The sequence below is a fragment of the Frigoribacterium sp. Leaf172 genome, from assembly GCF_001424285.1.
Lineage (GTDB): Bacteria > Actinomycetota > Actinomycetes > Actinomycetales > Microbacteriaceae > Frigoribacterium.
Genome location: NZ_LMPB01000004.1, coordinates 1 through 115,343, shown reverse-complemented (window position 1 = coordinate 115,343; position 115,343 = coordinate 1). Strand labels below are relative to the sequence as shown.

Below are 115,343 nucleotides of genomic sequence, written 5' to 3'. Positions count from 1 at the left end.
GCGGGCCTCGCGGCGATCGTCGCCGGCGTCGTCAAGGCCGCACGCCGCTGACGACGCCTCGGCGACCGCCTCGGCGCGGTGACCGGTCGTCGTGACCGGGCACCGCGCCTCCTTGGATTCATAACCCGAACACGCGACAGGACACACCCCCATGGCCCAGAAGAGCACCGAGCGCGAGCAGCAGTCGCCGTCGGCCGACGACGAGCGCAAGCCGCAGGACCTCACCGACGTCAAGAAGCCCTCGTGGGGGTACGTGCTCGGCAAGACGCTGCGCGAGTTCACCCGCGACCAGTGCACCGACCTCGCCGCGGGGCTGACGTACTACGCCGTGCTCGCAATCTTCCCGGCGCTGCTGGCCATCGTGTCGCTGCTCGGCGTCGTCGGACAGGCCGACGCGACGGCCACGACCCTGCTCGACCTGGTGCGCCAGGCGGGATCGCCCCAGGTGGCGGAGCTTCTCGAGGGGCCGATCCTGCAGCTGACGAAGTCGCCCGCCGCCGGCGTCGCGCTGATCGTCGGTGTGCTCGGCGCCCTCTGGTCGGCCTCCGGATACGTGGGCGGCTTCGGTCGGGCCATGAACCGCATCTACGGCATCGACGAGGGACGACCGATCTGGAAGCTGCGTCCCACGATGCTCGGAGTGACGGCCTTCACCGTCGTGCTGATCGTCGCGGCCGCGCTCATCCTCGTCATCAGCGGGCCGATCGCGCAGACCGCCGGCGACCTGATCGGACTCGGCTCGACCGCCGTGTTCGTCTGGAACGTCGCCAAGTGGCCGGTGCTCGCGGTGATCGCGATCGTCATCGTCGCGGTGCTGTACTACTGGGCCCCGAACATCCAGCAGCCGAAGTTCAAGTGGATGAGCCTCGGCTCGCTCGTCGCCCTGGTCATCTGGCTGATCGCCTCGGTGGGCTTCGGCTTCTACGTCGCCAACTTCTCGAACTACAACGCGACCTACGGATCGCTCGGCGCCGTCATCGTGTTCCTGCTGTGGCTCTGGATCACGAACAACGCCCTGCTCTTCGGCGCCGAGTTCGACGCCGAGCTCGAGCGCGGGCGCGAGCTGCAGGCCGGCATGAAGGCCGAGAGCGAGATCCTTCTGCCGCCGCGCGACACCGCCCAGACCGAGAAGAAGGCGGCCGCGCTCGCCAAGGACGAACTCGAGGGCATGCGCCTGCGCCAGGCCGCCGCCGCCGATATGGCGCGCCGGGGCGAGGAGCAGCCCGAGGCCGACGGCGACGGCGGCTCGGCCCCGTCCGACGACCACCCCGACCCCGACTCGCCGGACGCCGGCAAGCGCTGACCGCGGCGCCGGCCGCGCACTGCGCGCCGCGCGCCGCGCGCCGCCGGCTGCGCGCCGCGCGCCGCCGGCTGCGCGCCGCGCGCCGCCGTCTGCGCGCCGCCGGCCGCGTGCTACACCCCGAAACCCGCGCTACACCCCGATTCCTCGGGGTGTAGCGCGGGTTTCGAGGTGTTGCGGCGTGCTCAGAACGAGAAGCCGAGCTCGCCGGGGTAGTCGCCGCGCGCGGTCAGGGTGGTGGCGGCGTCGCGCAGGTGCGAGAGCGTCAGACCCATGGTCGTCGGCCCGAAGCTGACCCGCGAGACGCCGAGCTCGGCGAGACGCGCCAGGGGCACGGCCGACGGGTTCGAGATGACGCTGACCTTGCCGTCGATGCGGTCGAGGGCGGCCTTGACGAGGTCCTCGGTGCCGAGGCCGAGCACGAAGGCGCAGTCGGCGCCGGCCGCGAGGTACGCGTTGGCTCGGGTGATGGCGTCGTCGAAGCCGTCGGGGTCGCCGGCGAGCGAGTCGACGCGGGCGTTGATGACGATCGGCACGCCGGCGCGGTCGCCCGCCTGACGGGCGGCGGCCACCTTCGAGACCTGCGTGTCGATGTCGTAGAGGGGGGCCTTGGCCTGGCCGATGCTGTCTTCGATGTTGAGGCCGGCCGCGCCCTCCTCGATGAGGCGGAAGACGTTGTCGAGCGTCCCGGCGGCATCGGAGGCGTACGCCTTCTCGAAGTCGACGGACACCGGCAGATCGACGGAGCGGATGATGATGCGGGCCGCGGCGAGCATCTCGTCGACGTCGAGGCCCTCGCCGTCTTCGACGCCGTGCGCCTCGCTGATGGAGTGGGAGGCGGTGGCCAGGGCCCGCACGCCCGGTGCGCCGGCGACGACCCGCGCCGTGATGCTGTCCCACACGTTGGTCACGATCAGCGGATCGCCGGGGACGTGCAGCGAGCGGAGCAGTTCGGCCTTCTCGGCCGTGGAGGAGATGGACATGCCCCCAGCCAACCAGCCCAGGCTGTGCTGCACCAGCCCCCGCCCGGCCGAGGCCGAGACCCCGGGAGACCGCTCAGGCCCCTGTGCGCGAGCGGGGGTCTGAGCGGTTCTCGGGGGTGTCAGCGGGTGTCAGCGGGTGTCAGCTGCTCGCGGATGGCGGCGATGCGGCCGGGCACCGTGTCGTCCTGCAGGCTCGTGGTGTCGCCGAGCGGGCGGCCGTCGACGATGTCGCCGAGCAGGCGACGCATGATCTTGCCCGAGCGGGTCTTGGGCAGGTCGGGCACGACCAGCACCGTCGCGGGCTTGGCGATCGGGCCGATCTGGTCGGCGACGTGGGCTCGCAGCGCGCCCGACAGCGACCCCGCGAGCGGAGCCCAGATCTGCGGTTCGCGGGCGGACCCGGAATCCGGCACCGCGCCTCCGGCGGGTCGGGAGGCGGGCACGACGAAGGCGGCGATCGCCTGACCGGTGCGGTCGTCGGCGACACCGACGACCGCCGCCTCGGCCACGAGCGGGTGCGCCACCAGCGACGACTCGATCTCGATCGTCGACAGGCGGTGACCCGACACGTTGATCACGTCGTCGACGCGCCCGAGCACCCAGATGTCGCCGTCGGCGTCGTACTTCGCGCCGTCGCCCGAGAAGAACCAGCCCTGGCGCCAGTACTTCGCCCAGTACGAGTCGCGATAGCGCTTCGGGTCGCCCCACACGGTGCGGGCCAGCGACGGAGGCGTCTGCTGCACGACGAGGTAGCCGCCGGCGCCGTTCGGCACGCGAGCGCCGTCGTCGTCGACCACGGCCGTCGAGACTCCGGGCAGAGCCCGCAGCGACGAGCCCGGCTTGAGGGTGTCGACGCCCGGCAGCGGCGCCATGACGCTCGCACCCGTCTCGGACTGCCACCAGGTGTCGACGATCGGGCACTCGCCGCGGCCGAACTGCTCGTGGAACCAGACCCACGCCTCGGGGTTGATCGCCTCGCCGACGGTGCCGAGCAGACGCAGCGACGAGAGGTCGTACGTGTCGGGGAGGCCGTCGGGGAACCACGACGAGAGGGTGCGCACCAGGGTGGGGGCCGTGTAGTACGTGGTCACGCCGTAGCGCTCGATGATCTCGAGGTGCCGGGCCGGGTGCGGGGTGTCGGGCGTGCCCTCGTAGATCACCTGGGTCAGGCCGTTCGAGAGCGGCCCGTAGATCTCGTACGTGTGGGCCGTCACCCAGGCGAGGTCGGCCGTGCACCAGTGGACGTCGTCGGGCTTCGCGTCGAAGACCGCCCAGTGCGTGTAGCTCGCCGCCGTGAGGTACCCGCCGCTGGTGTGCACCAGCCCCTTCGGGCGACCGGTCGTGCCGCTGGTGTACATGATGAACAGCGGCGTCTCGGCGTCGAAGGCCTCGGGCTCGTCGGTGTCGGGCTGGGGGTCGACGACGTCGTGCCACCACAGGTCGCGGCCCTCCGTCCAGGGCACGTCGGGGGTCTGATCGCCCGTCCGACGGACGACGAGCACGTGCTCGATGGCGTTGGAGCCGCTGACCGCGTGGTCGGCGTTCGCCTTGACCGGCACCGCGCCTCCTCGGCGGAACTGGCCGTCGGTGGTCACGAGCAGCTTGGCCCCGGTGTCTTCGACGCGGAACCTCAGGGCCTCGCCCGAGAAGCCGCCGAACACGAGCGAGTGGATCGCCCCGATGCGCGCGATGGCCAGGGTGACGACGATCGTCTCGGCGATCACCGGCAGGTAGACGACGACGCGGTCGCCCTTCGTGACGCCGAGCGATCGCAGGCCGTTCGCCGCCTTGACGACCTCGCGCTGCAGCTGGGCGTACGTGATGTCGCGCCGGTCGCCGGGCTCGCCCTCGACGTGCAGTGCGACCTTGTCTCCGCGCCCGGCCGCGACGTGACGGTCGACGCAGTTGACCGCGACGTTGAGGCGCCCACCGGCGAACCAGGTGGCCTCGGGGACGGTCAGCTCGCCGTCAGGGCCCTCCGTCACGGGCGACCAGGTGTGTGCCGTGCGCCAGGGGGTGTCCCATTCGAGTCGGTGCGCCTGCTCCTCCCAGAAGGCGACGGGATCGGCGGCGGCTCGCGCGTGCTCGGACGAGGCCACGTTCGCGGTCGCGGCGAGCCCGGGAGGCGCGGGGAACCGCCGCCGCTCGTCGAGCAGATTCGAGATGGTGTCGGTCGTCGCCATCCGACGATGCTACGAGCCGGGCGGGTGCGCCACCGGGGCGTCGGCAACCCGGCGTAACACGCCCGAGCACCCGGGGCCGGGGGAGGGAGCGACGCGCGGACTCCTGGGGACGGACGGGCTCTCCACGGAAGCGGACGGATCAGGTGCGGATGAGCGCCGATCGTCTTACTCTGAGACTCACTCCGCTCCAGACGGCGGTCCGCCCCGGGGGTCGGACCGCGCCGACTCCTGGTGCGACGACAGGAGCAGACGTGCAGATCACCTCAGGTCGTGGGCGCGTCCGCCTCGGCACCGCCCTCGCGCTCGCCGGAGCCCTCGTGCTCTCGCCTCTGGCGGCCGTCGCCGCCGAGCCGGCCCCCGAGCCGCCCGCGCCGTCTGCAGCGCCGACGGAGACCTCCGCCGTCGCCGAGACGCCTGCGCCGACCGAGACGGCCGCGCCGGCCGAGGCGCCCGCGCCGGCCGCGCCGGCCGAGTCGACCGAGTCGTCGGACGCTGCCGACGCGACCGAGACGCCTGCGCCGGCCGAGACACCTGCGCCGGCCGAGACGCCCGATGCGACCGAGGCGCCCGCCCCGACCGCCGCCGTGGCGCCCGAGGCGCTCGCCGCCGGCGAGCTCATGAACTACGTCGTCAACGTCGACGCCACCGAGACCGCCGTCGCCGAGGCGCGCGCGGCCGTGGTCGCCTCCGGCGGGGTCGTGCTGATGAGCTACGCCGAGATCGGGGTGGTGACCGCGCAGTCGTCCGACACCGGATTCCTCGATGGGATCCGCGCCTCCTCGGGCGTGCGGTCGGCCGGACCGACGCGCCAGGCCGCCGTCACCGAGGGGGCCGTCGCCCCCGACTGGGCGGGTGGCACCCTCGCGATCGACCGACCCCGCGCAGAGGCCGGGGTCACCGCCGCGCCTCTCGTCTCGCAGCAGTGGGACATGGACGCCATCGGCGCCCCGCAGGCGCGCTCCCTCGAGCCGGGCGACGCCGACGTGCTCGTGGGCGTCCTCGACAGCGGCATCGCCGTCGACCACCCCGATCTCGCGACGCAGGTCGACCCGGCCGCGTCGGTCGGCTGCTCGGTCAACGGGATCCCCGATCAGAGCAGATCCGCGTGGATCCCCGTCGACGACAGCGAGTCGCACGGCACGCACGTCGCGGGCACGATCGCGGCGAACGCCGACGGCAGCGGCATCACCGGCGTCGCGCCGGGCGTCACCCTCGCGAGCGTCAAGGTCGTCAACCACGACGGGTTCATCTACCCCGAGTACGCGCTCTGCGGCTTCATGTGGGCCGCCGCGCAGGGCATGGACGTCACGAACAACAGCTACTACGTCGACCCGTGGGCGTTCTGGTGCGAGGGGCAGCCCGAGCAGCAGCCCGCGCTCGACGCCGTCGTGAAGGCCGTCGCCTGGTCGCAGCAGCAGGGCGTGCTGAACATCGCGGCGGCCGGCAACGAGGACTACGACCTCGCGAACAAGACCACCGAGTCGACCAGCCCGGACGACGGCGTCTACGACTCCGAGGGGAACCACGTCTCGGGTCCGCGGCCCATCGAGGACCGCGACGTGTCCGAGGGGTGCGTCGACCTGCCCGCCGGCGTCGACGGCGTCGTCACGGTCGCCTCGGTCGCGCAGCAGCCCGACGGCTCGGTCGCGAAGTCGTCGTTCTCGAACTACGGCGAGGGCGAGATCGACGTCGCGGCACCCGGCTCCGCGATCCTCAGCACGGTGTTCGACGGTCGCTACGACGTCTACAGCGGCACCTCGATGGCGTCGCCGCACGTCGCCGGCGTCGCTGCTCTGCTCGCCACGACCCACCCCGATGCGAGCCCCGCCGAGCTGCAGACCCTGCTGACCTCGCAGGCCACCGATCTCGGCGACAGCGAGCTCTACGGCGCCGGACTCGTCGACGCCTTCGCCGCCGTGACCGAGGGCCTCGACCTCGGCCCGACGGCAGCCGTCGCCGACGCCACCATCCAGGCCGGGGTCCCGTTCCGGCTGCTCGGAGCGGGCTTCGCGCCGGGTGAGGCCGTCGTGCTCACGCTCGAAGCGGGCGGCGTCGATCAGGACGACCCGAACCTCGTCTCGACCGTCGCCTCGAGCGACGGCCGTCTCGACGTCGTCGGGCAGTTCGGGCCGGCGGCGCCGGTCGGTCCCGCCACGATCGAGATCACGGGCGCGGGCGGGCCCAGGGCACGTGTCGCCGTCGACGTCACGGCGCCCCTCGCCGGGCCCGAGGTCTCGTCGCCCGCCGACGGCGACACGCTGGACGGCGACACCGTCACGGTGACCGGCACGGCACGACCGGGCGCCGGGGTGGTCGCGGGCATCGCCCTGTCCGGTGACGACATGGTGCGCGCCGGCGTCGACGAGGCCGGTCTGGCCGGCGACGCGCTCGCCGCCGCCGAGCGACGGGTCGCCGCGGGGCTCGAGGCCGCCGAGCCCGTCCCGTTCGACCCCGACGCCCCCATCACCGTGGCGGCGGCCTTCGCCGACGCGCGCGGAGCATGGAGCGTCGAGTTCGCCGACGTCCCCGGCGGCGACTTCATCGCGGTCGGCCTCGCGCAGGTCCTCTCGGACGGCAGCGTCTCGGCCCCCGGCGACCCCGTCGCCTTCTCGGTCGAACGCGCCGTGGCCGAGATCCCGCCGGCTCCCGAGAGCCCGCCGGCCGTGACCGACCCGGTCGCGCCCGTCGAGCCGGCCGGAGCCGCGCCCACCCCCGACATCGCCCCCGCGGGCGGCCCGACCGCCCTCGCCTACACCGGCTCCGAGTCCGCGCTCGCCCTCGGGCTCGCCGGGATGCTCGTCGTGGCGGGTCTCGCCCTCGTGATCGCGACGGCTGCCGGGCGACGTCGGCGGCGGGCCGAGGAGGCGCGGGTCGACACGACGGGCGCCCTCCCGTCCGACTGACCCTCCCGCTCCACGGACCCTCCCGCTCCACGGACCCCGGCGCCGACGGCACCGGGGTCCGTTCCGTCGGCACCGGGGCCCGTCCCGCCGGCCCGGCGAGGTGCGCCCCAACCGGCGCCGGGACCCGCCGGCACCGGCCCGAAAGGGGCTCATCCACCGATCCCGAATGACAGATTTACATATCGCACGCTATGCGTGAAATATGGACCAGCGGCCGTGCGATCACGGCGCTCCGGTCGTGGCATGCGCTCTGAATGCATGAGGCATGAAAGCCTGTAGCATTCCTCTCGACCGTTCCGTCGGAAGGACTCCAGGAGCCCATGGTGCAGAACATCGACACGCCCTCGACGTCACCCTCGACGCCGGGCGCGGCACCGCGTGCGCCGCGCCGTCGCCGCCGGGACATCCAGGGCCTCCGCGCTCTCGCGGTCGCGGCGGTCGTCGTCGAGCACGTGTCGGGCTGGCCCCGCGGTGGTTTCGTCGGCGTCGACGTCTTCTTCGTGCTGTCGGGGTTCCTCATCACGGGGCTGCTCGTGCGCGAGCACGAGCGCACGGGCCGCATCTCGATGCGCGGCTTCTACCGGCGCCGTGTCAAGCGGCTCCTGCCCTCCGCCCTCGTGGTGCTCGTCGTGACCCTGGGGGCGGTCGCCGCCCTGCTGTCGACCAGCAGGCTCCTCTCGTCGGCGGTCGACGCCGCCTGGTCGGCCGTGTTCGCGGCCAACTGGCACGAGGCCGCGCAGGGCACCGACTACTTCGCGGCCGACGGGCCCGTCTCGCCCTTCCGGCACTTCTGGTCGCTCTCGGTCGAAGAGCAGTTCTACGTCGTCTGGCCCCTGGTCGTGCTGCTCGTGGCGGCGGTCTCGACGCGACGTCTCCGGGGCGTGCTCGCCGTCACCCTGACCGTGCTCTGCCTCGGCTCGTTCGCCTGGGCCGTCGTGCAGACGGCCGAGGCGCCGGTGACGGCGTACTACTCGACCCTGACCCGCGCGTGGGAGCTCGGAGCCGGCGCCCTGCTCGCCGTGACGATCGGGATCTGGCGAGCCGCGCCTCCTGCGGTGGGGACGATCCTGTCGTGGCTCGGTCTCGTGGTGGTCGTCGCGTCGATGCTCGTGATCGACGAGGGGTGGGGGTTCCCGGGGCCCTGGGCCGTCGTGCCCGTGCTCGCGACCGCGGCCGTGCTGGCGGGTGGTTCGGTGCCGGGCGCTCGCTCGCCGGTCGTGCTCACCAACCGCGTCAGCGGCTATCTCGGCGACATCAGCTACTCGCTCTATCTGTGGCACTTCCCGGCGCTCGTCGTCATCCAGGCCGTCGCCCCCGGGGCGATCGTCGCCGTGTACGTGGCCTCGGTCGGTCTCGCCGTCGTGGGGCACCACCTCGTCGAGAAGCCGGCGATGACCTCGTCCTGGCGGCTGCGGCGCTCTCGGGGCGAGCGGTCGCGCACGCCGGGCCGGGGGCGCGAGCAGCGATTCGCCGCCGTGGGTGCGCTCGCGCTCGTCGCCACGGCGGCCGTCGCGCTGGCCGCCGACAACGTCAGGCCGCTGCCGGCGCCGCCCGTCATCGCCTCCGGGGGCCAGGGCTCGGCGGCCGGGGGTGCGCAAGCGGGCGGCGAGGGCCCGTCAGGAGGCGCGGGCGACGACGTCGGGGCCTCGTCGGGGCCCGCACTCGGTCCGGCGGGCACGGCCCTCCGGGAGCGGATCGTCACCGCGCTCGGTGCGACGACCTGGCCCGAGCTCGATCCCCCGGCCGACGGGGTCGTCCCGGGAGGGGCGCACCTGCCCTGCGGCGACATCGAGGAGCTCGCCCCCGCCGATCAGTGCGCCTTCGGGCCGAGCGACGCGGGCACGACCGTCGTGCTCGCCGGCGACTCGACCGCCGCCCACCAGCTCGACTCGCTCGTGACGCTCGCCGAGGCCCCGGGCAGCGACCTGCGGGTGGTGGCGCGGGTCGGCTTCGCCTGCTCGTTCGTCGACCTCGCCTGGGACACCGACGACACGGAGGCCTGCGCCGCCTACCGGGCGGCCACCCTCGAGACGATCGAGGCGCTCCGGCCCGACGTGCTGGTCGTGCAGAACACCTACGAGCCCATGCCGCTCGCCGGCGAGGGGCGCGATGCGACCGTCGGCGAGCTCGTCGGCGGGCTCGAACGCTATCTCGATCTCGTCGAGGCGTCGGCGGGCCAGGTGGTCCATCTCTCGCCGCCGCCACCGGGCGCGAGCATCCGCGAGTGCTATCGGCCCGGCGGGTCTCCCGTCGACTGCCTGACCCGGGTCGGCGGCCCCTGGCTCGAGAGGGCCGCCGCGATCGGCGCACTCGCCGAGGCTCGCGAGCAGCCGTGGATCGACGCCCGCGACCTCACCTGCGTCGACGGCGTGTGCCCGGCCTTCGTCGGCGACTCGGTCGTCAAGATCGACTACGTGCACTACTCGGGGCCTTTCGCGGTCGACATGGCCCCGGCGCTCGGCGAGCGGCTCGCCGCGGCCGGGGTCAGGGGCTTCGGGGACGCCCCCTGAACGATTCCCAGCGAACGCTGATCCTCCGGGGGCCCGCCCCATGCCCATGGTGATCGGGCTGTGGAGAACCCCGCCCGCGCCTCCGGTGGACCGATCCGTCGCACTTGGCCCTCGGCGGCCCCCTGACTACGGTGGGCCGTCGTCCCGCCCAGGGACTCGTGGCACGACCCGCCGTCGCGCGGGGCCACGACGGCACCGCACGTCACCCCGTTGCCCGGGCTGCGGTCGCCGCCATCCGACCGATCTGGTGAGAGGCGGGCAACGGTTCGAGCGCGTCAGCGCCGTGCCGGGGTGACCTCGACGGAGCACACGCACACATGTCACGAATCACACGCACCTCCCGCACGACCGCCCCGAAGCACCTCGCCGCGAAGACCGCCTCCGGCCCGGGACGGACCCGCGGTCTCCTCGGGACGGCAGCCGTCGTCGCTCTCGCCGGCGCCGGCGTCGGTCTGGCCGCCGCTCCCGCCAGCGCCGCCGACGTCTCGACCTGGGACGCCATCGCCCAGTGCGAGAGCGGCGGCAACTGGTCCATCGACACCGGCAACGGCTACTCGGGCGGCCTGCAGTTCAGCCCGAGCACCTGGGCCGCCTTCGGGGGGACGGGCAGCGCGGCGAGCGCCAGCAAGGGCGAGCAGATCGCCGTGGCCGAGCGCGTGCTCGCATCGCAGGGCTGGGGCGCCTGGCCCTCGTGCTCGGCCCAGCTCGGGCTGAGCGGCACCTCGGGCGCCGCTCCCGCTCCGGCGCCCGCACCGGCTCCGGCGCCCGCACCGGCCGCCGAGGCGCCCGCCGCCGCCCCGGCTCCTCAGGCGCAGGCCCCCGCTCAGGCGCAGGCCCCCGCCCCGGCGGCCGCACCCGCGCCCGCCGCTCCGGTCGTGCCCGAGATCGCGGCCGTTCCGACGAGCGGCGAGACCTACACGGTCGAGGCCGGCGACAGCCTCGACATCATCGCCACCGACCTCGACATCGAGGGCGGCTGGGTCACCCTCGCCGGGGCCAACCTCGACACGGTCGCGGACCCCGACATGATCACCGTCGGGCAGGAGCTGCAGCTCCCCGCCGAGAAGTAGTCGCTCCGCACGGAGCGGATCGCAGGCGCCCCTCGAGGGCGTGACGTGGAGGCGCGGGTCGACCCGCGCCTCCTCGTCGCATGCCTAGGATGGTCCGGACCGCCACCTGAAGAAGGACCCCGTGACGAAGGCCCCCACCGTCTACGACGTGGCCGCGCACGCGGCCGTGTCGATCGCGACGGTGTCGCGGGTGCTGCGGCGCCCCGACGACGTGCGTCCCGAGACCCGCACTCGCGTGCTCGAGTCGGTGCGCGCGCTCGGCTACGTGCCGAGCGGCGCCGCGCGAGGGCTCGCGGGTCGACGGCACGGCGTGCTGGGGCTGTTCCTGCCGGGGCACGACGCCATCGACGAGCCCGAGCCCGACTGGGCGATGCTCACCGACTCGAGTCGCATCCCCCTCGTCGACGACCGGGAGGCGCGGGTCGCCCCGTCCGCCCAGGGCACCGCCCCCGGTGCGACGCCGGCCTCACGGCACGACGGCCCGAGCGGCGGCCCGCTGGGTGCGGGCGCCCCCGTCGCGACCGCTCGGCACTGGTCGAACCCGGCGAACCTCTACTTCGACGAGGTGCTGCGCGGCGCGGAGGTGGAGTCGTGGCGACGCGGATTCGCGCTCATGGTCGCCGCCGGTCGCGGATCGAGCCGCGAGGTCATCGTGAACGACATCGCGGGCCGGGTCGACGGTCTGGCCGTCCTCGCGCAGACGGTGCCGGCCGACCTCCTCGCCCACGTCTCGCGGCGGATCCCCGTCGTCGTGCTCGCCGACTCCCGCCCGGGCGACGAGCTCGACCACGTCAGCGTCGACAACGTCGCCGGCATGCGGGCGCTGACCGCGTTCGTCCTCGACGGGCCGGGCGCGTCCGATCTGGTCTACGTCACCGGCCCGAGCGACTCGCCCGACGAGGCCGACCGGCACCGCGGGTTCGACGAGGCCGTCGCCGCGCACCGCTCCGCCGCTCGCTCGAGAGGCGCGGGCGCCCGCTCCGCCGCCGACGCGGATGCCGAGGTGCGGGTGCGTGTCGAGCGGGGCGACTTCAGCCGCGACGGCGGGCGCCGAGTGGCCGAGGAGCTGCTCGCCCGGGCGGAGCCCCTGCCCCACGCCGTTGTCTGCGCCAACGACCAGACCGCGCTCGGCGTGCTCGACGTCTTCGGCCGGGCCGGCGTCGACGTCCCCGGTCGTGTGCGGGTGACGGGCTTCGACGGCATCGAGGCCGGGCGCTTCTCGTCACCCCGGCTCACGACCGTGCGCCAGCCGATGGGCGAGCTCGGCCGCGTCGCCGTCCGCTCGGTGGTCCGGCGGCTGACCGACCCGGGGCTCGCCCCGCAGCGCGTCACCCTGCCCGTCGAGGTGCTGCTGCGCGAGAGCTGCCCCGCCCGGTGAGCGACGGCGCGACCCGCGCCTCCTCGGCTCGCGGCCTGCGCCTCCTGGGCTCCCGCCTACCGCCCGCGCTGCCCGGTGTCGATCCCGGTGACGCTCCCGTCGTCGGGGCCGAAGACGAAGTAGTGCACCCGGTCGGCCTCGACGCCGTGCTCGATGAGCGCGGCGCGGGCGATCGCCATGAACGGGACGGGCCCGCAGAGGAACACGCGGTGCTCCGCCGTGAGGGCGACCGTGCCGAGATCGATGGGGTCGAGGTAGGCGCCCTGACCGTCGATCGACTCGCCGATCCCGCCCGCGGCGGTCAGCGCGCTGAGGCTGCCCTGCGTGTAGCTCACGCGCAGCGAGGCGTTCGGCATGGCGGCCACGAGGGCTTCGAGCTCGGCGCGGTGGGCGTGCCGTTCGGGCGTGCGCTCGAAGTGCAGCGCCGTGACCGGGCGCAGCGGCTCGGTGCGTGCGAGGTGGTCGAGCATCCCGAGCACCGGGGTGCAGCCGATCCCGGCCGAGACGAACAGGAGCGGGGCGTCGTCGAGCTCGTCGATGGTCAGCGACCCGATCGGCGGCGACACCCGGACGACGCCGCCCACGGCGATCTCGTCGCGCAGGTGGGTCGACACCTCGCCGTCGGGCGCGAACCCGCCCCCGTCGAGCACCCGGGCGCTGATCCGCCACTGCTCGTCGGGGCCGCCGCGCAGGCTGTACTGCCTGATCTGGCGGGCCCCGTCGGCGAGCTCGACCTGCACCGACGCGAACTGCCCGGCACGGTACCGGGGCAGCGCCTCGCTGTCGGCCGAGACGAGGGTGAGGGCCACGACGTCCTCCGCCTCGAGGCGATGCTCGGTGACGATGGCCTCGCGCCACTCCTCGTCGGGCTCGAGGTCGGCGTGCCGGTAGAGGTCGTCGACGGCGTCGGCGACCTCGGCGATCACCTGGCGGTACAGGGCGGTCCACGCCTCGACGGCCTCGTCGTCGAGGGCCTCCGGGCCGGCCTCGTCGGAGACCGAGTCCGAGTGCGAGGAGGAGGCAGAGGCCGAGGAGGCGCGCATCGCCTCCCGCAGGGCGGCCTCGAAGGCGGGGTGGTCGTGTCGACGGATGCCGAGCGCGGCGTGCCGCTGGGCGAGTCGCGAGGTGATCTCGGCCGCGGTGGACCCGGCGAGGGTGGGCGCCCCGGCCTGGCGCGGCGTCGGGTGCAGGGTCGCCGCCGCACGGGCGCTGCTGCTCGTGCCGCTGCCGGGTGCGGCGTCGATGACCGCCTCGGCGAGGGCGACGACGGTGCGGGCGAGCTCGCGAGCCTGGCGGCCCTGAGCATGCTCGCCGCGGTTGAAGCGGTCGCGCAGCAGGTCGGGCCGGGCCGCGAACAACCGGTCGTAGAAGTCCGTCGCGATCGCGTCGGCGTGGGCGGCCACGTGGGGCAGCGTGCGGGTCAGGGCGGCGAGCTGCGACGCGGTGACCATGGGGACGCTCCTCGCGGCGGGATCGGGCGTCCGGCCTGCTCTCGATGATGGCGGCTCGAGATGAGGACCCGCTGCGCACTCTCTCGATCTCGAATGATCGCGCCAGCGCCAGCGCCAGCGCCAGCGCCAGCGCCAGCGCCAGCGCCAGCGCCAGCGCCACCGCGCTCGCTCACGCGGTGACACGCAGTCGCCGCACCTGCCTGCACCCGCATGGCTCGCAGCGCACCCACCACCCGGGACACCGCTTGCCGTTCCACCATGTATGCGCTTACACTCATCAGACTCACCTCGACGACGAATGAGAGAACCGTGGCGATGAAGCACACGTCAAGACCCCGCGCGCTCGTGCGCGCAGCGGCGGCCGCCACGGCTGCCGCGCTGCTGCTGGCCGGTTGCAGCATCCAGATCCGCAGCCAACCCGATCCGACGATCGGCGACGACACGATGCTGATCAACGCCGACAAGGGCAACCCGCAGTTCGAGCGGAACTTCAACCCGTTCCTCACGAACAAGCGCACCGCGTCGACCTGGATCTACGAGCCCCTGCTCGAGATCAATCCGCTCGACGGCGAGATCACCCCCTGGCTCGCCAGCGAGACGACCCTGCCCGACGCCCGCACGGTCGACATGACGATCCGCAGCGGCGTCGAGTGGTCCGACGGCACGCCGATGACCCCGGCCGACGTCGAGTACACGTTCGAGCTGATCCGCGACGAGCCGACGCTCGACCTCAAGGGCGCCTGGCAGCACATCGACACCATCGAGGTGGACGGCGACCACGTCATCTTCCATCTGCAGACCGACGACGTGCCGGCGATGGAGATCATCGGTCAGACGACGATCGTGCCCGAGCACCTGTGGAGCACCGTCGACGACCCCACGACGTACCGCAACCCCGATCCGGTCGGCACCGGCCCGTTCACCCTCGGCAACTACTCGCCCCAGCAGTACTCGATGGACAAGAACGAGACCTACTGGCAGGCCGAGAAGATCGACATCGCGCACCTGATCCTGCCCGCGACGAACAACCAGCTCGACACCGTCACGCGCGGCTACGACTGGTCGTACTCGTTCATCAGCGACGTCGAGGGCACCTGGGGCGCGGCGAGTCCCGACAACCAGTACTGGTTCCCGCCGGGAGGCGTGATCGGTCTCGTGCCGAATCTCACCAAGGCCCCGTTCGACGACGTGAACCTCCGTCGCGGCATCGCCCTGGCGCTCGATCGCGACAGCATCGCCGAGTCCGCGACCGAGGGCTACCTCGAGCCGGCCGGTCAGACCGGGCTCATCCTGCCGAACCAGCAGGACGACCTCGACCCGTCCATCCCGAACGACGGCATCGTCGAGCAGGACGTCGACGGGGCCCTGGCGGCCTTCGCCGAGTCGGGCTACACGCAGCAGGGCGACCGCCTCGTCGGTCCCGACGGCGAGCAGCTGCGCATCACGATCCTCACGGCCAACGGCTACACCGACTGGCTGCGGGCGGTTCAGGAGGTGCGGAGCCAGCTGGGCGCGATCGGCGTCGACGTGCAGATCCAGGCTCCCCAGCCGGCCGGCTACCAGTCGGCCATCGCCAACGGCGAGTTCGACATGGCGATGGGCGGCATGGGCAACGGCAACGTCTACCAGGCGTTCAACAACCTGCTGAACAGCGAGTTCGCGACCCCGGTCGGCGAGACGACCGCGGCGAACTTCGAGCGCTTCAGCGACCCGGCAGTCGACGCCCTGCTGGACGAGTGGAAGGCCTCGACCGACCCCGCCGACCAGCAGCGGCTCTCGTACGAGCTGCAGAACGTCGTCTACGACCAGCTGCCGGTGATCGGCCTCTACTACGGCGGTCTCTGGGGTCTGTTCAACGACGCCAAGTTCACGGGCTGGCCGACCGCGGAGGACCCGTACATGGCCCCGCAGAACTACGACCAGGCCCCGCTGCTGATCTTCACCAAGCTCAAGCGCGTTCAGAACGACGGGGGAGACCAGTGAAGTACGCCGCTCAGAAGCTCGGCCTGTTCGTGCTCACCCTGTGGGCCGCGGTCACCCTGAACTTCATCCTGCCGAGGCTCATGCCCGGCAGCCCCACCGACGCCGCCATCGCCAAGCTGTCTCAGAACGGCCCGGTGTCCGAGGCGACCCGGGCCGCCATCGAGGCCCAGCTCGGCGTGCCGTCCGGCAACGTCCTGCAGCAGTACGTGAGCTACCTCGGGCAGGTCGTCCGACTCGACTTCGGCACGAGCTACACGTTCTTCCCCGAGACGGTGGGCCACCTGGTCGGCCAGGCGCTGCCGTACACGCTGATCCTCGTCGGGGTCTGCACGATCATCGCCTTCGTGCTCGGCACCCTGATCGGCGTTGCCGCCGCGTGGAAGCGCGGCACCTGGCTCGACTCGCTGCCGACCCTGTCGGGCAGCTTCATGAGCACGTTCCCGTACTTCTGGACGGCGCTCCTCCTGCTGTTCTTCCTCGGCTACGTGCTGCACTGGTTCCCGACCACCGGCGCCTACGGGGCGACGACGACGCCCGGGTTCACCCCCGCGTTCATCGGCGACGCCCTGCTGCACGCCGTCCTGCCGGCCGTCACGATCCTCCTGACCAGCCTCGGCGGCTGGATCCTCGGCATGCGGAACGCGATGATCTCGACGCTCGGCGACGACTACGTCACCTTCGCCGAGGCGAACGGCCTCAAGGGCCGCACGGTCGCCGTGCGCTACGCGGCCCGCAACGCGATCCTGCCGAACCTCACCGGCTTCGGCCTAGCGCTCGGCGGCGTCGTCGGCGGCTCGATCCTCGTCGAGCAGGTGTTCGGCTACCCCGGCATCGGCTACCTGCTGTTCAACGCCGTCATCGGCCAGGACTACCCGCTGATGCAGGCCCTCTTCCTGATGATCACGGTCAGCGTGCTCGTCGCCAACTTCCTCGTCGACATCTTGTACGGCGTGCTCGACCCAAGGACCCGCCGATGACCTCCACCGTGTCCGTCCACCTGCCCGAGGGCGCGCCGCCGAGCGGCCCCGCCGAGCAGAAGGCGCCCAGTCGCTGGCTCACCATCGGCCGCATGGCCGCGACCATCTGGTCGAACCCCAAGGCGAAGATCGGCGTGATCATCCTCGGCGTCTTCGTGCTGACGGCGATCTTCGCCCCGCTGCTGGCCCCCTACGGCGGCAGCGAGAACGGCTTCGAGCGCAACGCCGACGCGAGCTGGGCCCACTGGATGGGCACGACGGCCGCCGGCGAGGACGTCTTGAGCCAGCTCATCTACGGCGCCCGCATCAGCGTGCTGGTCGGCGTCGTCGCCGGCGTGCTCTCGACTCTGATCGCCGTGGGGATCGGTCTCAGCTGGGGCTACATGAAGGGCTTCGGCGGAGAGGTCGTCGGCTTCGTCGTCAACCTGTTCCTGGTGATCCCGGGCCTCCCGCTCATGATCGTGATCGCGGCGTATCTGCAGAACGGCGGGATCCTCGTGATCATGGCCGTCATCGTCGTGACCGGCTGGGCCTGGGGCGCGCGGGTGCTCCGCAGCCAGACGCAGTCGCTGCGCTCGCGGGATTTCGTCACGGCGGCCCGGTTCTCGGGCGAGAGCTCGGGGCGCATCGTGTTCCGCGAGATCCTGCCGAACATGACCTCGCTCATCACCGGCTCGTTCTTCGGCGCCGCCACGAGCGCGATCCTCGCCGAGGCCGGTCTCGAGTTCCTCGGGCTCGGCGACTCGTCGATCGTCAGCTGGGGCACGATCCTCTACTGGGCGCAGAACTCGAACGCCCTGCTCACGGGTCAGTGGATCCTGCTGTTCGCGCCGGGTCTCTGCATCGCCCTGCTCGCGATGAGCCTCACCCTCATCAACTTCGGTGTCGACGCCGTCGGCAACCCCCGCCTCCGCGAAGGCGGAGCCAAGAAGGCGAAGGAGGCGCGCGCATGCGCGCTGGAGCTCAAAGAAACGCGAAGCGTTTCCGCGACGCCAGCGCCGAGCCGGCCTGCCGGATCGGACCAGCGAGCAACCGGAACAGAGGACGAATCATGAGCACGAGCAACGACGTCCGCGACGACGTCCTCCTCGACGTGCGCGATCTGAGCGTCGTGTACGAGAGCGCGGGAGCCGAGCCGGTCCAGGCCGTCGACCACGTGTCGTTCCAGCTGAGGCGCGGCGAGTTCGTCGGCCTGGTCGGCGAGTCCGGCTCGGGCAAGTCGACCCTCGGCTACGCGCTCACCCGGCTGCAGAAGCCGCCGGCCCGCACCAACGGCGGCAGCATCCTGTTCGACGGCGCCGACGTCCAGGGGCTCGGCACCGAGGCCCTGCGGCAGCAGCGGCAGGGCGGCTTCGCGATGGTGCTGCAGTCGGGCATGAACGCGCTGAACCCGGTGCGCACCATCCGCAACCACTTCGTCGACGTCTTCAAGGCCCACGGCCACGTGCCGCGCGACCAGTGGTACAGCCGCGCCGTCGAGCTCGTCTCGAAGGTCGAGCTCGACCCGAGCGTGCTCGCGAGGTTCCCGGGCGAGCTCTCGGGCGGCATGCGCCAGCGGGTGTCGATCGCGCTGGCTCTGTCGCTCGAGCCGCAGTTGATGGTGTTCGACGAGCCGACCACGGCCCTCGACGTGCTGGTGCAGCACGCCGTGATGGACACGATCATCGCGCTGCAGCGCAGCGAGGGCTTCACGGCCGTGCTGATCAGTCACGACCTCGGCATCGTGCTCGAGTCCGCCCAGCGGGTGCTGGTCATGCACGAGGGCCGCATCGTCGAGGACGGTGCGAGCGCCGACGTGCTCGAGAACCCGCAGGACGACTACACGCGCATGCTGCTCTCGCACTACGCCGACCCACGCGCCGAGGTCGTCTCGCTGCCCGGCTTCGAAGACCGCTCGATCCGTCACGCGCGGGGCGAGCGCCGGGTCGACACGACCACCTCGGTGCCGACCGTGTCGACGCGGGGGCAGCGGGTCGCGCAGCAGCCCATCGTCGTGAGCGGGGTGACGAAGACCTACGCGCCTCCTCGGCGGGGTGACGAGCCCGTGCGCGCGGTGCGCGACGTCTCGTTCAGCCTCGAGCCGGGTCGATCGCTGGCCCTCGTCGGTCAGAGCGGGTCGGGCAAGAGCACGATCGCCAAGCTCGTGACGGGCGTCGAGCGCCCGACCAGCGGCAGCGTCACGTTCGGCGACACCGACGTGACGAAGCTGCGGGGCCGCGCGCTGCGGAGCTTCCGCAGCGACGTGCAGATGGTCTTCCAAGACCCCTACGCCGCCCTCAACCCGCTGCACACGGTCGAGTACACGCTGACGCGCCCGGTCGTGAACTTCACGGGCCTCACCGGTCAGGAGGCGCGGCGCCGGGTGCTCGAACTGCTCGAGACGGTCGGTCTGACGCCGGTCGAGCAGTTCGCGGCGAAGCTGCCGCACCAGCTGTCGGGCGGGCAGCGGCAGCGCGTCGTCATCGCCCGGGCGCTCGCCAGCGACCCGCAGGTGATCATCGCCGACGAGCCGGTCTCGATGCTCGACGTCTCGCTGCGGGCCGGTGTGCTCGCCCTGCTCGAGGATCTCCGCGAGCAGTGGGGCGTCTCGCTGCTCTACATCACGCACGACCTGCTCAGCGCGCGGCTGATCACCGACGACATCATGGTGCTCAACCAGGGCGCCGTGGTCGAGCGGGGCGGCACGGCCGAGGTGCTGCAGCGGCCGACCGACCCGTACACGATCACGCTGCTCGACGCGGTGCCGAACCCCCGGCGCTCGCTGGCGACGGGCGGTGCGCGATGAGCCTGCACGACTTCGCCTCGCACCCCGTGTTCGGCGACCTGCCGGTGGCCGAGGGGGTCGACACGGTGGCGATCGACCTGCCCGTCGGTCGGCTGAGCGCCTACCGCGTGGTGCCCGACGGGCCCGCCGTCGGCACCGTGCTCGTCGTGCCCGGGTACACCGGCTCGAAAGAGGACTTCCGCGTCACGATGCCGCTGCTGCGCGACGCCGGGTTCGAGGTGATCGTGGTCTCGCGACGCGGTCAGGCCGACTCGGTCGCGCCTCCGTCGCTCGACGATCACACCCTGGACGAGGAGGCGCGCGACATCGTGCGCATCGCCCCGCTGCTCGCCGACGGTCGCCCCGTGCACCTGCTCGGCCACAGTCTCGGCGGCGTCATCGGCCGCGCAGCCGTGCTGCAGGCGCCCGCGCTGTTCTCGTCGTACACGATGCTCTGCTCGGGCCCGCACGGCTGGGCGGATCGCAAATACCTCGAACGCCATCTCGTGGCCGAGAAGGGCGGCGCCGCGCTGTTCGACTCGACGAACCCGATCACGCTCGGCCTCGACGACGCCGAGCTCGCCGCCCTCGACCCCGAGCTGGCCTTCGTCCGCACGCGCATGCGGCGGACGAGCCCGCACAGTCTGATCGGCGGCGCGCGCATCCTCGAGCTGCCGGAGGACACCACCGAGGCGCTCGCCGCCACCGGCGTGCCCGTGCTCGTCGCCCACGGCGAGTGGGACGCCGCCTGGCCGATCCCCTGGCAGCGCGACATGGCCTCCCGGCTCGGCGCCCGCTACGAGATCGTCGCCGGAGCGTGGCACTCGCCGCAGATCGAGCAGCCGGCGGCGACGGTCGCGCTGCTCGCCGACTTCTGGGGCTCGGTGCCGGGGCCGACCCGCGCCTCCTGACCCGCGCCTCCCGACCCGCACCGCCGCACGACCACCGAAAGGAGCACCTCGTGCTCACCTTCCCCGACGGATTCCTCTGGGGCGCCGCCACCGCCGCCCACCAGATCGAGGGCAACAACGTCAACTCGAACTGGTGGGTGCACGAGCACGCGCCCGGCACGACCATCGTCGAGCCGAGCGGCGACGCCGCCGACAGCTACAACCGGTTCCGCGACGACATCCGGCTGCTCGCCGAGCTGGGGCTGAACAGCTACCGGTTCAGCATCGAGTGGGCCCGCATCGAGCCGGAGCGCGGCGTCGTCAGCAAGGCGCAGATCGCGCACTACCGCCGCATGGTCGAGACCTGCCACGAGTTCGGCATCGAGCCGATCGTCACGCTGATGCACTTCACGGTGCCGCGCTGGTTCGAGCGCGACGGCTTCTGGCGCGCCCCCGACGCCGCCGATCTGTTCGCGCGCTACACCGAGCTCGCCCTGCCCGTGGTCGCCGAGGGCGTCGAGTACGTCTGCACGATCAACGAGCCGAACATCGCCGCGATGCTCGCCGGCGGCGAGGACGCCTCGAACCTGGTCGCGTACGGTCTGCCGAACCCCGATCTCGAGGTGGCCGACGCGCTGCTCGCCTCGCACAAGCGCAGCCGCGAGGTGCTGTCGCAGGTGGACGGCCTCAAGTCCGGCTGGACGGTCGCGACCCAGGCGTTCAAGGCCGTCGACGAGCCGGGCGCCGCCGAGATGACCCGCGAGTACGGCTACGTCCGCGACGACTGGTACAGCGAGATGGCCGCCGGCGACGACTTCGTCGGGGTCCAGGCCTACACGCAGACGTTCGTCGGCCCCGAGGGTCCGAGACCGGTCGCCGAGGGGCTCGAGACCACCCTGACCGGGTGGGAGTTCCACCCGCCCGCCGCCGCCGAGGGCATCCGCAGCGCGTGGGAGCTCTCGGGCCACGTGCCCGTCATGGTCACCGAGAACGGCATCGCGACCGCCGACGACACCCGCCGCATCGCGTACACGCAGGGTGCGCTCGAGCACATCCACGACACCATCGACGAGGGCATCGAGGTGCTCGGCTACCAGCACTGGAGCGCCCTTGACAACTACGAGTGGGCCAGCGGGTTCCGCCCCACCTTCGGCCTGATCGGCTGGGATCGCGACACCTTCGAGCGCACCCCGAAGCCGAGCGCCCGCTGGTACGGCGGGGTGGCGCGGGCCAACGGCCTCGAGCGCGACTCGGCCCACTGAGACCGCGGCGTCGTCGCGTGCCGCGGCGGCGCCGTGCCCCATCCCGGAGCGCAGGAGGCGCGGGTCACCCGACCCGCGCCTCCTGCGTCTGCTCGTCGTCCCCGCGCCGCGGCTAGAAGTGCGTGATGCTGTGCACCGGCCGGTCGGCGGCGATCATGGCCCGCACCGTCTGCACCGCGCCCTTGCGGCGCTCGCGCACGAGACCGGCCGCGGCGAGCGTGACCGGGTCGACGCCGCCGAGCCAGAGCGAGCCGAGCGTCGCCACGTCGAGCTCGATGTCGGCCCGGCGCACGGCGGCGCGCTTGACCGTCGCGCTGCCGCCCTCGCTCGTCACGCGGAACGTGCCGGCGGCGTGCCCGAGAGAGTCGCCGACCGCGATCGTGACGACGCCGTCGGCGGCCCACGGTCGCGCCTGCAGCGCCGCGACGGTGTCGAGGATGCGGAACCACACGTGGTCCTCGTCGTGCGTCACCCGCAGGGCGCGGCCGTTCACCAGCGCGTGCCCGATCGGATCGCTCTGCGAGGCGCCGGCGAACCGGACGCCGGTCACGAGGTCGACCGACAGCAGCAGCTGCCAGAGCCCCAGGTAGGCGTCGTCGGTGGCGGCCACGAGGTCGAGCACCACGAGCGTGTGAGTCTCGTTCTCGCCCTCGAGCCGGTACGCGACGTAGCCGTCGATCGTGCCGGCGGAGTCGCGGTGCACGGCGCCGCGCACGGCGGGGTCGGGCGTGCCGTCGGGTCGTTCGCGGCCGAGCAGGCGGTTCCAGGCGCCCTCGTGCCGGTCGATCGAGCCGGGCGTGCGGGCGTGGAAGCGTGCGAAGACGTCGGGGGCGAGGCCGATCAGCGCATCGCGCGACACGAGCTCGACACCGCCCTCGGGGTCACCGAGCAGGCCGGAGGCGCGGCGCGGGTCGACCTCGATGGTGCGTTCGCGCACGCCCACCCCGAAGCCGAACCGGCGGTAGATGGAGCCCTCGCTGGCCGTCAGCGCGGCGACCGCCAGCCCCGCGGACTTCGCGCGTGCGAGATCGTCGGTCATCATGCGTCGCAGGATGCCGCGGCGACGATGGGTGGGCTGCACCGTGACGCCCGAGATCAGATGGGCGTCGATCAGCCGGCCCCCGCCGACGTTCAGCGACTCGACGAATGACTCGAAGGTCGCCACCGGCAGCCCGTCGCCGTCGAGTGCGCCCTCGCGCGGGTCGCGCGGGTGCACGCCGGTCTCGACGCGACCGTCGGCGACGAGTCGCCGGGCGGTGCGACCGACCGCGTCGTCGTCGGGGGCGGCCTCGTGGAAGCCCAGGGCCTCGGCGCGGATCCACGCCGCCGTCTCGTCGTCGGCCCGCGGCCGGTCGTCCGTGGACTCGGGGGAGAGGGCGGCCGCGAAGGTGCGGATGTCGTAGTCGTCGTCGAAGTCGCTCACGTCGTCAGCCTAGGGCGGACCCCCGACGTCGTCATCGTCCGGAGGGGGGACGACGGAGCCCCGGGGCGAGCGGGTCGCTCGCCCCGGGGCTCGGTGCGTCTCGGACCGGTCGGGGTCGGTCCTCGGCGGCGTGTCCGGGTCAGCTCGCGGGGGTGATGCGAGGTCCGGTGTGGGCGGCGCCGATCTGCTTGCCGTCTTTCGACTGCACGACGGTCGCGGTGTAGGGCGCGTTGCCGAGCCAGCGCGACACCGTCCAGACACCCGAGGCGTTCGCGGTGCCGGTGACGGGGGCGAGGCCGTAGCCGAGGTGCACGGCGATGTCGGCGTCCGGGGTGGCGGTGCCGGTGAAGGTGACGACGCTGCCGGCGGTGAAGGTGCTGTCGGCGGCCGGTGCGGTGACGWCGATCGGGGCGGTGGTGGCGGGGGTGATGGTCGGTCCGGTGTGTGCGCCGCCGATCTGTCGGCCGTCCTTCGACTGGGTCACGGTCGCCGTGTAGGGCGCGTTGCCGAGCCAGCGCGACACGGTCCAGTCGCCGGCGGCGTCGGCTTCGCCGGTGACGGGGGCGAGGCCGTAGCCGAGGTGCACGGCGATGTCGGCGTCCGGGGTGGCGGTGCCGGTGAAGGTGACGACGCTGCCGGCGGCGAAGGTGCTGCCGTCGACGGGCGACGTGACGGAGACCGTGCGCTCATCGGACTCTCCACCGTCACCGCCTTCGGAGTCGTCGGCGACCGTGAACGACCGGGCCGACACGATGGCGGGCACGCCCGGCCAGTACGGCGTCTCGGTGACCGTCATGTCGTGATCGCCGGTGGACAGGGGCGCCGTGAGGGGCACGCTCCAGCTGCCGTCCCCGAGCACGCTCGTCGTCAGCGGCGCGTCGTCGGCGGCGGCCGACGACTCGATCGAGATGCTCGAGCCCGGGATCCCCTGGCCGGCCACGGATGCGGTGTCGGGGGCGATGCTCTCGCCCTCGGCGGGCGAGGTGACCTCGAGGGGGAACGTCTCGGCGGCCGTGTTCTGCTCGGTGGTCTCGAGGGCGATCGTGGTGGCCTCCGACGTCTCGGCGTTGCGGACGGTGATCAGGTCGATGTCCTGCCCGGCGTAGTCGGCCGGGACTCGGACGATGTACGCGCCGTTCCAGGTGGCCTGGGTCGCGTTCACGAACTCGCCGTCCACCTGGACGATGACCGACGGCACGAAGTACTCGTCGTCGAAGTACGACGTGGTGCCCTGGAGATAGAAGTGCTCGCCGAGGGGCTGCGTCACGCCGTGCACCTGCGGGGCCGCGAGCGGCGACCCGGCGGGAGCCTCACTCGGGGTGAGATCGATCTCGGTGGACGGGCCGTCGCCGTCGCGCGACACGCCCGTGATGGTCGCGGTCCGCCCGGCCAGCGAGCCGTCGAGCACGAACGGGAACCGGCCGTGCTGCCCGCGGGTCAGCGTCTCGCTGTGGTCGCCCACGTCGATCCGGGCCTGACCGGCCCCGGTGACGATGGCACGGACGGTCAGGCTGCCGTCGGCCTCCTCGGTCACCGACGACAGGATCGGGGTCGCGGGGCCGCCGGTGTTCGAGGCGCCGGGATCGGGCGCGGTGTCGGCGACGGAGAACGCCGCTCCCGCGGTCTGCTTCGGGGCCGTGGCCCAGGTCGGTGTCTCGGTGACGACGGTGTCGTAGCTCCCGGCAGGCAGGCTCGGCGACGTGCAGCTCCAGTCGCCCAGCGACGTGACGCGGGTCTCGCACAGCGTCGAGGAGGTGCGGTTCGTCTTCTCGTCGCGGGTCACGACGATCTGCGAGTTCGGGATGCCCGTCCCGGCGAAGGTCGCCTCGGGGGCCACGAGCACGTCGCCCGCCGTAGGCGACTCGACCTCGAGCGGGTGGACGTCCGAGGCGGTGTTCGTTTCGGTGGGCACGAGCTCGACCCGGGTCGTCTCGCTCGCCTGACCCCGGTAGTAGGCCGTGACGTCGATCATCTCGCCGGCGCGCGAGGCGGGCACCTTGAGCGAGAACGAGCCGTTCTCGGACGGGAAGTCCCACGACATGCCCGATCGGGCGGCCCACACCTCGGTCTTCGAGAACAGACCGGGCCGGTGCGCGACCGTGCCCTCGATCACGAGGTGGTCGTCGTCGTACTGGCTGACGGCGTGAACGACGGGCGTCGCGGGCGGCTCGCCCTCGCCCTCGGCGTGCTGGGGCTCGATGACGAAGTCGACCTCGACCCGGCCCCCGGGGGCGTACGAGACCAGCGTGGCCGTCTTGCCCAGATCGGCGGCGTCGAGGAGCGTCGCGAAGCGGTCGTCCCACACGCTGGTGCCGTGGCTGGCGCCTCCGTGGACGCGGATGCCCGCCAGTGACGCGCCCGGGGCCAGCCCGGCGACGGACAGCTTGTCGCCGCTGGTGTGCTCGATGAATGCGATGCGGGGCGCGGAGTCCGCCGCCGAGGCGGCGGCCGGCGATGCGGGGGAGGACGACTCGGTCGTAGCCGCGGCTGCCCCGCCCGGCTCTGCGGCGACGGGCGAGGCCGTGCCCAGGGTGAGTGCGGCGAGGCCGGCGACGGCCAGCCCGGTGGTGATCTTCTTCATGTCTTCTCTCGGATGAGGTGCAGGGAAGACCGATCGGGGCGGCCCACTCGTATATTACATTCGAGTGGCACCCACCGTGACCAGGGCTCAGTCGATGGACCGCTGGACGCCCTTCACCGGCAGCATCAGCAGCAGACCGGCGAGCAGCACGAGCGCGATGCCGATGATGCCGTAGCGCGTGTCGTTCGTCGCCGTGACGAACAGCGTGAAGAGCCCCGGCGCGAGGAAGCTGACCGCCCGCCCCGTCGTCGCGTAGAGCCCGAAGATCTCACCCTCGCGCCCGGGCGGAGTGACCCGGGCGAGGAACGACCTGCTCGCCGACTGGATCGGCCCGACGAACAGGGCGAGCGCGAGCCCGAAGACCCAGAACAGGTTCGTCGAGGTGCCGATGGCGAGCACGGCGAAGGCGGCGACGACGAGGCCGACGAGCGATCCGACGATGATCGCCTTCGCCCCCAGCCGGTCGTCGAGCCAGCCCCCGACGAAGGTGCCGATGCCGGCGACGAGGTTCGCGCCGACGGCGAAGTAGATGACCATGCTCGGCGTGAAGCCGAACACCTGGGCCGCGATGATCGCCCCGAAGGTGAACACGGCGGCCAGGCCGTCGCGGAACACCGCGCTGGCCAGCAGGAACATCAGCACCTGCCGGTTCGTGCGCCACAGCTTCGCGATCGTGGAGCCGAGGAGGCGGTACGAACGCCACAGCCCCACCCGGGCGCGTGCGGCGGTGGCGGGCAGCTCGGGCACGGCGAGCAGCACCGGCACCGCGAACACGGCGAACCAGACGGCGGAGACGACGATGGCCCAGCGGACGTCCCACGCGCCTCCCTCGGTCCCGGTCGGGACGGCCAGCAGTCCGCCTCGCCCCTCGACGCCGAAGCTCTGCAGGAAGGCCACGAGCAGCAGCAGGAGCAGCACGATGCCGCCGACGTAGCCGAGTCCCCAGCCGAAGCCCGACACCTTGCCGATGGTCTTCGGGGTCGACACCTGCACGAGCATGGCGTTGTAGCTGACGCTGGCGAACTCGAAGAAGATGTTGCCGACGGCCAGCAGGGCGGCGCCGAACACGAGGTAGCCGGGCGCGGGGGCGACGAAGACCATGGCGGCCATCGCGAGCACCACGAGGCCGGTGTTGATCGCGAGCCACAGCCTGCGGCGACCGGAGCCGTCGCTGCGCTGGCCGAGCACGGGCGCGAGCAGCGCGATGAGGAGCCCGGCGATCGTCAGGGCCGTCGAGATGACGGTCGCGTTGTCCGCCTTGGCCGCCACCAGCGCGTCTCCGCCCGCCGTGACGACGGCAGGGTCGACGAACGCGCCGCTCGCGAGATAGGTGCTGAAGACGAACGACGTGACGACCGCGTTGAACGCGGCCGAGCCCCAGTCCCACAGCGCCCACGAGACGACCCGTCGTCGCGGGATCGGGGTGGTGTCGGCGAGCGTCTGCGCTGCGGTCATGGGGGTCAACCTAGTGGCCGGGGGTGTCCTGCTCGACCCGCGCCTCCTGAGGGGTCGACCCCAGTTCGAGACTTGAGTCTTTCTGGCTCAACTTTCAGGTTCACAGCTTGACCTCGGCGACGTCGTGAGTAAAGTTGAGCCTGGCCGACTCAAGGCCGGCCCCACGACTTTCCGCAACAGCGCACCACGAAGGAGAAACAGCACATGGCACGTGCAGTAGGAATCGACCTCGGAACCACCAACTCGGTCGTCAGCGTCCTCGAGGGCGGCGAGCCCACCGTCATCGCGAACGCCGAGGGCCTCCGCACCACCCCCTCGGTGGTCGCCTTCACGAAGGACGGCGAGGTGCTGGTCGGCGAGACCGCCAAGCGCCAGGCCGTCACCAACGTCGACCGCACCATCGCGTCGGTCAAGCGTCACGTCGGCACCGACTGGAAGGTCGAGATCGACGACAAGAAGTACACCCCTCAGGAGATCAGCGCGCGCATCCTCGCGAAGCTGAAGCGCGACGCCGAGCAGTACCTCGGCGAAGAGGTCACCGACGCGGTCGTGACCGTGCCCGCGTACTTCAACGACTCCGAGCGTCAGGCCACGAAGGAGGCCGGCGAGATCGCCGGTCTGAACGTGCTCCGCATCATCAACGAGCCCACCGCCGCGGCCCTCGCCTACGGCCTCGACAAGGGCAAGGAGGACGAGCTCATCCTGGTCTTCGACCTCGGTGGCGGCACCTTCGACGTCTCGCTGCTCGAAGTGGGCAAAGACGACGACTTCTCGACGATCCAGGTGCGCAGCACCTCGGGCGACAACCGCCTCGGCGGCGACGACTGGGACAACCGCATCGTCGAGCACCTGATCAAGAAGTTCAAGGACAACAACGGCGTCGACCTCTCGACCGACAAGATCGCGAAGCAGCGCCTCAAGGAGGCCGCCGAGCAGGCCAAGAAGGAGCTGTCGTCGAGCACCTCGACCAGCATCCAGCTGCCCTACCTCACGCTGACGGCCGACGGCCCGCTCAACCTCGACGAGACGATCTCGCGCTCGCAGTTCGAGCAGTGGACGAGCGACCTGCTCGACCGCACCAAGAAGCCCTTCAACGACGTGATCAAAGAGGCCGGCGTCAAGGTCGGCGACATCTCGCACGTCGTGCTCGTCGGCGGATCGACCCGCATGCCCGCGGTCACCGAGGTCGTCAAGCAGCTGACCGGCGGTCGCGAGCCCAACAAGGGCGTCAACCCGGACGAGGTCGTCGCCGTCGGCGCCGCCCTCCAGGCCGGCGTGCTGAAGGGCGAGCGCAAGGACGTCCTGCTGATCGACGTCACCCCCCTGAGCCTCGGCATCGAGACCAAGGGCGGCGCGATGACCAAGCTCATCGAGCGCAACACGGCCATCCCGACCAAGCGCAGCGAGACCTTCACGACGGCCGACGACAACCAGCCGTCCGTCGCGATCCAGGTGTTCCAGGGCGAGCGCGAGTTCACCCGCGACAACAAGAACCTCGGCACCTTCGAGCTGACCGGCATCGCCCCCGCCCCGCGCGGCGTGCCCCAGATCGAGGTCACGTTCGACATCGACGCCAACGGCATCGTGCACGTGTCGGCGAAAGACAAGGGCACCGGCACCGAGCAGTCGATGGTCATCTCCGGCGGCTCGTCGCTGTCGAAGGACGACATCGAGCGCATGGTCCGCGAGGCGGAGGAGCACGCCGCCGAAGACAAGGCGCGTCGCGAGGCCAACGAGACCCGCAACAACGCCGAGCAGCTCGTCTACTCGATCGAGAAGCTGATCAAGGACAACGACGACAAGCTGCCGGAAGACGTCAAGTCCGAGGTCCAGGGCGACGTCGACGCGCTGAAGTCGGCCCTCGCCGGTGACGACGAGTCCGCGATCAAGCCCGCCTTCGACAAGCTCAACGAGAGCCAGTCGAAGCTCGGCCAGGCCATCTACTCGCAGGGTCAGGCCGACCAGGCCGGCGCCGCGGGTGCGGCCGGCGCCGACGGTGCGGCGACCGACGCCCCGGCCGACGGCGACGACGAGGACATCGTCGACGCCGAGGTCGTGGACGACGACGACAACGACAAGAAGTAGAGGTCCGCATGACTGACGAGCAGAACCGTCCCGAGAACGACGATCAGCCCGAGCCGGTCGTGCGCGACAAGCGTCGCCTCGACCCCGAGACCGGCGAGGTCCGGTCCGAGTCGAGCGCCGACGTGCCGTCGGAGGACGGCGGCACCGCAGCGGTCGACGGGGTCGACGACCTCCCGTCCGCCGAGGCGCCCGACGTCGAGGTCGCGAGCGACGCCGAGGCGCCCGCAGGGGCCGCCGAGGCGGCGGCCGAGATGAGCGCCGAAGACGAGGCGATCCTCGACGAGGCGAGCCGCGATCTCGTCGCCGACATGCGACAGGACATGCTGCGCGCTCAGGCCGAGCTGGTGAACTTCCGACGTCGCGTCGAGCGCGACCGCGAGGCGAACCGCGAGGCCGTCGTGGCCGAGGTCGTCCGGTCGCTCCTCCCCGCGCTCGACGACCTCGTCCGCGCCGAGCAGCACGGCGACCTCGCCGAGGGCCCGATGACCGTCATCGCGCAGAAGATCCGCGGGGGTCTCGACAAGTTCGGGCTCGTGCAGATCGGCGCGAAGGGCGACGTCTTCGACCCGACCATGCACGACGCCCTCGTGCAGCTGCCGAGCCCCGACGTGACCGTGAACACGGTCGCCGACGTGATCGAGCCCGGCTACAAGATCGGCGACCGGGTCATCCGGGCCGCCAAGGTCGCGGTGCACGCACCGCAGTAGAACCACCCCGCGACGCGAGTCGCGACCGGCGGTGGGCGCCTCGAGAAGGCGCCCACCGCCTCCCCCATTCTCCCCGGCCCCCGTCGACGGGTGGCCTGAATTCATGGAAGGAGGTGCCGCATGGCGAGTCAGGACTGGTTCGACAAGGACTTCTACGCCGTCCTCGGTGTCTCCAAAGACGTCACCCCCGCCGAGTTGAAGAAGGTGTACCGCAAGCTCGCTCGCAAGTACCACCCCGACTCCAACCCGGGCGACGCAGCCAGCGAGGCGAAGTTCAAGGAGGTCAGCGAGGCGCACTCGGTGCTCTCCGATCCCGAGCAGCGCAAAGAGTACGACCAGGTGCGGGCCATGGGCGGCGGTGCGCGCTTCACCGCGGGCAGCGGCGGCCCCGGAGGCGGTGGCGGCGGCTTCGAGGACGTCTTCGGCAACATGTTCGGTCAGGGCGGCGGTCAGCGCACGCAGTACCGGCAGTCCGGCGGTGGCGGCGGCTTCGACGACATCTTCAGCGGCATGTTCGGCGGGGGCGGCGGCGGCTTCGGTCAGACCAGCGGCGGCTACCGGGGCTTCGGCGGTCCGCAGAAGGGCCGCGACATGACGGCCACGACGACGCTCGACTTCCAGACCGCCATCGTCGGCGAGACCATCTCGCTGCAGGCGTCGAACGGCAAGCCGATGAAGGTCCGGATCCCCGCGGGGGTGCACGACGGGCAGAAGATCCGTCTGCGCGGCCGCGGCGAGCCGAGCCCCGACGGCGGCGAGGCGGGCGACCTCGTGCTCACGATCGCCGTCCGCAAGCACCCGGTGTTCGAGCTCGACGGGCCGAACCTCCGCGTCGACGTGCCCGTCACGTTCGCCGAGGCCGCCCTCGGTGCCACGATCGAGGTGCCCACCCTCGGTGGCGAGCCCGTGCGACTCCGCGTCGCGCCCGGGACGCCGAGCGGTCGCGTGCTGCGCGTCAAGGGTCGCGGCGTGCCGACCAAGGCGGGCACGGGCGATCTGCTCGCGACCGTCCAGGTGGCCGTCCCGGCGCACCTGAACGACAAGGCCCGTGAGGCCGTCGAGGCGCTCGCGGCGGCGCTGCCGTCCGAGAACCCGCGCGACGACCTGATCGCCAGAGCCCGGGCCTGACCGCCCGGCCCCATCCGACCGACCCACGATCCCGCTCGACGAACCGGAGGTGACGATGAACGACCCGACGGATCCCGCGACGAGCTGGCCCCTGGACGAGACGTCGCCGATCTTCGCGATCGCCACGGCCGCCGAGCTGGCCGGCATGCACGCGCAGACGCTGCGGCAGTACGACCGGCTCGGGCTGGTCGTGCCGCAGCGCACGGCGGGCAAGTCGCGTCGGTACTCGATGCGCGACGTCGTGCAGCTCCGCGAGATCGCGCGGCTCGGCGGCGAGGGCGTCTCGCTCGAGGGCATCCGTCGCATCCTCGAACTCGAGAACCAGGTGACCGCCCTCAACTCGCGGGTGCGCGAGCTCGAGCGGGCCCTGGCCGACGAGCTCGTCAACCGCCCCGGCAGCCGGGTGTTCGCCGCCGGCGAGAGCGGCGTCGTCCCCCTGCGTCACGGCACCCGGCCGGCCCGGCAGACCTCGCTCGTCGTCTGGCGCCCGCTGCGCTGAGACCGTCCCGACACCGGTACCGTGGCGGGGTGATCGACTTCGACCGGCTCCGCCGATGGCCCGACGTCGAGGCCCCCGACCTGGTCGCCCACGACGCCACCGATCGTCTGCTGCTCGACACCGCCGAGGAGGCGCTGGTCGGCCACCCCGATCGGGTCGCCGTCGTCGGCGACCGCTACGGGGCCCTCGCGCTGGGCGTCGCCGAGCTCGTCGGCCCGCACCCGATCCGGTCGCACCAGGACTCCCGGTCGGGCGAGCTCGCTCTCGAGGCCAACACCGCGCGCCTCGGCTCCCCGGCGGTCGTGGTCTCGCACCCCCTCGACGCGACGCTCGTCGAGGGGGCCCGCGTCGTCGTGCTGCAGCTGCCGCGCGGGCTCGACGCCCTCGACGAGATCGCGGCCCTCGTCGCCCGGCACGCGCACCCCGAGGTCGTGGTGTTCGCCGGCGGCCGCGTGAAGCACATGAGCACGGCGATGAACGACGTGCTCGGTCGCCACTTCGCCGAGGTGCGCGCCGGGCTGGCCCGGCAGAAGTCGCGCGTCGTCACGGCGTCGGGGCCGATCCGAGCGGGCGCCTCCGTCTGGCCTCGCACCGAGCGCCACGGCGACCTGCTCGTGGTAGCCCACGGGGCCGCGTTCGCCGGCGCCTCCATCGACATCGGCACCCGCGCGCTGCTCGCGGCGCTGGACGACGGGCCTTTCCGGCGGGGACCGTCGACCGACGACGACTCGACGCCTCCGTCGTGGTCGGTCGACGGCGGTCTCGCGGTCGACCTGGGCTGCGGCACGGGCGTTCTCGCGACCGCCTGGGCGCGGGCCCGGCCCGACTGGCGGGTCGTCGCCACCGATCAGTCGTGGGCCGCCGTCTCGTCCGCGTCGGCGACGGCCGCCGCCAACGGCCTGGGCGACCGGGTGGAGGTGCGGCGCGACGATGCGGGAGCCTCGCTGCCCGACGGGTCGGCCGACGTGGTGCTGCTCAATCCTCCGTTCCACGTCGGGGCGACCGTGCACGCCGGCATCGCGCACAAACTGTTCGACGCCGCCGCGCGCATCCTCGCTCCGGGGGGCGAGCTGTGGTGCGTGTGGAACTCGCACCTCGCCTACCGGGCGGCGCTCGAACGCACGGTGGGGCCCACCCGCCAGGTCGTTCGGACGCCCAAGTTCACGGTCACGGTGTCGACCCGCCGCCGGGGCTGATCGCTCGGCCGCGGCGGCGGCGGGTCGATGCCCGTCAGAGCGTCAGCGACGCGTCGATGTACGCGAGGAGGGCGTGCGCGTAGGCGTCCTCGGGGTCCGCGGCTCGATGCACCCGCTCGCCCGTGGGGGTCGCCACGCGGACCTCGTACTCGACCCCGTCGGCATCCGGGTCGGCGTCCGCGCCAGGGCCCGCGTCCGCCGCGACCGGGACCCGCCTCAGCGAGCGGAACGACCGTGCGAGCAGCGCCCGCAGCTGATCCTCGCGAGGCAGCCAGAGCGACTGGTCGGCGGCGACCGAATCGAGCGCCCATTCCGTCGTGCCGTTGAACCCCAGCACCGTGCCCGTCGGGTACTCGTGCGCCTCGATGGTCATCTCGCTGATCGTGAAGACGTCGCCGACGAACTCGCCCCGGTCGATGACGAATCGGTCGCCGGTGGCGGGATGCCAGCGCAGACCGGCGTCGTGGAGGCGTCGGGCGAGGGTGACGTCGAGCATCGGCCCAGTCTGCGCCCCGGTCCCGTGACGATGCTCGACGGGCCCGTCCCGTCGCCGATCCATTCGGACGCGGATGCGCCGCGCCCTCCCGACCCCGAGGGGTGGGAGGGCGCGGTGCTGCGTCGGATCAGTCCGCGGCGGGCCCGAACCGGAACGGCTCGAGCGCATCGTCGGCGTGCCCGGCGGCTCTCTGCGTGACGATGAGCGTGTAGACGTGCTCCGGCCCGAATCGGCGGCTGAACGACCAGGCGCCCTCGCGGTCGGCCGTCGCCTGGGCGATGGGGGCCCCGGAGGCGGCCGTCACCTCGACCGTCGCGAACGGCGTCGCCCGCCCGGTGAACGTCGCGTCGACCTCGCGGTCGTACCCCTCGCCGGGTTCCGGCGACTCGATCACGACGCGCTGCCAGACGGGGGCGAGGAGGGTCACGGATATCTCGTTCACCTCGCCGCCGCGCTCCTGTCGCACCGTGAGCGCGTAGTCGCTCCGCGGTCCGAGCTCGCGGCGGATGCTCCACCCGCCGTCGGCGTCGACCTCGGCCGTGCCCAGGGGGACGTCCCACTGATTCGTCACCCGGATGTTCGCACCGGGGGTGCCGGTGCCGGTCAGGACGACCGGACCGGGGCGGTAGGTCTCGCCGTCGACGTGGCTCGTGACCGCGACGGGTCGCATGGCGATGTCGGGTGCCCAGACGAACCGCAGCGCGTCGGCCTGATCGGTCGTCGCGGCCTGCGCGATGCTCAGCGTGTAGGTGCGCACCGGCCCGTAGGCGCGGGTGTGCGACCACGTGCCGTCGGCGGCGACGGCGGCGGTGAACAGCTCCGCCCCGAGATCCGTCGTCACCGTCACGCTCGAGTACGGGGTCGCCCGCCCTCTGAACTCGGTCCGCTCACCCGGGGTGTAGCGCTCGCCGACCTCGGGGCTCAGCAGCTCCAGCGGCTGCCAGGCGGGTGCCTTCAGCACGAGCCTGATCGTGTTGGAGTCCGAGCCGCGGGTCTGCTCGACGGTCAGCGCGTAGTCGGCCCGGGGGCCCATGTCGCGCCGGATCGACCAGCGGCCGTCGGATCCGACCGTCGTCCGGCCCATCGACCCGCCCCACTGGTTCGTCACCGAGATCGTCGCGCGAGGGGTCCCGGCGCCGCCCAGCGTGACCGGGCCGGGCACGTACTCGCCCCCGTCGACGTGACTCGTCACGGTCGCCGGCATCCAGCCGATGATCGGCGTCAGCCGCAGGCGCACCTGATCGGGCTGGCCGTCGGGCGCCGTCTGCGTGATGCTCACGTCGTAGTCGGCGACCGGTCCCAGCTCGGCCGAGGCGCTCCACTCGCCCGTGGTCTGCGAGGCGCGGGTCGAGAACAGCCGTCGGTCCCACTGGTTCGTCGCCGTCACCCAGGCGCCCGGCGTGGCGCGCCCCGTGAACGTCGTGGACCCGGGCACGTAGCCGTCGACGGGGGAGTGGCTCGTGACCTCGAGCGAGCGGAACGAGCCGAGGGGCAGGAGCGTGAACTCCGCCGACCGACCCGTCCGGCCGTCGACGAGCGTCTGCGTCGCGATCAGCCGGTAGGCTGCGGTCGGACCCCACGACCGGTCGAACGACCAGGCGCCGGCCGCGTCGGCCACCGCGCGTCCGGCCTCGTTGCCCCACTGGTTCCGCACGACGACCCGGGCGTACGGGGTCGCCGTGCCCGTCAGCGTCGTCGTCTCACCGCCGCGGTACCAGCCGTCGGCGGGCCCGGTCACCTCGACCGGCGCGATGTCCTGCAGGGCGTCGGCGACCACGCGGACCCGGTCGCTCGACCGGACGTCGCCACGGGCGTGCTGCGTGACCTCGACGACGGTCTCGTCGTGCGACGGAACGAGCTCGACGTCGACCGACCAGGAGCCGTCGACCACGATCGCGGTCCCGCTGCGGTCGCCCGCCTCGACGCTGACCTCGGCCCCGGTCGCCCCGGTGCCCGACACGGTCGTGAGACCGGGCACGACCTGGCCGGTCGCGGGGGACACGACGTCGACGCCCGGGCCGAGATCGATCTCCGTGCTCGTGCTGCCGGAGGGGGCGCCGTCGATGGACTGCTCGACCTCGAGCACGTGGCGACCCGGTCCGATGGCCGGATCGATCTCGAGCGACCACGCCTCGTCGACGACCTCGGTCGTCCCGACGGGGGCTCCGCCCGAGCTCACGTCGATGCGCGCACCCTCGTGGCCCGTGCCCGACACGACGGCTCGACGGTCGCGCTCCTCGGGGAGGGTGACCGTGGCCGTGACCTCGCGGGGCGGCACGGTGATGGTGGTCGTCGTCGCGCCGACGGCTCGGAAGTCGGACGGCGTGCCCGTCCCCGAGATCCCGAAGCCGAGCGAGCCGCTCGCCGCACCGGCGGACGCCGGAGTGCTGAGCACCACGGACCACCGGACGTCGGTGCCGTCCGGCAGCGGCTCGCCGGCGTCGGGCCAGTGCAGATCGAAGGAGGCGCGGCGTCCGTCGGCCGCGATCGTCCCGTCGACGAGGTCGAGCCTCGTGTCGGCGACCCACGTCCCGTCGTCGGCGCGGCGCTCGCCGGCCAGGGTGCGCTGCCCCGAGGCGAGGCGGGTCCCCGCGGGCGCGGTGATCTCGGCGATGCCCTCGAGGCGGTCGAAGGCGTCGGTCGACGTGACGCCGAACCCGACCGAGGTGTCGCCGCCGCGGGTGAGGTCGACGGTCGCGCCGGGCACCGGGAGGATGCGACCGCCGTCGACCACCTCGGCGTCGAGGGTCACGCCGTCGGAGACCTCGCCGGCGACGAGCTGCTCGAGGCGCAGGCTGTTGGGCCCCGCGCTGAGACGCGTGGCGGTGAGGCGGAACGTGCCGTCGTCGCGAGCCGTCGTGCTGACCCCGCCGACGCGGATCGTCGCGTAGGGCGTCGCGGTGCCGGTGATGACCGCCGTGCGGGCGATGTCGTTCACCTGCGCGACCCGGCCGTCGAGCGGCCGTCGGTCGAAGCGGCGGTCGGCGAGCGGTGACGCCGTGCCGGTCACGGCGGGTCGGAGGCCGGTGTTCGGCCAGACCGTGGGGTCGGCGGCCCGGACGCCGCCGAGACCGGAGGTCGTGTCGCCGGCGGTGCGGACCAGTCCGTCTCGGGTCACGGCCCAGAGGGCGGCGGGGTCGTCGCACGCCCCGGGTGCCGCGACGAGCGTGGGTGCGCCGTCGGTCGGCACGACGGCGAGGCAGGCGTCTCCCGTCGGGAGGCCGACGGCCGCGGGCGCCTCGCCGGGTTCGGGCAGGGCGACGCGGGTCGCCGTGGTGAGGGCGTCGCCGAGGGCGGCGTGCCGGGTGGCGCGGAACGAGTACCGGCCGTCGTCGTCGGGCTCCGGACTCTCGCGGTAGGCGACGTAGCCGCCCTCCGCGGTCCGGAACGCGAGCGGGGTCGAGAAGGGGTTCGGCGCGGGTGACGCCGCGGTCGCCGGCGGTGTCATCACCCCGCCGACGAGGAGGGCGGAGAGCGCCAGGGCGCTCCCCGCGAGAGGGAGTCGTGTCATCTGAGATCCGTCTTTCTGGTCGCCGATCGGTCGAGGTGAACGATCACGACTCTCATTAATGACACATGTTGTTCGAATAAGCGACACCGGTGACATGCCGGAGGGGCATCGCGACGCGATGCCCCTCCGGGGGAGGACGGACGGCTCCGACGACCGCGGGCTCAGCCGGTCGGGGTCACCGTGTTGTCGTCTCCCTCGTCGACGACCTCGGGCTCGTCGCCTCCGTGCTCGACGGTGTTGCCGTTCCCGCCGAAGGCGACGCGCCCCACGTCGGCCACGACGACGGTGTTGCGGTCCCCTTCGAGCACGAGCTGCTCGACCTCGCCGAGCGTGATGCTCCCGTCGACTCCCACGATGCTCACGGAGGCGCAGTCTCCGAGGTCGAACGGCCCGTCGAGGTCGTCGGCGACGATGGTCGCGACGCCGTCGACGCACTCGCCGTAGACCGTCTCGGTGACCTCGACGGTCTCGGGGGGCGCCGTCGGGGCGCTGGTGGCGTCGTCGTCGCCGGGCGTGCAGCCCGTCGTCGTCAGCGCTGCCGCGAGCACCGCGAGGGTGCCCAGGGTGCGGCTGAGGCGTCTCGTCATGGTCGTCTCGCTCTCTCCGTCGTGTGGGTGGCTTGCCGCTGCCGGGCGGTCGTGGGTGTCACGGTGCCTCCGTCCCGTCGTCGGGCGCGAACTCGAATCGGGGGTGGGTCCCTGTCCGGCCGCTGAGGCTCTCCTGCGTCAGATCGATGACGTAGACGTGGGTCGGCCCGTATCGGCGGGTGTGCGACCAGCGACCGTCGCGGTCGGCGGTCGTCTCGAAGAGCTGTCCGCCGAGGGCCGTCGTGGCCCGGATCGTCGCGAACGGCGTCGCGCGGCCCGTCATCGTGTAGTTCAGGCCCTCGATGTAGCCCTCGCCCGGCTCGGGGCGGTCGAGCTCGATCTCGGTCCAGACGGGGGCGCGCAGCTCGAACCGCTCGATCTCGTCCTCCTGCCCGTCTCTGGTCATGACGAGACGGAGCACGTAGTCCGCCGTCGGTCCGAACGACCGGCGGAGGGCCCAGGTGCCGTCGGACTCGACCGTGGGCCGCCCGATCAGGGTGTCCCACTGGTTCGTGATCTCGACGACCGCCCCCGGCGTCCCCGTCCCGCCCAGCACCAGCTCGCCGGGGCGGTACGTCTCGCCGTCCGCGTGGCTGGTGACCGTCAGCGGCCGCCAGGGCAGGTCGGGGCCCCAGACGAAGGTCTCGAGCGCGTCGGTCCGACCGTTGCGCGCCTCCTGGGCGACGTCGATGCGGTACACGTTGTCGGGGCCGTAGACCCGGGTGTTCCGCCAGACGCCGTCGCCGCCGGTCTCGACGGTGAAGAGCGGGGTGCCGAGGGCCGTGGTCGCGGTGATCGTCGAGTACGGCGTGGCCGTCCCGGTGAACTCCGTCGGCTCACCCGGCGTGTAGCGGTCGCCGATCGACGGGCTCGTCATCGCGAGCGGCTGCCAGACGGGGGCCCGCAGACCGAGCGCGACCGAGTCCTGCGACTGGCGGAACGTCTGCGTGAACAGCAGCTCGTAGTCCGCGTCGGGTCCGAGCTCGCGGGCGAACGACCAGGTGCCGTCCGCTCCGATCGTCGTCTCTCCGACGGACGCGCCGAACTGGTTCGTCGCGACGACCCGGCCGGTCGGGGTGCCCTCGCCCCTGAAGACGACGGTCCCCGGCCGGTACGTCTGCCCGTCGGTGTGACTCGTGACGGTCAGGTCGGCGAACGTCAGCTCGGGCGACAGGGCCAGCCTGGTCTGCCCCGTCGTGCCGTCGGGCGCCTTCTGGGTGATCGTGATGTCGTACGACGCGACGGGTCCGAGCCCGGTCGTGGCGGTCCAGGCGCCGGCCACCTGGGAGGCGCGGGTCGAGAACAGCAGACGGTCGTACTGGTTGCGCGCCTCGATGTACGCGCCCTGGGTCGCTCGACCGGTGAAGGTCACGCTGCCGGGGACGTAGGTGCCGCCGTCGTCGTGACTGGTCACGACGATGGGAACGAACGATCCGTCGGCGTACAGCTCGAAGACGGGCGAGGCCGAGCGCCGACCGTCGACGAGCGTCTGGGTGGCCGTCAGCTCGTAGCGGGCGGAGGGTCCGAAGGCGCGGTCGAAGGCCCATCGGCCGTCGACGTCGGCCTCGACCGTGGCGATCGTGAAGCCCCACTGGGCGCGGATCTCGACGGTCGAGTACGGCGTGGCCGTCCCCTCGACCGTGGTGTCGGCGAGCGGCGTGTAGAAGTGCGACGACGGCTCGGTGATGACCACGTCGCGGAGCTCCTGGGGGGAGTCCGGCACGACCTGGGCCGTGTCGGCGGTGACGATGTCGCCGCGGGCGTGCTGCGACGCGGTCACGGGGACGGCGGTGTGTCCGGGGCGGATCTCGACCCGCGCCTCCCAGGCGCCGTCCGCCGTCACGGTCGTCTCGACCGTCTCGTCGGCCGCCGTGACGGTGACCTCGGCCCGCGGCGCCCCCGTGCCCCGGACGGTGGTCCGCCCGGGCACGATCTTGCCGTTCGCCGGTGCGACGACGTCGACGACCGCGCCGAGGTCGAGCTCGGCCTGGACGCTGCCGAACGGACGGCCGTCGACCGTCTGCGTGGCGGTCAGCGTGTGCCGTCCCGGTCCGATCGAGACGGGGATCTCGAGCGACCAGCGGCCGTCGAGGACCCGCGCCTCGCCGAGCACGACGTCGCCCTCGCGGACGGTCACCGTGCCCCCGTCGTCGCCGAGTCCGCCGATGGCGGCCGGCCTCGTGACCTCGTCGACGAGGGCGATCTCGGCGGTGAGGGTGGGCACGGCCTCGTCGACGGCGACCTGGAACGCGCCCTCGGCCAGCGTCGCGCCTCCCGCGCCGCTGACGACGACCTCGCCGCCCGTCAGCACGGCCCCGGGCTCGGAGTCGGCGTCGAGGGTCAGGCGGAACGCGGCGTGCTGGTGTGCGGAGCCCCAGACCGCGGAGCCGTCGGTCGGCCCATCGAGCGTGACCGTGCGTCGATCGGTCGAGTAGTCGACGCGGTAGTCGTCGCGGGCCGTGTCGTCGGAGGCGCGTCGGGCCTCGGCGTCGGCGAAGCGGGCGCCCTCGGGTGCGGTCAGCGTCATCGCCCCCTGCACCTCGGTCGCCCGGACGTCGCTGCGTCCCCAGTCGGTGGTGCCGCCCGGCGTGGTCGCGCCGATGCTCGTGTCGATGTCCGCGGCCCCGACGACGGTCGTCGCGGTGCTGCCGGCGGCCCGGTAGTCGCCGGCCGAGCTGTCGCCGCGGTAGACGTAGCCCATGCTCGTCTCACGGGGAGCCGAGGAGGCGGGGGTCGAGACGGACAGCCCGTACCGGTAGTACTCGCCCGCGGCCAGGGCCCCGGAGCCGCTCGAGAGATCGAAGGTCATCGTTCGGCCACCGTCGCCGAGGCGGCCGTTCGTCAGATCGAGACGGGACACGGGCGTCCAGGCCGACCCCTCGCCCGCCCGGTTGACCCCGGCCGCGATGCGCGTCTGCCCGGGAGCGAACGTCGTGCCCTCGGGGGCCGTCAGCTCGACGACGCCGGTCATGCTCGCGCGCGCGGCCCGGTTCGAGACGATGAAGGGGACCTCGGTGTCGGCGCCTCGAACGAGTTCGACTCGCGAGGTCGGCGCCGGCACGATCGTGCCCCCGTCGATGATGGTCGGCCGGAGGGTCACGGAGTCGACGACCGCGTTCGACCGGAGCTGCTCGACGCGGATGCTGTTCGCGCCGATGCTGAGGCCGCCGACCGTCATCGTCCAGGTCCCGGCCGCGCCGACCGGCGTGGTCTGCGTGCCGACCCGGACCGTCGCCTGCGGAGTCGCCGCACCGGTGATGACCACGGAACGGGCGATGTGATCGATCCGCGAGACGGTCGCCGTCAGCGGCGTCACATCGAAGCGCGCGTCGACCAGCGGCAGGCCCGCGCCGAGGGCGGGGCGGAGGCCGGAGTTGGGCCAGAATCCCGGATCCGCGGACTGCGTGTGACCCAGCGCCTGATCGAGTCCGCGCTCGGTGACGAGGCCGCGACTCGACACGGACCAGTTCGTCTGGAAGGTGGGGCTGGAGCAGTCCTCCGAATGCGCTTGGAGCGTGTTGGTGCCGCTGCCCGCGAAGAGCGCCCCCAGGCATCGTCCGTTCGCGAGCCGGATGGGTGCGGGCTGATCGCCCGGCCCGGGGAGCGTCGCCGTCGTGGCCACGGCTCGGGCGGCGTCGGCGGTCGCATGCCTCGTGGCGCGGAACCACTGGCGGTATCTGCTCCCCTGGTTGGGGCCGGCGGTGTAGGCGACGAAGCTCGATGCCGACTCGCGGAAGACCAGCGGTGTCGAGAAGGCCGCCGAGGGCGTCATCTGTGCGGGTGATGGTGCTGCGGTCGCAGGAGGCACGGCGGCCCCGGCGAGGAGTGCTGCGACGACCCCGCCGGTCAGCAGTCTCCGGATGGTTCTTCTCATGTGATCGCTTTCGTGAGGCGCCGTCGGACGCGGCGCAGCAGATGACATGCTTACTTAAAACATCTGTAATTCCAAACAGAGGACCGCTTGTGTTTCGGGCATCCGCGCGTAAACTTGAGTCCGTCCCACTCAAGTTTTCGAGAAAGGCTGTTCCATGGCCAACATGCAGGGTGCTCCGGCCTCCGACCAGAAGCAGAAGTCCGCTCTCGAGAAGTACGGTGTCGACCTCACCGCGATCGCCCGCAGCGGCAAGCTCGACCCCGTCATCGGTCGCGACTCCGAGATCCGCCGCATCAGCCAGGTGCTGACCCGCCGCACGAAGAACAACCCCGTGCTCATCGGCGAGCCGGGCGTCGGCAAGACGGCCGTCGTCGAGGGGCTCGCCCAGCGCATCGTCGCGGGCGACGTCGCCGACAGCCTCAAAGACAAGCGTCTGATCAGCCTCGACCTCGCGGCTCTCGTCGCCGGTGCCAAGTACCGCGGCGAGTTCGAGGAGCGCCTGAAGGACGTCCTGAAGGAGATCACCAAGAGCGACGGCCAGGTCATCACCTTCATCGACGAGCTGCACACCCTCATGGGCGCGGGCGGCGGCGAGGGCTCCGTGGCCGCGTCGAACATGCTGAAGCCCATGCTCGCGCGCGGCGAGCTCCGTCTGATCGGGGCCACCACGCTCGACGAGTACCGCCAGTACATCGAGAAGGACGCCGCTCTCGAGCGCCGGTTCCAGCAGGTCTACGTCGGCGAGCCCAGCGTCGAGGACACGGTCGCCATCCTGCGGGGGCTGAAAGAGCGTTACGAGGCCCACCACGGGGTCACGATCACCGACGGCGCGCTCGTGGCGGCCGCATCCCTCTCGAATCGCTACATCCCGAGTCGTCAGCTGCCCGACAAGGCCATCGACCTCGTCGACGAGGCGGGCTCGCGACTCAAGATGGAGATCGACTCGTCTCCGGTCGAGCTCGATCAGCTCTATCGGGGCCTGGTGCGCCTCCAGATCGAGGAGCTCGCGCTGAAGAAGGAGACCGACGACGCCGCGAGGGCCCGGCTCGCCACGCTGCGTGAGCAGATCGAGCAGCAGCAGGCCGCCTACGACGACCTGAACGCCCGATGGCTGGCCGAGAAGGCGGCCCTGCAGGGCGTAGGGACGCTCCGCAGCGACCTCAACGAGGCTCGCATCGACGCCGACCGCGCGCTCCGCGAGGGACGCTACGAGGACGCCGCCCGCATCAGCTACGAGCGCATCCCCGACATCGAGAAGCGCCTGTCGGACGCCGAGTCGTTCGAGAAGTCCGGCGACCGTCTGGTCAGCGACTCCGTCACCGACGCCGACATCGCCGAGGTCGTCGCGGCCTGGACGGGCATCCCCGTCGGTCGACTGCTGAGCGGCGAGACCGAGAAGCTGCTGCACCTCGAGAGCGAGCTCGGGAGGCGCATCATCGGTCAGCGGGCGGCCGTCGCGGCGGTGAGCGAGGCCGTCCGCCGCACTCGGGCCGGCATCAGCGACCCCGACCGCCCGACGGGCTCGTTCCTGTTCCTCGGGCCGACCGGCGTCGGCAAGACCGAGCTCGCCAAGGCGCTCGCCGACTTCCTGTTCGACGACGAGAAGGCGCTCGTCCGCATCGACATGAGCGAGTACGGCGAGAAGCACAGCGTGTCCCGTCTGGTGGGCGCGCCTCCCGGGTACGTCGGCTACGAGGCCGGCGGGCAGCTGACCGAGGCGGTCCGTCGCCGTCCCTACAGCGTCGTGCTGATGGACGAGGTCGAGAAGGCGCACCCCGAGGTGTTCGACGTGCTGCTGCAGGTCCTCGACGACGGCCGCCTCACCGACGGGCAGGGGCGGACGGTCGACTTCCGCAACACGATCCTCGTGCTGACCTCGAACCTCGGCTCTCAGGTCATCACCGACCCGACCCTCAGCGACCCCGAGAAGGAGGAGCTCGTGCAGGGCCTCGTGCGACAGGCCTTCAAGCCGGAGTTCGTCAACCGTCTCGACGACATCGTGGTGTTCTCGACGCTGACGCCCGACGACCTGGGGCAGATCGTGTCCCTCTACGTCGACCGTCTCGGGCGTCGTCTCACGGATCGGCGCCTGTCGCTGGCCGTTACCCCCGACGCCCGGGCCTGGCTCGCCGAGCGGGGGCACGACCCGATCTACGGCGCCCGTCCGCTGCGGCGACTGATGCAGCGGCAGATCGACGACCAGCTCGCCATGGCCCTGCTCGGCGGCGAGATCGTCGACGGCGACACCGTGCGCGTCGATGTCGCGGCCGACGGCGACGGCCTCACCGTGGTGCGCTTCGACGTCGTCGACCCCGACGCCGAGACTCTGGACGACCTGCCCTAGGCTGTTCGCGCCGCAGCGACGAAGGCCCGGATGAGGCCGAGGTCCTTGACGCCGCGCGACGACTCGACGCCCGAGCTGACGTCGACGCCGGCCGGCCCGAGCTCGGCGATCCGGGCGGCGACGGTGTCCGGGGTGAGGCCCCCGGCCAGGATCCACTCCCGGTGCGGTGGAGCGGCGAGCAGGGGCGCTGCGTCGAAGGCGGCGCCGGCACCGGGGGCGACCGCGTCGATCAGGAGGATGTCCTCGCGGAAGGCGCGCCGCGCCTCCTCGGTCTCGTCGGCGTAGGCGTCCACGCCGACGGCCCGGACCACCCGGAATCCCGCCGCGCGCACCGTCGCCACGTCGGCAGCCGTCTCGTCGCCGTGCAGCTGCACGGTGCCGACGCCGGCGAGGGCGGCCAGTCGGAGGACCTCGTCGATCGGCTGCAAGCGGAAGACGCCCACCGTCTCGACGGACGTCGGCACGCGGCTCGCGAGGATCCGGGCGGTCGGCGCATCGACGGTGCGCGGGCTGCCGGGGGCGAGGACGAAGCCCACCGCATCGGCGCCCGCCTCGACGGAGGCGTCGACGGCCTCGGGGGTCGTGAGTCCGCAGATCTTCACCCAGGTGCGCATGACGACCAGTCTGCCGCGACGGGCGCTGCGAGGTTCACGCGAGGAGGCGCGGTGCCGGACTCGCGGCCGGCTGGTCGTCGTGTACGCCCTCGCGGTAGTAACCCGAGCCGTAGCCGTCCGTCGTGCTCTTCGACCGGGTCATGGTCACGACCACGCCGAGGCACCGGACGTCGGCGATGTCGAACGCCCGGAGCGCGGCGGCGAGCTCGGCGCGCTTCGACTTCTTGGCGGCGGCGACCATCAGCACGCCGTTCGTGATGGCGCCCAGGAGCGTCGCGTCCGCGACCGGCAGGACGGGAGGCGCGTCGATCAGCACGTAGTCGAAGCGCGAGGCCAGCGATTCGACGAGCAGCTGCATCTGCGCCGATCCGAGCAGCTCGCTGGGGTTCGGGGGGACGCTGCCGGCGGGCAGGACGCTGAGCCCGTGCGTGCCCCACCGCTGCAGCACGTCATCGAGCTCGAACCGGCCGATCAGGACGTCGGTGAGACCGACCGCCCCCTCGAGCCCCATGATGTCGGCCACGCGCGGGCGGCGCAGGTCGCCGTCGACGAGGGCCACGCGCGCTCCCGTCTCGGCCAGGACGACGGCGAGGTTGGTCACGGTCGTGGACTTCCCCTCCGACTGCTGAGCGGAGCTCACGACGAAGGCGCGCTTCGACGCGCCGTTGTCGAGGAACCGGAGGTTGGCGCGCAGGGTGCGGAAGGCCTCGGCTGCTCGACCGCGATTGGCGTGCTGCACGATCAGAGGGTGATCCGCGGCGTCGCGGACGAACGGGACCGAGCCGACGACGGGCGGCGAGAACGACGACTCGATGTCGGAGGCCCCGTCGATGCGGGTGTCGAAGATCATGCGGGTGGCGGACGCCCCCAGGCCGAGGAGGAGGCCGAGGAGCCCGCCGATCACGGCGTTGGTCCGCAGTGACGGCGATGAGCGGGTGGCGGGGGTCTCGGCGGGCTCGGTGACGAGCAGGGTGACCGACGAGGCGTCCGAGCCGGCGGGGCGCTCGATCTCGTCCTCGACGACGTCCTGGAAGCGCTCGCGGACGGCGTTCGCGATGTCACGCGCGCGCGTCGGATCGGGGTCCGTCGCGGTGATGTCGATCAGCACGCTCCGCGAGGGCGATGAGGCGGACACCTGGGTGGCGAGGGACCGGCGGGTCACCCCGAGACGCTCGGCGACCGGCTCGAGCACGGTCGACTTCGTCACGAGGTCGAGATACGACCGGACGCGCTGCTCGGCGGCGTTGCCGCCCTGCAGGAGGTCGTTGGCGCTCTGCGTGACGGTCAGGTCCACCGAGACGTAGACCTGCGTGGACGACGTGTAGAGCGGCGGCTGGAGTGCGGCGAGGCCGACACCGGCGAAGGCGCCGAGCACGAGGGAGGCGACCAGGAGGAGCCAGTTCTTCTTCGCCACGTCGCCGATGGTGGATGCGTTCACTGTTCTCCCTGAGCTGGCCGACACATATGTAGCATTCTAAACACAGGTGAGGATCAGTCACAAGAGTATGACGTCTTCTCACATTGTTGTTGCTCATATCTACGTGATATTCTAGTATGTCTTTCATGCCCCCTCCTGAACGTCTCGGCCTGTCACGTGCGGTCACCGCTCTAGCGGTCGCCACCGTCCTCGTGTGGTCGCTGCTCTCCGGGGTTCCGAGCGGTGTGGGCGCCGAGACGCGCGTCTTCGGGCTCACGGTGATCGCGGCCGTCCTCTGCACGGGAATGCTCGTCCGGTCGGCCCCCCTCGGGCTCTGGAGCGGGGGGCCGATGTTCTTCGTCGTGCTCGTCCTCTTCCACGTGCCGCTCGTCGGGTTCGCGCTCGCCGGGGCGGACATCCCGGGCGACGAGGTGGACTACATCTCCCTGTGGTTCAGCCCGAACGGCCAGGTCCTCCGGGCCGTCTGGCTCGTGGCCCAGGCCCTCCTCGCCTTCACGCTCGGCTATCTCCTGCTCAGGCGACGACGATCGACCTGGCCCGTGCCGGCGCCCGACGACGACGAGGCGGCGCGAGCACGCGCGCAGACGGCGGCGGCCATGACCCTGACCGGCACGATCATCGTGGTCGTCACGGTCCTCTACGTCCTCGGCACGATCGCGGTCCTCGAGCCGGGGCTGCTGCTCGGGCGCGGGGGCAAGCGGTTGTACGACGCGACCGTCGCCGCCAACCCGTCGCTCACGGCCGGGATCACCTTCACGCTGTCCGGGATGTCGCTCGTCGTCGCGGGCCGGCGGTCACCCGTCCGGACGACCGGGCTGGTGTTCTTCGGCATCTTCGCCGCGAGCACCCTGGTGATGGGTTCGCGGACGTCCGCGCTCTACGCCCTCGTCGGCCTCGTCGTCGTCCTGGCGCGCCTGAGGTCCATGCCGCGTCAGGCGATCGCGGTGCTGGTCGTCGTCACGGGGCTCGTCGTCGTCAGCGGCGTCGAACGTGTCCGTGACGAGGGTCTCGCCGCCACGGGCGTCGGGGAGATGCTCGGCTCCCCCCTCGCGGCGACGGTCGAGATGGGCGCGACTCTGAGGCCCGTCGTCGAGACCGTGTCGTGGGTCGAGCAGGGTGAGGCCCCTCACCATGGCCGGACCTTCATGATGGGCACGATCCGCTTCGTCGAGCTGATCGCGGGAGTCGAGCGCGAGCACTCGGCGGTCGATCCGCGCCTCGTCGGCACGCTGCTGCGTGACAGGGTGCAGAACTACGAGATCGGCTACTCGATCGTGGCCGAGTCGTTCCTGAACTTCGGCACGACCGGTTCGGCTCTGCTGTTCGTCGGTCTCGGGATGATGTTCGGTCGGTGGGACCGCAGGGGGCTCGGTCGCCCGGTCGACGCCGCCGTCTACGGTGTCGTCTTCTCGGCTCTGCTCGCCACGATCCGGTCGACCTCGACGACCACCGTCAGCACGATCCTGCTCGGTCTCGCCGCCGTGGCCTTCGCGGTCTGGCTCGGCTCGATCCGACATCGGGCCGCCGAGCGGATGGTGGCGCAGCCGACGGTCCGCGAGGTCACCGCGCCGTGACCGCCCGATCGCCCCGCGCCTCCTGGTCGGGCCCGGCGGTCGCCGCCGCCTCCGGCTTGGCGGGCAAGGGGGTCCAGTTCCTCGCGCTGACCACCCTGGCCCTCGTCGTGGCGCCCGCGGAGTTCGGCCTGTTCTCGCTCGTGCAGGCGACGGTCTTCGGCGTGGCGTCGCTCAGCAGCTCGGCCTTCGCGGTGTCGGCTGCGGCGTCGGCCGCCCGGCATCGCCTCGCGACGGAGCGTTCGGGAGGCGCGGCGACGGAGTCCTCGCTCGTCGCCTTCGCCCAGGCCGTCCGGGGGCGCAAGCGCTGGCTGGGCGTCGTGGCGCTCGTCGACGGCGTCGTCGTCTCCATCGGTCTCGCGGTCGTCTACGGGCATCCCGAGCTGGTGCTCGTCGGCTTCGCCCTGGGGGTCGCCGCCGGCGGCATCACCGTGACCGAGTCCCTCGTCGGCGTGCTGGCGGGGTCGGGGCGCACCGTGCCGACCGCGGTCGTCGACGGGTCGCGGGGTCTCGTCTCCGGATCGCTGGCCGTGCTCGGCGGCCTGTGGGCCGGCGCCCTCGGCGCGGCCGTCGGTCTCGTGCTGCTCGACGCCGTCCTCGCGCTGTCCGTGCTGACGGCCATCGCCTGGGGGTCGCATCGCCCACGCGTCGACACTCCCGTCGGGTCGCGATCGACATCGTCCGCAGCGGAGGCCGGAGCCGGAGCGGCGGCCGCGACCCGCGATCGATCCGTGACGCTCACGGGGCTCGCGGCGGCCTCGTCGGGCCAGATCGGGCTGTGGGTCGTGCTGTGGGGGCTGCAGGCCGTCGGCGGGCTCGAGGCGGTCGCGACCTTCGCGGTCGCCAACCGCTTCGCCGCGCTCGTGCTGCTCGTGCCGGTGTACCTCGGGAAGAACCTCGTCGGGCGGCTGGTCGTCGACCCCCGCTCGGGCCGGTCCCCCCTCCGTGCCGATCGCTTCGTCGCGATCGTCGCCGCCGTCTGCCTCGCCTGCGCGCTCGTGGCCGGGGTCGTGCAGTGGGTCTCGTTCGGGCTGCTCGCCGACCGGTACCCGGGGGTCGTCGAGGCGGGGGTCGTCCTGTTGACCGCCGCGGTCGTCCGAGGCGTCGCGACGGCCCTCTCGATGGTGTGCGCCGCTCGGGGGCACCTCCGCGTCTGGCTGGTGAGCGACCTCGCGGCGACGGCCGCGTCGGTCGTCGTCTGCCTCGTGGCCATCACGACCCCCGGGCTGAACGCTCCGACGATGTGGCTGACGGTTTCGGTGCTCGTCGGGGCGGTGGTCTGCGCGGTCGTCCGGGCGGCGCGACTCGTCCAGCGTCCGAGGTCGGTCCGCCGCGGCAGACCCGACACTGAATATCTGTCATCAATGTGATATTCTACGTTTCGTCCCGCATGGGGCGACGACGAGAGGGAGACCGTGACGGTCCTCATCACCGGCGGGGCCGGGTTCATCGGCAGCACCATCGCGTCGGCCTGCGCCGATCGAGGGCACGAGGTGATCGTGCTCGACGATCTGTCCACGGGCGTCGCGGCCTTCGCCGATCGTCATCGCTTCTATCGGGGCGACATCGCCGACGGGGCGCTGCTCGACCGGATCGTGCGCGAGAACCCCGACATCGACATCGTGGTGCACTGCGCGGCGAAGATCGTCGTGCCCGACTCCGTCGCCGATCCGCTCGGCTACTTCGACGCCAACGTCGCGCGGACGGTGTCGCTGCTGACGAACCTCACCCGCAACGGCCTCGATCGCGTCGTCTTCAGCTCGTCGGCCGCCATCTACGACACCCCCGTCGACGGCGTCGTGCACGAGGGGTCGCCCGTCGCCCCGCCGAGCCCGTACGCCGACACGAAGGCGGTCGTCGAGCGCGTGCTCCAGGCCGGGGCGACGGCCGGCAGCCTCCGAGCCGTCGCGCTCCGGTACTTCAATCCGATCGGCGCGGACCCGTCTCTCCGTACGGGTCTGCAGTCCCCGACCCCGAGTCATGCGCTCGGCAAGCTCATCTCGGCCCGGCGGGACGGCGGGCGGTTCACGATCACCGGGACGGACTGGCCGACGCGCGACGGCTCGGGGGTGCGCGACTACGTGCACGTCTGGGATCTCGCCGAGGCGCACGCCCTCGTGGTCGACCGCTTCGACGAGGTCGTCGGCGCGCTCCGCCCGTTCCGCGCGCTCAACCTCGGCACGGGTCGGGGCACGACGGTGCTCGAGCTCGTCGAGGCCTTCGGGCGGGTGACCGGGCAGGCGCCCCGCGTCGAGCTCGCCGGCCGCCGCCCGGGTGACACCGCGGGCGCGTTCGCCGACGTCTCGGCCGCCCGTGACCTCCTCGGCTGGGAGGCCCGGCTGAGCGTCGACGAGGGCATCGCCGACGCCCTGCGCTGGGCCGACGTCGCCCGGCGCTCCGGGCTCTTCGATCACGCCTCCGCCCCCGTCGCCCACTGACCGGCCGACGCCTCCACCCACCCCCACGACAGGAATCCCCATGCGCATCCTCCTCGACGCCGCCATCTTCGGCTCGCCGCCCGAGTTCCGAGCTCGGAACCTGCAGGAGTCGGGCGAGTCGCTCCTCCTCGACGGCCTGATCGCCGCCGGGATCGACGTGACCCCCGTCGCGCCCGGTCTGCACAACAGCTGGCGGGGCTACGACGTGGTGCATCTGAACCACCTGACGCGATCGTGCGTGCGCCTGCTCGCGCCGACCCGGTCGCGGGTGGTCTTCACGCGCCACAAGACCGAGGCCCCCGCCTCGCGGGCGCAGCAGCGCGTGCTGGCCGGCGCGTATCGCCACAGCGACGCCCTGGTCGTCATGAGCGAGACGGAGCGAGCGCTCGTGCTCGACCGGGTCGACGAGGCGGCCCCCGATCGCCTGCACGTCATCGCGAACGGCGTCGATCACACGCACTTCCCGTCGCGACTGCGCCGTCGACCCGATGCGGGGGAGCCGTGGCGGTTCGTCTCGGTCGGGCAGCTGATCGAGCTCAAGCGCGTCGACCTCACCATCCGCCTGATCGCGGACCTGCGCCGCGCCGGCGTCCCCGCCGTCCTCGACATCGTGTCGCAGCGCGAGACCCTCCGACCCGAGCTCGAGCGCTTCGCCGCCGAGCTCGGGATCGCCGACGCCGTCACCTTCGTCGGGCCGCAGACCCGGGCCGAGCTCGGGCGACGTCTGCTCGACGCGCACTTCCTGGTCGTGGCGTCGCGGACCGAGGCGCAGCCGACCGTCGTGACCGAGGCGGCGCTCTCGGGTCTGCCGGTCATCACCTTCGAGGTCGGCGGCGTGGTCGAGCAGCTGCCGGTCGCGCATCCCGTCCTCGACGTCTCGGACGTCCGGAGTCTGCTGCCGCTCACCCTCGCCCTCCTGCGGGACTACGACGGCGTCGCGGCGCAGTTCGCCGGCAACGTCGACTGGACCCGCGAGCGGTTCTCGATCGAGCGGATGGTCGCCGCCCACATCGAGCTGTACCGCGGCCTCGTCGGCTGACGCGAGCCGAGACCGAGGAGGCGCGCCCCGGGTCTCGGAGCGCGCCTCCCTGGATTCATGTCGCCAGCGCCTCGGTCGGGGCCATCCTCGCCGCACGTCCCGCCGGATGGATGCCGCTCACCCCGCCGATCACGACCGTGGCCAGGAGTCCACCCGCCGCGGCCCAGGAGGGGATGACGACCGGCCATCCCTGCGTGGCGGCGAACACCGCGGTGACCGAGCATCCGAGCGCGACGCCCACCGCGCCCCCGGCCAGCGAGAGCAGGAGCGACTCGACCAGGAACTGCCGTCGGATGTCGCGTCGGCGTGCGCCCAGGGCGCGGCGGACCCCGACCTCGCCACGGCGCTCGAGCACGGTGATCACCATCGTGTTCGCGACGCCGATCCCGCCGACCAGCAGCGCGACGCCGCCGACGCCGAGCAGCAGCGCGGTGAACGAGCTCTCGGTGGCCTGCTGGGCGGCCAGGGCGTCCGAGGGGCGGCTGACCTGCACCCGGCGGGGGTCGACCGGGTCGAGGGTCGCGGCCAGCAGATCGCGCGCCTCGACGACGCGGGTCGGATCGGCCCGGGCGTAGAGCCGGGTCGGGCGCCCCGCGAAGCCGAAGGCGGCGTCCGCGCCCGAGGCGGGCACGAGGGCCGACGAGTCGAGCTCCGGCGCGAGCGGCAGAGGCGCGAGCACCCCCGCCACGGCGACCCAGCGGCCGCCGATCCAGACGCGGGTGTCGGCGTCGACCGCGCCGATGCCGAGCGTCGCCGCGGCCGTCGACCCGAGCACGACCTGGGGCAGGTCGTCGGCCGCGAACCACCCGCCCGAGACCGTCTCGCCCTGCAGCACCTCGAGCAGATCGCCCTGCACCGCATCGAGCGTGATGCCGCCCGACGCCGCCTCGGGCACGAGGTCGGTGCGGTAGACGTTCCGCCCGGTCACCCGCCCGACGCCGGCGGCCTGCTCCACGTCGTCCCGCCGCTCGAGCAGGGCGACGCCGTCGGCGGGGAGGGTCGCCGTCTCGCCGGCGGCGTCCTCGCCCGGGACGACCTGCAGGAGGTTCGTGCCGAGATCGTCGAGCACGCGGGCCAGGGCGGCCTGACTCGACGACGAGATGCCGACCACGGCGATCATGGCGGCGATGCCGATCGCGATGCCGAGGGCGGACAGCAGCACTCGGGTCGGACGGGTGCGGAGGCCGAAGACGCCCAGGCGCACGAGGTCCGTGCTCGAGACGCCCCGCCGTCTCGCCTCGCGTCGCGCCCTCATCCGATCCCGCCCGACGAGTCGTCGACGATGACGCCGTCGCGCAGGCGCACCCGGCGCGGCAGGCGGTCCGCGAGATCGAGGTCGTGCGTGATGACGACGACGGTGGTCCCCGAGGCGTTGAGCTCGCGGAGCAGCTCGACGACGTCCGCCCCCGACCGGCTGTCGAGCGCCCCCGTCGGCTCGTCGGCGAGCAGGAGCGTCGGTTCTCCGACCACCGCGCGGGCGATGGCCACCCGCTGGCGCTCGCCGCCCGAGAGCTCGTGGGGGCGGTGGTCGAGGCGGTGCCCGAGCCCCACCCGGGTCAGCGCGCGCCGGGCGCGCTCCAGGCGCTCGGGTCGCCGGACGCCCGAGTAGAGCAGCCCGTCGGCCACGTTCTCGGTGGCCGTCGCGCCGCTCGCGAGGTGGAAGTGCTGGAACACGAACCCGATGTGCTCGGACCGCAGCCGCGACAGGGCGTCGTCGTCCGACGACCCGACCTCGTGCCCGGCGACGCGCACCGAGCCCGCGCTCGGGCGGTCGAGCGTCCCCATGAGGTTCAGCATCGTCGACTTGCCCGATCCGCTCGGACCGACGACGGCCACGAGCTCGCCCGCGCGGACGGTCAGATCGACTCCGCCGAGAGCGACGACGTCGCCGTGGACCTTGGTGACGCCGCGCATCTCGAGCACGCCGCCCGAGGCCACCGCCGGGGTGGGGGCCGAGGAGGCGCGGGTCGCCTCGTCGGCGCCCGTCCGCATCGTCGAGCCCCTCACGACGGCACCACGACGTCGTCGCCCGCCGCCAGGTCGCCGGTGGTCACCTCGACGCGCCCCTGCGCGACGAAGCCGATCTCGACGCCGACCGGCTCGACGCTCCCGTCGTCGCGCACCCGCTCGACGACGTAGCCCCCGCCCTGGGCGAGGAGGGCCGGGACGGGCACGGAGAGGACGTCCTCGCGGGTCTCCCCCTCGACGACGAGGTCGACGGATCGGCCGCCGGTCGTGCCGTCCGGCGGGGCGTCGCCGAGGCCCACGACGACGGGGACGCGCTCGTCCCCCGCCCCGGTGCCCGCTCCGGTCCCGTCGCCGGTCCCGTCGTCGCCGCCCGAGGCGCCGACCGACCGGACCGTCCCGGCGAGGGTCTCTCCGCCCGGGGTCAGCACGTCGACCGGCGTGCCGACGGCGAAGCGGGGCAGGTCGGCCTGGGCGACGGAGCCGGTGGCCACCGGGGTGGTCGACGTGTAGCGGTAGACGACCTCTCCGGCGGCGTCGCCCGTGCGGCCCACGACCTCGTCGACCCGGATGTCGCCCGGCACGAACGCGACGTCGTCGGCGTCCAGCACCCCGGTGCGGTCCAGGTCGCGGTCGGCCTGCCAGCGGCGCACGGCCTCGGCCGTCCGCCAGTCGAAGCGGTCGTCGTCGGCGACGTCGTAGCCGAGGGCTCGCAGCGAGTCCTTGAGCTGGTCGACGTCGGCTCCCGCGATCCCCGCCTGGAGGGATCGCCAGAGGGGGACCCTCCCGTGGAGCGCCCGGACGGGTCGCTCGTCGACGCTGTACAGGATGCCGTCGAGAGCGACGACCTCGCCGTAGCCGGGCAGCCCCGTGACCGTCCCCTCGCCGGCCGACGCCAGCGGCGTCCGGGCGCCGTACCCCAGCGTCCCGGGCACCTTCACGCTCTCGACCAGATCGCCCTCGATCACGGGCGTCGTCACGGGCGGTGACGTCCCGGCCCCGGCGACGGCGTCCGACGAGTCGGGATCACCGGCGAGGACCGCGCAGCCGGTCACCACGAGACCGCACAGGCCCACGGTGACGAGGGCGGCGATCCGGTCCGCGCCGCGTCGAGCACCGGAGCGTCGCCGGTCGGGGGATCCCGTCGCCCGCTCCGTCACTCGCTCCGCCCCTGGCTGTTCGGCCCGACCTCGTCCGAGCAGGCGAAGAACGCCTCGGTTCGGGGGTCCCGGGCGCTCGGATCGGTGCTGCCCGACGCGACCTCCCGGGGGAACGAGCCGTCGACCGGGTCGGGGAAGTCGTCGAAACCCTTCTCGCGGACGCACTCGGCGACGGCCAGGTTGGCCTCCTGCTGCTCGGCCAGGTCGGACGCTGACGGCTGATCGACCCCGCCGCCCTGTTCGGCGGGGAGCTGCTCGCGACAGGCCGAGAGCGCGTCGGAGTAGGCCTCGACGTCGACGCCGGCCGGGGGCGCGACGACCCCCTCCGTGGCCAGCAGGGCGTCGTCGACGTCGTACCCGGCGTCGCGGAGGCATCCGCCGAGCAGGGCCGCCGTGCTGCCCGACGCGGACGTCGGCGTGCTCGAGCCCGGGGTCGGCGTGGCGTCCGGCGCGCAGGCGGCGAGCGCCGGGACGAGCAGCGCGGCCGTGATCAGGAGTCGGGTCGCCGAGGAGGCGCGGTGCCGGGAGGCGCGTCGGCGCGGGGTGCTGAGGGGGAGGGTCATGGGGATCCTTTCGTCGGGGCCGTCGGTCGGCCGGTCCCCAGTCGAGCGGGGCGGCCGTTGCGTCGACGCGCAGCCGACGGACAGATCCGCGAAACATCGACTCGCTACGGTGGAATGCGACATACCGACGAGCGGGAGGCGGAAGATGAGGGTCCTGGTGGTGGACGACGAGCGGGCGCTCGCGGATCTGATCGCGGCGGGCCTCACCCGGCAGGCGATGGCGGTCGACGTGGCCTACCGGGGTGACGACGCCGACGAGCTGCTGGCGGTGAACGACTACGACGTCGTCGTGCTCGACCGCGATCTGCCGGGGATGCACGGCGACGCCGTTGTCCGAGCCCTGACGGCACGGGGGGATCCCACGCGCATCCTGCTGCTGACCGCCGCCGGCGACCTCGCCGATCGCGTGGGCGGTCTCGAGCTCGGCGCCGACGACTACCTCGCCAAGCCGTTCGAGTACTCCGAGCTGGTGGCCCGGGTGCGGGCGCTGGGTCGGCGCGCGGCGCCGGCCGTCCCGCCGGTGCTCCGCCACGGCGACCTCGCTCTCGACGCGAACCGGCACCTCGCCGTCCGCGCGGGGCTCGATCTCGGGCTCTCGACGAAGGAGCTCCTCGTGCTCGAGACCCTGATGCGCGCCGACGGGCGTCTCGTCAGCGCGGAGGAGCTGCTCGAGAAGTGCTGGGACGCGAACGTCGACCCCTTCACGAACGCGGTCCGCGTGACGGTCAGCAAGCTGCGGCGGAAGCTCGGCGACCCCGACCCGATCCGCACGGTGTCCGGGCGCGGGTACCAGCTGTGCTGACCGGCCGGGCACGGCTCGATCCCCGTCGGTGGAGCATCGGCCTGCGCACCGCGGTCGTCTTCGGGGTCGCCTTCGCCCTCCTCTGCTCGCTCGTCGTGCTCGGCGTCGCGGTGGCCACCTCGCAGGGGGTCGCCCTGACGCTCGAGGCTCCCGGCGGCTCGGGGGCGGCAGCGGAGCGCACCCCGGGGTCGGCGAGCGACGTCCCCGGTCAGGGCGGCGCGATCGCTCCCGGGCCCGCCGGCGCGGTCGGGTCGGACGACTCGGTGCCCACCGTCGTCGCCCGGGTGCTGGCCCGCCAGCAGCTCATCTGGTCGAGCGTCGGCGTGGCGGCCGCGGCCGTCGCCGCCGGCGGCGTCGGCTGGGTCGTCAGCCGGCGGATGCTCCGCCCTCTCGACGACATCGTCGAGACGACGCAGGCGATCACGGCCCGGACCCTCCACGAGCGGATCGCCCTCGACGGACCGCGCGACGAGCTCGCCCGGGTCGCCGACACCATCGACGACCTCCTCGACCGGCTCGAGCGCTCGTTCGAGGCCCAGCGGAGGTTCGTCGCCGACGCCTCGCACGAGTTGCGCACCCCGCTCGCCGTCCAGCGCGCGGCCATCCAGATCGGTCTCGACGATCCGACTCCCGCCGGGCTGGCCGAGACCCGCGAGCAGCTGCTCGAGGCGAACCGGCGGACCGAGGCGCTCATCGACGGGCTGCTCACGCTCGCGACCGCGGACCGCGGTCTGGCCGGCGACGAGCGGGTGGTCGAGCTGGGCGAGCTGGTCCCCGAGATCGCGACGGGTCTGATCGACGAGGCCCGGGCCTCCTCGGTCGACGTCGTGATCCTGCGGGGCACCTTCCGGCGGGTCTCGGGTGATCCCGTCCTCATCGCCCACCTGGTGCGGAACCTCGTGTCGAACGCCGTCGAGTACAACGAGCCGGGCGGGCACGTCCGCGTGCTCGGCACCGGCGAGGCGGTCGTCGTCGTCGAGAACACCGGCCCGGTCGTGACCGCCGAGCAGGCCGTCACCCTCACCCGGCCGTTCACACGCGTCGACCGTCACGGCGGCACCCGCGGCCGAGGAGGCGCGGGCGAGGTCGCGCACAGCGGCCTGGGTCTCGCCATCGTCGACTCCATCGCACGCGCGCACGGGTGGCGGGTCGTGATCGAGCCGCGACCGGGCGGGGGGCTCCGCGTGACCGTGGGGTGACGAGCGGGGCGTCGCCCCGGAGTCATCCCCGGGAGGTGATCGCGCGCCCGTCCGCCTCGCCGTCGAAGACCCAGCGGAGGTCGGCGTCGCCGAGCACGGTGCTCGCGGGCACGGCCACGGGGGCGTGCCACCGCACCCGCCAGGCGGGTCCGAGGCCGAGGGCTCCGTCCGACCGGAGCTGCACGGCGGCCGAACGACCCTCGCGCGAGAGGGTGACGGAGTCGACGATCAGCCCGGGGGCGGCGACCCAGCGACCACCGGGCGCCTGCACCTCGGTGATGAGCGCCTCCTCGGGATCGTCGACGACCCGCGCGTCGAACACGGTGCCGACCGGGGCGATGAGGTCGAACCGGCCGTCGAGCCGGTCGATCGAGGCGGTCGCCTCGACGACGAACGGCACGGGGGTCGTCGTGCCTCGCAGCACGACGATCGGCTCGTCGGGGCTCACGGCCGTGAGTCCCCCCTCGCCCTCGACGCGGGTCGGAGTCCCGCCCCGGGCGTCGAAGTCGCCGGAGTCCGACGTGCCGGTGATGCGGTGGCGCAGCGGCTGCGGCCCGGGGGCCGCGTCGTGCGGCGTGACGACGTCGAGCGACCAGCGCAGCACGCCGTGCCGGGGCGACGTCCAGTCGGCGGACCCGTCGTCAGACGGCGCCCACGTGTAGCGGTACGTCGTCCCGTCGGACGAGCGCTCGCCCGTGAGCCGCATCCCCCGGCCGTTGGGCAGATCGCCCGCCGTGTGCCGGCCTCGGATGACGTCCTGCCCGGCGGCGAACGTCGTGCCTGTCGGTGCCGTGACCGTCATCGTGCCGGTGGGGCGGGTCAGCGACCCGGCGGCGACGGAGACCGCGACGGGGACCTCCGTGGTCTCGCCGCGGGGGAGGGCGACCTCGGCCGACGGCAGAGGGGCGAGCGCACCGTGATCGGCGGCCGAGGTCGAGACCGGGACGCTCGTCGAGGCCAGGAGGTCGGCCCCGGTCGACGTGCGGAGGGTCGCACGGCCGTCGTCGAGGAGCGAGTCCGCGGCGGTGTCGTCGTCCACCGCGAAGGAGACGCGCAGATGGTCGCCGGCTCCCGGCCCGAAGGTCAGCGCGTCATCGCCGGCCGGGGCCGACACGGTGACCCGACCGCGGTCGTCGTCGTAGTCGGTCGCGACGTCGGCTCGTCGGTGGTCGTCGCTGGTGCGTCGGACCTCGACGTCGGCGATCGTCGTGCCGACGGGGGCCTCGACGGTCATCGTCCCCGTCTGCGTCGAGCGCACGTCCACCCGCGCCCAGTCGGTCGTCCCGCCCGGCAGGCCCCGGGCGACCGTCGACGCCATTCCGCGGCCGGGGACCGAGGCCACGGGCACGAGGCGATCACCGTCGACGCGGAGGGTCCGCACGGTGGCGGCGTCGGCGGGGCGGGCCGCGCCGGCGTCCCACCACGACAGTCTCGTCCGCGCCTCCCGGTGCCGGACGACCACGTACCAGCCGTCGTCGGCCCGGCTGCCGTCGAACGCCGCGGCGACCCGGTGCGCGTGATCCTGGCCCTCGAGCGAGAACGCGGACCGTTCGCGTCCGAGCTCGTCGTAGACGGTGACCCCGATGTACTCCTCCCCGGGGAAGTAGTCGTGGCTCGGGTAGCCCGACGAGGCGAAGAACCTCAGCTCGTGCGCGACCGGTTCGAGGGCCAGCCGCCCGATGTCCCGCGACGAGACGCCCGTGAACTGGAACATGCTGCCCGGGACGACCTCCACGGGCGTGCTGAAGGCCTCGCGGACGCCGTCGTCGGTGACGGCCGTGACCGTGACTGCGCCGGTGCCGGGTGAGCTCGCACGGAGGGTGTGGTCGATCACGCGGACCGTCCCCGTCTCCTCGGAGTCGGACAGGTCCGACATCGTCGGAGGGGTCGACAGTCGACGCTGGCCGACGGCGACCGTCTCGTCGACGCCCTCGATCGCCCCGGTCGGGTAGGCGTACGACCCGAGGTCGCGTTCGCGGATCATGTCGTCGCTGTGGCGGTTGCGCCAGATGGGCCGCTCGAGCGGGGGCAGCTGCGCCATGGCCGCCGCCGTGCGGCTCGACAGCGGGAAGCCCCACTCGCGGAAGAACCCGCGCAGATCGCGGTCGGCGACGCGAGCCGCGGTGAGCGCGAAGAGCTGCTTCTCGTCGTCGTCGGTCAGCCCGACGCTCTCGCCGCGTGCGGCCATGACGCGCATCTCCTGGTTCAGGCGGGGGTAGAAGTCGTCGCCGAAGCCGCGTCGCAGATGGTCGAACAGCATCTCGTTGGTGCCCGACGTGGCGTGGTCCCGGTCGGCGACCGGGGTCGCGAAGAACCGCTCGAGGCCCGCGAGATGACCGGGCGAGTCGACGGTGCTGGCCCAGCCCTGACGTGATTCGACGTGCAGCGGCGAGATGTTGACCGTGACCTCCATCATCCCCGACCACAGGTAGTTCGGGGCCTGGTAGGTGTGCCCGATCTCGTGCCAGAAGCCCCAGAGCGTGCGCTCGTCGCGGACGAAGAGGTCTCGCGCCGAACCGGAGGCTCCGAAGGTGAGGCGGTCGTGGGTGGCGAAGGCGTAGTGGCCGCTCGCGGAGTCGGGGGATGCCAGGTGGATGCGGTGCGGGGCCTTGCGCGAGACCCCCGTCGCATCGTCTCGCAGGCCGTAGACGTCGTTCGTGATCTCGATGCTGCGGTCCCACATGGCGACCCGGGCGGGGACGTCGGCGGCGAGGATCTGCGCGCCTGTCCTCGAGCGCTGGAACTCGCCGTGGACGCGCTCGCCGATCACCGTCACGAAGGGCGCGTCGGCCAGGCGGGCCATCTCGGCGCGCAACGCGTCGTTCGTCGTCTGCCCGAGCACGAACACGGGGACGGGCGTGCCGCCCGCCAGCTCGATGTCGGCCGAGCCGCCCGCCGCCGAGCTGCGCAGGTGCACCATGCCGTCGACGGGTGTCGTGACGGTGTTCTCCCCGGGCTGGAGGCGCGTGACGTGATGGTCCTTCGCCACGCCGCCGTTGTGCTCGGCGTGGGCGCCGAAGAGTCCGATCACGACCGAGGTCTGCGGGGCTCCCTCGGGCACCGTGATCGCCAGCTCCGTCGCCGCGCGGGCGTACCGACCCGTGGGCTGCAGACCGCTGTGACGGAACTGCCTGTTCTCGCGGACCCTCTCGGCCTCGGCGTCGCCCATCCCGTGCACGAGGACGGTCGTCGTCGAGTCGTCCTCGCTCAGCCGGATCGACGTGGGGAGCGGCCCGCCCGGGGTGGCCGAGCCGGTCACCGCAGCGGTGAGCGGCTCGGCCGGTGCCGCTGGCGCTGCCGGTGCCGGTACCGGGTCCGCGGCCCCTGCCGAGGCTGATGCCGAGGCCGGCGACGACGCGGGCACGGGTTCGGACGCGGAGGCCGAGAACCCCGCCGGGACGGCGAGGACCCCGATCAGGACGGCGGCGGACGCCGTCCTGACGACGGAGACCGGACGGATCGAGCGGGTGCGCATGAGACTCCTCAGATATGAAGTCTCATATATTACAGCATGACCGTGAGGATCCGTCACCCCGATGTCAGCGTGGTCCCCGTACTAGGACCGACCTGGTGTCAGCACGCCCCCGGCGTCAGCTGCGGGCGAGCACCAGCTCGTTCAGGGGACGACGGCTGCGCGGGGCGGTCTCGCGCTCGGCGAGGGCGTCGGCCAGCCTCTCGGGGCGGTCGACGACGCCGACGGCGGTCACCGTCAGGGGCTTCATGTTCTCGGGCAGGTCGAAGGCCGCGACCAGGGTCTCCCACTCGACACCGGCCATCTGGTGCGTGTGCAGTCCCTCGGCCTGCGCCTGCACCGAGAGGTGCGCCACGGCCTGTCCCAGGTCGTACTCCGCCGTCGGGCGGATGTCGCCCTCGATCGACGATGTCTCGGCGATCGCGACGATCAGGGCCGAGGCGTCGCCGGCCCACGCGGCGTTGAAGCCGACGAGCGCGCCGACGATGGTGTCGAAGTGATGCGAGCCGCGCGTCGCGACGATGAATCGGGCCGGCTGGCTGTTGTTGGCCGAGGGCGCCCACCGAGCGGCCTCGAGCAGGGCGTCGAGCTGCCGTGCGCTCACCGTGGCGGCGGGGTCGAACGAACGGGGGCTCCACCGCTCGGCCAGCGGGCTGACGATCGGCACGCTCGTCTCGGCGGTGCGCGGGGCGGCGGGTGCGGTGTTCTCGGTGATCGACATGGTCTCGGCTTTCTGAGCGAATGGGCGGGACGGGGAGGCGCGTCATCGGGCCACAGACCCTCCAACGTCGCCGACCGCGCCCGCCATTCCCCGCAGGCCCACCGCGGCGCGTCAGCGGTCGGCGGCGCCCCCGGCGTCGCCGGTCGTGCCGGTCAACGACCAGTCGAGCCCTCCGCCGACGGGTCCGCCGTCGCGGGGGACGACGACCTCCGGCATCCAGCGCAGCCGGCTGCCGTCGGGCAGGTCGAGGCCGTCCGCCCCGCGGACCACGAGCGTGAGCGTCCGCCCGTCGTCGCTCAGCACACCCTCGGCGGCGACCACGCTGCGCGAGACGACCCACTGGCGCCCGGGGAGGCGCACCTCGGTGACCAGCGCCTTTTGCCCGGTCGAGAAGGTCGTCCCCGAGGGCGTGGTGAGCACCAGCTCGGTGTCGAGGGCTCGGACGTCGGAGGTCGCCTCGACCGTGACGGGGAGCGCCGTGGGCGCGCCTCGCGTCAGGAGGGGCGTGCCGTCGGGCGCGACGGGCAGGAGCGGGCCGTCGGGTGGCGCGGGGACCGCGTCGACGGCGACGAGGCGGCCGTCGACGACGCGGAGGTGCTGCGTGGTCGATCCGTTCCGGGGCGCCGGCTCCTCGGAGTCCCATCGCGACAGACGACTGGCCGCCTCGCGGTGTCGGACGGTGAGGTGCCAGCCCTCCCGGATGGTCGTGCCGTCGAAGACCCGGGCCGCCGCGTGGGCGTTCTCGCCGCCGGTCACGCTGAACGACTCCCGGGGCCTGCCCCGGCCGTCCGAGACCGTCGCGCCGATGTACTCGGAGCCGAAGCCGGGGTGCGAGGTGTACTCGGTGCCCGCGGTCATGCGGAGCTCGTCGGTGGCCGGCTGGAGCGCGAGGGTCGTCACGACCCTGTCGGACAGACCGCGGAACTCGAGCGACGTGCCCCGCGTGACGGTGACGGGGGTCGAGAGGACCTCTCGGACGCCCACCCCGTTCACGGCGACGAGGCGCGCCGAGCCGTTCCCCATGCGGGTCGCGTCGAGACCCGTCGCGACCGTGCGGACGCTCCGGGCGTCGTCGGAGTCGCGGAGATCGCGCGCGGTGGGGGGAGCGTCGAGCCCTCGCCGGCCCAGGGTGACGCTCTCGGCGATCGGATCGAGGGCGCCGACGGGCACGCTGAAGCTCGGCATCTCGTGCTCGACGACCGGCTCGCTCGACAGCCTGTTCTCCCAGATGGGCTGCTGCAGGGGAGGCAGATCGGCGAGGACGGCCCTCGTCGCGTCGTCGAGGGCCATGCCCCACTGCTGGAAGTACTCGGTCAGATCGCGGTCGGCCACCCGTGAGGCCGTGACCGCGAAGAGCTGCCGCTGCGCCTCGGCGCCGACGGGCTGCGACTCTCCGAGGGCGCGCATGACCCGGTACTCCTGGTTGAGGTGCGCGTAGAAGTCGTCGCCGAAGGCCCGCCGCAGCTGGTCGTACAGGAAGAGCCGGGTCCAGACGTCGCCCGTGGCCATGTAGTCGCGTTGCTCGATCGGCTGGGCGAAGAACGCGTCGTAGCCGCCGACGAAGCGGTCGAGGCGATTCCCCCAGCCGGAGGAGGACTGGATGTGCAGCGGCGAGAGGTTGACGAGCACCTCGCCCTGTCCGCCCCAGTTGAAGGTCGGCGTCTGATAGGTGTGGCCGACCTCGTGCCACCACCCCCAGAGATCGTGGGATGCCATGCGGAACAGGTCGCCGGCCGCCCCCGACCTGACGGGGAACGTGACCCGCCCGTGGGTCGCGTTCGCGTAGCCGCCGCTGGTGTCGGGGGCGGCGACGTAGATGCGGTGCGGCGCCTTGCGCGACAGGCCCGTGCCGTCGTCGCGCAGGCCGTAGGTGTCGTTCGTGATCTCGATCATGCGATCCAGATCGGCCACGCGGTCCTCCATGTCGACCTGCACGATGACGGTCCCCGTGAAGTGCGTCTGGAAGTCGCCGAAGAACCGGTCGCCGATCACCTGCACGAACGGCGCGTCGGCCAGTCGGGCCATCTCGGCGCGGAGCCCGGTGTTCGTCGTCCGCCCGGCGACGAAGACGGGCACCGGACGCCCGCCCTCGACGACGACGTCGGCCGAGCCGCCCTCGTCCGTGCTCACGAGGTGCACCATGCCGTCGAGCGGGGAGGTGATCACGGTGGGCCCGGGTGCGAGGGTCCGGCTCCACTGGCCCCGTTCGACCCCGCCGTTGAACTTCTCGTGGACCCCGATCAGGCCGATCGTGACCGACACGGCCGGCGCCCCCTCGGGCACGGTGATCGTCAGCTCGTCGCCCGCCGCCGCGAAGCGGCCGGTCGGCTGCAGGTCGCTGTGCCTCATCGAGCGGTTCTCGCGTGCCTGCGCAGCGCTCGCCGAGCCGAGTCCGTGCACCAGCACGCTGGTCGAGGAGTCGTCGTCGGCGACTCGGATCGAGGTCGGTCGCGGCCCGCCCGGGAGGGAGGCCGGGGCGGACGACCGGTCGGGCGATGACGTCGACGCCGGGGTCGTCGACGCCGGGGTCGACGACGGTGCGGCCGCGGCCCGGGCGCCCGTCGAGGCGCCCAACGGGGCCGCCAGTGAGAGCGTCAGGGCGAGAGCGAGCGCCGTGCGGGGGAGACGGGGCATGGATGGTCCTCTGTCCGGGGTGTCGAGACACCGCAAAACGAATAGACCCTCACTTTATATGATATATATCAAGACTCGACGCGGATCATGAGCCGAGCAGCTCCCGCGCATCGGCGACGAGGCGATCCACGTGCTCGGGCCGTGTGTCGAACGAGCACATCAGGCGGATCTCCCCGGAGGCGCGGTTCCAGTCGTAGAAGCGGTGAGCCTCGCGCAGCGGCTCGACCACGTGACGGGGCAGGACGACGAAGACGGCGTTGGCGTCGACGGGTTGCGTGATCGTCACGCCCGGCAGGTCGGCGAGGCCGGTGGCGAGGCGGGAGGCCATGCCGTTCGCCTGGGCGGCCGATCGCAGCCAGAGGTCGTCGTCGAGCATCGCCAGGAACTGCGCCGACACGAATCGCATCTTCGAGAGCAGCTGCGCGTCCATCTTGCGGAGGAAGACCAGGCCGGCCCGCGCCTCCTCCGAGAACGTCACGACCGACTCCCCGAGCACGAGGCCGTTCTTCGTGCCGCCCAGCGAGACCGAGTCGACCCCGGCGTCACGGGTCAGGGCACGGAGCGGGACGCCGAGCGAGGCGGCCGCGTTGGCGAGACGCGCCCCGTCGAGGTGGACCCGCATGCCGAGCGCATGCGCGTGATCGGTGATCGCCCGGATCTCGTCGGGGGTGTAGACGGTGCCGAGCTCGGTGCTCTGGGTGATCGTCACGGCGAGGGGCTGGGGTCGCTGCTGGTCTCCCCAGCCGTGGGCCTGGCGGTCGATCAGCTCGGGCGTGAGCTTGCCGTCGGGTGTCGGGACGGTCAGCAGCTTGATGCCGCCGAGCCGCTCGGGCGCCCCGCCCTCGTCGGTGTAGACGTGGGCGGTCGCGGCGCAGATGACAGCCGACCAGCGGGGTGTCAGCGCCTGGAGGGCGGCGACGTTCGCGCCCGTGCCCGTGACCACGGGGTCGATCGACGAGCCCTCGCCGAACGTCTCGATCACGACCTCCGCCAGTCGGGCCGTGTAGGGGTCGGCGCCGTACGAGCCGACGTGGCCGCCGTTGGCGTCGAGGATCGCCTGCATCACCTCGGGGTGGGCGCCGGCGTAGTTGTCGGAGGCGAACGAGTGGGCCGAGGGGTCGTGGAGTCGCGTCACCCCTCCATCTTCGACCACCGGGACGGCGAGGAGGCGCGCATCCGCTCTCGACATGAGTCTCCGTCATCTGTAGTATCCGTATGTCATATACAGAAGGAGTCTCATGGGATCCCGCATCCACCTGTCCGCACCCGACGTCGGCGACGCCGAGCGCGACGCCGTCGACCGGGCCCTCCGCTCGGGCTGGGTCGCACCGCTCGGCCCCGAGGTCGACGCGTTCGAGCGCGAGGTGGCCACGCGGGTCGGAGTCGACCACGGCGTCGCGTTGTCCTCCGGCACCGCCGCCCTGCATCTGGGTCTCCGCGGCCTCCGCGTGGCTCCGGGCTCGCTCGTCGTGACCGCGTCCTTCACCTTCGCCGCCACGGCCAACGCCGCGGTCCACGCCGGCGCCGTGCCCTACTTCGTCGACTGCGACCCCGACACGGGCGAGCTCGACCCCGCGCTCCTCGACGAGGCCCTGACGGCGCTCGCCGCATCAGGGCGCCCCGTCTCCGCCGTCCTGCCCGTCGACGTCTACGGGCGCGTGGCCGATCTCGAGCGCATCGAGGCCGTCTCGACCGCTCACGGCGTGCCGGTGCTCTGCGACAGCGCCGAGTCGTTCGGGGCCGTCCGGGGCGGTCGGGCCGCCGGCTCGTTCGGCCGGGCATCGGCCGTGTCGTTCAACGGCAACAAGATCATGACCACGTCGGGCGGCGGGATGCTCCTCACCGACGATGGCGACCTCGCCGCCGACGCGCGGCGGGTGGCCAGCCAGGCGCGCCTCCCCGTCGCCCACTACGAGCACGACGAGATCGGGTACAACTACCGGCTCAGCAACATCCTCGCGGCCCTCGGGCGGGCCCAGCTGACCCGGCTCGACGGGATGATCGCCCGGCGGCACCAAGTCCGGGCCCGGTACCGCGAGCTGCTGGCCGATCGACCCGGGGTGCGGATCCTGCACGACGACGGGGCCGACGGCCACGACAACGCCTGGCTGACCTCGGTCGTCTTCGACGACCCGGCGGCCGTCACGAGCGTCGGGGCCGCTCTCGCCGCGGACGCCATCGAGACCCGGCGTCTCTGGAAGCCCCTGCACCTCCAGCCGGTCTTCGCCGCGACCGGGCGGCTCGTCACGGGGGCCGCCGAGTCGCTCTTCGACCGCGGCCTGACCCTCCCGAGCGGTTCGGTGCTCGGCGACGACGACCTCGATCGCGTGGGCTCGCGCCTGACGGCCGCCCTCGATGCGGCGGGCGTCCGTGCGTGACGTCGGGCGAGCGGGCCGTGCCGCCCGTCGCGCCGCCGACGTCGTCGTCGCCGCAGCCGCCCTCGTCGTGCTCTCGCCCGTCCTCCTCCTCACGGCGGCGGCCGTCGGGGCGGCGCTCGGTCGCCCGGTGCTCTTCCGGCAGGAGCGGGTCGGCCGAGGCGGAGGGGTCTTCCGGTTGCGGAAGTTCCGCAGCATGCTCCCGGTGGACGAGGCCCGGGGGCTCGTCTCCGACGCGGATCGCCTCACCCCCTTCGGCCGTCTGCTCCGCTCGACGAGCCTCGACGAGCTGCCGGGTCTCGTCAACGTCCTCGTCGGGGACATGAGCCTGGTCGGACCCCGCCCCCTGCCGCCGGTCTACCTCGACCGCTACACCCCCGAGCAGGCGAGGAGGCACGAGGTCGCCCCGGGCCTCACCGGACTCGCGCAGGTGGCCGGTCGCAACACCCTCTCGTGGGACGACCGGCTGGCTCTCGACGTCCGGTACGTCGACGAGGCGTCGCCGCTGCTCGACGCGCGGATCCTCCTGCGGACCGTCCGGGTCGTGCTCTCCCGCGAGGGGGTCTCCGCCGAGGGTTCGGCGACGATGACCGAGTTCCGGGGGACGGGCGGGAGCGCCGCCTGATCCCGTCGTCGGCGGTCTGCACCAAGATGGGTGCATGGGCGGAGTGCTGATCGGGTTCGGGATCATCGGGGCGGTGATCGCCGTCGGCTACGTCGTCGGTCGCATCGACCTCCTCGGGCCGCAGGGGCACCACGTGCTCTCGCGCATGGTGTTCTTCGTCCTGACCCCGTGCCTGCTGTTCACGACGATCTCGCAGGCCGACGTCCACGTCCTGTTCTCGCGCCTCCTCGTCGTCAGCGCCGCCGCCTCGCTCGTGGCGGCCGTCATCTCGGTGCTGGTGCTGAAGCTCGTCCTGAAGCGGACGGCGGCCGAGACGGCCATCGGCACGATGGGAGGCGCGTACGTGAACGCGAACAACATCGGCCTCCCCGTCGCCACCTACGTGCTGGGCAGCGCGACCTTCGTGGCGCCCGTCCTGCTCTTCCAGCTGCTGGTGCTCACGCCGATCGTGCTCGCGGTGATGGACACGGCGACCAACCGGGGCAGCAGTCTGGGGCGCACCATCGCCCGGCCGTTCACGAACCCGCTGCTGATCGGCTCGGCCCTCGGGGTCGTCGTGGCGGTGACGGGGCTCGAGATCCCCGAGCCGGTGATGCAGCCGTTCGTGCTGGTGGGCGGCGCCGCCGTCCCGGTCGTGCTCATCTCGTTCGGCATGTCGCTGGTGGGGTCGCGACCCCTGCAGGCCCGCGAGGGTCGCGCCGACGTCGTGCTCGCGACCGTGCTCAAGCTGGTGGTCATGCCTCTCGTGGCCTGGCTGCTCGGCGCCTTCGTCTTCGGCTTCGAGGGGCACGAGCTGTTCGTGGCCGTCGTGCTCGCGGGGCTGCCGTCGGCGCAGAACGTCTTCAACTACGCGCAGCGCTACCGCACGGGGGTGGTCGTGGCCCGTGACACGGTGCTCGTCACGACGATCGTCGCCGTGCCGGTGCTCGTCGTCATCGCCGCCCTGCTGGCGTAGCCGTCGCCGTCGCGGCGGGCGGGCCGCGTCGGATCAGAAGATCATCGGCCTGTCGTCGTCGAGCTCGGTGTCGAGATCGAGATCCACGACGACCGGCACGTGGTCGCTCGGGGCGTCGCCCTTGCGCTCGTCGCGGTGGATGGCGGCCGAGGTCACGAGATCCGCGAAGGCGCTCGAGCCCATGATGAAGTCGATCCGCATGCCCTCGTTCTTGGGGAACCGGAGCTGCTTGTAGTCCCAGTAGGTGTAGCCCGTGGGGATCCGCGGGCGGACGACGTCGGACAGCCCGACCTCCTCGAAGCGGGCGAAGGCCTCGCGCTCCGGCGCGCTGACGTGCGTGCTGCCGGCGAAGACCGACATGTCCCACACGTCGGAGTCGAGGGGCGCGACGTTCCAGTCGCCCATCAGGGCCAGGGGCAGGTCGGGCGTCTCGGCGAGCCAGGCCCGCGTCTCGTCGGCCAGCCGGGCCAGCCAGTCGAGCTTGTAGTCGTAGTGCGGGTCGCCGAGCTCGCGACCATTGGGCACGTAGAGGCTCCAGAGCCGGACGCCCTCGACGGTCACGCCGATGGCCCGGGCCTCCTTCGGCTGATCGGGGCCCTCGTGGCCCTTGGCGAAGCCGGGCTGCGACGGGAAGGTGATCTCGACGTCGTCCATCGGGAGCCTGCTGGCGAACGCGACGCCGTTCCACTGGCTGAGACCGTGCAGCTCGACCTCGTAGCCGGCCTCGCGGAACGCGTCGAACGGGAACTGCTCGGGCTTGCACTTGATCTCCTGCAGGCCGACGACGTCGACGTCCTCACGCACCAGCCAGTCGACGACACGGCCTGCTCGGGCGCGGACGGAGTTGACGTTCCAGGTGGCGACTCGCATGTCGACCACGCTACCGGGGAGGCGCGGCGACAGCCCCCGACGGAGCCCTCGACGACGGGGGACCGGCGGCCTCGATGCCTGTGGAGGGGTCTGCCGTACCATGTGGGTCGTGACCGACGCACGCACCCAGCTCATCGACTTCATCAGCTCCGAGGCCGTCTTCCACGGCGACTTCACGCTCACGAGCGGCAAGAAGGCGACCTACTACATCGACCTCCGCAAGGTCAGCCTCGACCACCGCGTCGCGCCGCTGATCGGCCGGGTCATGGTCGACCTCATCGACGGGGTCCCCGACGTGTCCGCCGTCGGCGGGCTGACCATGGGCGCCGACCCCATCGCGGCCGCCGTGCTGCACCAGGGCGTCGCCCTCGGCAAGGACTACGACGCCTTCGTCGTGCGCAAGGAGCCGAAGGACCACGGCCGGGGCAAGCAGGTCGAGGGCCCCGAGCTCGCCGGCAAGCGCGTCATCGTGCTCGAGGACACCTCGACGACCGGCGGGTCCCCCCTCGCCGCCGCGAAGGCGCTCGAGGCCGTCGGCGCGGTGATCGCCGCCGTGGCCGTCGTCGTCGACCGCAGCACCGGCGCCCGAGAGGTGATCGAGGCCGCGGGCTATCCCTACCTCGCCGCCATCGGCCTGGACGATCTCGGGTTGCAGCCGTGACGGACGAACCCGCCGGTCGCGGCGTCGACGACGCCGACCGCGACCCGAGCGACTGGCTCGCCGCGCAGTTCGAGCCCGGCACGGAGCCGGTCTCCGACTCCGAGCCCGCGTCCGACGAGGAGCAGGAGTCGCCTCGCGAGGCCACGCCGCCCGTCCCGGTCGTCCCGGTCGTCCCCCGTCGGGCCGCGCAGCTGCCGTTCCTGGCCGTGCCGCCCGCGCCGACCGACGAGACCGCGGTGACGCGGAGCTCCGGTCACCCCATGGCCCTCGATCTCGGCGCGCTCCGCGGGGCGATGAGCCCCGGCCCCGACGAGTCCCCGACGACTCCGAGCGACGACGCTCGCCCCGCCTCGTCCCCGGAGCCCTCGCCCGCGGAGCCCTCGCCCGCGGAGCCCTCCGCCGTCGAGCGCTCCGCCGACAGGCCCGAGGATGGCGAGCCCGGGCGGTCCGTTCCCGTGCCGACCTCGACGCCCTCGCCCTCCGGCGAGCCGGGTCCGTTCACGGCGATCCTGACGACGCCGGCCGCCGCGTCCGACATCTCGGCCGAGCCTCGCACGTTCGACTGGAACGCCCTGCCGCCCGAGTCCGAGACCGCGCGGTCGGAGGTCGCTCCTCCGGAGTCGCCCTCCGCACCTGCTCCCGTCGAGTCGCAGCCGCAGCCGCAGCCGCAGCCGCAGCCGCAGTCGCAGCCGCAGCCGCAGCCGACGCCGCAGGCCGCGCCGCCAGCGCCCGCGCCCGCCGTCGATGAACTCCCGCCCACCCAGGCGCACGACGCGGTGGTCTCCGACACCGCGACCCGCGCCTTCGATCTGCCCGCCGACGCCGGATCCGTCGACGAGGAGGAGCGGGTCGTCGACCACGCCCCTCCCGTCGTCGAGACCCCCGTCGTCGAGACCCCCACCGTCGCGACGCGCACGATCGAGCCCTCCTCGCCCGAGGCGCCCGCTGTTGCCGCGCCGGAGGGCCTCGTATCGCAGGCCCCCGCGTCCGAGAACGCTGCTCCCGAGGCCGCCGCGTCCGAGAACGCTGCTCCCGAGGCCGCCGCGTCCGAGGACCCTGCACCCGAGAACCCCGCTCCCGGGGAAGCCACGTCCGAGAACCCCGCCGCCGAGCCCGCCGCCCCCGCTGCGCCCGAGACGCCGGCCTCGACGCCGGGCGCCCCGTGGTGGGTCGAGGAGCACCACGAGATGACCCGTCGAGAGCGCCGTCTCGCCGAGGCCGCGGGTCACCTGCCGCTGCCGGCGGCGACGCCCCCGGTCGAGACGCCCCCGGCTGGTGCTCCGGCGACCGCGCCGGTCGACGGAGCGCCCGCCGACGTCCGGGCCTCGTCGCCCGCATCCCCCGGCGACTCCGAGCCCGAGCCGACCTTCACCCAGATCCTCGGCATCATCCGCCAGCCCGAACCCGAGGAGCCGTCCGACGGGCCGCCCGCCGGGTCGTGGTCGCTCGCTGACGACGACGGCGGCGACGACGTCGACCGGCCGCGTCCGGTGTCGTCCGACGACGAGGGGATCGGCGACGCAGCCACGTCGGCGCTGCCCCTCCGGGCCCGCCGGACCCCGTTGGACTCGCCGCTCGCCCCCCTGTTCGGCGACTCCGGTCCCGGCGCGGACGCCGGTCCCGCCGCCGGCGATCGACCCGGGCCGAGGCGCTCCCGGTCGCCCGAGCCCGAGCCCGACCCCGTCGCGACCGGCGAGACCCCGTCGAGGAGGCGCGACGCCGGATCCCGCTCGACCCGCGCCTCCTCGGGAGGCGGCATCGAGGACTGGCCGCGCGGACGCAAGATCCTCCTCGGGGTCGGTGCCGCGGTGGTCATCGTGCTGGCGCTCCTCGCGCTCTTCCTCCTCGGGCGATCGGCGTTCGGCTCGACGGAGGCGCTCGTCGCCACGACGTCGTGGTCGATCGGCGTGACGCCGGAGGGGCCGGTCGTCGACCTCAGAAGATGAGGATTGATATTGTGAAATACATGTACCACGGGTAGCATGATGGTCGGAGCGCAGCCGTGCTCCTCGACCCCCGTGAGGACTCATGAACGACACCGACCTGCTCACCCTCGCCGCCGATCTCGTCGACGCCGCACCCGGCTCCCTGGCGCTGACGGACCGCCTCTCCGACATCGGCTGGGACTCCCTCGCCAACGCGATGTTCATCGCCGAAGCCGACTCCTCCTGCGGCGTCGTCGTCGACGCCGAAGCGCTGGCTCGATGCGTCACCCTGGCCGACGTCCAGGCCCTGACCGCTCCCGTCCTCGCGTGACCGCGGATCTCGATCCCGTCGAGACCCCGGCGCTCGCCGAGACGCGCCGTCGCCTCGTCCTCGTCGGGGCCGGCGGCGCCGGTCGCGAGCTGCTCGCCCTGGTGCGGTCGTCACCGCGGTTCCTCGCCGCGCATCGCATCGACGACGTCGTCTTCGTCGACGATGCCGCTGAACGACCCGGGTCGCCGGCACCCGTCGTCTCCACGATCGACGCGTACGTCCCCGACTCCGCCGACCTCGTGCTCTGCGCGATCGGCGAGCCGCGGTCGCGGGCGTCCGTGGTCGAGCGGCTCGACGCCGTCGGAGCCGCCTACGCCACCTTCGTCCACGACACCGCCGTGATCCTCCCGGGTTCGAGCATCGGCGAAGGGTCTGTCGTCTATCCGTTCGTCGTGGTCTCGACCGATGTGACGGTCGGTGCGCACGTCTGGCTCCAGGCGTCGGCCGCGCTGGGCCACGACGTCGTCGTCGGCGACGGCGCCACCGTCAGCGGCGGGGCCAAACTGCTCGGCGGGGTCACGGTCGGCGACCGGGTGTTCGTCGCCACGGCCGCCGTCCTGAGCCCGGGCGTCGAGATCGGCGCCTCGGCCCGCGTCGGCGCCGGGAGCGTCGTCCTCCGCCGGGTCCGCCCCGAGTCGACCGTCTTCGGGGTGCCGGCCGTGATGCTGCCGGGGGCTGCGCGATGAGCCCGACCCGCGCCTCCTCGGCTCCCTTCCGCTACGCCGCCCTCGGGCCGGTCGCGTCGTTCGTCCCCCCGCGGGTCGTCGACAACGACGAGCTGAACCGCGAATTCGCCCCCGAGAACATCGACCGCCTCACGGCGAAGACGGGCATCGTCAGCCGCCACGTCGTCGACGGCGAGACCTCGTCCGACCTGGCCGTCGGCGCGGCCGAGCGGCTCTTCCGCGAGAACGGCATCGATCGCGACGACGTCGACTTCCTGCTCCTCTGCACGCAGAGCCCCGATTTCACCATGCCGTCGACCTCCTCCCTCGTGCAGCACCGGCTCGGTCTCCCGAACCGTGTGGGCGCGCTCGACCTCACCGTGGGCTGCTCGGGCTACGTCTACGCCCTCGGGGTCGCGAAGGGCCTGATCGAGTCGGGGCAGGCCCGGACGATCCTGCTCGTGACCGTCGACACGATCTCGCGCTTCATCAACCCGGCCGACCGGCAGCTGCGGTCGCTCTTCGGCGACGGCGCCAGCGCCTCCCTCGTGACGGCGTCGGCGGAGGCGCCGGCCCTCACCGGTTTCGCCTACGGCACCGACGGCTCGGGGGTGGAGCACCTGATCGTCCCCGGTGGCGGGTTCGCCGACCCGTCGGTGCTCGCTCCGAAGTCGCTGCCCGCGGCCCGCGGGTTGACGCCGTCGGGGCGCGACCTGTACATGAACGGCCCCGAGGTGTTCACGTTCTCGCTGCGGGTGGTCCCGGAGGTCGTCGACCGCTCGCTCCGGTCGGCCGGCGTCACGATGGACGACATCGACGTGTTCGTCCTGCATCAGGCGAACGCCTTCATGCTCGAGACCCTCCGCAGGAAGCTCGGCATCGACCCGTCCCGGTTCGTCGTCGAGATGCACGAGGTGGGCAACACCACGTCGACGTCGATCCCCCTGGCGCTCGAGGCTGCTCTCGCCGGCGGGCGGGCCTCGCGGGGTCAGAAGGCCCTGTTCGTCGGGTTCGGCGTCGGTCTGTCCTGGGCGGCCGCGGTCGTCGACCTCTGATCACGGGGCGGCGCGGCGGCGGGCGCCGGGCGTCAGGCGGGCTCAGAACTCCGACGGCACGACGTCGGACTCGACCGGCTCGGCGCGCACCAGCTCGTGCACCCCGGTGAGGATCTCGTTCGGCCGGAAGGGATACCGCTCGATCTCGGCCTGATCGCTGATGCCGGTCATGACCAGGATCGTGTGCAGTCCGGCCTCGATGCCGGCCATGATGTCGGTGTCCATGCGGTCGCCGATCATCGCGGTGTTCTCGCTGTGGGCCCCGATGCGGTTCATGGCCGATCGGAACATCATCGGGTTGGGCTTGCCGACCACGTACGGCGACCTGCCCGTGGCCGCCTGGATCATCGCGGCGATGGCCCCGGTGGCGGGCAGCACGCCCTCGGCGCTCGGCCCGGTGGCGTCCGGGTTCGTCACGATGAAGCGCGATCCGCTGCGGATCAGGCGCACGGCCTTCGTGATGGCGTCGAACGAGTAGTTGCGCGTCTCGCCCACGACGACGTAGTCGGGCGCGGTCTCGGTCATGATGAACCCCGCCTCGTGCATGGCCGTCGTCATCCCGGCCTCGCCGATCACGAAGGCCGATCCGTTCGGCATCTGCGAGCGGCAGAAGTCGGCGGTCGCGAGCGCCGACGTCCAGATGCGCTCCTCCGGCACGTCGAGGCCCGACGCGCGCAGCCGGGCGGCGAGGTCGCGGGGCGTGAAGATCGAGTTGTTGGTCAGGACGAGATACGGCGTGCCCTCGTCCTGCCACTGCTGGATGAGAGCGGCCGCGCCCGGCAGCGCGTGGTTCTCGTGCACGAGCACGCCGTCCATGTCGGTGAGCCAGCATTCGACCTCGTCGCGGGGAGCCATGACGACACCTTACTGAGCCGCCCTCCGTTCCACCCCGGTCCGGTGCGCGGCCCGCCCTCCTCGGAGCGGCGGACGACGCCTCGGCCGCGTCGCCGAGGCGCGCGCCCGCGGATCGCACCGTCCAGGACCCCGGGAGGCGCGCCTCCCGGATGTCGAGGGCCGTAGCCTGGTCCGATGCCCCAGGACGACGCCCCCGACCCGACCGCGAGCGGGACCACGCCTCCTCCGCACGGGGTGGGCCCCTGGCCCGGCGGCGAGTCCGAATGGCCGGCCGACGACCGGTACGACCGCGACCTGCTGCGCGACGGCGACTCGCGCAACGTCATCGACCGGTACCGGTACTGGACGATGGAGGCGGTCGTCGCCGACCTCGACGAGCACCGGCATCCGTTCCACGTGGCGATCGAGAACTGGCAGCACGACATGAACATCGGGTCGATCGTGCGGAGCGCGAACGCCTTCGCGGCCGACACCGTCCACATCGTCGGTCGTCGCCGCTGGAACAAGCGCGGAGCCATGGTCACCGACCGGTATCAGCACGTGGTGCACCACCCCGACGTCGAGTCGTTCCTGGCGTGGTCGCAGGAGGCCGGGCTGCCCGTGCTGGCGGTCGACAACGTGGAGGGGTCGGTGCCGATCGAGACGTTCGACCTGCCGGAGCGCTGCGTGCTGCTCTTCGGTCAGGAGGGGCCCGGTCTCAGCGACGAGGCGCTCGCGGCGTCGGAGGCGGTGCTCGAGATCTCGCAGTTCGGGTCGACCCGCAGCATCAACGCGTCGGCCGCGGCGGCCGTCGTCATGCACGCGTGGGTGCGTCAGCACCGGTTCGGGCGCCCGCCGAGCTGAGATGCCCGAGGAGGTGCGTGGCGGCTCGATCCCAGACGGCGCGGTGGTCGAAGCGCTCGGCCACCGACTCCGCCGCGGCCGCCGCCAGGGAGGCCGCGAGGCGGCGATCGGTCAGGACGGCACGGAGCGCGCCGGCGAGCGCCACGTCGTCATGTCGGGGCACGACGAGTCCGGTCACGCCGTGTCGGATGACCTCGGCGAGGGCCGGCGCGTCGCTGACGACGACGGGCACCCGGGCGCAGCTCGCCTCGAGCACGACCGAGCCGAGGCCCTCGCGGTGGGAGGGCAGGCAGAGCACATCGAACGCGGCCAGCACTTCGGACGCGTGGTCGACGGGGCCGTGCACGACGAACCCGTCCCCGTCGAGGAGCCGGAGGGTCTCGGGCGGGAGGTCGGCCAGGCCCTCGTCGGGGCCCACGATCACGAGGTGCGCGGGGAGGCCCTCCCGTCGGAGTCGGGCGACGGCGGACGTCAGCTCGACGAGGCCCTTCGCGGCGCAGGCCCGGCCGACGAAGCCGACGACGAGGGCGTCCTCGTCGATGGCGTGCGCCGCGCGGACCGCGCGACGCCGCCCGTGGTCCCGGCCGGCCGCCGCGAACCCCTCGACGTCGACACCGCCCACCGAGCCGTCGCCGAGCACCGTCGTCGTGGTGGTCGGGATGCCGAGCTCGCGGCAGGTGTCGACCAGCGATGCGCTGACGGCGACCGTCTCGGTCGACGAGGCGGCCACGATGCGCTCGGCGGCGATGCTGATGCGGCGCGGCAGACCCGTCTGGGTCTCGAGCCGCAGGCCGTGCAGCACGTGGACCCGGCGGGGGACCCGCGCGACGGCCGCCGCCAGCGCGGTGACCAGTGACGCCTTGGGCGTGCCGTAGACGACGACGGCCGGCCGCAGACGCAGCAGGAGCCGGGTGGTCGCGACGAGCGCGCGCACGTCGTCGACCGGCGACGGGTCGCGGACGAGCGGGAGCGCGTGCGCCCGCACGCCCTCCCGGCGACCGACCGCGGCCAGGCGACCCGTGTCGCCCGACGCGATCGCCAGCGGGGCGACGCCGCGGCCGAGCCAGTGCCGCACCTGACCCGCGTAGAGCACGTCGAGGCTCACGTCGGCGGTCGTGACGAGCAGCACGCCGCGGCGTGACCGCCGCGTGATCGGCGACGGGAGGTAGCGAGGGCGCCGGAGCCCCAGGTGCCGCGTGATCTGGGCGGCGCTCCACACCGCGTCGCGGGCCCGCTGGGCGGAGGGCGGCGAACCGAGCGCTGCCGCGAGTCGGCGGCGCCCGGCGAGGACGCTGCGGCTCGCCGCGCCCCAGGGCGGCGTCCGGCGGCTGTGCTGCCCGTCGTGCACGCGGTACGAGGTCAGGGCCTCGGGCACGTTGTCGATCGGACCGACGGTCGCGAGGCGCAGCCAGAGGTCGTAGTCCTGCATCCGGGTGCAGCGGAGGTCGTAGCCGCCCACCAGGTCGAAGGCGGAGCGGCGGTAGGTCGTCGCCGAGTGGGTGAGGACGTTCCGGGTCAGCAGTGCGCGTCGCAGATCGCGGCCCGAGAGGGCGGCGAGATGGCGGAGGGGCGTCCCCTCGGCGTCGACGACCGTCACCGACGATCCGAGCGCCACGAGGTCGGGACGCGAGGCGAAGACCTCCATCTGCCGGGCGAGGCGTTCGGGTTCGGCCCGGTCGTCGGCGTCGAGGCGGGCGACGAACTCCCCCCGCGACGCGGCGATCCCGGCGTTCAGCGCGAACGGCGTGCCGCTGCGGCGGGGGAGACGGACCACGAGGAGGCGCGGGTCGACCGGCAGGGCGTCCTCGTCTCCCGTGGCCCCGTCGAGCACGACGACGACCTCGAGGGGCGACCACGTCTGCCCGAGGGCCGACGAGACGGCCTCGAGCAGGTAGTCGTCGACGGCGATCGCCGGGATGACGACGGACACGAGGGGCGAGGGCATGGGTCTCCTGACGATCTGCAAACATGAGATACTTTACATTATCTCGACAGAGAGCGACAGGCCCAGCGCCTCCCCTCGTGCGGCGGATAGCCTGGTCCGCATGCCCTCCCAGAACCTGCTCGGTGTTCCCGAGACCCGCCTGCCCGCCGAGCCCGAGGTGCTCGCCGACCTCGAGACCATGACCCGGGCGGAGGTCGCGGCCGCGCATCCTCGGTCGTCGCTCGCGTGGGCGCTGCTGTCCGACGAGACGGCGGCGCGGGGCGCGCACCTCGAGGCCTACGCCTACGCGCGGGTCGGCTATCACCGGGGGCTCGACGCCCTCCGCGGCGCGGGCTGGCGGGGGCAGGGTCCCGTGCCGTGGAGCCACGAGCCGAACCGGGGCGTGCTCCGCTCGCTCTACGCGCTCCGCCGAGGGGCTGCCGCGATCGGCGAGGAGTCCGAGGTCGAGCGCCTCGGGACCTTCCTCGACGACGCCGACCCGACGGCGGTCGCGGGCATCGAGTCGTGAGCGGCGCTGTGTAATATCTTTCGGTTGCCATATCGTCTGTGCTTAGATTGCCCCACCGCCCCCACGAGGGGGCGTCGAGAGGGGCGTAGGCATGAGCAGCACAGTCGTTGTCGTCGGGCAGGGGTACGTCGGGTTGCCCCTGGCGATGCGAGCGGTCGAGGTCGGCTACCGGGTCGTCGGCGTCGATCTCGACCGCGACCGGATCGACGGCCTCCTGGCGGGGTCGTCGTACGTCGACGACGTCACCGACGAGGCCCTCCGGGCCGCGGCCGATTCGGGCCGATATCACGTCACATCGGACTACGACGAGGTCGGTGACGGCTTCGACGTCGCGGTCATCACCGTGCCGACCCCGCTCCGAGACGGTCTGCCCGACCTCTCGTTCGTCGAGAGCGCCTCGCGGTCGCTGTCCGGGCGGCTGCGGCACGGGGCCACCGTCATCCTCGAGTCGACCACGTATCCGGGCACGACCGACGAGCTCGTCGTGCCGATCCTCGAACAGGGCTCGGGCCTCCGCGCCGGTCGCGACTTCCACGTCGGCTACAGCCCCGAGCGCATCGACCCCGGCAACCGCCGGTGGGGCTTCGTCGAGACCCCCAAGGTCGTCTCGGGCATCGACGCGCCCTCGCTGACGGCGGTCACGAGGTTCTACGACGACCTCGTCCTCCGCACCGTCCCGGTCTCCGGCACCCGCGAGGCCGAGCTGACGAAGCTGCTCGAGAACACGTTCCGACACGTCAACGTGGCGCTGGTGAACGAGCTCGCCGTCTTCGCGCACCGACTCGGAGTCGACGTCTGGGAGGCCATCGACGCGGCGTCGACCAAGCCCTTCGGCTTCATGCGGTTCACGCCGGGCCCGGGCGTCGGCGGTCACTGCCTGCCGATCGACCCCAGCTACCTGTCGTGGCAGGTGAGACGCCGACTCGGTCAGCCGTTCCGGTTCGTCGACCTGGCCAACGACGTCAACGAGCACATGCCCGACCACGTCGTCGAGCGGGTGCAGTCGATGCTGAACGACTGCTCGAGGTCGGTCCGGGGGTCGCGCGTGCTGCTCGTCGGTCTCGCGTACAAGAAGAACTCGGGTGATGTGCGCGAGGCTCCGGCCCTCAAGATCGCCCGCTCCCTGCTGCAGCAGGGAGCCGAGGTCGTCGCCGTCGACCCGCACGTCCACGAGCGGTACTGGCCCGCCGACATCCGTCGCGTCGACCTGGTCCGCGACGTCGTGTCCGAGGTCGACGCCGCCGTCGTGGTCACCGATCACGACGGCGTGGACCTCTCGCTGCTCCACGGCGTGCCCACCTTCGACACGCGCCACGTGCTGACGGGCGACCACGTCGTGGCGCTCTGACCGTCACGACGTGAAGGTCCTCTACTACGGCGTCCACGACGACGCCTACCCGCGGAACTCCCGCATCCGCGGCCACCTGGCCGAGCGCTACGGGGCCCGGGTCGTCGTCGTCGCCCGCAGCCGTCGTCGGGGGCGCCTCGTCCGGGCCCTCGACGACGCACGGGGACTCTGGCGCGGCTCCCGCGACGTCGACGTGATCGTGGTCTCCGAGATGCGGTCGAGCCACGCGCCCTGGGCCTGGCTCGCGTCCCGGCTCCGCGGGGCCCTGCTGGTCGTCGACTGCTTCATCGGCCTGCACGAGACGGCCGTGCTCGACTGGGGGTCCGTCCGACCGGGGTCGCTGCGGGCGCTGCGGCTCCGACTGCTCGATCGGCTCGCCGTCCGCCTCGCCGACGTGGCCCTCAGCGACACCGAGCCCCGAGCGGAGTCGCTCCGCCGTCTCGGGGGCTCGACCCCGGTCGTCGTCCTCCCGGTCGGTGCGCCGGCCTGGGCGCGCGACCTGCCCCCGACGGATCCGGGCGGCACCCTCCGGGTCCTCTACTACGGCAACTACATCCCCCTCCACGGCACCGAGACGGTCATCGAGGCCCTCGAGATGACCGTGCCGCATCGGTCCGTCGAGTTGACGCTCATCGGGGGAGGACCGCGTCGGGACGGCATCCGCCGACTGGTCGACCGCTCCGGGCTGAGCGCCTCCTGCCGGTTCGTCGATCCTGTTCCCGAGAGCGATCTCCGAGCGGCCATCGCCGAGAGCGACGTCGTGCTGGGGGTCTTCGGCGACTCGGCCAAGGCGCGATCGGTCGTGGCCAACAAGGTCTGGCAGGGTCTCGCCTGCGGTCGGACGGTCATCACCCAGCGCAGCACCGCCCTCGACGAGCTGCAGGTCGTGGCCGGGGCGCGACTCGTGCAGACCGAACCGGGCGACGCCTCGTCGGTGGCCGCGGCCCTCGTCGCATTCGGGCGGAGCGATCATCGCCCGACCGCTCGCACCCCGGGCCCGGTCGCACCGGCTCTCGAGGCCCTCGTGGCCCGGGGGTACGCGAGCCTCGACGCGCACCTCGGCGCGGCGGGCGACCGACGGTGACGCGCCTCCTCGGCCAGGTCACGACCCTGCTGCTCTACGGCGCCTCGCCTCTCGTCGCCGCCCTCGCCCCGTTCGCCGTCGTGCCCGCCGTCACGAGCCGCTACGGCGCCGACGGCTGGGCGGCCTGCGCCGTGGCGCTCTCGGTCGGGGCGGGTGCCGCGGTCGTCGCCGAGCTCGGGTGGGTGGTCGTCGGCCCGCAACGCGTGGCGCGGGACCCGGCCCGTTGCGCTGAGGTGCATCACGACGCCCTCGCCTCGCGTCTCGTCGCCCTGGTCGTCGTCGCTCCGATCGCCGCCGTCGCGGTGGCGCTTCTCGTCGACGAGCACCGCGCGGCGGCGGTGCTGCTGACCCTCGGCATCGCCGCCGGCGCCCTGAGCCCCACGTGGCTCTTCGTCGGCCTCGGGAGACCGGGTCTCACCCTGCTCTGCGAGGCCGTGCCCCGGGTCGTCCTCGCCCTGGCGGCGGCGGCCGTCATCGCCGTCGGCGGCCCGCTCGAGGCGTACGGCCTCGCGTCGCTGACGGCGGCGGCCGTGACCCTGGTCGCCGCCGGTCGGGCCGTGGGCGTCCGGATCACCCCCACCGGCGAACGCCTCCTCGCCGTGCCGTCCATCGTGCGGGGGCAGCTCGTCGTCACGACGGGCCGCGCCGTCACGGCCTTGTACAAGACGCTGCCCGCCGCGCTGCTGCAGAGCGTGGCGCCGGGGTCCGTCGCGGCCTTCGGCGCGATCGATCGTCTGGCCCGAGCCGGGCTCGGCGTCGTCGCGATCGTCCCCCAGCGGCTGCAGGTGTGGGTCGGCACCCCCGACGCGGACCTGGCCGTGCGCCGCACCGTCACGTCGCTCGCCGTGAACGCCGCCCTGGCCCTGGCCTCGGCCGTCGCCGTGCTGGTCGCCCTGCCGCCCGCCGTCGAGGTGCTCTTCACCGGCGTCGTCGAGGTCGAGCAGGGCGCCGTCGCCGTGGCCGCCCTGCTCGTCGCCCTGACGTGCCTGTCCCGGGCGTTCGGCCTCGCGCTCGTGACGCTCGGGGTCGTCCGCGTCACGACCGTCGCCGCCATCGCGGCCGCGGCGATCGGGGTGACGGGCGTGCTGTGGGGCGGCGCGGCCGGCGGTGCGACCGGGGCCCTCCTCGGCGTCGCGGCCGCCGAGGCCGTCGCCGTGGGGGTCCAGGCCGCGGTGGTGGTGCCCCTCCTCGTCGGCTCGCGCCGCGCCTCCCCGGGGTCCCCGACGTGATCGGCGGCTCGGTCGACGCGGGCGTCGTCGGCGCCGCGGCGCTGATCGTCGGGTCCTCCGGCACGGTCGGGGCTCTGCTCGTGCCCGCTGCGGCCCGGCGCGGTGCGGTCCTGGTGGCTGCGGTGGCCCTGCTCGTGGCCACGGCCTCGTCGGCGGCGCCCGAGGGGGTCCGCACGGGTGCCGTCTACGGCGCGATCGGCCTGCTGGCGGCGGCGGCCCTGGGCCCCGGCGCGCCGTCGGCTCCCCGGGGCAGAGCGATCGTCGGTCTGACCGCGGTCTCCTTCGCCGTGGCGCTCGCGACGACGGTCGTCGGCTACCCCGAGGCCGTGGGGCTCACGGTGCGCGTCGGGGCGCTGGCCGTCGGCGCCGCCTGGTGCGTGCTCCGGGCCTCGCCGACCGACCTCCGCGTGCTCGGGGCGGGCGTCGTCGTCATCGCATCGCTCGAGGTCGCCCTGGGTCTCGTCGAGTTCGCGACGGGCGACCCGGTGCCCTGGGGGCGCCGCCACCGCGACGTGAACGACTACGTGCTGGTGAACACCCTCCTGCCCGGGGGGCTCGAGCGGGTGCAGGGGACCCTCGGGCATCCGATCACCTACGGCGTCGTCCTGTGCACGGCGTTCGTGGTCACGGTCGCCGCGGGCCGCCGGGTCCCGCTGCCCGCCCGGGTGCTGGTCGCCTCGGCTCTGATGGTCGGCATGCTGCTGTCGGGCAGTCGCAGCGTCGTCCTCGCCGCCATCCTGGCCGTCGCCGTGCTCGTCGTCGCGGCGAGCGAGGGGCGGGGGGCCGTCCGCGCCGCCGCGGCCCTCCTCGGCGTCGGAGTCGCCGTCGTCGTCTTCGTCGACGAGCTCGGCGTCGCCTCCGACCGGTTCGTCTCGTCCGGATCGTACGAGAACCGGGCGGGCACCATCGGATCCGTCCCCCGCCTCCTGGGCCGGCCCCTCCTCGAGGTCGTGTTCGGCAGCGGGGTGGGCACCGTCGAGCGGCTCTACGACGAGGGGCTCTTCCCTCAGGACGGCTTCTGGGTGCTCGACAACCAGCTCGTGACCACTCTGGCCACCCAGGGGGTCCTCGGCGTCGCCCTGTCGGTGGCCGTCCTGGTGATCGCGCTCGCGACCCGAGACCCCCTGGCACGGGCGCTCTGCGCCGTGTTCGTCGGGATGCTCGTCACCTTCGACTACGTCTTCTGGCCCTCAATGACCGTCCTCGCATCCGGTGCCGCGGCGCTCGCCGGCCGCCCGCCCGACCCCGGCCCCGGCCCCAACCTCGACCTCGACCCACCAGGGAGCGCCCCATGATCCGCCAGCAGCAGCAGCAGCAGCAGCAGCAGCCCGGCCGAGCCGTCTCCGCAGCCGTCGCAGACCCCCTCGGCCCCGGCGAGCGCCGTCCCCGGGTCGCGATCATCGGCACGCGCGGATACCCGAGCCACTACGGCGGGTTCGAGACGGCCGTCCGCCGACTCGCTCCCGCGCTCGCCGACGCCGGCTGGGACGTCACCGTCTACGGCCGCCCCGGGGCGACGACCGCCGACGGGGCCGACCCGCGCATCGTGCGTCGCGAGACCCGGGGGCTCGAGACGCGTTCGCTGAGCACGCTGACCTACGGGTTCACGGCCACCGCGGACGCCGTGCGGCGGCGACCCGACGTCGTACTGGTGATGAACTGCGCCAACGGCTTCTGGTTGCCGCTGCTGCGCTGGCGCGGCGTGCCGACGCTCGTCAACGTCGACGGCATCGAGTGGGAGCGCGCCAAGTGGGGTCGCCTGGCGCGCGCCGTGTTCCGGGCCGGCGCGGTCGCGACGGCCCGCTGGGCCGATCGCATCGTCTGCGACGCCCGCGAGATCGAACGTCGCTGGCGCGACGAGTTCGGGGTCGAGGGGGTGTTCGTGCCCTACGGCGCCGATGCGCCGGACGCCTCGACGGCGGAGCTCGCCGAGGCCGACTCCGCTCTCGTGCCCGGCGGTTACGTGCTGTTCGTGGCTCGTCTCGTCCCGGAGAACACCGTGGCGGAGTTCGTCGCGGCGGCCGAGCTCATCGCGCGACGACACCCCGTCGTGATCGTCGGCACGAGCGGCTACGGCGGGGCTCTCGACGAGCGTGTCGCCGACCTCGTCGCCCGATCCCCGAACGTCGAGCACCTGGGTCACCTGCGCGACGACCGCCGCCTCTTCGCGCTCTGGCGGAACGCCGGGGTCTACTTCCACGGGCACAGCGTCGGGGGGACGAACCCCGCCCTCGTGCAGGCGATGACCTGCGGGGCGCCGGTCGTCGCGCGAGACACCGTCTACAACCGCGAGGTGCTCGGCGAGACCGGCGTCTTCGTCGCCCCAGAGCCCGGCGAGATCGCCCGTGCCGTCGTGGGGCTCCTCGACGACCCGACGAGGCGGGCCGACCTCGGCGCGGCGGCCCGCCGACGAGCTCGGCGGCACTACGCCTGGAGCGACGTCTGCGCGGCCTACGAGTCCCGACTGCGCGAGCTGCTGGGCTGACTCCGCCCGGCGCGACGGGGTGTGCGTGCGACGACGTCTCGGTGCGACGACGCGTCGGTGAGACGGAGCGCCCGTGCGACGACCCGAGTGGTCCGCCGACGTGGTCCGCCGCTGCGCGGCGCGCCTCAGGCCGTCGCCGGGTCGGCCTCCGGTGCCGTGCGCGGCGCCGTGTAGCCGTAGCCGTACCCGTACGACTGCGGGCCGGTCGGTCGGAGCATCGTCGCGACGACTCCGAACGAGGTCGCACCGAGCGACGAGAGGGTCTCCAGGGCCGTGGCCAGCTGCCCGCGGGTCGCGCGGCCGGCGGCCGCCACGACGATCGCCCCGTCGGCGAGTCGGCTCAGCACGGCCGCGTCGGTGACCGGGAGGAGGGGCGGGGCGTCGAGCAGGACGTGGTCGTAGTGCCGGGCGAGCTCGCCGAGCAGGTCGGCCATGCGGTTGCTCCCGAGCAGCTCGCTCGGGTTGGGCGGCAGGGTGCCCGCGGGGAGGACGGCGAGGCCGCCGCGGCCCCACGGCTGGACGGCGTCGGCGAGATCCGCCCGCCCGAGCAGCACGTCGGAGACCCCCACGGCCCCTTCGAGACCGAGGAGCTCCGCCAGCCGGGGCAGGCGCAGATCGGTGTCGACCACGATCACCCGCGAGCCGGTCTCGCTGAGCGCCACGGCGAGGTTGGCCACGGTGGTGGTCTTGCCCTCGGCGGGCAGTGCCGAGGTCACGACGAGGCAGCGTGCCGTGCGGTCGAGGCCGATGAACTGCACGCTCGTCCGCAGCGCGCGGAACGACTCGGCGAACGGGCTCCGCGGGTCCACGGCGACGACGAGCGGTCGCTGCCCGGCGTCGCGGTCGAAGGCCAGCGCGCCGAGGACGGGGCCGCCGGTGACCGCCTCGATGTCGGCGCGGTTGCGGATGCGGGTGTCGAGGCGGGCCCGGAGGGCGGCGGCCGCGACGCCGGCGCAGAGCCCCACCAGGCCGCCGAGCAGCAGATCGACGACCAGGTCGGGACTCGACGGGGTTGTCGCGACCACCGGGGGCGCCAGCGTCTCGACGCCGACGAGGCTCGTGCCGCCGGGGGCCGGCGTCTCGAGCTCGTCGACGACGACCGTGCGGAAGCTCTCGGCGATCGCGCCGGCGAGCCGTGCGGCCCGGGACGGGTCGGCGTCGACCACCGTGATGCGGATGTTGACCGTGCCGACCGGCGTCTCGGCGGAGACCTGCGGTGCCAACGACGAGAGGGTCGTCTCGTCGTCGAGATCGTCGACGACGGGCTGCAGGACCCGGGGGCTCGTCGCGACGCCCACGTACGACTGCACCTTCTGCTGCGCGGCGGCGTTGCCCTGGACGAGCTCGCCCGCCGTCGTCGTGGCGGCCGAACGGACCGACACGAACAGCAGGGTCGACGACGTGTAGAGCGGAGCCGTCATCGCGACGGCGGCGGCGCCGAGGGCGATGCCGACGAGGGTGATGGCGACGACCAGCAGCGCGGACCGGCGCAGGGCGCCGAGGAGGTCGAGGGGGGTCATCGGCTGGCCGTCCGTTCGAGGGGAGCGAGGTGCGGTGCCAGCACGGCGAGCCGGTGCAGCGCCGCGTCGAGGGACCGGTCGATGGTCAGCTCGGAGGCGGTGGAGTGGACGTGGTCGGAGACGAGGCGTCGCAGGTCGGGATCGCGGCGGAGGTCGCGGACGGCGGTGTCCCAGGCCCCGTGATCGTCCAGGGGGAGGACGAAGCGCCGGCGGAGCCCCGGATCGGTGTACAGGGCGGGTGCCGCGCCCGTTCCCTCGCTCAGGAGCACGGGCACGCCGGCCGAGGCGGCCTCGACGGGACTGCGTCCGAAGGCGTCGCGGAAGGACGTCGTCACGGCCACGCCGGCGTCGCCCCAGAGCCGGTCCGCGGGGAGCCAGCCGGCCCATTCGAGTCCGTCGTGTCGGCGGGCGCGCAGCTCGTCGTCGAGCGGACCGGTGCCGTGGAGGCGCGCCGGGCCCCCGACGCGGCGCACGAGGTCGAGGAACTCGCCCGGCCCCTTCTCGACCGAGAGCCGCCCGGCCCAGACGAGCGGCCCCTCCTGCTCACCGGTCGAGGTGCGGGGCAGGCCGGGCACCCCGGCCTGCACGATCGCGGGTTCGCGGACCCTCGACACCTGGTCGGCGAGTGACGGCGATGTGGCCCAGACGTCGTCGAGGCGGCGGAGCGCCCGCGACTCGAGGGTCGCGAGGAGCAGACGGCGGGCACGGGCCTGCTCGCCGGCGGCCGGCCAGGGCAGGCCGCGCACCCAGGCGATCCGCGGGCCGTGACGCAGAGCCCGCGACGCGGCGACCACCATGTCGCTCTGGGGAACGAGAGAGATGACGACGTCGGCGCGGCGGACGTCGGGATCCGTGTGGACGATGCGGTGCACGTCGCGGAGGACGTCCACGCCGTGTCGGGAGATCGACGTCTCGGTCACGCCGGGGGAGTGCGTCACCGCACCGGGCGCCTCGGGCCGGACCCCGATCAGCGCAGTCCAGGGCAGGCCCCGCGCGCGTGCTGCGCCGACGAGGTCGTGGGCCGAGCGGTAGACGCCGCTCCGGGCCATGAGCGGGGCTGCGACGAGGGCGACCCTCATCGAGCGGCCTCGGCGACCGGCGACGGCGACCCCGACGCCGCGGCCAGGATCGTCTCGGCCTTGGGGCGCCAGGTCGCGTCGTGCGGGATGACGCTCGGTCGACGGGCGACCCGTGGTCCGGAGCGTCGCCACCCGCCGAGTCGGGCGGCGTGGCCGTCGAGGGGCAGGACGGTCACGCCGTCGAGCCCCCGGCTGTCGCATCCGTCGACGGGGGTGGTCAGCACGGGCAGCCCCGCCGCCCGGTACTCGTACGTCTTGATGATGTCGCCCCCGACCTCGCCGCCCGGGGAGCCTCCCGAGCTGCCGACCCGGTGCGGCACCCACCCGACGTCGAAGCTCCGCAGGAGGGCCGGGACGTCGTCGTAGTGCACGTCGCCGAGCAGGGTGACGTTCGGCATCGAGGCCAGCGGCCGGCGGTAGCCGCGGTCGAGCACCGGGCCGGCGAAGACGAACCCGACCTCGGGCTCCGCCTCGATGCAGTCGATGATGCCGTCGAGGTCGAGCCGGCGCCCGATCTTGCCGACGTACCCGACGGTGAGCGGCCCGGAGGCCGCGCTGGTGTCATCGAACCGCTCGGGGTCGCAGCCGTTCGGCAGCAGCACGACGTCGTCGCGGCCGAACCGCCGGGCGAGGGCGACCGTGCCCTCGCCGTTGGCCGTCACGTGACACGCGCTGGCGAAGGCGGCCGAGTAGGCGCGCTCGACATCGGCGCGGATGCCGGCGAAGGCATGGTGCACGCTCCAGTCGTCGAGCAGATCCAGCACGGTCGTCCGCCCGGTCACGAAGGGATTCGAGCGCGGCAGCGCCAGCGCCGTGAAGGGGTTCCAGACGACCGCGGGCACGTCGCGCCAGTCGTCGGGCAGCCCCGGGTACGCGTCCGCCGAACGCGTCCACCACCGGCGCCGGTCGCGCGGGTCGGGCAGACGCCAGGTCGTCGTCTCGACGGGGTGCGTGCCGGCGGCGACGCCCCCTCCGTCGCCTCGAGGGCCCCCGACGCGGCGGAGGGCACCCGCCGCGCGGAGCACGACCGGCTCGGGTCGCGACACGACGGCGACGCCGCCCCGGCCGCCCGTGAGGCGCCCCAGCCATTCGACGAGATGCGCGTCGCGCGTGCGATAGCCCTCGGTGGTGAACTTCCCCTGGCCGTGCATCGGGTAGGCCAGGACGGCGGGCGGAGGTTTCGCGGGGATCGTGTGCATCACGATAGTTTTGGTCACCGACATGTGGAACGTCAAGACGACATGCCACAGCAGGAGGCGCGGGTCGGCTGATGCTCGACCCGCGCCTCCTCGGTTCCGGCCCCGGCGGGGCCCCGGCGTCAGCCGATCAGCGAGGGGCGGAGGTCGCGAAGGGTCCGGCGGCGGGTCATCCGCGCGGCGGCCAGATACGACACGAGCAGCGCCCCGAGCAGCCAGCAGGCGAGCACGGCCGCGTCGCCGGTCGCGGTCACGAGGCTGCCGCCGTACATGACCTGCCGCAGCCCGTCGGTCGCGTAGCTCATCGGCAGGGCGAAGTGCAGCGCCGCGAGGGGGGCGGGCAGGGTCTGCCAGGGGAACGTGCCCCCGGCGGTCACGAGCTGGACGACCATCAGCACCAGTCCGAGGAACTGACCCACGCTGCCGAGCAGCACGTTGAGCATCATGATGATCGCGGCGAACGTCGCCGAGGCGAGCACCATGAGGCCCACCATGCCCCATGGATGGGCGACGTCGAAGCCGAGCGGGCCCGTGACGATGCCGAACAGGGCGACCATCTGCACGAGGCCGAGCAGGGCGGGGGCCAGCCAGCCGGCGGTCACGACGCGACCGGGCGCCTTCACGGCCGTGATGGCCCGCTTCGACAGCGGCTTCACGATGAGGAACAGCGCGTAGATGCCGATCCAGGCCGCGAGACTGATGAAGAACGGTGCGAGTCCGGCGCCGTAGGTGCCCGCGCTCGTCAGGGCGCGGTCGGTCACGGACACCGGGTCGGAGATCGCCGACGCCTGATCGTCCCGGGACTGCTCGCTGCTGGCCGGGATCTGCGCCAGACCGTTCTGCAGACCGTCCGAGAGCCTGGTGCTGCCGTCGCGCAGCTGCACGAGGCCGTCGTGGAGCTCGACCGTGCCGTCGGCGAGCGTGCCGAGCCCCGTGGCGAGCGTCGCCGCTCCGGAGTCGAGCGTGCCGAGGCCGTCGGCGAGCGCGGCGGCCCCCGAGTCGAGGGTGCCGAGCCCGTCGGCGAGGTCTGAGGCTCCGGAGGCGGCGCTCGCGGACCCGGAGGCCAGCTGCGACGAGCCGTCGGCGGCCGACGAGACGCCCGCGGTGAGCGCCGGCGTCCGCTCGGCGAGGGTGCTCGTCCCCGCGGCCACCTGGTCGGCGCCCGCCGCCAGGGTCGACACGGAGCCGTCGAGGGCCTGGAGCTGCGCGTTCGCATCGGTCAGCCGGGTGGTGAGATCGTCGGTGACCGGCGCGAAGGTCGCGGCGATCGCGGCGATCTGGTCGGCGTCGTAGCCCTGGACGGCCAGGGCAGCCTGGATGTCGGCCCGAGCGGCGGCCTGGGCCTGGGGGAGCGCGTCAACCGCTCGCTGGCTGTCGGCGGCTGCTCCGCCGACGGTGGTCGCCAGCTGGTCGTTGCCCGCCGCGACCCGAGCGGCCCCGTCGGCGAGGGCCTCGGTCTGCGTGGGCAGATCGGCGGTGCCCGAGCGCAACTGCTGAAGGCCGGTGTCGAGGGCCGCGGCCCCCGTGCTCAGGGTCGCGGTGCCGTCGGCGAGGGTGCGAGCCCCGGAGTCGGCTGCCGCCGCGCCCGCGGCCAGCTGATCGGCGCCCTGGTGGGCGTCGGCGGCCCCGGAGGCCAGGCGGTCGGCGCCGTCACGGGCGTCGGCGGCGCCCGCCGAGAGCCGGTCGGCCCCTCCGACGCTCGTCCCCAGTCCGTCGTTCAGCTGCGCCGACCCGTCGGCGGCGTCGCCGAGACTGGTGCGGATGTCGGACAGGCCGACCAGCAGCTGCGTCGCGGCCTCCTTGCCGACCCGCTCGGTCACGGAGGCGCGGATGGTCTTCGCGGCCTGCTCCGCGATGGTCGTCGACAGGTAGCTGTTGGTGTCGTTCGTCGCGAGCACGATCTGCGCACGCCGGGGGTCGTCGCCCGACGCCGACACGAGGTCGGCGCTGAAGTCGCTCGGGATCGTGAAGGTGAAGTCGTAGGTTCCGTCCTCCAGGCCGGCCCGCGCCTCCTGGGAGGTCGTCTCGTGCCAGTCGAAGTCGCCGCCGTCGAGCACCTCCTTCGTGACGTCGTCGCCGTAGTCGACCGCGTCGCCGTCGGAGACGGCGCCCGCGTCGGAGTTGACCAGCGCGGCCGGCACCTGATCGAGCTTGGCGTACGGGTCCTGGTTGGCCCAGAGGTAGAGGCCGCCGTACAGCAGGGGGACGGTCATCAGCGCGACGAGGGCCAGCCGGGCGAGGCCCGTCGAGGTGAGTCGCTGGAACTCGGAACGGACGAGCGTGACGATCTTCACGAGGGGTCGCTTTCGGGTGTCGGAGACGGGGCGTCGTCGTCGACGTCGGGGAGGGGGAGGGAGGCCTGGGCGAGCGCCGCGTAGCTCGTCACGGTGAGCACCGTGTAGTCGCGGTCGACGAGGTCGCGGACGACCTCGAGCCAGGCCGCGACATCGCCGCCGTGACGCTCGGGGGTCGTGAGGACGAGCCCGCGCACTTCCGGTCGCAGCACGGCCAGCTCGGCGAGCAGCCGCACCCGTCGGTCGGTCGGGAGGGAGTGGAGGCGCGTCCGTCGGTGCTCGTCGAGCCCGAGCGATCCGATCAGGAGCGCGACCGAGGCGCGGTCGCTGCGGAGCCCGGCGAGGGCGAGCTCCTCCCGGACGACCTGCGCGACCGTCAGGGAGCCGAACGGCTCGGCGACGCCGGGGGTGTCCACGAGGGCGACGGAGGCGCGGATCGCCGCGGCGTCGTCGGACCCGTCGAGCAGCACGCCCCCGTGGTCGGGGCTCATCCGACCGCCCGCGACGAGGCTGGCGACGGTCGGGCCGTTCTCGGTCTCGACGGCGACGAAGCCGGGGCGGCCGCGGTCCGCGACGACGCTCAGCGGGGCGAGCGGGGCGCCGGGGCCGTCGCCGACCGCGGCGGCGACGAGTTCGAGCCTCATGCCGTCGCCTCGTGGTCGACCGGCTCGAGGGTGGGGAGTGCGGGGAGGGCGAGCTCGGGGTTCCGCGCGATGAGGTCGTCGGCCTCGCGCCAGCTCAGCCCGATCACGGCCAGGACGGCGAGCATGACGAGGCGGTGGCCCTCGTCGCGCCCGAGATCGCGGGTGGTGGCCTCGTCGAGCACCGAGAGGGCGGCGCCCTCGACGAGGTGCGCGAGCGTGTCGACGTCGATGTCGGGTCGCATGCGGCCCTCGATGACGCCGCGACGGACGGTCTCGCGGACGTAGGCGCGAAGCGGGGCGAGAGCCTCGCCCACGGCGTGCATGAGGGGGCCCCGCACGGTGAGCTGGGCCATCACGCGCACGTGCTCGACCTCGGACCACAGTCGGGCGCCGAGCGCCGCGAGCTGGACGACCGGGTCGCTCGAGCCCGGCTGGACGACGACGGCGGCCCCGATGCGGGCGGCGCCGCGCAGGGTGACCTCCCGGACGAGGTCGTCGCGGGTGGCGAAGTGCCCGTAGACGCTCCGCCGCGACAGGCCGGCCTCGGCGGCGATGGCCTCGAGGGGCACGGTCGGGTCGGAGTTCAGGAGGCGCACCGCGGCCGCCATCAGGGCCTCGCGGTTGGCGGTGGCGTCGCGTCGCGGCGCTCGCGTGCGGGTGGTCGTCGTGTTCACGTGCCGATCTTACGATCTTGCACACTGCTGTGCAAGATGCTGGACGGAGCTGGCGACCTTGACCCCCAGTTCACGGGTCGCCGCAGGGGACGATCGTGTCCCCCTTTCGGCGGACACGTCGGAAAACCTGCTCTGACCAGCACTTCTCTTGGATCCCACGGGGGAATCGGCGATATCCGGTCAGCGTCCCCGGGGTATCCCGAATGCGAACCGTCCCCCATCGCACCCCCGCGGGTGAACAGACTCGAGAGCGCCCGCCCCGCGGGCCCCCTCAGGCACCACCGACGCACCAGGACTCCCATGCCCCAGACCCGACGTGACGACACGACCGTCGTCCGCCCGTCCGGAGTCGTCCCTCTGCTCGTGGCCCTGGCTCGTCCGCTCTTCGCCTTCCACATGGAGATGTACCGACGCGACCTCGCGTCCGCCGTGTTCCCCCGCGACGAGCGCAGCTCCGCCATCGGCGGGCCCGATCCGGAACGCATCGCCTTCATCGGCAGCATCGCCGTCGCCGGCATGGGCGTCCTCAGCCACGGCATGACGACCTCCAGTCAGGTCGCCACCCGCGTCGCACGCGCTCGCGGGCGGGGCCTGTCGTGGTCCGAGCTCTCGTCGCCCGTCCTCACCGCGCGCACCGCGGCCACCGTGCCCACCCTCTCGGCGGCCGGGGCCGGCGCCGCGGTGATCTTCCTCGGGATCGCCGACGTCCTGTCGGCCACGAGCCCCCGGGCCTGGGAGCGCGACCTCAGGATCCTCGTCGAGCGCGTCCGCGAGGAGGCCGGCCCCGACTGCGCGGTCGTGTTCGCCGCGATCCCGCCCCTCGCGCGGTTCCGACCGATCCCCCCGACGGCCTGCCGGCTGATCGCCGCGCAGGTCGACCGCCTCAACACGGTCACCGAGCGACTCGCCCGCGAGCTGGTCGGCGTCGATCATGTCGGGTTCCCGGCCGAGGCGATCGACTCCCTCACCGTTCACGGCCTCTTCTCCTGGTCGACCCTGCACCGGACCTGGGCCGAGATCGTCGCACCCCGGGTCCATGCGGCGCTCGACGGCGTCGACGCGCGCCGCGTCGGGGTCGAGCTCGACGAGCGCGCGGATGCTCCGGTCGTCGCCCCTCCGTCGCCGGCGATCGCGCCCGGCATCGTCGTCAGCGGATCACCCGAGGGGTCGTCGAGCCCCGTCGTCGCCTGACGCCAGCCGACACGCATGACGACGGGCCGTCCACCGGTGGAGGAGGACGGCCCGTCGTGAGCGGCTGGAGCGCGTCGGCGCTCGGAGCGAGAACGCTCCGCGTTCTCCTCAGCTCCGTCTGCCGCGCTGGAGCGCGTCAGCGCGAGAAACGCAGTCGCTGGCGCGCCTGCCTCAGTTTCTCGCGCCCATCAGGTGCTCGACGGCGAGCTGCTGCAGGCGGACGAAGCCGTAGCCGTGTCCGCCGAAGTGCGAGTCCGCGTCGAAGTCCTCGTACGAGGCTCGATCGGCGAGGAGGGCCTCGTAGCCCTCGCCCTCGCCGAGCGTCGGGGTCGACAGCTCGGCGACCTGGCTGGCGACCAGCGCCTCCTGCACCTCGGGGTCGGCGCGGAAGGCCTGCGCGCGCTCCTTGAGCAGCAGGTACATGCGCATGTTCGCCGCAGCCGACTCCCACACGCCGTCGATGGTCTCGGTGCGCGAGGGCTTGTAGTCGAAGTGACGAGGGCCGGTGTAGCTCGGGCCGCCCTGGGGGGCGCCGTGCTCGAGCAGGTCGACGAGCGAGAACGCGTTCTGCAGGTCGCCGTGACCGAAGACCAGGTCCTGGTCGTACTTGATGCCGCGCTGGCCGTTCAGGTCGATGTGGAACAGCTTGCCCTGGTAGAGCGCCTGAGCGATGCCGGCCGTGAAGTTCAGGCCCGCCATCTGCTCGTGCCCGACCTCGGGGTTGACGCCGAACAGCTCGGGGCGCTCGAGCGTGTCGATGAACGCGATGGCGTGGCCGAGCGTCGGCAGCAGGATGTCGCCGCGGGGCTCGTTGGGCTTCGGCTCGATGGCGAAGCGCAGGCCGTACCCCTTGTCGGTCACGTACTGGGCGAGCATGTCGACGCCCTCCTTGTAGCGCGACAGGGCGGCCTGCACGTCCTTGGCGCTGTCGTACTCGGCGCCCTCGCGGCCGCCCCACATGACGAACGTCTCGGCGCCGAGCTCGGCGGCGAGGTCGATGTTGCGGAGGACCTTGCGGAGGGCGAAGCGACGCACGCCGCGGTCGTTCGACGTGAAGCCGCCGTCCTTGAAGACCGGCGCGCTGAACAGGTTGGTCGTGACCATGGGCACGACGATGCCGGTCGCGTCCAGGGCGCCCTTGAGGCGGTCGATCTGCTTCTGGCGCTCGGCCTCGGTCGACCCGAAGGCGAAGAGGTCGTCGTCGTGGAAGGTCAGGCCGTAGGCGCCGAGCCGGTCGATGTTCTCGACGGCCTCGACCACGTCGAGGTCGGGGCGCGTGGGGCCGCCGAAGGGGTCGGCGCCGGTGTAGCCGATCGTCCAGAGGCCGAACGAGAACTTGTCTTCGCGGGTGGGGGTGACGGACATCAGCGTCCCTTTCGTGGTCGGTGTCGCGAGCCCCCGGGAGGCGGCGGTCGCGATTGTTGTCGACTACAACTTATACGCCACGAGGGCTGCGGTCGAGGGTCTCGTTCATTTTGTTGATCGGTCCGACAAACGCCTTGCGCATCATCCGGGGGTGTCGTATGGTCTCCTCACGAACCCGGTCGAAGCGCTTCGCCTCCACCGCGGCACAAGGCAGACGACGGTGACGGTGAGGTCATGATGGCGACGATCCACGATGTGGCGCAGGCTGCGGGCGTGTCGATCTCGACCGTCTCGTACGCGCTGTCGGGCAAGCGCTCGATCGCCGCGACCACGCGTCAGCGCGTCACCGACGCGGTCGAGCGTCTCGGCTACCGCCCCCACGCCGGGGCTCGCATGCTCGCCGGCGCCCGGACCAACATCCTCGCCCTGAGCGCGCCGATCCGCGCCGACAACCACCAGCCGACCCAGATGCGGTTCGTGACCGCGGTCGTCGAGGCCGCCCGGCGTCGCGACTACGACGTCCTGCTGCTCGCGACCGACGACGAGGTCTCGGGCATCCGCCGGGTCGCGTCGAGCTCGCTCGTCGACGGCGTCGTCGCGCTCGGGGTGGCCACGGTCGACGAGCGCGTCGACCTGGTGCGCGAACTCGATCTGCCGGCCGGCTTCATCGGCATCCCGCGCGACGTCGACGATCTCGCCTGCATCGACCTCGACTTCGAGTCGGCGGCGGCGCTGGTCGTCGACCGGCTCGCCGACCTCGGTCACACCTCCATCGGCGTCATCGGTCACCCGGCGTCGTATCTCGAGCGCGACACCGGCTTCATCCGGCGCTTCGACGACGCCTTCGCGGCGCGAGCGTCGGACCGGGGGGTCGAGAGCCTGACGATCGCCACCGATCTGGGGCGGGCGCCCGCCACGCGCGCCCTCGACGAGCTCCGGCGCCGGCTGCCGGGCATGACCGCCCTCGTGCTGCACTGCAGCGAGCCCACCGCCGAGGCCGTCATGCAGCACCTCCGCCGACTCGGCGTCGACATCCCCGGCGACCTGTCGGTCCTGGCCGCCTGCGCCAGCTACGCGGCCGACGAGCTCGATCCCGCGCTCGACGCCGTTCCCCTGCCGATCGACGAGATGTGCTCTCGCGCGGTCGAGGCCGCCTTCGAGCGCATCGACGGCCGCGTCGACACGGGCGTCGAACTGATCGCGCCCACCTACCTGGCGAAGGGCTCGGTCACCGCGCCGGCCCGCGCCTCCTGAACCTCTCCGACCGCACCATCCCGGCACCACCGACACCGCAGCTCCACCATCGAACCATCACCGGGCCCGCCGTTCCCCGTCGATCGTCGAAACGCTTCGACGCCGAATTCGCGGGCCCTCTACGAGGAGGTAGAACAATGAAGAGACGACGCATCGTCGCGACCGGCACGGCCTTCGTGGCCACCGCCGCCCTGCTCACCGGCTGCTCCGCCGGCGGCGGCGGAGGGTCATCCGACCCGAACACGCTGAAGCTCTGGCACTTCGAGAGCGAGACCAGCGCGATGGGCATCGCCTGGGATCAGGCCATCGAGACCTTCGAGGAGGAGACCGGCGCGACGGTCGAGTTCGAGGCGAAGAGCTTCGAGCAGATCCGGTCGACCGCCAGCCAGGTGCTGAACTCCGACGAGGCCCCCGACATCCTCGAGTACAACAAGGGCAACGCCACCGCCGGTCTGCTCGCGAGCCAGGGCCTGCTCTCGAACCTCGACGACGCCGTCGCCGAGTACGGCTGGGACGACGATCTCGCCCCCTCGATCGCCACGACGTCGAAGTACGACGAGCGCGGCATCATGGGCTCGGGCAGCTGGTACGGCATCCCCAACTACGGCGAGTACGTCGAGGTCTTCTACAACAAGGACGCCTTCGCCGAGCAGGGCATCGAGGTGCCGACCACGTACGACGAGTTCGAGGCCGCGCTGCAGACCTTCGCCGACGCCGGCATCACCCCCCTCGCCGAGGCCGGTGCCGAGTACCCGCTCGGGCAGCTCTTCTACCAGCTCGCCCTCTCGCAGGCCGACCGCTCGTTCGTCGACGACTACCAGCTCTACGAGGGCGACGTCGACTGGCAGGGGCCCGAGCTGACCTACGCGGCCGACAAGCTGCAGGAGTACGTCGACAACGGCTGGATCTCGAAGGACGTCACCGGCATCAAGGCCGAGGACATGGGCACGACCTTCATGAGCGGCGGCGCGCCGATCATGGTCTCCGGCAGCTGGTGGGCCGGCCGGGTCGCCGACGAGGCGACCTTCGACTGGGGCACGTTCCTGTTCCCGGGAAGCGAGATGGCTCCGGGTTCGGGCGGGAACCTCTGGGTCGTCCCCGAGAACGCCGCGAACAAGGACCTCGCGACGAAGTTCATCGACATCACCATGCGCCCCGAGATCCAGAACCTCATCGGCAACAACGGCGGCGTGCCCGTCAAGGCCGACCCGGCCGACATCACCGACCCGAAGAGCCAGGAGCTCATCGCGAACTTCAACACGCTCCTCGAGCGCGACGGTCTCGCCTTCTACCCCGACTGGCCCACGCCGACCTTCTACGACCAGCTCGTCGCCGGCACGCAGGAGCTGGTGAACGGCTCGACCTCGCCCGACGACATGCTGTCGACGCTGGGCGACCAGTACCGGAGCGGCGTCGACGACATCACCGGAGAGTGACCGTGACCTCCCTCGACACCCGCCCCGGTGCCAGGGAGGCGCGCCCCCGTCGCGAGGGCCGACGCACGTCGTCGGCCCTCCCGCCGGAGGAGAGCCTCCTGCCCGGCTCCGGCCGACGCGGATTCTGGCTGTACCTCATCCCGGGCTTCGTCCTCTTCACGGTCGTCGTCCTGGTCCCGCTGATCTGGAACATCTACCTCAGCTTCACCGACTACCGCGGCATCCGCCCGCCGACCTGGGCCGGTCTCGACAACTGGCGCGAGCTGATGACCGACGACCGCTTCTGGACGTCGTTCCTCAACAGCGTGTTCCTCATCATCGCGATGGTCGTCGTGCCGACCCTGCTCGGCCTGCTGCTCGCGGCCATGCTGTTCGACCTGATCGGCCGCAAGTTCGGCGGCCGTCTCGCATCGTTCCTGCGGGCGACGTACTACCTGCCGCAGATCCTGCCCGTGGCGATCGCCGCCATCGTGATCGGCTGGATCCTCCGCCCCGAGAACGGGGCGCTCAACACCGTCCTCGAGGCGGTGGGACTCGGCGCCCTGCAGCACAACTGGCTCGGCAGCCCCGACACGGCGCTGCTCAGCATCATGGTGGTCATGGTCTGGGTGCAGCTCGGCTATCCCGTGGTCATCTTCATGGCGGCCCTCCAGCGGGTCGACCCCGAGCTGTACGAGGCCGCCGAGCTCGACGGCGCGGGCTGGTTCCAGCGGTTCCGGGCCATCACCGTCAGCATCATCCGACCCGAGATCTTCGTCGTCGTGCTCACCTGCACGATCGCGGCGCTCAAGGTCTTCGGCCCGATCTACGCCCTGACCCGCGGCGGGCCGGGCGACTCGACCATCGTGCCGAGCTACTACGCCTACAGCGAGTTCTTCCAGAGCCAGCAGGTCGGCTACGGGGCCACGATCGCCACGGCCCTGACCCTCGTGATCGTCGTGATCACCGTCTTCTTCATCCAGGCCCAGAACCGGGCCGAACGAGCAGAGAGGGACCGCTGATGGCCACCACCGTCGTGCCCCCGGTGAAGGACGACCGGATCCGTCCCGCGGTGCCGGAGCCGCGCCTCCCCGCGGCCAAGCAGCGCAAGCGCCGGAAGACCACCGCCGACTGGGTCGTCCTGGTCGCCGCCGTGCTGTTCGGCGTGCTGATCGCGCTGCCGTTCCTGCTGATCCTCGTGAACTCGTTCAAGTCCCCCGAGGACTACACGCAGGGCGGGCCCCTCAGCTTCCCGACGTCGCTCTACTTCGACGGCATCGTGAACTTCTGGAACCGCGTCGAGTTCCCCCAGAAGCTCTGGAACAGCTTCGTCATCTCGGGTCTGGTCGCGCTGTTCGCCGTCGTGATCTCGGTCTTCAACGCCTACGCCCTCGGCATCGGCCGGGTGCGCGGACGCACCTGGATCATCGTGCTGTTCCTGCTGGCGAACATGCTGCCGCAGGAGGCCCTGCTCTACCCGCTGTACTTCATGTTCAAGCAGGTGGGTCTGTACGACAACATCTGGGCGGTCATCATCATCTTCACGGTGATCCAGAGCGCGTTCGGCACGTACCTCCTGTCGAGCGTCTACGGGACCTTCCCGAAGGAGGTCCTCGAGGCCGCCTCGCTCGACGGCGCCAGCCGGTGGCAGATCCTCTGGCGCGTCATCGTGCCGATCAGCCGCCCGACCCTGTCGGTGCTGGCGATCTTCTTCTTCATCTGGACGTGGAACGAGTTCCTCATCCCGCTGACGTTCCTCGTCTCGAACGCGAACCAGACGGTGCCGGTGGCCATCACGGCGCTGCAGGGCGACCGGCTGATGGACGTGACGACGACCAGCGCCTCGGCGCTGCTCGGTCTCATCCCGACCCTCGTGTTCTTCCTCCTCTTCCAGCGCACCCTCACCCGCGGCATCACCGCCGGTGCGGTCAAGTAGCGCGCACCGCTCGAAAGGCATCGCATGAAGTTCACCGACGGCTTCTGGCAGACGCGTCCCGGCGTCTCCTCCCTCTTCGGCCAGGAGGTCTACGACGTCGAGACCGGTGACGACGGGCGCTCGCTCGTCGTCACGGCCCCCACCAAGGTCATCGCGCACCGCGGCGACACGCTCAACCGGCCGGTGCTCACGGTCGGCCTCAGCTCGCCGATGGAGGGCGTGATCGCCGTCGAGGTCGCCCACTTCTCCGGTGGGCGCGACGAGATCGGCTTCGACCTCGTCGGCGCCGAGGGCGGCCCCGCCGGGGTCGGCGTCGCCGAGGTGACGGCAGGAGGCGCGACGCTGTCCTCGGGGCGGCTCACCGCCTCCGTGGGTCGCGGCGGCCCCTTCGACCTCGTCTTCCGCGACGGCGACACCGTCCTGACCCGCTCGGGCGCGAAGTCGGTGGGCTACCACCAGGTGGCCCCCGACGCGCGGATCGACGGCGCCATGGTCGGCGCCGTGGTGAAGGGAGCGGGTCGCCCGGGCACGGCGGCGGATCACGCCCCGTCGTACGTCTCGCAGCAGCTCTCGCTCGGCGTCGGCGAGCTCGTCTACGGGCTGGGCGAGCGCTTCGGCCCGTTGGTCAAGAACGGGCAGACCGTCGACGTGTGGAACGCCGACGGCGGCACCTCCAGCGAGCAGGCCTACAAGAACGTGCCGTTCTACCTGACCAACCGCGGCTACGGGGTGCTCGTCGACCACCCGGGTCACGTGTCGTACGAGATCGGCTCCGAGGCGGTCGAGCGCGTCCAGTTCTCAGTCGCCGGCGAGACGTTGCGCTACCTCGTGATCGCGGGCCCCACGCCGGCCGACGTGCTCGACCGGTACACGCGGCTCACCGGCCGCCCGGCTCACGTGCCGGCCTGGTCGTACGGGCTGTGGCTCTCGACGTCGTTCACCACCGACTACGACGAGGAGACCGTCACGGCCTTCGTCGACGAGATGGCGGCCCGCGACATGCCGATCAGCGTGTTCCACTTCGACTGCTTCTGGATGCGCGAGTTCCAGTGGTGCGACTTCGAGTGGGACCCCCGGGTCTTCCCCGACCCCGAGGGCATGCTCGTCCGCCTGCACGAGCGCGACCTCCGGGTCTGCGTCTGGATCAACCCGTACATCGGGCAGCGCTCGAAGCTGTTCCGCGAGGCTGCCGACGCCGGCTACCTCGTGACGAACCCCGACGGCAGCGTCTGGCAGTGGGACCTCTGGCAGGCGGGCATGGGCCTGGTCGACTTCACGAACCCCGAGGCGACGGCCTGGTTCCAGGGGAAGCTGCGCGGGCTGCAGGAGCAGGGGGTGGACGCCTTCAAGACCGACTTCGGCGAGCGCATCCCCACCGACGTCGTCTGGCACGACGGCTCCGACCCCGAGCGGATGCACAACCTGTACACGCAGCTCTACAACCGCGCCGTCTTCGAGGTTCTCGAGGAGGTCCGCGGCGAGGGCGACGCCGTCGTGTTCGCGCGTTCGGCGACGACCGGCGGCCAGGCGCTCCCCGTGCACTGGGGCGGCGACTCGACCTCCACCTTCGAGTCGATGGCCGAGACCCTCCGCGGGGGCCTCTCGCTGGCGATGAGCGGCTTCTCGTTCTGGAGTCACGACATCGGCGGGTTCGAGGGCATGCCCGACCCCGACGTCTACAAGCGCTGGACGGCGTTCGGTCTGCTGTCGAGCCACAGCCGGTTCCACGGCAGCAGCTCGGTGCGGGTGCCGTGGGCGTTCGACGACGAGGCCGTCGAGGTGACCCGGGTCTTCACGAAGCTGAAGCTGCGGCTGATGCCGTACCTCTACGCCGCGGGGCTCGAGTCGACCCGCACCGGGCTTCCGGTCATGCGGCCGATGGCGCTGGCGTTCCCCGGCGACCGGGGCGCGGCCCACGTCGACACGCAGTACCTGCTCGGCGACGATCTGCTGGTGGCGCCGGTGTTCTCGGCCGACGGCACGGTCGAGGTCTATCTGCCGGCCGGCCGGTGGACGAACTGGTTCACGGGCGAGGTCGTCGACGCCGGCGCGGGCGCATGGCGCACGGAGACGCACGGCGTGCTGACCCTGCCGCTGTACGTCCGCGAGGGCGCCGTCATCCCGCTGGGCGGGCGTGACGACCGCCCCGACCACGACTATCTCGAGGGGCTCGTGCTGCGGGTGTTCCCCGGCGCCGACGGCACCCGTTCCGTGACTGTGACGACTCCGGACGGCGAGTCGGCCGACTTCGTCGTGACGCGGGCGGGAGGCGCGGTGTCGGTCGAGACCGGCGCCTCCTCGTCCGGGTCGCGGCCGGTGTCGCCGCAGCTCGAGCTCTTCGGTCGCGACGACGGCTGATCCGGCCCCACCGGGTCAGCGGCCCGGGTGGCCGCGGAGGTCCGTCCGCACCCGTGCGACGGAGCCCCCGCGGCCACTCGACGCCGTCGGAACCCCGGTACGCTCGGCCCAGGAGGCCACGTGACGATCGAACCCGGGGCGCGCGCCGACGGTGTGCGCCAGACGAACCTGTCGGCGCTGCTCGGCCTGGTGCACGCGGCGGGCCCCCGGTCCCGTTCCGCCTTGACCCAGGCGACCGGTCTCAACCGCTCGACGATCGCGGCGCTCGTCGGCGAGCTCGTCGACCGGGGCCTCGTCGTCGAGACCGACCCCGTCGGGGTCGTCCGGGTGGGGCGCCCGAGCCCGGTGGTCGCGGCCAGCAGCGATGTCGTGGCCTACGCCGTGAATCCCGAGATCGATGCCGTGACGGTGGGCGTCGTCGGCCTCGACGGAGTCGTGCGATCCCGGGTCCGACGCGAGACGGACGGCATCCCGACGGCCGAGGGGGCCGCGGCGATCGCGGCCTCGGTCATCGAGGGGCTGCGTGCCGAGCGGCCCGAGGTCGTCGAGGTGGGGGTCGGTCTCGCCGTCCCCGGTCTCGTCCGGGCCGACGGCGGTCTCGTCCGGCTGGCCCCGCACCTGGGGTGGGTCGACGAGCCGTTCGCCGAGCTCGTGGCCGAGGCCACCGGTCTGCCGGCCCGTGCGGCGAACGACGCCTCCGCGGCGACCCTCGCCGAGGGGCGCTTCGGCGCCGGGCGGGGCGTCGAGCATCTGGTGTTCCTCAACGGCGGTGCGAGCGGCGTGGGCGGGGGCGTGCTGGTCGGCGGGGCGCCCCTGGTCGGCTCGGGCGGATACGCGGGCGAGCTCGGCCACACGCTCGTCAACTCGGTGGGCCGGCTGTGCCACTGCGGCGCGACGGGCTGCCTCGAGACCGAGGTGGGCCAGGCGGCCCTGCTCGCGGTGACCGGGCTCGACCGCTCGCAGGCCGACGAGCTCGCGGCGGCCCTCGTCGCGTCGGCGCCCGGTTCGGAGGCGCGGGTCGAGGTGCAGCGCCAGGTCGACCAGCTGTCGATCGCGCTCCGCAACGTCGTCAACGTCTTCGACCCCGCTCTCATCGTCCTGGGCGGGTTCCTGGCCTCCCTGCTCGCGGCCGAGCCGGAGCGCCTCCTCGCCGGCGTCACCGCTCAGGCGCTGCCGGGGTCGGCCGACGACCTCCGCATCGTGCCCGCCGAGCTGGGGGCCGACCGTCTGACGATCGGCGCCGCAGAGCTCGCCTTCGCGCGCCTCCTCGCCGATCCGGCCGGGACCCGCCTGCCCGCACCCTCCCCGAGCACCGCGGGGTGAGGCGCACGCCGCACGATCAGGCGTGCGTGTGCGGCTCCGAGTTCGCCCACACCGAGGCGGCGGCCGGTCCGGCGAGCTCGACCGTGCCGGTCGGTCGATCGTGGGCGTCGGTCACCACGACCTGCAGCGATCCGGCGTAGTCGCGGCGCTCGCCGATCCGCACGTGGGCGCCGACGCGCAGGTCGAGCGAGCTGAGGTAGCGCAGCAGCTCGGGTTCGTCGTCCGAGACGCGGACGACGAAGCCGCACTCGCCCGCCCCGAACTCGCCGAGCCGATGCGCCGTCGGGCGCACGACCGTCCCGTCGGACGAGGGGATCGGGTCGCCGTGCGGGTCCGCCGTCGGGCGGCCGAGCTCGACGTCGAAGGCCTCGAGCAGCCGATCGCTGACGGCGTGCTCGAGGATCTCGGCCTCGTCGTGCACCTCGTCCCACCCGTAGCCGAGCCGCTCGACGAGGTAGGTCTCGATGAGGCGGTGTCGACGGACGACGGCGACCGCCACCGCACGCCCGGTCTCGGTGAGGGCGATGCTCCGGTACGGCTGGTAGTCGATGTAGCCGTCGCGCTCGAGCTTGCGGAGGTTGCCTGACACGGTCGAGGCGCCGACCCCGAGCGTGGCCGCGATCTCGTTCGTCGTGATCCCGGTGGGGCCCCCGTCGACGGCCCACTCGTCGGCCTTCCAGATGACCTTGAGGTAGTTCTCGGTCATGGTCGAGGGGGCCGACCCGGTGTCCGCTGGCATGTGGCGATTCTAGGCGGGAGCCCGCCCGCCGAGGGCGCTACGGTCGCGGCAGCGAGCCGAGCGCCTGGGCCTCGCGATACCGCGCGCCGATCTCCGGTCGCGGTTCGGGAGCGAAGGAGGCGCGGGTCGACAGCTCCCACCGCGGTCGGCTCCCCGAGAGGGCCCAGCCCGCCTGGCGGGCGGCGCCGTCGGCGACGTACTCGCCCGGTGCCGGCACGACGACCGGCACGTCGAACACCTGGGCGGCGACGGTCTGGACGGCGGGGTTGAGGGCCGCGCCGCCGATCAGGAGCACCCGGTGGACCTCGACGCCCTGAGCGCGCACCGCCGCTCCGCCGTCGGCCAGGGCCGACAGCATGCCCTCGACGGCGGCGCGGGCGAGGTTCTCGCGAGTGGTCGAGGCGAGGGTCAGCCCCGAGAGGGTGGCGGTCGCCTCGGGCAGGTCGGGGGTCCGTTCGCCTTCGAAGTAGGGCACGAGCGAGAGCCCGCCCGAGCCCGGCTCGGCGGCGAGGGCGAGTCGGGCGAACTCGTCGTGGTCGACGCCGAGCAGGGCGCCGATCGAGGCGAGCACGCGGGCCGCGTTCAGCGTGGCGACGAGGGGCAGGAACCCTCCGGCCGCGTCGGCGAAGCCGGCGACGGTCCCGGTGGGGTCGGTGACGGAGGAGTCGGTGACCGCGAACGCGGTGCCGCTCGTGCCGATGCTGATGACGAGATCCCCGACGGTGGCGTCGAGTCCGAGTGCCGCGCCGGCGTTGTCTCCGGCACCGGCCCCGACGACGATCCCCTCGGGGATGCCCGAGTGCGCGACGGTCGTCCCGGCCGCGTCCGCCGGTCCGAGCACGCGGGGCAGCACGACGCCGTCGCCGTCGCCGCCCGCCACGCGCCCCGGGCGCCCGAGCGCGCGTTCGAAGAGCTCGAGGTCGTAGGCCTCGTGGGCGGGGCTCCAGTACGAGGTGCCGCTGGCGTCGGAGCGATCGGTGACGAGCTCGTCGAGATCGGGGCCGAGGGCCGAGGAGGCGCGGGTCCCGTAGCCGAGGAGCCTCCAGGTCAGCCAGTCGTGCGGCAGGGCGACGGCCGCGACCCGCGCGGCGTTCTCGGGCTCGGCGTCGCGCAGCCAGCGGAGCTTCGTGGCGGTGAACGACGCGACGGGCACGGTGCCGGTCCGGCTGGCGTACTCGTCGGCGCCGACCTCGGCGATGAGGTCGCGCGCCGCAGGGGCGCTGCGGGTGTCGTTCCAGAGGAGGGCGTCGCGGACGACCTCGCCGTCGGCGTCGAGCGCGACCATGCCGTGCTGCTGCCCGGCGATGGAGATCGCGGAGACGTCGTCGAGGCCGCCGGCCGCCTCGATGGCCGAGAGCAGGGCGCTCCACCAGGCGTCGGGGGCGACCTCGGTGCCCTCGGGGTGCTTGGCCGTCCCCTGCCGGACGAGCTCGCCCGTCGACAGATCGCGGATGACGACTTTGCAACTCTGGGTCGAGGAGTCGACCCCGGCGACGAGACTCATGACCGTAGTTTGTCGTACCCGACCACAAATGCGCCAGTGCCGCCGCCGACGGGCGTGGCGAGGTCGGTCGGGGGCGTCGAGGAGGTGCGGTGCCGGTCTCAGAGGCCGGCACCGCCCGTGCTCATCGTGCCGTGACGGTGAACGGCAGGTTCGCCTGCCCGGCGATGCGCAGCTCGTACGTCTGCGTCGTGCCGCGGATCACGCTGAAGCCGACCGTCGTCGGTCCGCCCGAGCCGTACCCGCCGGCGACGCGCTGACCGCGTCCGTTCGTGATGGCGAACGACTTGCCCGCGATCGTGGGCACGATCACCGTGGCACGGCTGCCCTGGACCGAGACGACCTCGACGACCGGGGCGACGGCCTCCTCGTCGGTGCGGTCGACGGTCGTCTCGAGCACCTGGGTGTCGCGACCCTCGCCGATCCAGACGGTGACGTGCGTGGCGGCCCCCGCGGCTGCGGGCACGGCGAGCCGGGCCGAGCCGTCGTCGCCCACGGTGGTCCACTCGACGGCGTGGCCGTCGACGAGGAACGGCACGGTGTACCGGTCGTCGACGTCGACGGAGATCGAGGCGCCGGGGGTGCCCGTGACCTCGATGCCGGCGTGCAGGCCGACGACGCCGATGACCTCGATGCCGGCCGCCAGGGGCGGTCGTGCGTCGGAGGGGGCCGAGGCCGAGACCGGTGCGATCGGGCTCGGGGCGGCCAGGGCGGGGGTCGAGACGAGAAGGGTCGCGGTGGCGAGGCAGACGGTGCCGAGGCCGGTGAGGATCTTCGTGTTCATGGAGCTGCTTCCTGTCGTGATGCGGAGGCGTCGCCGACGGTCGTCGATGCGCCGGAAGAAACATATGACATTCACATATCTCCTAAGCTGCTCATCTCCTCATCTTCGAGTCCGCCCACGATCGCCCTCGGCGCCCCGGTCGGTAGACTCAAGTGCACCTCCGCCGGTGCGTTCCCCTGACATGAGGAGGCAACCATGCCCGCAGTGGTGATCATCGGAGCCCAGTGGGGCGACGAGGGCAAGGGCAAGGCCACCGACCTGCTCTCGAGCCGCATCGACTACGTCGTCAAGTTCAACGGCGGCAACAACGCCGGTCACACCGTCGTGATCGGCGACCAGAAGTACGCCCTGCACCTCCTGCCCTCCGGCATCCTGTCGCCCGGCGTCACCCCCGTCATCGGCAACGGCGTCGTCGTCGACATCGAGGTCCTCTTCGACGAGCTCGACGCCCTGATCGCCCGGGGCATCGACGTCTCGCGACTGCGGGTCAGCGCCAACGCGCACGTCATCACGCACTACCACCGCACCCTCGACAAGGTGACCGAGAGATTCCTCGGCAAGCGCCAGATCGGCACGACCGGTCGCGGCATCGGCCCGACCTACGCCGACAAGATCAACCGGGTCGGCATCCGCATCCAGGACATCTTCGACGAGGGCATCCTCCGCCAGAAGGTCGAGGCGGCCCTCGACCAGAAGAACCACCTCCTGGTCAAGATCTACAACCGGCGGGCCATCGAGGTCGACGAGGTCGTCGAGTCGCTGCTGTCGTACGCCGAGCGGCTCCGGCCCATGGTCGCCGACACCGCCCTCGAGATCCACCAGGCGCTCGAGGCCGACAAGACCGTGCTCTTCGAGGCCGGCCAGGCGACGATGCTCGACGTCGACCACGGCACCTACCCCTTCGTCACCTCGTCGTCCGCGACGGCCGGCGGCGCCTCGACCGGTTCGGGCATCGGGCCGGGCCGCATCGAGCGCGTGATCGGCATCGTCAAGGCCTACACGACGCGCGTCGGCGCCGGTCCGTTCCCCACCGAGCTGTTCGACTCGTCCGGCGAGTTCCTGAGGGCCAACGGGTTCGAGTTCGGGACGACCACGGGCCGCCCCCGCCGCTGCGGCTGGTACGACGCACCGATCGCGCGATACACGGCCCGGATCAACGGCGTGACGGACTTCGTCCTGACGAAGCTCGACGTCCTCACCGGGCTCCAGACGATCCCGGTCTGCGTCGCCTACGACGTCGACGGCGTCCGTCACGACGAGGTCCCCGTCTCGCAGAGCGACTTCCACCACGCGAAGCCGATCTACGAGGAGTTCCCGGGCTGGGACGACGACATCACCGGCGCCCGCACGTTCGACGACCTGCCCGCGAACGCACAGGCGTACGTCCTCGCGGTCGAGAAGATGAGCGGCGCCCGCATCTCGGCGATCGGCGTCGGACCCGGTCGCGATGCGATCGTCGTCCGCCACGACCTCCTCGGCTGAGCCCGGGCCACTCCGCGGCTGACGTCGGGCCGTCGCGGGGTGCTGCGGGCCGTCGCGGGGTGCTGCGGGCTGAGAGACTCGGGGCATGACCGCGCGCCGTCCCTCGACCGTCACCCTGACCGGCTCCCTCGTCACCGTGGCTCCTCTCGACCCGTCCGACCTGCCCGAGCTCCATGCGGCCATCGGGCGGCCCGAGGTCTTCGCGGGCGGCTGGGGCGGCGGTCCGGCCGCGTACCGGGCCGACTACGACGGGTGGGCGGCCTTCGTCCGCGGGTACCTGCGCTGGGGCTCGGAGCTCGTCTACGGCGTCCGCCGCGCCTCCTCGGGGGTCCTCGTCGGGACGACGACGCTCGAGGTCCTCGACCTGCGCAACGAGTCGGCGCACGTCGGCTGGACGGCCTACGCGCCCGAGGTCTGGGGCACCGGGGTCAACGCCGAGACGAAGCTGCTCGTGCTCGGTCACGCGTTCGCGCACGGGTTCGGGCGCGTCCAGCTGCAGGCGGACGTCCGGAACGAGCGGTCGCGAGCCGCGATCCTGCGACTCGGGGCGACGTTCGAGGGCGTTCAGCGACGGACGCAGCCGAGGGCCGACGGATCGTGGCGCGACACCGCCGTGTACTCGATGCTGGCCGACGAATGGCCGACCGTGCGGGCGGGTCTCGAGCGGCGCCTGACCGCCCCCAGCAACCGCTCAGACTCGTAGAGAAGCCTGATCACCATGACACTGGAAATCGCATACACCGCCATCGCCCACGCCTCCGGCGGGGGCCGTGACGGTCACGTCCGAAGCGAAGACGACCGTCTCGACTTCGACACCCGTCCGCCGAAGGAGCTGGGTGGCTCGGGTGAGGGCACGAACCCCGAGCAGCTCTTCGCCGCGGGCTTCGCGGCCTGCTTCCTCAGCGCGATGCACGGGGCGGGCAAGAAGCTCGGTGTCGACACCGCCGACTCGTCCGTCTCGGCGAGCGTCGGCATCGGCTCGAACGGCGACGGCGGCTACGGTCTCGCCGTCGAGCTCGACATCTACACGCCGAACGTCGAGCCCGAGCGCCGTCAGGAGCTCGCCGACGCGGCGCACCACGTCTGCCCCTACTCGAACGCCACGCGCGGCAACGTCGAGGTCACGCTGACGCTCGTCGACTGACGCGAGCACCCCGCCGAGGAGGCGCGTCCCGACATCCGGGGACGCGCCTCCTCGGTCTCGCCGGGGCCTCCTTCGCTAGGCTCGGTGAATGGCACTCGACAGTCCCCTCGGGGCGGACAGCCCCCTCAGCGGCACCGACCGGGCAGCGATCGACGAACTGACCGGGATCCGGCAGAGCATCGACAACATCGACGCGGCGCTCGTGCACCTGCTCGCCGAACGGTTCAAGTTCACGCAGTCGGTCGGGCATCTCAAGGCGGCCGCGGGCATGCCCGCGAGCGATCCCGAGCGCGAGCGGGTGCAGATCCAGCGGCTGCGGCAGCTCGCCGAGCAGTCGCACCTCGATCCGGCCTTCGCCGAGAAGTTCCTGAACTTCATCGTGGGCGAGGTCATCCACCATCACGAGCGCATCGCCAACGGCACCGAGCCGACGGGCCCGGGGGCCGGGCGGGCATGACCATGAGCTCGACGGACGTCGCGGGTCAGGCCGTCCCTGCCCCCGACCGGCTGTACATCGGCTCGTACACGCCGACGAGCGGCGGGCGCGGCGAGGGCATCACCGTCCTCGAGCGCTCGGCACCCGGCGTGCCGTGGCAGGCAGTCCAGGTCGTCCAGGCCGACGACCCGTCGTTCCTCGTCGTCGCCGACGGCGCGCTGCACGCCGCCTCCGAGACGGGCGAGGGGCGTGTGCTGTCGTACACCGTCTCGGCCGGCTCGCTCGTCGCGGCCAGCAGCGCGTCCTCGGGCGGTTCGTCCCCGTGCCATCTCGTCGTCGATCCGGTCTCGGGCGCGCTCGTCGTCGCCGACTACGTCGGGGGCGGTATCGGGGTCCTCTCCGGCGAGGCGTCGCACCCGGCCCGGGTGACTCGGTCGCTGGCGCTGCCCGTCGGTCACGGCCCCGTGCTCGAGCGTCAGGAGCGCCCGCACGCGCACCAGGCCACCCCCACCCCGTGGGGGACGGTCCTCATCAGCGATCTCGGCACCGACCGACTCGTCGAGTACGTCATCGACCCGATCACGCTCGACCCGGAGCAGGTCGCGGTGCATCCGCTGCCCTCGGGCTCCGGGCCTCGACACGTCGCGTGGCTCGACGACCGCCTCGTCGTGGTCGGCGAGCTGGACTCGCGTCTGCACGTGCTGCGCCGGGTCGGCGGGAAGCTCGTGGTCGACCACTCGATCGAGGTCTTCGAGGGGGCGTCGGCGACTCCGGGCATCCTGCCGTCGCACATCGTCGTCGACGCCGGCCGGGTCTACGTGGCCACGCGCGGACGCGACACGATCAGCGTCTTCTCGGGCGAGGGCGAGCGTTTGACCTTCGTCGGCGAGGCGCCGTGCGGCGGCGAATGGCCCCGGCACTTCGCGATCACCCCGGGCATGCTCTACTGCGCGAACCAGGGGTCCGACACGGTGTCGGTGCTGCCGCTCGACCCCGAGTCGGGTCTGCCGGGCGCTCCGATCGACGTCTTCTCGATCGGCAGCCCCGCCTGCATCGTCGTCGGCTGAGGCGGCGTCATCGGCCGTCGGCGAGGCGACGCAGCACGGCGATGACGTCGTCGATGCCCGCGCGCTCCGCATCGGGGCCGGCGCCCGAGGCAGACGACGAGTGGCCCGGGCCGAAGTAGAGGCCGTCCGACACGAGCGAGACCACCCGGGCGACCGCCGGGTCGCCGACGGCCTCGAGCACGACCTCGTGCCAGCGGCTCTGCATCCCGATCAGGGCGTCGACCGCGCGGGGCCACTGCCCGCTCGAGGCGAGGTGGGCCACCGCGGTGATGCACCGGTCGAACGGCGACTCGGCGACGACGGCCGGCGGCGACGAGGTGCGGATGAAGTAGTCGACCGCGCCGTCGGGAGCCGTGGTCATGCGGTGGATGTCGTCGTCGACGAGTGAGGCGAGGCGGTCGACGACCCCGTCGACCAGCGCCTCTCGGCTCGGGAAGTGATAGAGCAGCCCGCCCTTCGAGACGCCCGCGGCGGCGGCGACGGCGTCGAAGGTCGCCGCGCGTTCCCCGTCGGCGACGACCAGCAGTTCGAAGGAGTCGAGCATCTTCTCGCGGGCCGACGGTCGTGGACTCATTCTGATACTGTACCGTCCGGACGGTTTACTGTACCGCCTGGACGGTTTTAGAGCGCAGAGCGCTCCGTCACGACCGCACCCCCTCTGCGACGAAAGCGACCCCTCCCCATGACCCGCGCCTCCTCGACCGTCGGCACGCCCTCCCGCGCGGGGACCCGGCAGTGGGCCGCACTGGTCGTCCTCATGCTGCCGGTGCTGCTCGTCTCGATCGACAACACGGTCCTGAGCTTCGCCCTGCCCGAGATCTCCACCGCCCTGCGCCCGAGCGCGGCGAACCAGCTGTGGATCGTCGACGTGTACTCGCTCGTGCTCGCGGGCCTGCTCGTGGCGATGGGCTCGCTCGGCGACCGCTTCGGTCGTCGTCGACTGCTGCTCGTCGGGGCGTCGGGCTTCGCCCTCGTCTCGCTCGGGGCCGCGTTCGCCCCCGACGCCGGGACCCTGATCGCGGCGCGTGCGGTCCTCGGATTCTTCGGGGCCATGATCATGCCGGCCACGCTGTCGCTGCTGCGCAGCACGTTCGTCGACCGCGACCAGCGCCGTCTCGCCATCGCGATCTGGGCGAGCGGGTTCGCCGCGGGGTCCGCCCTCGGGCCCATCGTCGGCGGGATCCTGCTCGAGCACTTCGCCTGGGGCTCGATCTTCCTGATCGCGGTGCCGGTGCTCGTGCCGCTGCTGGTGCTCGCGCCGATCCTGCTCGTCGAGAGCCGCGATCCCGATCCCGGACCCTTCGACCCCCTCTCGGTGCTGCTGTCGTTGACCGCGATGGCCCCCGTCGTCGCGGCGATCAAGCTGCTCGCGACCCACGGTCCCGGCCTCGACGTCCTGGGCCTCGCCGTGCTCGGCGTCGTCTCGGGCTGGCTGTTCGTGCGCCGGCAGCTGCGGCGCGAACGCCCGCTGCTCGACGTGCGGCTGTTCTCGAACCCCGTCTTCGCCGGGTCGATCGTGGTGAACCTCCTGGCGATCCTCTCGCTCGTGGGCTTCCTGTTCTTCACGACGCAGCATCTCCAGCTCGTCGTGGGTCTGCGTCCGCTGCAGGCCGCGTTGACGCTGGTGCCGGGTCTAGCCGTCATGATCGTGGCGGGTCTGATCGTCGTGCCGATCGTCCGCCGCGTGACGCCGCGCGTGATCGTCGCCGTCGGCCTCGGCTCCGCCGGCGTCGGCTACGCGACCGTGTGGCTGGCGGGGGCGGAGGCCCCGGTGGCCCTGTTCGTCGTCGGCTTCGCGCTGGTCGGTCTCGGGGTCGGTGCGGCCGAGACCATCTCGAACGACCAGATCATCGCAGCCGTCCCGCCGGCGCGCGCCGGAGCCGCCTCGGCGGTGTCCGAGACCGCCTACGAGGTCGGCGCGGTGCTCGGGACGGCCGTGCTCGGCAGCATGCTCACCGCCATCTACCGAGGCAGCCTGGTCATCCCGGCCGGGGTCCCCGTCGAGACCGGCGAGGCCGCCCGGGAGACCCTGGGAGGCGCGGTGTCCGCAGCAGGGACCCTCGAGGCCCCCCTCGGTCGCCAGCTCCTCGACGCCGCGACGCACGCGTTCGACGCGGGTCTCGTGGCGACCGCCGGCGTCGGGGTGGGCGTCATGGTCCTCGCCGTCGTCGTGGCCCTGTTCTCGCTGCGCCGGGCGTCGGCCGGCGACTAGCGTGCTCGCCGCGCCGGACGCGCCGCCCGGCCGCCCCGCCGGCGGTGTCGGTGCGCACGGGTAATGTGGTGCCGGTCCACCCCGAGACGTCTAGGAGTCCCATGCCGCGCACCGTCCGACTCGCCGCCGTCCCCGGCGACGGCATCGGCCCCGAGGTGGTGGCCGAGGCCCTGAAGGTGCTCGACGTCGCCGTGGGCGACGACGCGGTGTTCGAGGTGACCGAGTTCCGACTCGGCGCCTCCCGCTATCTCGAGACGGGCGACATCCTCACCGACGACGATCTCGCCGCCCTGATCGACCACGACGCGATCCTGCTCGGCGCCGTGGGCGGCGACCCGCGCGACCCGCGCCTCCGCGGCGGCATCATCGAACGCGGGCTGCTGCTCCGCCTGCGGTTCGCGCTCGATCACTACGTCAACCTCCGGCCGACCCTGGTCCACCCCGGTGTGCCCTCGCCCCTGGCCGATCCGGGCGAGGTCGACTTCGTGGTCGTCCGCGAGGGCACCGAGGGGCCGTACGTCGGCAACGGCGGGTCGCTCCGCCAGGGCACGCCGCACGAGATCGCGAACGAGGTCAGCGTCAACACGGCGCACGGCGTCGAGCGGGTCGTCCGGTTCGCGTTCGAGAAGGCCAGGGCCCGCCGTGGCCGTCTGACCCTCGTGCACAAGACGAACGTGCTCGTCTTCGCCGGGGGGCTCTGGCAGCGCCTCGTCGACTCCGTGGCCGTCGAGTACCCCGACGTGACCGTCGACTACCAGCACGTCGACGCCGCGACCATCCATCTCGTCGTCGATCCGTCCCGCTTCGACGTCATCGTCACCGACAACCTCTTCGGCGACATCCTGACCGATCTGGCCGGTGCGATCAGCGGCGGCATCGGTCTCGCCGCGTCCGGCAACATCAATCCCGACGGCGTGTTCCCGAGCATGTTCGAGCCCGTCCACGGGTCGGCCCCCGACATCGCCGGGCAGCAGAAGGCCGATCCGACGGCGGCCGTGCTGTCGGTGTCGATGCTGCTCGATCACCTCGGGCTGCCCGATGCCGCCGCGCGGGTCACGGCGGCGGTCGAGGGCGACATCGCCGACCGGGCGGGTCGCGCCTCCTCGGAGCCCCCTCGCACCACCGCCGAGATCGGCTCGGCCATCGCCGACCGCATCCGCGAAGCCCGGTCGCAGTCGTCGACCCCGTCCGCCTCCGCTCGAAGGGCATCATGACCACCACCGACACCGCGCCCTCCGAGTTCGGCCTGCAGTTCGATCTCCGGCCCTCCGCGAGCGTCCGCGACGCGGCCGAGCGCGAGACGATCCTCTCCGACCCCGGCTTCGGCAAGCACTTCACCGATCACATGGTCACCATCGCGTGGAGCCTCGAGGGCGGATGGCATGACGCGTCGGTCCATGCCTACGGGCCGCTCCAGCTCGACCCGTCGGCCTCCGTGCTGCACTACGCCCAAGAGATCTTCGAGGGCATGAAGGCCTACCGGCACGCCGACGGCTCCGTCTGGGCGTTCCGCCCCGATGCCAACGGCCGGAGGCTGCAGCGGTCGGCCCGCCGTCTGGCCCTGCCCGAGCTCGGCACCGACGACTTCGTCGAATCCGTGCGGCAGCTCGTGCTCGCCGACCTCGACTGGGTCCCGTCGGCGCCCGAGACCAGCCTCTACCTCCGGCCGTTCATGATCGCGACCGAGGCCTTCCTCGGGGTGCGGGCCGCGCATGAGGTGGCCTACCACGTGATCGCGAGCCCGGCCGGCGCGTACTTCACGGGGGGTGTGTCACCCGTCTCCATCTGGTTGACCACGAACTACGCACGGGCCGGCAAAGGAGGCACGGGTGCCGCCAAGACGGGCGGCAACTACGCGTCGTCCCTGCTCCCGCAGCAGGAGGCCTACGAGAACGGCTGCCAGCAGGTGCTGTTCCTCGACTCGTCCGAGAGCAGCTACATCGAAGAGCTCGGCGGCATGAACGTGGTCCTCGTCAAGCGCGACGGGACCCTGGTCACACCCGACAGCGACTCGATCCTCGAAGGCATCACCAGAGACTCCATCCTCGAGCTGGCCGAGGCGCGCGGGCACCGGGTCGAGCGTCGACGCGTCACGATCGACGAGTGGCGAGACGGGGTCGCCTCGGGCGACATCGTCGAGGTGTTCGCCTGCGGCACCGCCGCGGTCGTCGTGCCGATCGCCGAGTTGAAGGGCGAGGGCATCCACATCGGTTCGCCCGCGGCCGAGGGCGGCGAGCTCACGATGTCCCTGCGCGCTGAATTGACCGACATCCAGTACGGTCGGCGACCCGATGTTCACGGATGGATGACGAGGCTCGACGCATGAAGATCGCACGGTTCACCACCCCCGGCGAAGACCCCCGCTACGGCATCGTCGACGAGCGCGAACTCATCGTGCTGGCAGGCGACCCGATGTACAGCGGCTACGAGACCACTGGCGAACGGATCTCCCTCCGCTCGGCGAAGATCCTCGCCCCGGTCATCCCCCGATCGAAGGTCGTGGGCGTAGGTCTCAACTACCACGATCACGCCGACGAGCTCGGGCAGACGCCGCCCGAGGCGCCGCTGCTGTTCATGAAGCCGAACACGACGGTCATCGGCTTCGGCGACTCGATCCAGCTTCCGCCCGACGTCGGCCAGGTCGACTTCGAAGGGGAGCTGGCCATCGTGATCGGCTCCATCGCGAAGCGCGTCAAGGCCGAGAACTACGAAGACGTGGTCTTCGGGTACACGATCGCGAACGATGTGACGGCTCGCGACGTGCAGAACAGCGACGGCCAGTGGACACGCGCCAAGGGCTACGACACGTTCCTGCCCCTCGGGCCGTACATCGAGAACGAGTTCGACTGGAGCGACGCGACGATCGAGACCCGCGTCGACGGCGAGGTCATGCAGCGCGAGTCCACGATGCAGATGATCCACAAGATCCCCGAGCTGATCGAGTACGTCACCGACGTGTTCACCCTGCTCCCGGGCGACGTGATCCTGACGGGGACTCCGTCGGGAATCGGCCCGTTCACCGCGGGGCAGACCGTCGAGGTCGCGATCTCGGGCATCGGCTCGCTGATCAACCCCGCCAAGAACCGCGTCTGACCGCGCGCCCGTCGTGACCGCCTGCCCGAAGACCGCGACTCCCCGCGCCCCCTGGGCGCCGGGAGTCGGGGTGGCCGCGGTCGCAACGGCGATCGCATGGGGGGTGCATTCGCTCGTTCCGGCGGTGCCGATCCTCACCGTGTGCGTTCTGCTCGGCGTCATCGTCGCGCAGATCCCGGCGGCACGCCCCGCAGTCGACGGGGTCCTCGCTCCCGGGCTGACCCTCGCGGCGAAGCGGCTCCTGCGCATCGGGGTGGTGCTGCTCGGACTCAAGCTCAGCCTCGTCGATGTTGCCGGGCTCGGGTGGCTCACCGTCGTGGTGGTCGTCGCCATCCTGGCCGCGACCTTCTTCGTGACCTGGGCGCTGGGCCGATGGGCACGACTGCCCGGTGATCAGCCGCTGCTGCTCGCCGCCGGCTTCTCGATCTGCGGCGCCTCGGCCATCGGCGCGATGAGCGCGGTCACGAGAGACCGCGGCCGTGATGCCGCGACCCCGGTCGCCCTCGTCACCCTGTGCGGGACCGCCGCGATCGCGATCCTTCCGCCGATCGCCTCGGCTCTCGGTCTCACCGACATGCAGTTCGGCGCCTGGACGGGTGCGAGCGTGCACGATGTCGGGCAGGTCGTGGCCACCGCGCAGACCGCCGGCGCATCGGCGTTGGCCATCGCGATCGTCGTGAAACTGACCCGGGTGGTGATGCTCGCCCCGGTGGTCGCGATCACCTCGCTCATCATGCGCCGACGAGGCGGCGACGTCGGTGCACGCCCGCCGATCGTGCCGCTCTTCGTCGTCGGTTTCCTCGTCGCGGTCGTGCTCCGCACCGTGGTGCCGATCCCCGAGGGCGTTCTCGGTGCGGCGGATCTGCTGCAGACCGTCCTGCTCGGATTGGCCCTCTTCGGTCTGGGTACGGGGATCCGCTTCGAGAAGCTCGCCCGGACGGGTGGCCGCGCAGTCGCCGTCGGACTCGCATCGTGGATCTTCATCGCCGTCGTCTCGCTCGGCGCGGTCCAGCTGCTTCCGCTCGCCTAGTCGCGACATCGGGTATCGCCGGTATCGCCGGTGTCCCGGTGTACCGCGCGTTCGGGGCTTTGCCTCTTCGGAAGTACCGGTGTCTCGATGTCTCGGTGTCCGGTGATCCGGAGTCTCCGCGACCCGGTGACCCGGTGGCCCGGTGGCCCGGTGGCCCGGTGGCCCGGTGGCCCGGTGGCCCGGTGACCCGGTGACCTGGTGACCTGGTGACCTGGTGACCTGGTGACCTGGTGACCTGGTGACCCGGCGATCGAGTGCGCCGGTGTCTCGGTGCTCCCGCGTCCTGGTGTCCCCGTGCCCCGATGTTCCGGTGACCCGGTGACCCGGTGACCCGGTGACCCGGTGACCGGGTGACCCGGTGACTCGGTGACCGGTGTCTCCGTGATCCAGTGATCCAGTGATCCAGTGATCCAGTGATCTGGTGTCTTTGCGACCCGGTGTCTCGGTGACCTGGCTACACGGTCACCGAGGGGGACTCCCTCGCGGAGCACCGACGGGTGGTCGCCCAATGCCGCGCATGCTCCTGAGGAGCGATCCCCCGGCTCGGCAGATCGGGTCTCCGCGGCCGTGTGTGGCTGTGTGGGGGCCGATCGGCTTGTTTTCGGGCTTTTTGGGTGCGACACGCCCGGGATGCGTGGAGGTTTGGACGTGTGGGCGGATGTCCGTGTAGCCTCGCGAGGCCGCTGCCCTC

The 115,343-nt window shown here is 72.7% G+C and carries 90 protein-coding genes (1 of these 90 running past the window's edge); 56 read left to right on the top strand and 34 right to left on the bottom strand.

Annotated elements, in window-relative coordinates; all coding sequences use genetic code 11:
• Positions 1-51, top strand: partial view of a DUF3618 domain-containing protein gene (locus tag ASF89_RS13445; RefSeq protein WP_055815780.1) — the end only. 321 nt of this gene lie to the left of the window's left edge; 51 of the gene's 372 nt are visible here — the last part of the coding sequence; its start codon lies beyond the left edge, outside the window; its stop codon occupies positions 49-51.
• Between the two features lie 100 nt (positions 52-151).
• Positions 152-1,303, top strand: a complete 1,152-nt coding sequence (locus ASF89_RS13440; RefSeq protein ID WP_082490041.1) for a YihY/virulence factor BrkB family protein — start codon at positions 152-154, stop codon at positions 1,301-1,303.
• A gap of 182 nt (positions 1,304-1,485) precedes the next feature.
• Here ASF89_RS13440 and ASF89_RS13435 read toward each other — a convergent pair whose 3' ends face one another.
• Both ASF89_RS13435 and acs read right to left on the bottom strand, forming a co-directional pair.
• A complete protein-coding gene (locus ASF89_RS13435) occupies positions 1,486-2,283 on the bottom strand; it encodes an isocitrate lyase/phosphoenolpyruvate mutase family protein (protein ID WP_055801002.1) in 798 nt (265 codons plus the stop codon).
• 119 nt (positions 2,284-2,402) lie between these two features.
• Positions 2,403-4,466 (bottom strand): acetate--CoA ligase, encoded by a 2,064-nt coding sequence (gene acs, locus ASF89_RS13430; protein WP_055815777.1) that lies wholly within the window; start codon positions 4,464-4,466, stop codon positions 2,403-2,405.
• Between the two features lie 251 nt (positions 4,467-4,717).
• On the opposite strand from acs, the gene ASF89_RS13425 reads away from it, so the two are divergent.
• The 4 genes from ASF89_RS13425 to ASF89_RS13410 all read left to right on the top strand — a co-directional run bounded on the left by ASF89_RS13425 (position 4,718) and on the right by ASF89_RS13410 (position 12,327).
• A complete protein-coding gene (locus ASF89_RS13425; protein WP_055815773.1) occupies positions 4,718-7,369 on the top strand; it encodes a S8 family serine peptidase in 2,652 nt (883 codons plus the stop codon).
• A 320-nt stretch (positions 7,370-7,689) separates the two neighbouring features.
• Positions 7,690-9,879 carry an acyltransferase family protein gene (locus ASF89_RS13420; RefSeq protein ID WP_055815770.1) on the top strand — a complete coding sequence of 730 codons (2,190 nt, stop codon included), beginning with the start codon at positions 7,690-7,692 and terminating at the stop codon, positions 9,877-9,879.
• Positions 9,880-10,196: 317 nt separating this feature from the next.
• Positions 10,197-10,949, top strand: coding sequence for a transglycosylase family protein (locus ASF89_RS13415; RefSeq protein ID WP_082475386.1), 753 nt, complete (start codon positions 10,197-10,199; stop codon positions 10,947-10,949).
• Between the two features lie 121 nt (positions 10,950-11,070).
• Positions 11,071-12,327, top strand: a complete 1,257-nt coding sequence (locus ASF89_RS13410; protein ID WP_055815767.1) for a LacI family DNA-binding transcriptional regulator — start codon at positions 11,071-11,073, stop codon at positions 12,325-12,327.
• Between the two features lie 56 nt (positions 12,328-12,383).
• Here the strand turns inward: ASF89_RS13410 and ASF89_RS13405 are convergent, their stop codons facing one another.
• On the bottom strand, positions 12,384-13,778 hold the full coding sequence (locus tag ASF89_RS13405; RefSeq protein ID WP_055815764.1) for an FAD-binding oxidoreductase: 1,395 nt from the start codon (positions 13,776-13,778) through the stop codon (positions 12,384-12,386).
• A gap of 315 nt (positions 13,779-14,093) precedes the next feature.
• Between ASF89_RS13405 and ASF89_RS13400 the strand changes: the two genes are divergently transcribed.
• The 6 genes from ASF89_RS13400 to ASF89_RS13375 are packed head-to-tail and all read left to right on the top strand — an operon-like array spanning position 14,094 to position 21,654.
• A complete protein-coding gene (locus tag ASF89_RS13400) occupies positions 14,094-15,761 on the top strand; it encodes an ABC transporter substrate-binding protein (protein WP_055801022.1) in 1,668 nt (555 codons plus the stop codon).
• A complete protein-coding gene (locus tag ASF89_RS13395) occupies positions 15,758-16,738 on the top strand; it encodes an ABC transporter permease (protein WP_055801025.1) in 981 nt (326 codons plus the stop codon). The genes ASF89_RS13400 and ASF89_RS13395 overlap by 4 nt, the downstream gene beginning before the upstream one ends.
• Entirely contained in the window at positions 16,735-17,793 is a 1,059-nt protein-coding gene (locus ASF89_RS13390) for an ABC transporter permease (protein WP_082490038.1), read from the top strand. Before ASF89_RS13395 ends, ASF89_RS13390 begins: the two co-directional genes overlap by 4 nt.
• Positions 17,790-19,523 (top strand): ABC transporter ATP-binding protein, encoded by a 1,734-nt coding sequence (locus ASF89_RS13385; protein WP_055815761.1) that lies wholly within the window; start codon positions 17,790-17,792, stop codon positions 19,521-19,523. The genes ASF89_RS13390 and ASF89_RS13385 overlap by 4 nt, the downstream gene beginning before the upstream one ends.
• Positions 19,520-20,413, top strand: a complete 894-nt coding sequence (locus tag ASF89_RS13380) for an alpha/beta fold hydrolase (protein WP_055815758.1) — start codon at positions 19,520-19,522, stop codon at positions 20,411-20,413. The genes ASF89_RS13385 and ASF89_RS13380 overlap by 4 nt, the downstream gene beginning before the upstream one ends.
• Positions 20,414-20,463: 50 nt before the next feature.
• Positions 20,464-21,654 (top strand): glycoside hydrolase family 1 protein, encoded by a 1,191-nt coding sequence (locus ASF89_RS13375; RefSeq protein WP_055801037.1) that lies wholly within the window; start codon positions 20,464-20,466, stop codon positions 21,652-21,654.
• Positions 21,655-21,766: 112 nt separating this feature from the next.
• On the opposite strand, the gene ASF89_RS13370 is transcribed toward ASF89_RS13375, so the two are convergent.
• The 3 genes from ASF89_RS13370 to ASF89_RS13360 form a co-directional block, all read right to left on the bottom strand.
• Positions 21,767-23,077, bottom strand: a complete 1,311-nt coding sequence (locus ASF89_RS13370) for a GNAT family N-acetyltransferase (protein WP_055815754.1) — start codon at positions 23,075-23,077, stop codon at positions 21,767-21,769.
• Between the two features lie 139 nt (positions 23,078-23,216).
• The gene (locus tag ASF89_RS13365; RefSeq protein WP_055815750.1) at positions 23,217-25,658 is read right to left on the bottom strand and encodes a hypothetical protein; all 2,442 of its coding nucleotides are present in this window, start codon (positions 25,656-25,658) and stop codon (positions 23,217-23,219) included.
• Positions 25,659-25,745: 87 nt separating this feature from the next.
• The gene (locus ASF89_RS13360) at positions 25,746-27,113 is read right to left on the bottom strand and encodes an MFS transporter (protein WP_055815747.1); all 1,368 of its coding nucleotides are present in this window, start codon (positions 27,111-27,113) and stop codon (positions 25,746-25,748) included.
• 204 nt (positions 27,114-27,317) lie between these two features.
• Here ASF89_RS13360 and dnaK point away from each other — a divergent pair, with 204 nt between their 5' ends.
• The 5 genes from dnaK to ASF89_RS13335 all read left to right on the top strand — a co-directional run bounded on the left by dnaK (position 27,318) and on the right by ASF89_RS13335 (position 32,728).
• Positions 27,318-29,198, top strand: a complete 1,881-nt coding sequence (gene dnaK / locus ASF89_RS13355) for a molecular chaperone DnaK (protein ID WP_055815743.1) — start codon at positions 27,318-27,320, stop codon at positions 29,196-29,198.
• Positions 29,199-29,206: 8 nt separating this feature from the next.
• The gene (locus ASF89_RS13350; protein WP_235484134.1) at positions 29,207-29,905 is read left to right on the top strand and encodes a nucleotide exchange factor GrpE; all 699 of its coding nucleotides are present in this window, start codon (positions 29,207-29,209) and stop codon (positions 29,903-29,905) included.
• 120 nt (positions 29,906-30,025) lie between these two features.
• Positions 30,026-31,033 (top strand): DnaJ C-terminal domain-containing protein, encoded by a 1,008-nt coding sequence (locus ASF89_RS13345; protein ID WP_055815740.1) that lies wholly within the window; start codon positions 30,026-30,028, stop codon positions 31,031-31,033.
• A gap of 55 nt (positions 31,034-31,088) precedes the next feature.
• Positions 31,089-31,532: a heat shock protein transcriptional repressor HspR gene (locus ASF89_RS13340; protein WP_200913500.1), complete on the top strand. Its 444-nt coding sequence runs from the start codon at positions 31,089-31,091 to the stop codon at positions 31,530-31,532.
• A 29-nt stretch (positions 31,533-31,561) separates the two neighbouring features.
• Positions 31,562-32,728, top strand: coding sequence for a class I SAM-dependent methyltransferase (locus ASF89_RS13335; RefSeq protein WP_055815737.1), 1,167 nt, complete (start codon positions 31,562-31,564; stop codon positions 32,726-32,728).
• A 34-nt stretch (positions 32,729-32,762) separates the two neighbouring features.
• On the opposite strand, the gene ASF89_RS13330 is transcribed toward ASF89_RS13335, so the two are convergent.
• The 4 genes from ASF89_RS13330 to ASF89_RS13315 form a co-directional block, all read right to left on the bottom strand.
• Positions 32,763-33,224, bottom strand: coding sequence for a hypothetical protein (locus ASF89_RS13330; RefSeq protein ID WP_055815734.1), 462 nt, complete (start codon positions 33,222-33,224; stop codon positions 32,763-32,765).
• A 127-nt stretch (positions 33,225-33,351) separates the two neighbouring features.
• The gene (locus ASF89_RS13325; RefSeq protein WP_055815731.1) at positions 33,352-36,735 is read right to left on the bottom strand and encodes an Ig-like domain-containing protein; all 3,384 of its coding nucleotides are present in this window, start codon (positions 36,733-36,735) and stop codon (positions 33,352-33,354) included.
• A gap of 161 nt (positions 36,736-36,896) precedes the next feature.
• Complete coding sequence (locus tag ASF89_RS13320; RefSeq protein ID WP_055815728.1) at positions 36,897-37,322, bottom strand: DUF3060 domain-containing protein; 426 nt, start codon at positions 37,320-37,322, stop codon at positions 36,897-36,899.
• 58 nt (positions 37,323-37,380) lie between these two features.
• Entirely contained in the window at positions 37,381-41,196 is a 3,816-nt protein-coding gene (locus ASF89_RS13315; protein ID WP_156463431.1) for a hypothetical protein, read from the bottom strand.
• Between the two features lie 154 nt (positions 41,197-41,350).
• Between ASF89_RS13315 and ASF89_RS13310 the strand changes: the two genes are divergently transcribed.
• Positions 41,351-43,540 (top strand): ATP-dependent Clp protease ATP-binding subunit, encoded by a 2,190-nt coding sequence (locus ASF89_RS13310; protein ID WP_082475388.1) that lies wholly within the window; start codon positions 41,351-41,353, stop codon positions 43,538-43,540.
• Here the strand turns inward: ASF89_RS13310 and ASF89_RS13305 are convergent.
• Positions 43,537-44,154: a phosphoribosylanthranilate isomerase gene (locus ASF89_RS13305; protein WP_055815722.1), complete on the bottom strand. Its 618-nt coding sequence runs from the start codon at positions 44,152-44,154 to the stop codon at positions 43,537-43,539. The genes ASF89_RS13310 and ASF89_RS13305 overlap by 4 nt on opposite strands.
• 34 nt (positions 44,155-44,188) lie before the next feature.
• Positions 44,189-45,592 (bottom strand): polysaccharide biosynthesis tyrosine autokinase, encoded by a 1,404-nt coding sequence (locus ASF89_RS13300; protein ID WP_055815719.1) that lies wholly within the window; start codon positions 45,590-45,592, stop codon positions 44,189-44,191.
• 125 nt (positions 45,593-45,717) lie between these two features.
• Here ASF89_RS13300 and ASF89_RS13295 point away from each other — a divergent pair, with 125 nt between their 5' ends.
• From ASF89_RS13295 to ASF89_RS13280, 4 genes are read left to right on the top strand one after another with little or no spacing between them, the layout of a single operon-like run.
• Positions 45,718-47,166: an O-antigen polymerase gene (locus ASF89_RS13295; RefSeq protein ID WP_162240703.1), complete on the top strand. Its 1,449-nt coding sequence runs from the start codon at positions 45,718-45,720 to the stop codon at positions 47,164-47,166.
• Positions 47,163-48,533: a hypothetical protein gene (locus ASF89_RS13290; protein ID WP_055815713.1), complete on the top strand. Its 1,371-nt coding sequence runs from the start codon at positions 47,163-47,165 to the stop codon at positions 48,531-48,533. The genes ASF89_RS13295 and ASF89_RS13290 overlap by 4 nt, the downstream gene beginning before the upstream one ends.
• Before the next feature lie 45 nt (positions 48,534-48,578).
• A complete protein-coding gene (gene galE, locus ASF89_RS13285) occupies positions 48,579-49,601 on the top strand; it encodes a UDP-glucose 4-epimerase GalE (protein WP_055815708.1) in 1,023 nt (340 codons plus the stop codon).
• Positions 49,602-49,641: 40 nt separating this feature from the next.
• Entirely contained in the window at positions 49,642-50,640 is a 999-nt protein-coding gene (locus ASF89_RS13280; protein WP_055815705.1) for a glycosyltransferase family 4 protein, read from the top strand.
• A 55-nt stretch (positions 50,641-50,695) separates the two neighbouring features.
• On the opposite strand, the gene ASF89_RS13275 is transcribed toward ASF89_RS13280, so the two are convergent.
• From ASF89_RS13275 to ASF89_RS15885, 4 genes are all read right to left on the bottom strand, one after another.
• Positions 50,696-51,844: an ABC transporter permease gene (locus tag ASF89_RS13275; RefSeq protein ID WP_235484133.1), complete on the bottom strand. Its 1,149-nt coding sequence runs from the start codon at positions 51,842-51,844 to the stop codon at positions 50,696-50,698.
• Between the two features lie 47 nt (positions 51,845-51,891).
• A complete protein-coding gene (locus ASF89_RS13270; RefSeq protein WP_200937192.1) occupies positions 51,892-52,554 on the bottom strand; it encodes an ABC transporter ATP-binding protein in 663 nt (220 codons plus the stop codon).
• Positions 52,555-52,643: 89 nt separating this feature from the next.
• On the bottom strand, positions 52,644-53,765 hold the full coding sequence (locus tag ASF89_RS13265) for a peptidoglycan-binding protein (protein ID WP_055815698.1): 1,122 nt from the start codon (positions 53,763-53,765) through the stop codon (positions 52,644-52,646).
• Positions 53,762-54,328 (bottom strand): hypothetical protein, encoded by a 567-nt coding sequence (locus ASF89_RS15885; protein ID WP_055815695.1) that lies wholly within the window; start codon positions 54,326-54,328, stop codon positions 53,762-53,764. The genes ASF89_RS13265 and ASF89_RS15885 overlap by 4 nt, the downstream gene beginning before the upstream one ends.
• A gap of 145 nt (positions 54,329-54,473) precedes the next feature.
• On the opposite strand from ASF89_RS15885, the gene ASF89_RS13255 reads away from it, so the two are divergent.
• A complete protein-coding gene (locus tag ASF89_RS13255; RefSeq protein WP_055801100.1) occupies positions 54,474-55,130 on the top strand; it encodes a response regulator transcription factor in 657 nt (218 codons plus the stop codon).
• Positions 55,124-56,329, top strand: a complete 1,206-nt coding sequence (locus ASF89_RS13250) for a HAMP domain-containing sensor histidine kinase (RefSeq protein WP_082490034.1) — start codon at positions 55,124-55,126, stop codon at positions 56,327-56,329. The genes ASF89_RS13255 and ASF89_RS13250 overlap by 7 nt, the downstream gene beginning before the upstream one ends.
• Before the next feature lie 22 nt (positions 56,330-56,351).
• Here the strand turns inward: ASF89_RS13250 and ASF89_RS13245 are convergent, their stop codons facing one another.
• The 4 genes from ASF89_RS13245 to ASF89_RS13225 all read right to left on the bottom strand — a co-directional run bounded on the left by ASF89_RS13245 (position 56,352) and on the right by ASF89_RS13225 (position 64,345).
• Positions 56,352-59,804, bottom strand: coding sequence for a M60 family metallopeptidase (locus tag ASF89_RS13245; RefSeq protein ID WP_082490032.1), 3,453 nt, complete (start codon positions 59,802-59,804; stop codon positions 56,352-56,354).
• 115 nt (positions 59,805-59,919) lie between these two features.
• Entirely contained in the window at positions 59,920-60,522 is a 603-nt protein-coding gene (locus ASF89_RS13235) for a nitroreductase family protein (protein ID WP_055815687.1), read from the bottom strand.
• Between the two features lie 111 nt (positions 60,523-60,633).
• Positions 60,634-63,156, bottom strand: a complete 2,523-nt coding sequence (locus tag ASF89_RS13230) for a M60 family metallopeptidase (protein WP_055815684.1) — start codon at positions 63,154-63,156, stop codon at positions 60,634-60,636.
• 85 nt (positions 63,157-63,241) lie between these two features.
• Positions 63,242-64,345 (bottom strand): low specificity L-threonine aldolase, encoded by a 1,104-nt coding sequence (locus ASF89_RS13225; RefSeq protein WP_055815681.1) that lies wholly within the window; start codon positions 64,343-64,345, stop codon positions 63,242-63,244.
• A 49-nt stretch (positions 64,346-64,394) separates the two neighbouring features.
• Between ASF89_RS13225 and ASF89_RS13220 the strand changes: the two genes are divergently transcribed.
• The 3 genes from ASF89_RS13220 to ASF89_RS13210 are packed head-to-tail and all read left to right on the top strand — an operon-like array spanning position 64,395 to position 67,111.
• On the top strand, positions 64,395-65,534 hold the full coding sequence (locus ASF89_RS13220; protein ID WP_055815678.1) for a DegT/DnrJ/EryC1/StrS aminotransferase family protein: 1,140 nt from the start codon (positions 64,395-64,397) through the stop codon (positions 65,532-65,534).
• Complete coding sequence (locus ASF89_RS13215) at positions 65,527-66,156, top strand: sugar transferase (protein ID WP_235484132.1); 630 nt, start codon at positions 65,527-65,529, stop codon at positions 66,154-66,156. Before ASF89_RS13220 ends, ASF89_RS13215 begins: the two co-directional genes overlap by 8 nt.
• 34 nt (positions 66,157-66,190) lie before the next feature.
• Positions 66,191-67,111, top strand: coding sequence for an AEC family transporter (locus tag ASF89_RS13210; protein ID WP_055815672.1), 921 nt, complete (start codon positions 66,191-66,193; stop codon positions 67,109-67,111).
• Between the two features lie 33 nt (positions 67,112-67,144).
• Here ASF89_RS13210 and ASF89_RS13205 read toward each other — a convergent pair whose 3' ends face one another.
• Positions 67,145-67,981, bottom strand: a complete 837-nt coding sequence (locus tag ASF89_RS13205) for an exodeoxyribonuclease III (RefSeq protein WP_055815669.1) — start codon at positions 67,979-67,981, stop codon at positions 67,145-67,147.
• Between the two features lie 109 nt (positions 67,982-68,090).
• Here ASF89_RS13205 and pyrE point away from each other — a divergent pair, with 109 nt between their 5' ends.
• The 5 genes from pyrE to ASF89_RS13180 all read left to right on the top strand — a co-directional run bounded on the left by pyrE (position 68,091) and on the right by ASF89_RS13180 (position 72,618).
• Positions 68,091-68,642 (top strand): orotate phosphoribosyltransferase, encoded by a 552-nt coding sequence (gene pyrE, locus ASF89_RS13200; protein WP_235484130.1) that lies wholly within the window; start codon positions 68,091-68,093, stop codon positions 68,640-68,642.
• A complete protein-coding gene (locus ASF89_RS13195; RefSeq protein ID WP_055815662.1) occupies positions 68,639-70,588 on the top strand; it encodes a hypothetical protein in 1,950 nt (649 codons plus the stop codon). Before pyrE ends, ASF89_RS13195 begins: the two co-directional genes overlap by 4 nt.
• Positions 70,589-70,670: 82 nt before the next feature.
• Complete coding sequence (locus ASF89_RS15760; RefSeq protein WP_055801141.1) at positions 70,671-70,898, top strand: phosphopantetheine-binding protein; 228 nt, start codon at positions 70,671-70,673, stop codon at positions 70,896-70,898.
• Positions 70,895-71,584 (top strand): NeuD/PglB/VioB family sugar acetyltransferase, encoded by a 690-nt coding sequence (locus ASF89_RS13185; protein ID WP_055801145.1) that lies wholly within the window; start codon positions 70,895-70,897, stop codon positions 71,582-71,584. The genes ASF89_RS15760 and ASF89_RS13185 overlap by 4 nt, the downstream gene beginning before the upstream one ends.
• Positions 71,581-72,618: a ketoacyl-ACP synthase III gene (locus ASF89_RS13180; protein WP_082490029.1), complete on the top strand. Its 1,038-nt coding sequence runs from the start codon at positions 71,581-71,583 to the stop codon at positions 72,616-72,618. Before ASF89_RS13185 ends, ASF89_RS13180 begins: the two co-directional genes overlap by 4 nt.
• Positions 72,619-72,660: 42 nt before the next feature.
• Here ASF89_RS13180 and ASF89_RS13175 read toward each other — a convergent pair whose 3' ends face one another.
• Positions 72,661-73,473: an HAD-IIA family hydrolase gene (locus ASF89_RS13175; protein WP_055801148.1), complete on the bottom strand. Its 813-nt coding sequence runs from the start codon at positions 73,471-73,473 to the stop codon at positions 72,661-72,663.
• Between the two features lie 174 nt (positions 73,474-73,647).
• Between ASF89_RS13175 and ASF89_RS13170 the strand changes: the two genes are divergently transcribed.
• Positions 73,648-74,316 (top strand): RNA methyltransferase, encoded by a 669-nt coding sequence (locus tag ASF89_RS13170; RefSeq protein ID WP_055815658.1) that lies wholly within the window; start codon positions 73,648-73,650, stop codon positions 74,314-74,316.
• Here ASF89_RS13170 and ASF89_RS13165 read toward each other — a convergent pair.
• Positions 74,267-76,261, bottom strand: a complete 1,995-nt coding sequence (locus ASF89_RS13165; RefSeq protein WP_055815656.1) for a glycosyltransferase — start codon at positions 76,259-76,261, stop codon at positions 74,267-74,269. The two genes, ASF89_RS13170 and ASF89_RS13165, sit on opposite strands and share 50 nt — an antisense overlap.
• A 100-nt stretch (positions 76,262-76,361) precedes the next feature.
• Here ASF89_RS13165 and ASF89_RS13160 point away from each other — a divergent pair, with 100 nt between their 5' ends.
• The 6 genes from ASF89_RS13160 to ASF89_RS13135 all read left to right on the top strand — a co-directional run bounded on the left by ASF89_RS13160 (position 76,362) and on the right by ASF89_RS13135 (position 82,915).
• A complete protein-coding gene (locus ASF89_RS13160) occupies positions 76,362-76,769 on the top strand; it encodes a DUF3151 domain-containing protein (RefSeq protein WP_055801158.1) in 408 nt (135 codons plus the stop codon).
• 91 nt (positions 76,770-76,860) lie between these two features.
• On the top strand, positions 76,861-78,117 hold the full coding sequence (locus ASF89_RS13155) for a nucleotide sugar dehydrogenase (protein ID WP_055815653.1): 1,257 nt from the start codon (positions 76,861-76,863) through the stop codon (positions 78,115-78,117).
• A 10-nt stretch (positions 78,118-78,127) separates the two neighbouring features.
• A complete protein-coding gene (locus ASF89_RS13150; protein ID WP_055815650.1) occupies positions 78,128-79,201 on the top strand; it encodes a glycosyltransferase in 1,074 nt (357 codons plus the stop codon).
• Positions 79,198-80,430 (top strand): hypothetical protein, encoded by a 1,233-nt coding sequence (locus ASF89_RS13145; RefSeq protein WP_055815646.1) that lies wholly within the window; start codon positions 79,198-79,200, stop codon positions 80,428-80,430. Before ASF89_RS13150 ends, ASF89_RS13145 begins: the two co-directional genes overlap by 4 nt.
• Positions 80,427-81,725: a hypothetical protein gene (locus ASF89_RS13140; RefSeq protein ID WP_055815643.1), complete on the top strand. Its 1,299-nt coding sequence runs from the start codon at positions 80,427-80,429 to the stop codon at positions 81,723-81,725. Before ASF89_RS13145 ends, ASF89_RS13140 begins: the two co-directional genes overlap by 4 nt.
• The gene (locus tag ASF89_RS13135) at positions 81,722-82,915 is read left to right on the top strand and encodes a glycosyltransferase (protein ID WP_082490027.1); all 1,194 of its coding nucleotides are present in this window, start codon (positions 81,722-81,724) and stop codon (positions 82,913-82,915) included. Before ASF89_RS13140 ends, ASF89_RS13135 begins: the two co-directional genes overlap by 4 nt.
• Before the next feature lie 125 nt (positions 82,916-83,040).
• Here the strand turns inward: ASF89_RS13135 and ASF89_RS13130 are convergent, their stop codons facing one another.
• The 6 genes from ASF89_RS13130 to ASF89_RS13110 form a co-directional block, all read right to left on the bottom strand.
• Positions 83,041-84,435 (bottom strand): polysaccharide biosynthesis tyrosine autokinase, encoded by a 1,395-nt coding sequence (locus ASF89_RS13130; protein WP_055815640.1) that lies wholly within the window; start codon positions 84,433-84,435, stop codon positions 83,041-83,043.
• Positions 84,432-85,514 (bottom strand): glycosyltransferase family 4 protein, encoded by a 1,083-nt coding sequence (locus tag ASF89_RS15465; RefSeq protein ID WP_162240702.1) that lies wholly within the window; start codon positions 85,512-85,514, stop codon positions 84,432-84,434. Before ASF89_RS15465 ends, ASF89_RS13130 begins: the two co-directional genes overlap by 4 nt.
• Positions 85,511-86,713: a glycosyltransferase gene (locus tag ASF89_RS13125; protein ID WP_156463426.1), complete on the bottom strand. Its 1,203-nt coding sequence runs from the start codon at positions 86,711-86,713 to the stop codon at positions 85,511-85,513. Before ASF89_RS13125 ends, ASF89_RS15465 begins: the two co-directional genes overlap by 4 nt.
• 119 nt (positions 86,714-86,832) lie before the next feature.
• Entirely contained in the window at positions 86,833-89,004 is a 2,172-nt protein-coding gene (locus ASF89_RS13120; RefSeq protein WP_055815637.1) for a YhgE/Pip domain-containing protein, read from the bottom strand.
• A complete protein-coding gene (locus ASF89_RS13115; RefSeq protein ID WP_055801184.1) occupies positions 89,001-89,648 on the bottom strand; it encodes a hypothetical protein in 648 nt (215 codons plus the stop codon). The genes ASF89_RS13120 and ASF89_RS13115 overlap by 4 nt, the downstream gene beginning before the upstream one ends.
• Complete coding sequence (locus ASF89_RS13110) at positions 89,645-90,322, bottom strand: TetR/AcrR family transcriptional regulator (RefSeq protein WP_235476646.1); 678 nt, start codon at positions 90,320-90,322, stop codon at positions 89,645-89,647. The genes ASF89_RS13115 and ASF89_RS13110 overlap by 4 nt, the downstream gene beginning before the upstream one ends.
• 300 nt (positions 90,323-90,622) lie before the next feature.
• On the opposite strand from ASF89_RS13110, the gene ASF89_RS13105 reads away from it, so the two are divergent.
• Positions 90,623-91,513: a GDSL-type esterase/lipase family protein gene (locus ASF89_RS13105; RefSeq protein WP_055815635.1), complete on the top strand. Its 891-nt coding sequence runs from the start codon at positions 90,623-90,625 to the stop codon at positions 91,511-91,513.
• 171 nt (positions 91,514-91,684) lie between these two features.
• Here the strand turns inward: ASF89_RS13105 and xylA are convergent, their stop codons facing one another.
• Positions 91,685-92,878, bottom strand: coding sequence for a xylose isomerase (gene xylA, locus ASF89_RS13100; RefSeq protein ID WP_055801190.1), 1,194 nt, complete (start codon positions 92,876-92,878; stop codon positions 91,685-91,687).
• Between the two features lie 234 nt (positions 92,879-93,112).
• On the opposite strand from xylA, the gene ASF89_RS13090 reads away from it, so the two are divergent.
• The 6 genes from ASF89_RS13090 to ASF89_RS13065 all read left to right on the top strand — a co-directional run bounded on the left by ASF89_RS13090 (position 93,113) and on the right by ASF89_RS13065 (position 101,164).
• Positions 93,113-94,132 (top strand): LacI family DNA-binding transcriptional regulator, encoded by a 1,020-nt coding sequence (locus tag ASF89_RS13090; RefSeq protein WP_055801193.1) that lies wholly within the window; start codon positions 93,113-93,115, stop codon positions 94,130-94,132.
• 137 nt (positions 94,133-94,269) lie between these two features.
• Complete coding sequence (locus tag ASF89_RS13085; RefSeq protein ID WP_055815626.1) at positions 94,270-95,568, top strand: ABC transporter substrate-binding protein; 1,299 nt, start codon at positions 94,270-94,272, stop codon at positions 95,566-95,568.
• Positions 95,569-95,696: 128 nt separating this feature from the next.
• Entirely contained in the window at positions 95,697-96,569 is an 873-nt protein-coding gene (locus ASF89_RS13080) for a carbohydrate ABC transporter permease (protein WP_369814562.1), read from the top strand.
• A complete protein-coding gene (locus ASF89_RS13075) occupies positions 96,569-97,483 on the top strand; it encodes a carbohydrate ABC transporter permease (protein ID WP_055815623.1) in 915 nt (304 codons plus the stop codon). Before ASF89_RS13080 ends, ASF89_RS13075 begins: the two co-directional genes overlap by 1 nt.
• Before the next feature lie 24 nt (positions 97,484-97,507).
• The gene (yicI, locus tag ASF89_RS13070) at positions 97,508-99,841 is read left to right on the top strand and encodes an alpha-xylosidase (RefSeq protein ID WP_082490025.1); all 2,334 of its coding nucleotides are present in this window, start codon (positions 97,508-97,510) and stop codon (positions 99,839-99,841) included.
• A gap of 120 nt (positions 99,842-99,961) precedes the next feature.
• The gene (locus tag ASF89_RS13065; protein WP_055815621.1) at positions 99,962-101,164 is read left to right on the top strand and encodes an ROK family transcriptional regulator; all 1,203 of its coding nucleotides are present in this window, start codon (positions 99,962-99,964) and stop codon (positions 101,162-101,164) included.
• Positions 101,165-101,180: 16 nt separating this feature from the next.
• Here the strand turns inward: ASF89_RS13065 and ASF89_RS13060 are convergent, their stop codons facing one another.
• The 3 genes from ASF89_RS13060 to ASF89_RS13050 all read right to left on the bottom strand — a co-directional run bounded on the left by ASF89_RS13060 (position 101,181) and on the right by ASF89_RS13050 (position 104,188).
• A complete protein-coding gene (locus tag ASF89_RS13060; protein WP_055801209.1) occupies positions 101,181-101,903 on the bottom strand; it encodes a metal-dependent transcriptional regulator in 723 nt (240 codons plus the stop codon).
• Between the two features lie 37 nt (positions 101,904-101,940).
• Entirely contained in the window at positions 101,941-103,407 is a 1,467-nt protein-coding gene (gene xylB, locus ASF89_RS13055) for a xylulokinase (RefSeq protein ID WP_055815618.1), read from the bottom strand.
• A 121-nt stretch (positions 103,408-103,528) separates the two neighbouring features.
• Positions 103,529-104,188: a hypothetical protein gene (locus ASF89_RS13050; protein ID WP_055815615.1), complete on the bottom strand. Its 660-nt coding sequence runs from the start codon at positions 104,186-104,188 to the stop codon at positions 103,529-103,531.
• Positions 104,189-104,383: 195 nt separating this feature from the next.
• Between ASF89_RS13050 and ASF89_RS13045 the strand changes: the two genes are divergently transcribed.
• From ASF89_RS13045 to ASF89_RS13025, 5 genes are all read left to right on the top strand, one after another.
• Positions 104,384-105,670, top strand: coding sequence for an adenylosuccinate synthase (locus tag ASF89_RS13045; RefSeq protein WP_055801219.1), 1,287 nt, complete (start codon positions 104,384-104,386; stop codon positions 105,668-105,670).
• Between the two features lie 85 nt (positions 105,671-105,755).
• Entirely contained in the window at positions 105,756-106,373 is a 618-nt protein-coding gene (locus tag ASF89_RS13040; RefSeq protein ID WP_055815611.1) for a GNAT family N-acetyltransferase, read from the top strand.
• 21 nt (positions 106,374-106,394) lie between these two features.
• Complete coding sequence (locus ASF89_RS13035) at positions 106,395-106,814, top strand: organic hydroperoxide resistance protein (RefSeq protein ID WP_055801298.1); 420 nt, start codon at positions 106,395-106,397, stop codon at positions 106,812-106,814.
• Between the two features lie 88 nt (positions 106,815-106,902).
• Positions 106,903-107,271 (top strand): chorismate mutase, encoded by a 369-nt coding sequence (locus tag ASF89_RS13030; protein WP_055801228.1) that lies wholly within the window; start codon positions 106,903-106,905, stop codon positions 107,269-107,271.
• 2 nt (positions 107,272-107,273) lie between these two features.
• Entirely contained in the window at positions 107,274-108,317 is a 1,044-nt protein-coding gene (locus ASF89_RS13025) for a beta-propeller fold lactonase family protein (protein WP_055801232.1), read from the top strand.
• Between the two features lie 7 nt (positions 108,318-108,324).
• Here the strand turns inward: ASF89_RS13025 and ASF89_RS16215 are convergent, their stop codons facing one another.
• A complete protein-coding gene (locus ASF89_RS16215) occupies positions 108,325-108,891 on the bottom strand; it encodes a TetR/AcrR family transcriptional regulator (RefSeq protein ID WP_304437744.1) in 567 nt (188 codons plus the stop codon).
• Positions 108,892-108,999: 108 nt separating this feature from the next.
• Here ASF89_RS16215 and ASF89_RS13015 point away from each other — a divergent pair, with 108 nt between their 5' ends.
• The 5 genes from ASF89_RS13015 (at position 109,000) to ASF89_RS12995 (ending at position 114,652) form a co-directional block, all read left to right on the top strand.
• Positions 109,000-110,529, top strand: a complete 1,530-nt coding sequence (locus ASF89_RS13015; protein WP_055815604.1) for an MFS transporter — start codon at positions 109,000-109,002, stop codon at positions 110,527-110,529.
• Positions 110,530-110,630: 101 nt separating this feature from the next.
• Positions 110,631-111,743 carry a 3-isopropylmalate dehydrogenase gene (locus ASF89_RS13010; RefSeq protein ID WP_055815601.1) on the top strand — a complete coding sequence of 371 codons (1,113 nt, stop codon included), beginning with the start codon at positions 110,631-110,633 and terminating at the stop codon, positions 111,741-111,743.
• Positions 111,740-112,855 (top strand): branched-chain amino acid aminotransferase, encoded by a 1,116-nt coding sequence (locus ASF89_RS13005; protein ID WP_055815598.1) that lies wholly within the window; start codon positions 111,740-111,742, stop codon positions 112,853-112,855. Before ASF89_RS13010 ends, ASF89_RS13005 begins: the two co-directional genes overlap by 4 nt.
• Positions 112,852-113,622: a fumarylacetoacetate hydrolase family protein gene (locus ASF89_RS13000; protein ID WP_055815595.1), complete on the top strand. Its 771-nt coding sequence runs from the start codon at positions 112,852-112,854 to the stop codon at positions 113,620-113,622. The genes ASF89_RS13005 and ASF89_RS13000 overlap by 4 nt, the downstream gene beginning before the upstream one ends.
• 13 nt (positions 113,623-113,635) lie before the next feature.
• A complete protein-coding gene (locus ASF89_RS12995; RefSeq protein WP_055815592.1) occupies positions 113,636-114,652 on the top strand; it encodes a YeiH family protein in 1,017 nt (338 codons plus the stop codon).
• The last annotated feature ends 691 nt before the right edge of the window (positions 114,653-115,343 follow it).

Excerpts from the sequence above, each read along its gene's own strand:
- ASF89_RS13440 (WP_082490041.1), top strand. The coding sequence starts at position 152 with ATGGCCCAGAAGAGCACCGAGCGCGAGCAGCAGTCGCCGTCGGCCGAC.
- ASF89_RS13435 (WP_055801002.1), bottom strand. The coding sequence starts at position 2,283 with ATGTCCATCTCCTCCACGGCCGAGAAGGCCGAACTGCTCCGCTCGCTG.
- acs (WP_055815777.1), bottom strand. The coding sequence starts at position 4,466 with ATGGCGACGACCGACACCATCTCGAATCTGCTCGACGAGCGGCGGCGG.
- ASF89_RS13420 (WP_055815770.1), top strand. The coding sequence starts at position 7,690 with ATGGTGCAGAACATCGACACGCCCTCGACGTCACCCTCGACGCCGGGC.
- ASF89_RS13415 (WP_082475386.1), top strand. The coding sequence starts at position 10,197 with ATGTCACGAATCACACGCACCTCCCGCACGACCGCCCCGAAGCACCTC.
- ASF89_RS13405 (WP_055815764.1), bottom strand. The coding sequence starts at position 13,778 with ATGGTCACCGCGTCGCAGCTCGCCGCCCTGACCCGCACGCTGCCCCAC.
- ASF89_RS13400 (WP_055801022.1), top strand. The coding sequence starts at position 14,094 with ATGAAGCACACGTCAAGACCCCGCGCGCTCGTGCGCGCAGCGGCGGCC.
- ASF89_RS13390 (WP_082490038.1), top strand. The coding sequence starts at position 16,735 with ATGACCTCCACCGTGTCCGTCCACCTGCCCGAGGGCGCGCCGCCGAGC.
- ASF89_RS13385 (WP_055815761.1), top strand. The coding sequence starts at position 17,790 with ATGAGCACGAGCAACGACGTCCGCGACGACGTCCTCCTCGACGTGCGC.
- ASF89_RS13380 (WP_055815758.1), top strand. The coding sequence starts at position 19,520 with ATGAGCCTGCACGACTTCGCCTCGCACCCCGTGTTCGGCGACCTGCCG.
- ASF89_RS13360 (WP_055815747.1), bottom strand. The coding sequence starts at position 27,113 with ATGACCGCAGCGCAGACGCTCGCCGACACCACCCCGATCCCGCGACGA.
- dnaK (WP_055815743.1), top strand. The coding sequence starts at position 27,318 with ATGGCACGTGCAGTAGGAATCGACCTCGGAACCACCAACTCGGTCGTC.
- ASF89_RS13350 (WP_235484134.1), top strand. The coding sequence starts at position 29,207 with ATGACTGACGAGCAGAACCGTCCCGAGAACGACGATCAGCCCGAGCCG.
- ASF89_RS13345 (WP_055815740.1), top strand. The coding sequence starts at position 30,026 with ATGGCGAGTCAGGACTGGTTCGACAAGGACTTCTACGCCGTCCTCGGT.
- ASF89_RS13340 (WP_200913500.1), top strand. The coding sequence starts at position 31,089 with ATGAACGACCCGACGGATCCCGCGACGAGCTGGCCCCTGGACGAGACG.
- ASF89_RS13330 (WP_055815734.1), bottom strand. The coding sequence starts at position 33,224 with ATGCTCGACGTCACCCTCGCCCGACGCCTCCACGACGCCGGTCTGCGC.
- ASF89_RS13325 (WP_055815731.1), bottom strand. The coding sequence starts at position 36,735 with ATGACACGACTCCCTCTCGCGGGGAGCGCCCTGGCGCTCTCCGCCCTC.
- ASF89_RS13320 (WP_055815728.1), bottom strand. The coding sequence starts at position 37,322 with ATGACGAGACGCCTCAGCCGCACCCTGGGCACCCTCGCGGTGCTCGCG.
- ASF89_RS13315 (WP_156463431.1), bottom strand. The coding sequence starts at position 41,196 with ATGAGAAGAACCATCCGGAGACTGCTGACCGGCGGGGTCGTCGCAGCA.
- ASF89_RS13310 (WP_082475388.1), top strand. The coding sequence starts at position 41,351 with ATGGCCAACATGCAGGGTGCTCCGGCCTCCGACCAGAAGCAGAAGTCC.
- ASF89_RS13305 (WP_055815722.1), bottom strand. The coding sequence starts at position 44,154 with ATGCGCACCTGGGTGAAGATCTGCGGACTCACGACCCCCGAGGCCGTC.
- ASF89_RS13295 (WP_162240703.1), top strand. The coding sequence starts at position 45,718 with ATGCCCCCTCCTGAACGTCTCGGCCTGTCACGTGCGGTCACCGCTCTA.
- ASF89_RS13280 (WP_055815705.1), top strand. The coding sequence starts at position 49,642 with ATGCGCATCCTCCTCGACGCCGCCATCTTCGGCTCGCCGCCCGAGTTC.
- ASF89_RS13270 (WP_200937192.1), bottom strand. The coding sequence starts at position 52,554 with ATGCGCGGCGTCACCAAGGTCCACGGCGACGTCGTCGCTCTCGGCGGA.
- ASF89_RS15885 (WP_055815695.1), bottom strand. The coding sequence starts at position 54,328 with ATGACCCTCCCCCTCAGCACCCCGCGCCGACGCGCCTCCCGGCACCGC.
- ASF89_RS13255 (WP_055801100.1), top strand. The coding sequence starts at position 54,474 with ATGAGGGTCCTGGTGGTGGACGACGAGCGGGCGCTCGCGGATCTGATC.
- ASF89_RS13245 (WP_082490032.1), bottom strand. The coding sequence starts at position 59,804 with ATGCGCACCCGCTCGATCCGTCCGGTCTCCGTCGTCAGGACGGCGTCC.
- ASF89_RS13235 (WP_055815687.1), bottom strand. The coding sequence starts at position 60,522 with ATGTCGATCACCGAGAACACCGCACCCGCCGCCCCGCGCACCGCCGAG.
- ASF89_RS13230 (WP_055815684.1), bottom strand. The coding sequence starts at position 63,156 with ATGCCCCGTCTCCCCCGCACGGCGCTCGCTCTCGCCCTGACGCTCTCA.
- ASF89_RS13225 (WP_055815681.1), bottom strand. The coding sequence starts at position 64,345 with ATGTCGAGAGCGGATGCGCGCCTCCTCGCCGTCCCGGTGGTCGAAGAT.
- ASF89_RS13220 (WP_055815678.1), top strand. The coding sequence starts at position 64,395 with ATGGGATCCCGCATCCACCTGTCCGCACCCGACGTCGGCGACGCCGAG.
- ASF89_RS13210 (WP_055815672.1), top strand. The coding sequence starts at position 66,191 with ATGGGCGGAGTGCTGATCGGGTTCGGGATCATCGGGGCGGTGATCGCC.
- ASF89_RS13205 (WP_055815669.1), bottom strand. The coding sequence starts at position 67,981 with ATGCGAGTCGCCACCTGGAACGTCAACTCCGTCCGCGCCCGAGCAGGC.
- ASF89_RS15760 (WP_055801141.1), top strand. The coding sequence starts at position 70,671 with ATGAACGACACCGACCTGCTCACCCTCGCCGCCGATCTCGTCGACGCC.
- ASF89_RS13180 (WP_082490029.1), top strand. The coding sequence starts at position 71,581 with ATGAGCCCGACCCGCGCCTCCTCGGCTCCCTTCCGCTACGCCGCCCTC.
- ASF89_RS13175 (WP_055801148.1), bottom strand. The coding sequence starts at position 73,473 with ATGGCTCCCCGCGACGAGGTCGAATGCTGGCTCACCGACATGGACGGC.
- ASF89_RS13170 (WP_055815658.1), top strand. The coding sequence starts at position 73,648 with ATGCCCCAGGACGACGCCCCCGACCCGACCGCGAGCGGGACCACGCCT.
- ASF89_RS13165 (WP_055815656.1), bottom strand. The coding sequence starts at position 76,261 with ATGCCCTCGCCCCTCGTGTCCGTCGTCATCCCGGCGATCGCCGTCGAC.
- ASF89_RS13160 (WP_055801158.1), top strand. The coding sequence starts at position 76,362 with ATGCCCTCCCAGAACCTGCTCGGTGTTCCCGAGACCCGCCTGCCCGCC.
- ASF89_RS13155 (WP_055815653.1), top strand. The coding sequence starts at position 76,861 with ATGAGCAGCACAGTCGTTGTCGTCGGGCAGGGGTACGTCGGGTTGCCC.
- ASF89_RS13135 (WP_082490027.1), top strand. The coding sequence starts at position 81,722 with ATGATCCGCCAGCAGCAGCAGCAGCAGCAGCAGCAGCCCGGCCGAGCC.
- ASF89_RS13130 (WP_055815640.1), bottom strand. The coding sequence starts at position 84,435 with ATGACCCCCCTCGACCTCCTCGGCGCCCTGCGCCGGTCCGCGCTGCTG.
- ASF89_RS15465 (WP_162240702.1), bottom strand. The coding sequence starts at position 85,514 with ATGAGGGTCGCCCTCGTCGCAGCCCCGCTCATGGCCCGGAGCGGCGTC.
- ASF89_RS13125 (WP_156463426.1), bottom strand. The coding sequence starts at position 86,713 with ATGCACACGATCCCCGCGAAACCTCCGCCCGCCGTCCTGGCCTACCCG.
- ASF89_RS13115 (WP_055801184.1), bottom strand. The coding sequence starts at position 89,648 with ATGAGGCTCGAACTCGTCGCCGCCGCGGTCGGCGACGGCCCCGGCGCC.
- ASF89_RS13105 (WP_055815635.1), top strand. The coding sequence starts at position 90,623 with ATGCCCCAGACCCGACGTGACGACACGACCGTCGTCCGCCCGTCCGGA.
- xylA (WP_055801190.1), bottom strand. The coding sequence starts at position 92,878 with ATGTCCGTCACCCCCACCCGCGAAGACAAGTTCTCGTTCGGCCTCTGG.
- ASF89_RS13090 (WP_055801193.1), top strand. The coding sequence starts at position 93,113 with ATGATGGCGACGATCCACGATGTGGCGCAGGCTGCGGGCGTGTCGATC.
- ASF89_RS13085 (WP_055815626.1), top strand. The coding sequence starts at position 94,270 with ATGAAGAGACGACGCATCGTCGCGACCGGCACGGCCTTCGTGGCCACC.
- ASF89_RS13075 (WP_055815623.1), top strand. The coding sequence starts at position 96,569 with ATGGCCACCACCGTCGTGCCCCCGGTGAAGGACGACCGGATCCGTCCC.
- yicI (WP_082490025.1), top strand. The coding sequence starts at position 97,508 with ATGAAGTTCACCGACGGCTTCTGGCAGACGCGTCCCGGCGTCTCCTCC.
- ASF89_RS13060 (WP_055801209.1), bottom strand. The coding sequence starts at position 101,903 with ATGCCAGCGGACACCGGGTCGGCCCCCTCGACCATGACCGAGAACTAC.
- xylB (WP_055815618.1), bottom strand. The coding sequence starts at position 103,407 with ATGAGTCTCGTCGCCGGGGTCGACTCCTCGACCCAGAGTTGCAAAGTC.
- ASF89_RS13050 (WP_055815615.1), bottom strand. The coding sequence starts at position 104,188 with ATGAACACGAAGATCCTCACCGGCCTCGGCACCGTCTGCCTCGCCACC.
- ASF89_RS13045 (WP_055801219.1), top strand. The coding sequence starts at position 104,384 with ATGCCCGCAGTGGTGATCATCGGAGCCCAGTGGGGCGACGAGGGCAAG.
- ASF89_RS13040 (WP_055815611.1), top strand. The coding sequence starts at position 105,756 with ATGACCGCGCGCCGTCCCTCGACCGTCACCCTGACCGGCTCCCTCGTC.
- ASF89_RS13030 (WP_055801228.1), top strand. The coding sequence starts at position 106,903 with ATGGCACTCGACAGTCCCCTCGGGGCGGACAGCCCCCTCAGCGGCACC.
- ASF89_RS13025 (WP_055801232.1), top strand. The coding sequence starts at position 107,274 with ATGAGCTCGACGGACGTCGCGGGTCAGGCCGTCCCTGCCCCCGACCGG.
- ASF89_RS16215 (WP_304437744.1), bottom strand. The coding sequence starts at position 108,891 with ATGAGTCCACGACCGTCGGCCCGCGAGAAGATGCTCGACTCCTTCGAA.
- ASF89_RS13015 (WP_055815604.1), top strand. The coding sequence starts at position 109,000 with ATGACCCGCGCCTCCTCGACCGTCGGCACGCCCTCCCGCGCGGGGACC.
- ASF89_RS13010 (WP_055815601.1), top strand. The coding sequence starts at position 110,631 with ATGCCGCGCACCGTCCGACTCGCCGCCGTCCCCGGCGACGGCATCGGC.
- ASF89_RS13005 (WP_055815598.1), top strand. The coding sequence starts at position 111,740 with ATGACCACCACCGACACCGCGCCCTCCGAGTTCGGCCTGCAGTTCGAT.
- ASF89_RS13000 (WP_055815595.1), top strand. The coding sequence starts at position 112,852 with ATGAAGATCGCACGGTTCACCACCCCCGGCGAAGACCCCCGCTACGGC.